The sequence below is a fragment of the Candidatus Berkiella cookevillensis genome, from assembly GCF_001431315.2.
In the GTDB taxonomy this organism is placed as follows: domain Bacteria; phylum Pseudomonadota; class Gammaproteobacteria; order Berkiellales; family Berkiellaceae; genus Berkiella_A; species Berkiella_A cookevillensis.
In genome coordinates, this window is record NZ_LKHV02000001.1 from 57,672 (window position 1) to 173,014 (window position 115,343).

92 protein-coding genes, 1 tRNA gene and 3 pseudogenes (2 of these 96 cut by a window edge) are annotated in these 115,343 nt (G+C 38.0%); 38 read left to right on the plus strand and 58 right to left on the minus strand.

The window, feature by feature from the left end; all coding sequences use genetic code 11:
• Nucleotides 1–372, minus strand: partial view of a class I SAM-dependent methyltransferase gene (locus CC99x_RS00255; protein ID WP_057624453.1) — the 5' portion only. It extends 801 nt beyond the left edge of the window; only the first 372 of its 1,173 coding nucleotides appear in the window; it begins with the start codon at nt 370–372; its stop codon lies beyond the left edge, outside the window.
• A gap of 14 nt (nt 373–386) precedes the next feature.
• Nucleotides 387–740 (minus strand): dihydroneopterin aldolase, encoded by a 354-nt coding sequence (locus tag CC99x_RS00260; protein ID WP_057624454.1) that lies wholly within the window; start codon nt 738–740, stop codon nt 387–389.
• A 246-nt stretch (nt 741–986) separates the two neighbouring features.
• Here CC99x_RS00260 and plsY point away from each other — a divergent pair, with 246 nt between their 5' ends.
• Complete coding sequence (gene plsY, locus CC99x_RS00265) at nt 987–1,601, plus strand: glycerol-3-phosphate 1-O-acyltransferase PlsY (protein WP_077065399.1); 615 nt, start codon at nt 987–989, stop codon at nt 1,599–1,601.
• Between the two features lie 73 nt (nt 1,602–1,674).
• On the opposite strand, the gene tsaD is transcribed toward plsY, so the two are convergent.
• A complete protein-coding gene (gene tsaD, locus CC99x_RS00270; RefSeq protein WP_057624455.1) occupies nt 1,675–2,697 on the minus strand; it encodes a tRNA (adenosine(37)-N6)-threonylcarbamoyltransferase complex transferase subunit TsaD in 1,023 nt (340 codons plus the stop codon).
• Nucleotides 2,698–2,988: 291 nt separating this feature from the next.
• Between tsaD and rpsU the strand changes: the two are divergent.
• From rpsU to CC99x_RS00295, 5 genes and pseudogenes are all read left to right on the plus strand, one after another.
• Nucleotides 2,989–3,177: pseudogene (gene rpsU, locus CC99x_RS00275) on the plus strand (30S ribosomal protein S21); the annotation flags it as partial.
• Between the two features lie 139 nt (nt 3,178–3,316).
• Nucleotides 3,317–3,775, plus strand: a complete 459-nt coding sequence (locus CC99x_RS00280) for a GatB/YqeY domain-containing protein (protein WP_057624456.1) — start codon at nt 3,317–3,319, stop codon at nt 3,773–3,775.
• Nucleotides 3,776–3,791: 16 nt separating this feature from the next.
• A complete protein-coding gene (gene dnaG, locus CC99x_RS00285; protein ID WP_057624457.1) occupies nt 3,792–5,681 on the plus strand; it encodes a DNA primase in 1,890 nt (629 codons plus the stop codon).
• Nucleotides 5,682–5,822: 141 nt separating this feature from the next.
• Nucleotides 5,823–7,718, plus strand: coding sequence for an RNA polymerase sigma factor RpoD (gene rpoD, locus CC99x_RS00290; RefSeq protein ID WP_057624458.1), 1,896 nt, complete (start codon nt 5,823–5,825; stop codon nt 7,716–7,718).
• A 111-nt stretch (nt 7,719–7,829) separates the two neighbouring features.
• Nucleotides 7,830–7,906: transfer RNA gene (locus CC99x_RS00295), tRNA-Ile, on the plus strand.
• A gap of 137 nt (nt 7,907–8,043) precedes the next feature.
• Here CC99x_RS00295 and CC99x_RS00300 read toward each other — a convergent pair.
• Nucleotides 8,044–8,187 (minus strand): annotated as a pseudogene (locus CC99x_RS00300) (transposase); the annotation flags it as partial.
• 47 nt (nt 8,188–8,234) lie between these two features.
• Nucleotides 8,235–9,410 carry an ISL3 family transposase gene (locus CC99x_RS00305; protein ID WP_259596529.1) on the minus strand — a complete coding sequence of 392 codons (1,176 nt, stop codon included), beginning with the start codon at nt 9,408–9,410 and terminating at the stop codon, nt 8,235–8,237.
• A 173-nt stretch (nt 9,411–9,583) separates the two neighbouring features.
• Here CC99x_RS00305 and CC99x_RS00310 point away from each other — a divergent pair, with 173 nt between their 5' ends.
• The gene (locus CC99x_RS00310; RefSeq protein ID WP_057625556.1) at nt 9,584–10,924 is read left to right on the plus strand and encodes an RNA-binding domain-containing protein; all 1,341 of its coding nucleotides are present in this window, start codon (nt 9,584–9,586) and stop codon (nt 10,922–10,924) included.
• Between the two features lie 247 nt (nt 10,925–11,171).
• On the opposite strand, the gene CC99x_RS00315 is transcribed toward CC99x_RS00310, so the two are convergent.
• The 7 genes and pseudogenes from CC99x_RS00315 to CC99x_RS00340 all read right to left on the minus strand — a co-directional run bounded on the left by CC99x_RS00315 (nt 11,172) and on the right by CC99x_RS00340 (nt 16,823).
• Nucleotides 11,172–11,621 (minus strand): hypothetical protein, encoded by a 450-nt coding sequence (locus CC99x_RS00315; protein ID WP_057625555.1) that lies wholly within the window; start codon nt 11,619–11,621, stop codon nt 11,172–11,174.
• Nucleotides 11,614–13,458, minus strand: a complete 1,845-nt coding sequence (locus CC99x_RS00320) for a Z1 domain-containing protein (RefSeq protein WP_057625554.1) — start codon at nt 13,456–13,458, stop codon at nt 11,614–11,616. Before CC99x_RS00320 ends, CC99x_RS00315 begins: the two co-directional genes overlap by 8 nt.
• A gap of 18 nt (nt 13,459–13,476) precedes the next feature.
• Nucleotides 13,477–14,127 (minus strand): DNA methyltransferase, encoded by a 651-nt coding sequence (locus tag CC99x_RS00325; RefSeq protein WP_083477422.1) that lies wholly within the window; start codon nt 14,125–14,127, stop codon nt 13,477–13,479.
• A 328-nt stretch (nt 14,128–14,455) separates the two neighbouring features.
• Nucleotides 14,456–14,692: pseudogene (locus tag CC99x_RS13010) on the minus strand (DNA methyltransferase); the annotation flags it as partial.
• Between the two features lie 505 nt (nt 14,693–15,197).
• Nucleotides 15,198–15,392: a hypothetical protein gene (locus CC99x_RS00330; protein WP_057625552.1), complete on the minus strand. Its 195-nt coding sequence runs from the start codon at nt 15,390–15,392 to the stop codon at nt 15,198–15,200.
• Nucleotides 15,393–15,503: 111 nt separating this feature from the next.
• Entirely contained in the window at nt 15,504–16,058 is a 555-nt protein-coding gene (locus tag CC99x_RS00335; protein ID WP_200953511.1) for a nucleotidyl transferase AbiEii/AbiGii toxin family protein, read from the minus strand.
• Between the two features lie 159 nt (nt 16,059–16,217).
• Entirely contained in the window at nt 16,218–16,823 is a 606-nt protein-coding gene (locus tag CC99x_RS00340; RefSeq protein WP_057625550.1) for a type IV toxin-antitoxin system AbiEi family antitoxin domain-containing protein, read from the minus strand.
• A gap of 497 nt (nt 16,824–17,320) precedes the next feature.
• Between CC99x_RS00340 and CC99x_RS00345 the strand changes: the two genes are divergently transcribed.
• From CC99x_RS00345 to CC99x_RS00395, 11 genes are all read left to right on the plus strand, one after another.
• Nucleotides 17,321–18,991 carry a J domain-containing protein gene (locus tag CC99x_RS00345; RefSeq protein WP_057625549.1) on the plus strand — a complete coding sequence of 557 codons (1,671 nt, stop codon included), beginning with the start codon at nt 17,321–17,323 and terminating at the stop codon, nt 18,989–18,991.
• Nucleotides 18,988–22,092, plus strand: a complete 3,105-nt coding sequence (locus CC99x_RS00350) for a hypothetical protein (RefSeq protein ID WP_057625548.1) — start codon at nt 18,988–18,990, stop codon at nt 22,090–22,092. The genes CC99x_RS00345 and CC99x_RS00350 overlap by 4 nt, the downstream gene beginning before the upstream one ends.
• A gap of 96 nt (nt 22,093–22,188) precedes the next feature.
• Entirely contained in the window at nt 22,189–29,355 is a 7,167-nt protein-coding gene (locus CC99x_RS00355; RefSeq protein WP_057625547.1) for a colicin E3/pyocin S6 family cytotoxin, read from the plus strand.
• Between the two features lie 10 nt (nt 29,356–29,365).
• Nucleotides 29,366–29,698 (plus strand): DUF7683 domain-containing protein, encoded by a 333-nt coding sequence (locus CC99x_RS00360; protein WP_259596533.1) that lies wholly within the window; start codon nt 29,366–29,368, stop codon nt 29,696–29,698.
• 60 nt (nt 29,699–29,758) lie between these two features.
• Nucleotides 29,759–30,157, plus strand: coding sequence for a UCP019853 family protein (locus CC99x_RS00365; RefSeq protein ID WP_057625545.1), 399 nt, complete (start codon nt 29,759–29,761; stop codon nt 30,155–30,157).
• A 255-nt stretch (nt 30,158–30,412) separates the two neighbouring features.
• Entirely contained in the window at nt 30,413–31,216 is an 804-nt protein-coding gene (locus tag CC99x_RS00370) for a hypothetical protein (protein WP_057625544.1), read from the plus strand.
• Between the two features lie 42 nt (nt 31,217–31,258).
• Nucleotides 31,259–33,055, plus strand: a complete 1,797-nt coding sequence (locus CC99x_RS00375; RefSeq protein ID WP_057625543.1) for an ATP-binding cassette domain-containing protein — start codon at nt 31,259–31,261, stop codon at nt 33,053–33,055.
• Nucleotides 33,048–34,850 (plus strand): ATP-binding cassette domain-containing protein, encoded by a 1,803-nt coding sequence (locus tag CC99x_RS00380; RefSeq protein WP_057625542.1) that lies wholly within the window; start codon nt 33,048–33,050, stop codon nt 34,848–34,850. The genes CC99x_RS00375 and CC99x_RS00380 overlap by 8 nt, the downstream gene beginning before the upstream one ends.
• 50 nt (nt 34,851–34,900) lie before the next feature.
• The gene (locus CC99x_RS00385) at nt 34,901–35,818 is read left to right on the plus strand and encodes a S66 peptidase family protein (RefSeq protein ID WP_102134525.1); all 918 of its coding nucleotides are present in this window, start codon (nt 34,901–34,903) and stop codon (nt 35,816–35,818) included.
• Between the two features lie 248 nt (nt 35,819–36,066).
• Nucleotides 36,067–37,080: a succinylglutamate desuccinylase/aspartoacylase family protein gene (locus CC99x_RS00390; RefSeq protein WP_057625541.1), complete on the plus strand. Its 1,014-nt coding sequence runs from the start codon at nt 36,067–36,069 to the stop codon at nt 37,078–37,080.
• 7 nt (nt 37,081–37,087) lie between these two features.
• Nucleotides 37,088–38,356, plus strand: a complete 1,269-nt coding sequence (locus CC99x_RS00395; RefSeq protein ID WP_057625540.1) for an MFS transporter — start codon at nt 37,088–37,090, stop codon at nt 38,354–38,356.
• Nucleotides 38,357–38,645: 289 nt separating this feature from the next.
• Here CC99x_RS00395 and CC99x_RS00400 read toward each other — a convergent pair whose 3' ends face one another.
• From CC99x_RS00400 to CC99x_RS00410, 3 genes are all read right to left on the minus strand, one after another.
• Nucleotides 38,646–39,542 carry a GNAT family N-acetyltransferase gene (locus CC99x_RS00400; RefSeq protein ID WP_077065494.1) on the minus strand — a complete coding sequence of 299 codons (897 nt, stop codon included), beginning with the start codon at nt 39,540–39,542 and terminating at the stop codon, nt 38,646–38,648.
• A 336-nt stretch (nt 39,543–39,878) separates the two neighbouring features.
• The gene (locus CC99x_RS00405; RefSeq protein ID WP_057625539.1) at nt 39,879–41,132 is read right to left on the minus strand and encodes a type II toxin-antitoxin system HipA family toxin; all 1,254 of its coding nucleotides are present in this window, start codon (nt 41,130–41,132) and stop codon (nt 39,879–39,881) included.
• A gap of 27 nt (nt 41,133–41,159) precedes the next feature.
• A complete protein-coding gene (locus CC99x_RS00410; protein WP_057625538.1) occupies nt 41,160–41,432 on the minus strand; it encodes a helix-turn-helix domain-containing protein in 273 nt (90 codons plus the stop codon).
• Nucleotides 41,433–41,836: 404 nt separating this feature from the next.
• Between CC99x_RS00410 and CC99x_RS00415 the strand changes: the two genes are divergently transcribed.
• A complete protein-coding gene (locus CC99x_RS00415; RefSeq protein WP_057625537.1) occupies nt 41,837–43,906 on the plus strand; it encodes a protein-disulfide reductase DsbD family protein in 2,070 nt (689 codons plus the stop codon).
• 39 nt (nt 43,907–43,945) lie between these two features.
• Nucleotides 43,946–44,581 carry a redoxin domain-containing protein gene (locus CC99x_RS00420; protein ID WP_057625536.1) on the plus strand — a complete coding sequence of 212 codons (636 nt, stop codon included), beginning with the start codon at nt 43,946–43,948 and terminating at the stop codon, nt 44,579–44,581.
• A 58-nt stretch (nt 44,582–44,639) separates the two neighbouring features.
• Here the strand turns inward: CC99x_RS00420 and CC99x_RS00425 are convergent, their stop codons facing one another.
• Nucleotides 44,640–45,623, minus strand: a complete 984-nt coding sequence (locus CC99x_RS00425) for an IQM protein middle domain-containing protein (protein ID WP_057625535.1) — start codon at nt 45,621–45,623, stop codon at nt 44,640–44,642.
• Nucleotides 45,624–45,990: 367 nt separating this feature from the next.
• Here CC99x_RS00425 and CC99x_RS00430 point away from each other — a divergent pair, with 367 nt between their 5' ends.
• Nucleotides 45,991–47,811: a hypothetical protein gene (locus CC99x_RS00430; protein WP_057625534.1), complete on the plus strand. Its 1,821-nt coding sequence runs from the start codon at nt 45,991–45,993 to the stop codon at nt 47,809–47,811.
• 32 nt (nt 47,812–47,843) lie between these two features.
• Here CC99x_RS00430 and CC99x_RS00435 read toward each other — a convergent pair whose 3' ends face one another.
• Nucleotides 47,844–50,909: an AAA family ATPase gene (locus CC99x_RS00435; RefSeq protein WP_057625533.1), complete on the minus strand. Its 3,066-nt coding sequence runs from the start codon at nt 50,907–50,909 to the stop codon at nt 47,844–47,846.
• Nucleotides 50,910–51,215: 306 nt separating this feature from the next.
• Between CC99x_RS00435 and CC99x_RS00440 the strand changes: the two genes are divergently transcribed.
• From CC99x_RS00440 to CC99x_RS00450, 3 genes are all read left to right on the plus strand, one after another.
• Nucleotides 51,216–52,337: a hypothetical protein gene (locus CC99x_RS00440; RefSeq protein ID WP_057625532.1), complete on the plus strand. Its 1,122-nt coding sequence runs from the start codon at nt 51,216–51,218 to the stop codon at nt 52,335–52,337.
• Between the two features lie 34 nt (nt 52,338–52,371).
• Nucleotides 52,372–52,602 carry a hypothetical protein gene (locus CC99x_RS00445; protein ID WP_057625531.1) on the plus strand — a complete coding sequence of 77 codons (231 nt, stop codon included), beginning with the start codon at nt 52,372–52,374 and terminating at the stop codon, nt 52,600–52,602.
• A gap of 387 nt (nt 52,603–52,989) precedes the next feature.
• On the plus strand, nt 52,990–53,904 hold the full coding sequence (locus tag CC99x_RS00450; RefSeq protein ID WP_057625530.1) for a caspase family protein: 915 nt from the start codon (nt 52,990–52,992) through the stop codon (nt 53,902–53,904).
• Nucleotides 53,905–53,971: 67 nt separating this feature from the next.
• On the opposite strand, the gene CC99x_RS00455 is transcribed toward CC99x_RS00450, so the two are convergent.
• The 12 genes from CC99x_RS00455 to CC99x_RS00510 form a co-directional block, all read right to left on the minus strand.
• The gene (locus tag CC99x_RS00455) at nt 53,972–54,466 is read right to left on the minus strand and encodes a Csu type fimbrial protein (protein ID WP_057625529.1); all 495 of its coding nucleotides are present in this window, start codon (nt 54,464–54,466) and stop codon (nt 53,972–53,974) included.
• Nucleotides 54,453–56,762: a fimbria/pilus outer membrane usher protein gene (locus CC99x_RS00460; RefSeq protein WP_057625528.1), complete on the minus strand. Its 2,310-nt coding sequence runs from the start codon at nt 56,760–56,762 to the stop codon at nt 54,453–54,455. Before CC99x_RS00460 ends, CC99x_RS00455 begins: the two co-directional genes overlap by 14 nt.
• Nucleotides 56,763–56,766: 4 nt before the next feature.
• Nucleotides 56,767–57,675, minus strand: coding sequence for an IS3 family transposase (locus tag CC99x_RS00465; protein ID WP_305790524.1), 909 nt, complete (start codon nt 57,673–57,675; stop codon nt 56,767–56,769).
• Complete coding sequence (locus tag CC99x_RS00470; protein ID WP_259596534.1) at nt 57,609–57,923, minus strand: transposase; 315 nt, start codon at nt 57,921–57,923, stop codon at nt 57,609–57,611. Before CC99x_RS00470 ends, CC99x_RS00465 begins: the two co-directional genes overlap by 67 nt.
• A gap of 263 nt (nt 57,924–58,186) precedes the next feature.
• Nucleotides 58,187–58,873 (minus strand): fimbrial biogenesis chaperone, encoded by a 687-nt coding sequence (locus CC99x_RS00475; protein ID WP_057625269.1) that lies wholly within the window; start codon nt 58,871–58,873, stop codon nt 58,187–58,189.
• A gap of 28 nt (nt 58,874–58,901) precedes the next feature.
• Nucleotides 58,902–59,399 (minus strand): Csu type fimbrial protein, encoded by a 498-nt coding sequence (locus tag CC99x_RS00480; protein WP_077065481.1) that lies wholly within the window; start codon nt 59,397–59,399, stop codon nt 58,902–58,904.
• Nucleotides 59,400–59,534: 135 nt separating this feature from the next.
• Complete coding sequence (locus CC99x_RS00485; protein ID WP_057625271.1) at nt 59,535–60,914, minus strand: efflux transporter outer membrane subunit; 1,380 nt, start codon at nt 60,912–60,914, stop codon at nt 59,535–59,537.
• Nucleotides 60,911–61,837 (minus strand): efflux RND transporter periplasmic adaptor subunit, encoded by a 927-nt coding sequence (locus tag CC99x_RS00490; protein ID WP_057625272.1) that lies wholly within the window; start codon nt 61,835–61,837, stop codon nt 60,911–60,913. The genes CC99x_RS00485 and CC99x_RS00490 overlap by 4 nt, the downstream gene beginning before the upstream one ends.
• A gap of 3 nt (nt 61,838–61,840) precedes the next feature.
• Nucleotides 61,841–62,491, minus strand: coding sequence for an ABC transporter ATP-binding protein (locus tag CC99x_RS00495; protein WP_083477399.1), 651 nt, complete (start codon nt 62,489–62,491; stop codon nt 61,841–61,843).
• A 62-nt stretch (nt 62,492–62,553) separates the two neighbouring features.
• Complete coding sequence (locus CC99x_RS00500; protein ID WP_057625274.1) at nt 62,554–63,693, minus strand: ABC transporter permease; 1,140 nt, start codon at nt 63,691–63,693, stop codon at nt 62,554–62,556.
• Between the two features lie 108 nt (nt 63,694–63,801).
• Nucleotides 63,802–64,530 carry a methyltransferase domain-containing protein gene (locus tag CC99x_RS00505; protein WP_057625275.1) on the minus strand — a complete coding sequence of 243 codons (729 nt, stop codon included), beginning with the start codon at nt 64,528–64,530 and terminating at the stop codon, nt 63,802–63,804.
• Between the two features lie 13 nt (nt 64,531–64,543).
• The gene (locus CC99x_RS00510) at nt 64,544–65,740 is read right to left on the minus strand and encodes an RtcB family protein (protein ID WP_057625276.1); all 1,197 of its coding nucleotides are present in this window, start codon (nt 65,738–65,740) and stop codon (nt 64,544–64,546) included.
• Between the two features lie 240 nt (nt 65,741–65,980).
• On the opposite strand from CC99x_RS00510, the gene CC99x_RS00515 reads away from it, so the two are divergent.
• Both CC99x_RS00515 and CC99x_RS00520 read left to right on the plus strand, forming a co-directional pair.
• Nucleotides 65,981–67,111 carry a hypothetical protein gene (locus tag CC99x_RS00515; RefSeq protein WP_057625277.1) on the plus strand — a complete coding sequence of 377 codons (1,131 nt, stop codon included), beginning with the start codon at nt 65,981–65,983 and terminating at the stop codon, nt 67,109–67,111.
• The gene (locus tag CC99x_RS00520; protein WP_057625278.1) at nt 67,105–67,839 is read left to right on the plus strand and encodes a hypothetical protein; all 735 of its coding nucleotides are present in this window, start codon (nt 67,105–67,107) and stop codon (nt 67,837–67,839) included. The genes CC99x_RS00515 and CC99x_RS00520 overlap by 7 nt, the downstream gene beginning before the upstream one ends.
• A gap of 8 nt (nt 67,840–67,847) precedes the next feature.
• On the opposite strand, the gene CC99x_RS00525 is transcribed toward CC99x_RS00520, so the two are convergent.
• From CC99x_RS00525 to CC99x_RS00550, 6 genes are all read right to left on the minus strand, one after another.
• Nucleotides 67,848–69,938 carry a hypothetical protein gene (locus CC99x_RS00525; RefSeq protein WP_057625279.1) on the minus strand — a complete coding sequence of 697 codons (2,091 nt, stop codon included), beginning with the start codon at nt 69,936–69,938 and terminating at the stop codon, nt 67,848–67,850.
• A gap of 201 nt (nt 69,939–70,139) precedes the next feature.
• A complete protein-coding gene (locus tag CC99x_RS00530) occupies nt 70,140–71,816 on the minus strand; it encodes a cytochrome P450 family protein (RefSeq protein WP_057625280.1) in 1,677 nt (558 codons plus the stop codon).
• 173 nt (nt 71,817–71,989) lie between these two features.
• Entirely contained in the window at nt 71,990–72,628 is a 639-nt protein-coding gene (locus tag CC99x_RS00535; RefSeq protein WP_057625281.1) for a M48 family metallopeptidase, read from the minus strand.
• A gap of 27 nt (nt 72,629–72,655) precedes the next feature.
• A complete protein-coding gene (locus tag CC99x_RS00540; RefSeq protein WP_057625282.1) occupies nt 72,656–72,982 on the minus strand; it encodes a hypothetical protein in 327 nt (108 codons plus the stop codon).
• Between the two features lie 222 nt (nt 72,983–73,204).
• Complete coding sequence (locus CC99x_RS00545; protein ID WP_141651930.1) at nt 73,205–74,227, minus strand: hypothetical protein; 1,023 nt, start codon at nt 74,225–74,227, stop codon at nt 73,205–73,207.
• 139 nt (nt 74,228–74,366) lie between these two features.
• On the minus strand, nt 74,367–75,353 hold the full coding sequence (locus CC99x_RS00550) for an asparaginase (RefSeq protein ID WP_057625284.1): 987 nt from the start codon (nt 75,351–75,353) through the stop codon (nt 74,367–74,369).
• Nucleotides 75,354–75,546: 193 nt separating this feature from the next.
• On the opposite strand from CC99x_RS00550, the gene CC99x_RS00555 reads away from it, so the two are divergent.
• Entirely contained in the window at nt 75,547–75,852 is a 306-nt protein-coding gene (locus CC99x_RS00555; protein ID WP_200953497.1) for a GIY-YIG nuclease family protein, read from the plus strand.
• Between the two features lie 93 nt (nt 75,853–75,945).
• Nucleotides 75,946–77,088, plus strand: coding sequence for a hypothetical protein (locus CC99x_RS00560; RefSeq protein ID WP_057625285.1), 1,143 nt, complete (start codon nt 75,946–75,948; stop codon nt 77,086–77,088).
• 183 nt (nt 77,089–77,271) lie between these two features.
• On the opposite strand, the gene CC99x_RS00565 is transcribed toward CC99x_RS00560, so the two are convergent.
• The 3 genes from CC99x_RS00565 to CC99x_RS00575 all read right to left on the minus strand — a co-directional run bounded on the left by CC99x_RS00565 (nt 77,272) and on the right by CC99x_RS00575 (nt 82,638).
• Complete coding sequence (locus CC99x_RS00565) at nt 77,272–78,195, minus strand: LysR family transcriptional regulator (RefSeq protein WP_057625286.1); 924 nt, start codon at nt 78,193–78,195, stop codon at nt 77,272–77,274.
• Nucleotides 78,196–78,457: 262 nt separating this feature from the next.
• Nucleotides 78,458–80,860 (minus strand): ATP-binding protein, encoded by a 2,403-nt coding sequence (locus tag CC99x_RS00570; protein ID WP_259596535.1) that lies wholly within the window; start codon nt 80,858–80,860, stop codon nt 78,458–78,460.
• A gap of 608 nt (nt 80,861–81,468) precedes the next feature.
• Nucleotides 81,469–82,638, minus strand: coding sequence for a two-component system response regulator (locus CC99x_RS00575; RefSeq protein WP_057625288.1), 1,170 nt, complete (start codon nt 82,636–82,638; stop codon nt 81,469–81,471).
• Nucleotides 82,639–83,941: 1,303 nt separating this feature from the next.
• Here CC99x_RS00575 and CC99x_RS00580 point away from each other — a divergent pair.
• The 3 genes from CC99x_RS00580 (at nt 83,942) to CC99x_RS13075 (ending at nt 89,499) form a co-directional block, all read left to right on the plus strand.
• Nucleotides 83,942–85,261, plus strand: a complete 1,320-nt coding sequence (locus tag CC99x_RS00580; RefSeq protein WP_057625289.1) for an APC family permease — start codon at nt 83,942–83,944, stop codon at nt 85,259–85,261.
• Between the two features lie 111 nt (nt 85,262–85,372).
• Nucleotides 85,373–87,448, plus strand: coding sequence for an acyl-CoA dehydrogenase family protein (locus tag CC99x_RS00585; protein WP_057625290.1), 2,076 nt, complete (start codon nt 85,373–85,375; stop codon nt 87,446–87,448).
• A 257-nt stretch (nt 87,449–87,705) separates the two neighbouring features.
• Nucleotides 87,706–89,499, plus strand: coding sequence for a DEAD/DEAH box helicase (locus CC99x_RS13075; RefSeq protein WP_057625291.1), 1,794 nt, complete (start codon nt 87,706–87,708; stop codon nt 89,497–89,499).
• 220 nt (nt 89,500–89,719) lie between these two features.
• Here the strand turns inward: CC99x_RS13075 and CC99x_RS00595 are convergent, their stop codons facing one another.
• The 4 genes from CC99x_RS00595 to CC99x_RS00610 all read right to left on the minus strand — a co-directional run bounded on the left by CC99x_RS00595 (nt 89,720) and on the right by CC99x_RS00610 (nt 93,005).
• Nucleotides 89,720–90,220, minus strand: a complete 501-nt coding sequence (locus CC99x_RS00595; RefSeq protein ID WP_057625292.1) for a DUF2062 domain-containing protein — start codon at nt 90,218–90,220, stop codon at nt 89,720–89,722.
• A gap of 281 nt (nt 90,221–90,501) precedes the next feature.
• On the minus strand, nt 90,502–91,416 hold the full coding sequence (gene rimK, locus CC99x_RS00600; protein ID WP_057625293.1) for a 30S ribosomal protein S6--L-glutamate ligase: 915 nt from the start codon (nt 91,414–91,416) through the stop codon (nt 90,502–90,504).
• 222 nt (nt 91,417–91,638) lie between these two features.
• Nucleotides 91,639–92,532, minus strand: coding sequence for a hypothetical protein (locus tag CC99x_RS00605; RefSeq protein ID WP_057625294.1), 894 nt, complete (start codon nt 92,530–92,532; stop codon nt 91,639–91,641).
• A gap of 170 nt (nt 92,533–92,702) precedes the next feature.
• Nucleotides 92,703–93,005, minus strand: a complete 303-nt coding sequence (locus CC99x_RS00610) for an RNA recognition motif domain-containing protein (protein ID WP_057625295.1) — start codon at nt 93,003–93,005, stop codon at nt 92,703–92,705.
• Between the two features lie 307 nt (nt 93,006–93,312).
• Between CC99x_RS00610 and CC99x_RS00615 the strand changes: the two genes are divergently transcribed.
• The gene (locus CC99x_RS00615) at nt 93,313–95,217 is read left to right on the plus strand and encodes an ATP-binding cassette domain-containing protein (RefSeq protein WP_057625296.1); all 1,905 of its coding nucleotides are present in this window, start codon (nt 93,313–93,315) and stop codon (nt 95,215–95,217) included.
• A gap of 77 nt (nt 95,218–95,294) precedes the next feature.
• Here CC99x_RS00615 and crcB read toward each other — a convergent pair whose 3' ends face one another.
• Nucleotides 95,295–95,672, minus strand: a complete 378-nt coding sequence (gene crcB / locus CC99x_RS00620) for a fluoride efflux transporter CrcB (protein WP_057625297.1) — start codon at nt 95,670–95,672, stop codon at nt 95,295–95,297.
• Nucleotides 95,673–95,820: 148 nt separating this feature from the next.
• A complete protein-coding gene (locus tag CC99x_RS00625) occupies nt 95,821–97,080 on the minus strand; it encodes an MFS transporter (RefSeq protein WP_057625298.1) in 1,260 nt (419 codons plus the stop codon).
• A gap of 324 nt (nt 97,081–97,404) precedes the next feature.
• Here CC99x_RS00625 and CC99x_RS00630 point away from each other — a divergent pair, with 324 nt between their 5' ends.
• Nucleotides 97,405–98,694, plus strand: coding sequence for an ATP-dependent DNA helicase (locus tag CC99x_RS00630; protein WP_057625300.1), 1,290 nt, complete (start codon nt 97,405–97,407; stop codon nt 98,692–98,694).
• Here the strand turns inward: CC99x_RS00630 and CC99x_RS00635 are convergent.
• The gene (locus CC99x_RS00635) at nt 98,686–99,858 is read right to left on the minus strand and encodes a class I SAM-dependent rRNA methyltransferase (protein WP_057625301.1); all 1,173 of its coding nucleotides are present in this window, start codon (nt 99,856–99,858) and stop codon (nt 98,686–98,688) included. The genes CC99x_RS00630 and CC99x_RS00635 overlap by 9 nt on opposite strands.
• A gap of 291 nt (nt 99,859–100,149) precedes the next feature.
• On the opposite strand from CC99x_RS00635, the gene CC99x_RS00640 reads away from it, so the two are divergent.
• Both CC99x_RS00640 and CC99x_RS00645 read left to right on the plus strand, forming a co-directional pair.
• The gene (locus CC99x_RS00640) at nt 100,150–101,448 is read left to right on the plus strand and encodes an ATP-binding protein (protein WP_057625302.1); all 1,299 of its coding nucleotides are present in this window, start codon (nt 100,150–100,152) and stop codon (nt 101,446–101,448) included.
• A gap of 204 nt (nt 101,449–101,652) precedes the next feature.
• Complete coding sequence (locus CC99x_RS00645) at nt 101,653–101,970, plus strand: hypothetical protein (protein WP_057625303.1); 318 nt, start codon at nt 101,653–101,655, stop codon at nt 101,968–101,970.
• A 46-nt stretch (nt 101,971–102,016) separates the two neighbouring features.
• Here the strand turns inward: CC99x_RS00645 and CC99x_RS00650 are convergent, their stop codons facing one another.
• A complete protein-coding gene (locus tag CC99x_RS00650) occupies nt 102,017–102,814 on the minus strand; it encodes a 23S rRNA (adenine(2030)-N(6))-methyltransferase RlmJ (RefSeq protein ID WP_057625304.1) in 798 nt (265 codons plus the stop codon).
• Between the two features lie 195 nt (nt 102,815–103,009).
• On the opposite strand from CC99x_RS00650, the gene CC99x_RS00655 reads away from it, so the two are divergent.
• Complete coding sequence (locus CC99x_RS00655) at nt 103,010–104,851, plus strand: SLC13 family permease (RefSeq protein WP_057625305.1); 1,842 nt, start codon at nt 103,010–103,012, stop codon at nt 104,849–104,851.
• A gap of 75 nt (nt 104,852–104,926) precedes the next feature.
• Here the strand turns inward: CC99x_RS00655 and CC99x_RS00660 are convergent, their stop codons facing one another.
• The 8 genes from CC99x_RS00660 to CC99x_RS00695 all read right to left on the minus strand — a co-directional run bounded on the left by CC99x_RS00660 (nt 104,927) and on the right by CC99x_RS00695 (nt 110,787).
• Entirely contained in the window at nt 104,927–105,457 is a 531-nt protein-coding gene (locus CC99x_RS00660) for a YcxB family protein (RefSeq protein WP_057625306.1), read from the minus strand.
• Between the two features lie 15 nt (nt 105,458–105,472).
• Nucleotides 105,473–106,618: a radical SAM family heme chaperone HemW gene (hemW, locus tag CC99x_RS00665; protein WP_077065483.1), complete on the minus strand. Its 1,146-nt coding sequence runs from the start codon at nt 106,616–106,618 to the stop codon at nt 105,473–105,475.
• Nucleotides 106,615–107,241 carry an RdgB/HAM1 family non-canonical purine NTP pyrophosphatase gene (gene rdgB / locus CC99x_RS00670; RefSeq protein WP_057625307.1) on the minus strand — a complete coding sequence of 209 codons (627 nt, stop codon included), beginning with the start codon at nt 107,239–107,241 and terminating at the stop codon, nt 106,615–106,617. Before rdgB ends, hemW begins: the two co-directional genes overlap by 4 nt.
• A gap of 125 nt (nt 107,242–107,366) precedes the next feature.
• Nucleotides 107,367–108,251, minus strand: coding sequence for an alpha/beta fold hydrolase (locus tag CC99x_RS00675; protein WP_158003233.1), 885 nt, complete (start codon nt 108,249–108,251; stop codon nt 107,367–107,369).
• Complete coding sequence (locus tag CC99x_RS00680) at nt 108,235–108,507, minus strand: DUF167 family protein (protein ID WP_057625309.1); 273 nt, start codon at nt 108,505–108,507, stop codon at nt 108,235–108,237. Before CC99x_RS00680 ends, CC99x_RS00675 begins: the two co-directional genes overlap by 17 nt.
• A gap of 141 nt (nt 108,508–108,648) precedes the next feature.
• On the minus strand, nt 108,649–109,230 hold the full coding sequence (locus CC99x_RS00685) for a YggT family protein (protein ID WP_057625310.1): 582 nt from the start codon (nt 109,228–109,230) through the stop codon (nt 108,649–108,651).
• Between the two features lie 16 nt (nt 109,231–109,246).
• Entirely contained in the window at nt 109,247–110,071 is an 825-nt protein-coding gene (proC, locus tag CC99x_RS00690; RefSeq protein WP_057625311.1) for a pyrroline-5-carboxylate reductase, read from the minus strand.
• Between the two features lie 29 nt (nt 110,072–110,100).
• Nucleotides 110,101–110,787, minus strand: a complete 687-nt coding sequence (locus tag CC99x_RS00695; protein WP_057625312.1) for a YggS family pyridoxal phosphate-dependent enzyme — start codon at nt 110,785–110,787, stop codon at nt 110,101–110,103.
• 21 nt (nt 110,788–110,808) lie between these two features.
• Here CC99x_RS00695 and CC99x_RS00700 point away from each other — a divergent pair, with 21 nt between their 5' ends.
• Nucleotides 110,809–111,843: a type IV pilus twitching motility protein PilT gene (locus CC99x_RS00700; protein WP_057625313.1), complete on the plus strand. Its 1,035-nt coding sequence runs from the start codon at nt 110,809–110,811 to the stop codon at nt 111,841–111,843.
• 62 nt (nt 111,844–111,905) lie between these two features.
• The gene (locus CC99x_RS00705) at nt 111,906–112,199 is read left to right on the plus strand and encodes a rhodanese-like domain-containing protein (protein WP_057625314.1); all 294 of its coding nucleotides are present in this window, start codon (nt 111,906–111,908) and stop codon (nt 112,197–112,199) included.
• 57 nt (nt 112,200–112,256) lie between these two features.
• Here CC99x_RS00705 and CC99x_RS00710 read toward each other — a convergent pair whose 3' ends face one another.
• The 4 genes in view from CC99x_RS00710 to CC99x_RS00725 are tightly spaced (at most 31 nt apart) and all read right to left on the minus strand, a layout consistent with a single transcriptional unit that may run on beyond the window.
• A complete protein-coding gene (locus tag CC99x_RS00710; protein ID WP_057625315.1) occupies nt 112,257–113,525 on the minus strand; it encodes an amidohydrolase family protein in 1,269 nt (422 codons plus the stop codon).
• Entirely contained in the window at nt 113,522–114,475 is a 954-nt protein-coding gene (locus CC99x_RS00715) for an aspartate carbamoyltransferase catalytic subunit (protein ID WP_057625316.1), read from the minus strand. The genes CC99x_RS00710 and CC99x_RS00715 overlap by 4 nt, the downstream gene beginning before the upstream one ends.
• Before the next feature lie 5 nt (nt 114,476–114,480).
• A complete protein-coding gene (gene ruvX / locus CC99x_RS00720) occupies nt 114,481–114,927 on the minus strand; it encodes a Holliday junction resolvase RuvX (protein ID WP_057625317.1) in 447 nt (148 codons plus the stop codon).
• A gap of 31 nt (nt 114,928–114,958) precedes the next feature.
• Nucleotides 114,959–115,343: the 3' portion of a YqgE/AlgH family protein gene (locus CC99x_RS00725; RefSeq protein WP_057625318.1), read on the minus strand. It continues 185 nt past the right edge of the window; only the last 385 of its 570 coding nucleotides appear in the window; the start codon falls outside the window, past its right edge — the gene reads right to left on this strand; the stop codon is at nt 114,959–114,961.

Below are 115,343 nucleotides of genomic sequence, written 5' to 3' on the forward strand. Positions count from 1 at the left end.
TGCTGGGCTGATTTCTAAAATAAAATATTTCTCTGGTAAGGCTTGGTGCGTTGCCAAAGTAGATAAGATGTCAGTAGCCATTTTGCCACGACCTGCGCCCAGTTCTAAAAGATAATGGGGCTTTTTTTCTAATTGGCTTTGTATCTCTATGATCTGTCTTGCAATGCACTCTGAAAATAAAGAAGACATATGTGGTGCAGTGCTAAAATCGCCTTGTGCACCAATATTTATCGCAGAATTACAATAATACCCTAATTCTGGATGATACAGCGCTAAATGCATGAATTCAGAAAAAGGAATGGGGCCTTTGTCAAGAATATACGCTTTGATAAGCGTGGCCAGTGGGGTAGAGATGTTTTGTGTATGCATCATGGATAATCGTTTACTTATAGCTTACGCTGCCGTTCAATGGTAAAAACAATCGCCTTTGCTTGTAAATTAGCATAGGGCTTGTTAATAGAGAGTTTGATCCAAGGCGTTGCAAATTGTTCAAACAGTGATTGTACTAAGCGGTTTGCTAAGGTTTCTATGAGTTGAAAATGATGGGTCGCGGCAAATTGCTGAATATGCAGAATGATTGCATCATAATCGATGGTTTCTGCTAATTGATCGCTGCCTTCAGACAGTGGTGGTAAAGCATAGGCGATATCCACGATTAGGGTTTGAGGGACTGTTTTTTCCCAGTCATACACACCTATTAAGGTATTTAACTTAATGGTTTTGATTTCTATAATATCCATGTGGAGCCTCTGTTGTGGATTTGCGCTTCAAACCTAACCATGATCTTGTCTTAAATCAGAGCAGTATAGTCACAGCGCATGAGCTTTTGGGTAGGCGTCAAGCCTCGAGCAACCGGAATGTACATAAAAGTACATGAGGATTGCGAGATGGCGAAGACAACACCCCCAAAAATTCATGTGTGAAGACTATAATCCTGTTATGATGAGCGCCATTCATAAGAGCCAAAGATACTAAGCCTGTCGCAAATGTCAAATTTAATCTCCTTCTTGCCTTTAGGTTTGTTGTTTATTGCTACCTATTTATTAGCATCGCTTTCATCTGCCATTGTTGTCTGTCGATTATTTTCTTTGCCAGATCCCAGAACCACAGGCTCTAAAAATCCAGGCGCAACCAATGTATTGCGTATTGGCAGTAAACTCCCCGCTTTTCTAACCTTGCTGGGTGATGTGCTCAAAGGTTTTATTCCGGTACTTGTCGCTGCGCAGCTCTTCCAGGAACCCACTTATACGGCTTGGGTATTGTTTGTGGCTTTTTTAGGGCATTGTTTTCCACTTTACTATGGTTTTGAAGGGGGCAAAGGGGTTGCAACGGCATTGGGTAGTCTTTTTGCTTTTTCTTGGTTGGTTGGTGCGTGTACAGCAGGCCTTTGGTTATTTATGGCCTTTATTTTTCGCTTTTCTTCTTTGGCTTCTTTGGTCTCTTTAAGCGTATGCCCTCTTTTTGCATACGCATTTATTTCCAGTTATGCTGCCATTCCTTTGTGTATGCTTGCAATTATTGTCATTTATCGTCATCGCGCAAATGTAGTACGTTTGTGGCAAGGTACAGAAAGTAAAATTGGTAGCAAGAAAAAAACCTAGCAGAAAAAATGTCCCTTGCGTTGCTCAAAGCATCTATGCCTTGAGTAAAGGGCTAGGTATTATTTTTGTAAAATTAAGCTGATTTCTCAGGTGCCTTTAATTCACTCAATGGCCAGCGTGGGCGTACCTGTATAGAAAAATCACTTTTCTCATCACGCATGAGACGTTGTGCGCCTGCATAGGCAATCATTGCACCATTATCCGTGCAATATTTCAGCGGGGGGAAATAAATATGGCATTCTTCTTTTTCAGCCAAAGCAGAGAGTGCTTTTCTTAAAGTCAGATTAGCAGATACACCGCCTGCAACGACTAAACGGCTAATGCCTGTTTGTAACAGTGCTCGGTGCATTTTTTTGCATAAAATATCGGCAATGGTTTCTTCAAATTGTGCTGCAATATCGGCTTTGTTCTCGTCGGAGAGCTCAGTTTTATGAATGACATTGGCTACATGGGTTTTAAGACCGCTGAAACTGAAATTTAAATCCTCTCGATGTAGTAACGGACGAGGAAATTGAAATTTTTTCGCATTGCCATTTTGAGCTAATTTTTCTAGGTGTGGCCCCCCTGGATAAGGAAGCCCTAAGAGTTTGGCAGTTTTATCAAAAGCTTCACCAACCGCATCATCCAGACTTTCACCCAAGATTTCATAGTCGCCTAAAGTGCGAACACTGATAATTTGCGTGTGGCCACCAGAAATGAGGAGTGCAAGAAAGGGAAATGAGGGCGCTGGCTCTGCCAGCATAGGCGCGAGTAAATGTCCTTCTAAATGATGGACACCGATGGTTGGAATTTTCCAAGCAAAGCCTAAGCCTTGTGCAATAGTGGCACCCACCATCAGTGCACCTGCAAGTCCTGGGCCTTTGGTATAGGCAATACCATCAATATCTTCTGATTTTAGCTGCGCAGCCTCTAATACAGCACTGATGAGCGGTATTACTTTTTGGATATGGTCGCGAGAAGCAAGCTCTGGAACCACGCCACCATATTTTTGGTGTGATAGCTGGCTGTATAGGGCGTCTGCTAATATGCCTCTTTCACTATCATAAATAGCGATTCCGGTGTCATCACAAGAGCTTTCTATCCCCAAAATACGCATTTAGCTTAACCTTTATCTGAAATCAGTGTAAAATTACTTGCCTAGATTACTCTTTGCAATTAAAAAATGGTGAGTCTTGTGCTTCGGTTGGCAGTCCTTCAGTAGGATGTCTCCGTTTCAGCAAGAACCCAAATGTCAAATTTGAGTAGCTTAGTCAGTTTATATCGAGGTATTATTTTGTAATTCGCTGTAAAGTTCAACAGCCAGCTTAGTATTTTCCTTGAAAAAGAAAAAAAGTTATATAAACTTATATAACCTGAAGTTAACTAGCATATAAGGGGTGAATGTTCAATGCCTGGAATTAAAGTTCGGGATAACGAAGGCTTCGATTCAGCAGTGCGTCGATTCAAACGTGTTGTAGAGAAGTCAGGTATTTTGTCTGAAATGCGTCGTCGTGAATTCCACGAAACACCTTCTATGAAGCGTAAGCGTGCCTTAGCTGCAGCAGTGAAACGTTATCGCAAAAAACTCAATCGCGATGGCAAGGGTGGAAAAGATTTTGCTGGTGGTCGTGGTGGCGCTCGTCGCATGCCGTTTACCAGTGAAGAGAAAGGTCATTAAAAATCAGTGACTTGCTTTTCGATTACACGTTTTTTTATGCTGTTTTGGGGCTAATAACATGTCAGAACAATCGATTAAAAATCAACTTCAAGAAGCTGTCAAAGACGCTATGCGTGCTAAAGATAAAGACAAGCTTTCTGTAATGAGAATGATATTAGCCGAGTTTAAGCAAGTGGAAGTGGATAAGCGTATAGAGCTAGACAAAACACAAGAGCTTGCCATTTTAGATAGAATGGAAAAACAGCGTAAAGAAGCCCAAGAGCAATTTATTCAAGCAAATCGTACAGATTTGGCTGAGAAAGAAGCTTATGAGATTCAGGTAATCCAAGCTTTTAAACCCGTTGCACTTTCTGCCAAAGAAGTAGAAGCAGAAATCCAGCAAGCTATTTTTGAAACGGGCGCATCTGAAGCCAAAGATATGGGTAAAGTGATGGCGATCTTAAAGCCTAAATTACAAGGCAGGGCTGACATTGCCCAAGTAAGCAGCCATGTGAAGATGCTTTTGGCAAAGGAATGAGTTCTGTAATTAAGTTATGAACCATCAAAAAGGTGGATTATTAACAGACGATTTCATTCGATCTCTTCTTGAAAAAACGGATATTGTGCAGCTTGTTCATCAAAGTGTACCCCTAAAGAAAGCGGGTACAAATTATGTGGCATGCTGTCCTTTTCATAATGAAAAGTCTCCTTCCTTTACCGTTACGCCCAACAAGCAGTTTTATCATTGCTTTGGTTGTGGGGTGAGCGGTGATGCGATTAGCTTTTTGCGCACTTTTTATAATCTAAATTTTATGGAAGCGGTAGAGCGCTTAGCTGCCCATCTGGGGGTGCCGGTTCCGCAAACACAACACAGTCATCAAGAAAATCGTGATGTATTGAAGCCTTACCTTGTACTCTTAGAAAAGGTTGCAAGCTTTTATCAACATGCTTTAAAACATCATTCTGACAATCAAACGCCTATTCAATATCTCAAAAAACGTGGTTTGGAAGGTCTGACCGCTAAAATGTTTCGAGTGGGGTATGCACCTGCGCATTGGGATAATTTGGTGCGCCATTTTGGTGAAGAGACGGAAAATATAGCACGCTTAGAAAAATTGGGACTTATCATACGTCATGAAAAAGGCCATTATTTTGATAGGTTTCGTCATCGCATTATGTTTCCTATTCGTAACCGCAAGGGAGAAGTAATTGGTTTTGGTGGACGTGTTATCGATGAAAAAGATACACCAAAATACATGAATTCGCCTGAGAGTATTGTCTTTAAAAAAGGTAATCATTTATATGGACAATATGAAGCACATTTGCAACACAATCAGTGGAAAACCGCGATCTGTGTAGAAGGCTATTTGGATGTAATCGGTTTGTATCAACAAGGGGTAATGGGCGCTTTTGCAACCATGGGTACCGCATTGTCCGAACAGCACATTAAAAGATTTTTTCAACTTTCAGATGAGGTAGTATTTTGTTTTGATGGTGACAAAGCAGGACGTAATGCCGCATGGAAAGCCTTGGAAGTATTGTTGCCACACTATAATGAGCAAAAGCACGTAAAATTCTTATTTTTGCCAGAAGGTGATGATCCTGATTCCTATATTCGTATTCATGGTAAAGAAGAATTCATCACGCAATTGAAAAAAAGCTTATCGTTATCTGAATATTTTTTCTCAACCTTGTGTGACAAATATCCGCCGAACAATGTTGAAAATAGAGCACAACTGATTCGAGTGGGTCGGCAATATATTGATCAATTGCCCAAAAGCACTTATCAGCGCATGATGACAGAAGCATTGGCGCAGCTTACTTCAACCTCACAGCACATTGTGACGCAGAAATATAATTTTCTCTCTAAGACGCAGCAGCCCTTTAAATCCTATCAGCAATCTTATGATGCGCATCGAGGTGGTAGCTATTCACCTTATAATAAAAAAAATCAAAATAATTACACAAAACAGAATTATTATAATAAGCAGGCAGAGCCGGTGTCTGCACCACCCCCTTTGTTGAGTCCTTCTTATATTGCCAGCGGTTTGCTTCTGACGGAGCCTGCTTTGATTGAGATTGTTGGCAAACAATCTGTATGGGAAGAAATTAATATACCTGGTTTGAGTTTGTTGAAAGCCCTGTGTGATTTATTATTGACGACACCTGTGACGGCACCAGATGCTTTGATGGTCTCGTTGTTGGAAAGGGGCTTTACACGTAATTTGTTGCAGCAGTGTTCTAATAAAGTTAAGTTTATTCCGCCTGAGGGTAGGAAAGAGGAGCTTTTAGGAGCACTGGATAGAATATTAGTGATAGGTCGCACTCAAATCATTGAGAATCTTTTGAAAAAATCAGAATCTCAAGAATTGAACAGTGAGGAAAAAGCCATACTGAAAAAATTCTTAACTTTTCGGGAATCTTCTGGCGAGAATGAAATCTAAAAAAGCAATACAAGGACATATTTCTTAATTTAGCATTCTAACAGTACTAGATTAATTGGCAAAATGAGGATAAAATCGACGGTTACCTGAATTCAAGGTGTTTTAGTCGCACATTAAATCAAGCGAAAGGTGTATGCGTATATGAGTTATGTCGATCACGATGAGGCACAACAATCTCAGCTGCAAGATCTCATTGCAGCCGGTAAAGAAAAGGGTTACTTAACCTATGCAGAGGTAAGTGACTTACTTCCTTATCATGTTGTTGATCCTGAACAAGTTGAAGACATCATCAATATGATGACCGATATGGGGATCTCTGTTTATGAGGTAGCACCTGATGAAGACGAATTGTCTTTAGGTAATGATTTTAGCAATGCGCATGATAATGGCGATGGCATTTCTTTTTCTCCAGATAGTGAGTTCGGGCGCACTACTGATCCTGTAAGAATGTACATGCGTGAAATGGGTACAGTTGAGTTACTCACACGCCAAGGCGAAATTGAAATCGCTAAAAGAATTGAAGTGGGCATCAAGCAAGTGCTCTCTACTTTGGCAACCTATCCTCCCAATGTTAAATATGTTTTGGATGAATATCACCGTATTCGCAGTAGTGAAGGGCGTTTGGGAGACTTTATTACAGGATTCGTGGAAGAGCATTTGGCGGAAGGGGATGTTATTACTCTAGATACCTTGAGTGCCTTAAACGCGATGAGTTCATCTTCTGATGACACAACGATTGTTGCTGCAGACTTAGATGATGATGAAGAACGTCCAGAATCATCCGAAGATGAATTAGAATTAGAATCAGGTCCTGATCCTGAGATTGCCAATGCTTACTTCCAACGTTTGAATGATATTTATCAACAAACGGTAGCAGCAGAAGAAACCTATGGTTTGGACAGTCCACAAACTGCACAATGCTATCAAGATTTAGGTCAAGTACTCGCTGTCTTTAAGTTTGTGCCTAAGGTATTTGAAGAGCTTGTATCAAGAATGCGTGATCTCTTTAATTTAGTGCGCGCTCAAGAGAAGGCTATCGTAAACATTTGTGTACACAAAGGTAAAATGCAACGCCAAACCTTTGTTACCAGCTTTCCTGGTTTTGAAGTGGATTTTTCATGGGCAGATAGCGTCTTTAAGACAACGCCTGAAAATGCTGAGAAGATGCAAGCCATTAAAGACCAAATTAAAGCACACCAAGAAAAATTATTAGCCATTGAAAAGAACAGCGGTCGTAAAATTCCTGCCATTAAAGAGATCCATCGCAGTATGTCGATTGGTGAAGCAAGGGCGCGCCGTGCTAAGAAAGAAATGGTGGAAGCGAATTTACGTTTGGTAATTTCTATTGCTAAAAAATACACTAACCGTGGTTTACAGTTCTTAGACTTAATTCAAGAAGGCAACATTGGCCTTATGAAAGCGGTTGATAAATTTGAATATCGTCGTGGCTATAAGTTTTCTACCTATGCTACTTGGTGGATTCGCCAGGCAATTACCCGTTCTATCGCAGATCAGGCGCGTACTATTCGTATCCCTGTACATATGATTGAAACGATTAACAAACTGAATCGTGTTGCACGTCAGATGCTACAAGAAATGGGGCGTGAGCCAACACCAGAAGAATTGGGCAAACGCATGGGTATGTCGGAAGATAAAATTCGTAAAGTACTCAAGATTGCCAAAGAACCGATTTCTATGGAAACACCTATTGGTGATGATGAAGATTCTCACTTAGGCGATTTCATTGAAGACACCGTTATCTCTAGTCCAGTAGATTCTGCTACCTCTTCCGGCTTAAGAGAAGCGACCAAGCGTATACTCTCTAGCTTAACCGCAAGAGAAGCCAAAGTGCTTAGAATGCGTTTTGGTATCGATATGAATACCGATCACACCCTAGAAGAAGTAGGCAAGCAATTTGATGTAACACGTGAGCGTATACGTCAGATAGAAGCTAAGGCACTGCGTAAGTTAAGACAACCCAGCAGAGCAGACGATTTGAAGTCTTTCTTACTTGAAGACGAAGAAGACAAGAGATAAGCCTACTAGGCGCTTATCTCTAAGCTTGATAGTTATTTAGAAATCAATCTAATAGTTAAAGCAGCGGAGTGACTTTCGTTTCAATCCGCGTTATCATTCAATCCTCTTTCAGGGCCTATAGCTCAGTTGGTTAGAGCAGGGGACTCATAATCCCTTGGTCCCAGGTTCGAGTCCTGGTGGGCCCACCAACATTTCTTAAGAAGAATCAATAGGATGCAGAAGGTCTTGCAGAGACCTTCATCCAGTCAAAAATCCCATGTAGACACTGTGTAGACAGATTATCAGCTAATAATTGGGTCATCCCTACTTAAGGGGGCACTTCAGTTTAGGAACATAGCACTTTAACTCTTAATCTATAATTTTCAAAATTTCTAAATCCATATGCTCTTCTTTGAATGAGCTTCATCTTTCGATGGAAGCCTTCTGTGATGCCATTGTTCTTTGTGAATCGCCACATTCTTACTATTTCCTCTCTCCATTTAAATGGGTCATCCCTACTTAAGGGGGCACTTCAGTTTAGGAACATAGCACTTTAACTCTTAATCTATAATTTTCAAAATTTCTAAATCCATATGCTCTTCTTTGAATGAGCTTCATCTTTCGATGGAAGCCTTCTGTGATGCCATTGTTCTTTGTGAATCGCCACATTCTTACTATTTCCTCTCTCCATTTAAATAGGGTCTTCCCGAGCTTAACAAGCGGTAAGAAGATGGCAGCTTTGAGCTGTTTAACCATATCAAGGAAAATAGGGATTAGATTTTTGCATTCCTTTGCCTTGCGATGTTTATGTTTTAGAAGTGTAAAGAGTCGCTCTTTAAACTGATAAAGCGCCTGTATGGCCGGATGTTCATCTAAGAACTGTTTAAGTTTAAGCTTCTTGGTTTCGGTTAGATGCTCAGGACGCGTTCTAAACATAGCCAGTATTCCTCTGTGGTACTTCATTTGTGGATGGATGCTGTGACAGGTTTTCATAAAAGCCTGTTCAATCAGTCTTAGTACATGAAACCTATCCGTTACAATTAAGGCTTTAGGGAAGTGCTTCTTAATGAGGTTTCGATAAGTAACACTTAAATCAATACAAGCTATTTTGACGCGTTCTCTGCCTGGTAATTGGTTAATGAAAGGCAATAAATCAGAGCCACTTTTGCCTTTAACGATATCAAAGATACGGTGGTTTTTTAGATCACAAAAAGTAGTGGCAAATCGTTGTTTTTTAGAAAAGAAGTGTTCATCAATCCCAAGTATTTTAGGCCAGTGTTGGGCTTTAATATTCTGAGCACGCAATAAATAATGCTGCTGGTACCATCGTTCAATGGTGGATTTACCGAGCTTTAATTGCTTGGCTAAATCTAATTGAGAGACACCTTGTGTATGTTGTTCAAAGACCTGGGCTTTTAATCTTTCTGTAGCGCGTTGATGTTTTAAGATACCGGGAAAGCGTTGATTAAAATAACGCTTACAAGCATAACAATAAAACTTATGTGCTTTGAATCTAATGTAAGCACGACGTAGTCCAACGGATTCATGTTTTACCTCACGCATGAAGGAGTGCTTGATGCGTAATTTAGAGCCATCACAGAAAGGGCATTTGGGCTTCCGATTATAAGTAGTCTCAATAACTAAAGGTGAAGCATTTAAGACTTTCCTAATTGTAAAACCAGGCAAAAATAAAATAAGATTGGTACGGGGCATCTTTAACCTCATTTTGCTAAATCTTTCACATACTTAGCTTAATACATTACGGTTAAAGTGCCCCCTTCTTTGGGGTTGAGCCAAAATGGTGAGATTGGTGAGATTGTTGACGAAATGGTGAGATTGGTGAGATTATGTATTTATGGTGAGATTAAAGAGGTTAGCTCAATAATATGTCCGGTATTATATTTCCTGAGAGAGAATCCAAATTACTTGAATTTAAATCAAGGGTAACAGATTTTGCAGCGCTAATTAAAACGAGTATTGCTTTTGCGAATGCTGCAGGTGGACGTATTGTTATTGGAGTGGATGATAAAACGCGAGAGATAATTGGTATTACAGACAGCGAACGTATTCGCATACATGATGATTTTCCAAATAGCCTTTATGATTCTGCCTCCCCTAATCTTGTTCCTCAAATTTATGAACAAAACTTTGGCGAGAAGACGGTAGCTGTGATTGAAATTCCAGCGAGCCCACGCAAACCGTATTTTTTGAAATCTGTGGGGGTTGCAAATGGTACTTATATTAGAATCGGCTCTAGCACGCGAAAAGCAAACCAAGAATATATTGAAGATTTGGTGAGAGAAGCTCAGCGCATTACCTATGATGAAGAAATCGTACATCAATCCATAGATGTCTTATCCTCGGAATTACTTAAAAATTTTTATGGCAAAGGCGTCACGTATAAAAGGCTGTTGGCAGATAAAATTCTTACTCAGCAGGTGGCAAATAAAGAGTTATTGGCTCCCACCATAGCTGGTGTGCTTATGTTTACAGAAGAGCCACAGGCCTATGTGCCTGAAGCATTAATTAGATGCACACGGTTTAAGGGTAAAGAGGGTAGGGATATTATACGTACAGAAGAAATTACGGGGTCAATCGAGCAACAGTCGGCTATCGTTATGAAGGTGCTGGAAACATGGCTTGCAACGGATTATGAATTACAAGGCGCCAAATTAAAAGGCAGGTTGCCAATTCCTGAGGAGGCATTACGCGAAGCAGTTCTTAATGCGTTAATGCACAGAAAATACAATATACCAGGCGCCATCAAAATCGCTATTTATGATGATCGATTAGAGATATTTAGTCCAGGATGTTTTCCAGGACTAGTTGATATCAATAATTTAGGCGATGGGATTACCTACTTGCGTAATCCTGTTGTCGTTAGATTGGCTCATCGCATGGGTTTAATAGAGACATTAGGTAGTGGTATTCGATTAATTTTTGATAGTTGTTACAAAGCGGGAATTAAAGCGCCCGAGTATCATGATGAGGGAGATTTTGTCAAAGTTATATTTTATTTTCATCCTCATCTCGATAAAAAATCTGATACTGAAGCTATCCTGGCGTTAATCCAATTGACTAAGCAAACTACTGCTGGAGAAGTTGCAGAATATTTAGGTGTTTCTAGAAATACGGCTATTAGAAAATTAAGTGCTCTCGTACAAAAAAATCAACTTGTTAAAGTAGGCAAAGGGCCATCAGTGAAATATAAATTAGTACGGCGTTAACAGATGTTTATATCACTCATACTGTTTATGTTGCTTGTGCAAAGCATGATGAACAAGAAGTGGTTGAAATAAATGGTTTGGTTCTGATAAAAAATAAGAGCCTTATCCAGGCACCCATCATTAATATGGATCCAAGTAGTGTGAGGCATGCAGTTATGAGGAGGGGAAATAAGTGTTCCTATATTATCTCTTTGCATTTAAGTGGCTAATGAGTATTGAATTTAGAGTGTCTAGCTAGATTAGTTATTTAGTATTTAGATGTAAAAATTTTACCGTGAAAATCATTTCTCGCAACTTTGAGTTGCAATTTTCCATTTGAACCATTGATTGTATACATTTTTCCTCTTGTTCTTGCTACACTTACCCATTCAATTTCTTCATGTACATTATCTAAAATTTGTTTTATTTCATCAAAATTTAAAATTACAATACCATCATGATGGCAAACTAAAATTAAAAGAAGTTCGTTAAACCTTGTTTTCATCTCCAGCATTTTGTCCTGATGTCTTTTGTAAAAAGAGAATCTCCATGGTGAAAGACGTTTTGTGCTATATTTTATATATAAACCTATTTTTTCATCTATAACATAGGAAGCATTATCTTCCGTTGAATATGATTGAAAAGAAATTTTATTATGAGTTGCATGTAACATACTTGAAAAAAAAACTCCATGATAAAATTCGAATTCTTTAATCATTTAATTTGCTACCTATATTTCTGATAAATTTTATGTTACCTTTATATTTGTAGAATAGTCTGGCACTTTTTTGATCATTATAAAGAATTGTAATATGATGTATTGCGCAGGGATATTTCTCCTGCTCTAGATCTCTATTGCCAATAAATCCTCTGGCACGCTCAATTCTTTTTTGATCAGCATCAACGTACCCCGCAATAGATTTTGAATTATGCACAGCAATAGATTTGTTTCCATTAGGGCTAAAATTTTTAATATAATCCAAAAGAAAGTTAGGGACTGTTCTTTTTCCTAGAAGACGATGTAATTGCATCAATTTTTCTAAATTATCTTCTTCATTATTTATAATATCGTCTATTTTGTCAGTGTATTTAAATAGCTCAAAGCTCATCTCTCCTTGATCAAAGCATACAGTTGTTTTATCTATGCTATTTGCAGAGACTGCAGCGATACGTTTATCTTCTAGCCAGACGGGTGATCCATTTCCAGCTCTAATTGACTCAAGCGATAAACGATGAAAAACAAAGCATCTATGCCAGTCCATATATAATTTTTCAGGGATGTGAAGTTCAAAAAATGGTAGATAGTCTCCTCTTGAGCCAAACATTCTAGCTCGTTGTACATAAGTGTCTTGCTGAATTTTATGTTTAACATCTCTTGTAAAAAACATTGATAGGAGATTATCAAAAGTTACACCGCGAGATACTATGTTGCCTCCAATAGCAACAGTGAATAGTGCAGATGGATTTGTTGCTGTTGTGTAATCCACTACACTTTTATCACTATCACTATTCATAACAACAATTGTATTACGATTTATATTTTCATGAATATATTCTATAATTCTATCCTCCTCATTAGGATAGTTGTCTTTTGATATTTTCCATATTTTTTTATAAAATAGCTCAAATTTATCATCGCTCTCATTATTCAAGATGTTAAAGGTTTTTACTATTTCCTTATAATCATTACTATGATCTGCTCTCTTGCCGCTAGTGTGTATTAATATGCTATAGTTTTTTTCTTCAGATCTAGATATATTTAGATGAGCTACATTTATTAAGAAGCCAAATAGTGCTTCTCTCAAGTATTTTGGGTTATCGTCAGAATCTGGTAAAATTTTTAATTTAAATTCAATATTTGAGGTTATAGAAATTGGGAAAAAAGCATTTTGACCTTTGTATAAAGGGTGGGCGGGAAAATCTACCCATTTTTCATTTTCGTTTCTAAATGTGTTGTTTAAGTCAAGTCGCGCAGGAGTTGCTGTAACACCGATATAGATACCATCGCTATTAATTAATTGTTCAACTAATGAGTTGATTTTAGTTTTTTCTCCACTGTTAACTTTCGCATTAGGAGTAGCATAGTCTGCCTCGTCATCAATTATGATTTTTCTGTTATGTCTACCGATTTTATCAAGCAGTTTTTGAAGATCTCTGGAGTTTTTTTTCGAAAATATTACCCACTCATTACTCCCAATTAAAACAGCAGGATCTAGTATTTCGTTAAAATTTTTGGGGGCAGGATCAATGTCTGATCTTTTGAATCTGTCTAGATTTTGATTAAGTAATTGGATGCTATCGTTTAATAATATAATTATTATTTTAAATCCCTCATCTAATAGTCGAGAGGTAAGGGCAATCATCATCTCGGTTTTTCCACTTTGAGGTTCACCATAGATAACAAAAGATCTACATTTTTCTTGAATATTTTTAACTGTAGCTTCAACGGCAGATTCTATATTTTGAGTATGTTTGCTCTTTATCTTTATTCTCTGTATTTGGCGAGAATAGCGTGTGTGCTTTTTAGGTTTTTTTAATATTGAAACATCAAACATAGCAAACCTCGCGCCTACTCATTTTTTCATTACAACCACATATTCATGTTCATATATTCTTTTCTTGAAAGGATTGCTTAATGTTGTAAATTTTCCTGTTTTTGCATCTCTCCATGGAGCAATTAGCTTATTTGAGATTAATCTTTTTATAAACTCAACTTTTCTAAAGCCAACTCGATACATTTGCTCTGCAGCTACTTCAGCATTTAAAATTTCAATGCCATTCATATTAGTGTTGCCAATAATAATGCATATTTTTCCGTTAGGTTTAAGAACTCTATGCATTTCACCAAAGGCACTCCGCATGTCTGAAAAATAATTCGCTATGTCCATCGAGAGAGAGTTATTGTTGGATTTTAGATCGGATATGATTTTTTCTGCAATTTCTCTGTCAAATTGCAAACATTTATTTCGTTTAAAATTAGCCCCTACAAATTTTTTCCATTGCTTAAAGTAATCTGTATCTCCACTCAGCCATAAAATTGATAGTTGATGCAAATCAGCATAGTCATATGAAGTAACATATGGTGGAGAGGTTATGATTAAATCGATTGAATTGTCTGCTAAAGGTAATCTTTGAGTTGAATCTTTACAATACATTGAAGATGAAATAGATTTATGCCCTGTGTATAGGAGCTCCGAATAGAAATCTCTATTTCTTACTATCATAAGATTTAGGTGTTTCAAAAATGAATCTATTGGCTTTGATGTTTTTTTTGTTTTTGTCTATAGTTGGTTTTATGCTGCGCATTACCCAGCGTGAGCAATTTTTAAGATTATGAGAGAAAGCACAAATAAAAAAATTTCTTATTTTCTTGTTTTTTATTCTTTTGATACAGGAATAAATATGGTTGAGGTCATTTATAGTAGCAGGATCAAACCAATAATTAATTCTGGGGTGATGTTGAAATGATTTCTTTTTCAATTTTTTGTAATTTATTAGAAAATCTTCTTTGCATATATCTAGTTGTTTTGGATTTATTGGTGTAAGTTTGACTTACGTGATTAGTTGAGCGATAGGATTGATATCAAATCCTATGCTTTTCCTCCCTGAAATTTTTGCTTCTACTAAAGTGGTTCCACAGCCACCAAATGGATCACAAATTATCTCTTCTCCATTAGGTGCAAATTTAGTAATAAGCTTTTTTACTACTTGTGGAATAAATTTCGCAGGGTATCGATGATAGCCATGTGTATAATAATTGGTATCTCTCTGAGTGGAAGATTCAAAAGCCCAAGTTCTACGAGGCTGTAATTGATTGAATTATGCGCAAATTTTTTTTGTAAGAGTATTCATGATTCTTTTATCAGAAAATAGATTAAAATTTTTACTTTATAAAATTAGTACATCTTCATGTTTCATCTAATACGCTAACACATATAATGATGATCTACTAATAACTGACTACGATTCAAACATCATAACATAATATATTTTTTCCAAGAAGATTAAGGTATGAGTCATACATTAATTGTTCAAAAATATTTATCTTTAATTGATGTTTTAAATTAAATATCCCTGAATAAATCTACAATTCAAATCCACTTGTTTCGAGCAAATAAAGAAAAAGCATAATTATTAAATATCTAGAAATGTATAACTCTCATACAAAAGAAGTTAAGAACAAGCTTTTTATCAGTATCGGCAGTTTATATCGTGTGCTTTAGATTAGTGTTAATATAGAGAAAGGAAATACTGTACAGAATTATTCGGGATGGTAGTAAAATTTATGGCTCTCCTATCTTGGTGCAGATCTAATAAGCACTATCAAGAAATACATAATTATTAGTCCTCTCAAGCTTTTTAAACGGTTTAGTTTATCAACATAGCTTTGCATGGTGTTAGACTTTATAGCATCAATCAATAAAGCCATTCCCCATTCAGCAAGCCTTCCTGAATACTCTGCGCCAAACCATGCATGGTTAATACTCATTTCATCACCGCGAGGCTCAATTCGCGGGGATATTCAGCTTCGTTCCTTATCATAAATTAAGCAGGACATTTTAGGTAAGGAATGCTTCCTCTAAAGATAATCGCGCTACTTTCATTGTATTGCTTTTATGATTGGCATTAAAAAAGAAGTTATTGTTTGCGTGGTTTCTGGTAAAGAAGACGCTAGTAATTTATTTTTATTTAAGAAAGCTTTCCACTGTGTTTGCTTTTGCATATCCGAATAAAAAACTGAAGATAAGCCCAGAGGAATATTAATCGGTAATGCGGTTTTTCTACGTTTAAACGTCGCCACGATAGCTTCAACTAATAATGACTCTTCAAATTTAGCATGCTGAGAGAGGATCCATAAGTCAAAATAATCTTTTAAGCGGCTATTTGCCATACCAAGGCTGACAATCGCTTCAAATTTTTCAGCAACAACAGTATAACGCGGATATACTTTGAGTTGTGGAGGCGGTAAATTGTTGAGTAGCACAGGATACGTTGCGTTTTCAGGTCCAGGCGTCACTGCATCACCATAACCAATATCAACTTGCATGGGACAAATAGCACGTTCTAACAGTCCCGAAAAAATGACTCGGATCCCCGCATAATTCGCCTCTTTTCGGATCTCTTTTGTTGTAACCGAAGCAGGATTAAATGTTATGCCTTAAAAGAAACTGATCACTGTATTGAGAGTTTCCCAAACGATACAAAAATCGTTCTAATGAATAGCGTGTCAAGATGATCGAAAAATCTACTTTTTCCTCTTTTGCCAGGTTCGACAAACGTTGGCGTACAGAGGCTGCCATATTAGATACTTGTTTCATGGAAGAGACTCGATATAAGGGCGGATAATCTTCTCAACTTTACAAATACGTGCATAATGCCATAGCTCATCCATTTGAATTTTTTTTCCGCGCCATGCTTCTTGTAGTGCCTCCAGTGCAACATCTAATCCAATTTTATTACGGAACTTGAAACAGTCTGCAATGGTTTTAGCAATACAATAAACTCGAATGGGGATCCCATCTTGCATATGGGTTTCAATGCCTTCCTCTAAGGCTTCTTTTGATAGTCTTATTATTCGAAGGCTTAAAGTATTAATTTGGGGGGGCTGCGCTTTATTAGGAATGGCTAACCATACTTCAAAGGGTGATTGCGTAGTGAGTTTATGGAATCGTAGTGCTGTCAGTAGGCAAAAAACGCCTTGAGAGCTTCTAGTGGCGACCTCAAGTAAGCTTTCATTCTCGGATATAGAACGATTGGGTAATGCATATAGTCCCCGACCAATCCGCACCAGCTTGCCTTCGCGGGTTAACCTGGTAAGAATCACACGTGGGATTCCTTGTTCACTCAGCTCAGTGGATCTAAGTACCTTATTGGCTTTGGCAAGGGAAAGGGCTTTATGAGCATAATCACATATTTTCATATCTTTAAGTATGTTCCAAAATATAGGTAAATGTCAATAACTACCGATATTTTGGAACATAGGTTGTTTAGATATCCATGGTTTTCTTGGTAAGAAATTACTGAATACCTATATTTAATTGCCGAATAAAAATGATAAATTGAGTTGTGGCTACAGCTCGGACAGAGCAAATGAATTTAGAGGTAAGGCCTTACTATCATTGCATGTCATGCGCCTATATCAACATAATGCTTGTATATGCCCCTTTGTTGGTTTAAACTGTCGTGGTTAGTTGCTACACTCTCACCTCTATCTAATGTCGCACATTCCTTATGGCGAATATCTCACAAAAATTCACTCATATGTTCCGCTGCATTTAATTAATTAAAACAATTTAGGTTATATAAATTGTTTTGCGTAATTTTGTCCCCTATAATCGCGTCTTTTTTTAAATAATCACTTAGGCAGAAGCATTGCTTTAAGTGATGATTGCCTCTATTTATCGAAGGTTAAAAAACATGCTCAATGAAGTATCTGAGTTTGTAAAATCATTTCATTTTAATAATATATTCAAAAGCAAAATAAATTTCTCCAAGATATTGCTTGTGGCTTTCTTTGGATTAGGCTTGCATGCAGGTCTTTCTCTTTTCTTGAGCTATGCGCTCAATACTCTCTATATACACAATATTGGAATGCCCTTGTCGCATTACCTAGGACTTTCTTCTGTTTTTCATAAAACCCAATGGCTTGCGCATGGTCTTGCTGCTTTTGTTGCATTTAGAGTTGCTTATCATGTTTCCCTGAATAGGAATATAGAAATGTTAAGAGAAAGAGCGGTGCAATGGCTGCACACATGTTATCAGCACCTAAAAAGTCAAATCATTAAGCTTTTAGATATAAGGCTTAGCAAAGACAAAAGTATTGAAGAACCCAAGCCATTTTTCATAAAGCTACGAGAAAGGATAAAAAATATGCTCACAAGTGCCAGTAATATGTTTAAACGCGCTGTGGCAACGGTGATACCGCCACGCTTATTTTTTCGTATTGCAAAAGTATTACCAATAGGTGGCTGGACAGAGCATGTTAAATTTCCAGAAGGTGTCTTAGATGATTTTCAATATACGGTTTTGTGCGAAAGCGCAGAAGAAGTAAAAATTATTTTAGATACGCTGCCTAAAGAAGTATTGTATCGCTTGCTTAAGAAGAAAAACCAACTGGGGCATACCCCTTTATATACAGCGGCCATCAATGGTGAAAAAGAGCCTTGGGCTAAAAGAGGAGATAAATTTAGATATATTTTGGAGGCGATTGAGCCAGAGCAAAGAGTGCAGTTTTTACAAGAGTCAATTGGAGAGGGGTTATCCAAAGATTCATTGGTGGGGCGGTTGAAGCTTGATAGTACAAAGCCACCCTATTGGTCAATCATTCAATCTGTTTTAAGTCCAGAGCAGTTAAAAGCTTTGGTTTATACGGTTCGAGATCGAGGCGATAGCTTGCTTCACTCTAAAGCCTTTACAGCTGGCGCAAGAGAAATGCTGATGGTTTTGGAGCCATTAAATGAGGCAGAGCGAAAGGCCTATTTGATACAGATGTGCCCGCATGGTCGGACGCCAATGATTGAGCTTTTTTACAGATGGAAAATGGAGAATGTGGAGCCTGTCTTTGCCATGCTCCCTCAAAAAGACTGGCAAGAAGTCTTCGCGATGCAGCCAGAAGGGTGGAGCATGAGCATTGGCGAAAAAATAATGGCAGTGTGTCATTCTTCAGATAAAGAAGAATATGCTGAGCATATCAAATATTTAAGTGAAAATTATGCTTTGGATTTACCTGATCGTTATAAAAAGCTCACTGAGGATGATCAAGAAGAGGCTTTGGAAGATTTACATGAAGCCCTAAAATCTTCTAAATGTGATTTAAAAGAAAATTTCAAAAAGAAATATGGCGATACACCAGAAGGCATTTTGGACATGGAGCCTTTATTAGAAGCAAGTGCTTATGTGCCTGCCTATCGTAAATTACAGCTGAAATATCACCCTGATAGAGCGGGTGCGGTAGGAACAGAGATGTCAGCCAAACTCAATGCTGCGAAGAAATTTATAGAGGAAAGAGAAGAAAGACAGAAATATGAGTCTGCTTCTATTCTTGACGATCCTGAGATTTGGAATATTTTGACGAGGAAAGCAAAATGAAAAAAGGCGCAAATAAAGCATTGACAACAAAAAAACCATTGAGTCTGAAAGAAGCTGCTGTACATAAAGATGTGGCAATCTATTCTGCAGCAAGTGGTTTGCTGGCAGGTGCTGCGAGCGTTGGTCATAGTTTAGGCTTTTTCTCTGGGCTTGCAAACTATCTAGGGTTATCAAGCATTGCCAGTGGGGTTTCTTCGGCTTTGATTGCAAGCGCTGTAAGCACTGCGATTATACCTGTTACCGCTGTTGTGGGTGCATCTGCCGTGGGATTGATTGGATATCGCTATTGGAAAAGTCGTAGGACACCTGTGCAAAAAGAGAAATCCTTAAAGGATATATTAAGTGACACTAAGATAGAATTGCATGAAAGTAAAGAAGACATAAATTTAGACTTAAACACCGTTGATGATGATTTTGTTAAAAGTCTATCAGCAGAGTTCGCTGAAAAATCGCGCTCTATGTCTGCCAATGACAAAGCAATCATCAAAAGCATTGTTATCAATACAAATAAACTAACATTGGAACATTTACAAGAACTGTTGGACAGTGGTTTGGGACGTTTTGGTACAGAGCATTTAGAAATAACGGGCACTCAGATTGGCGATCGCCTCACACTATCACTTGAAAAAGCCATTAAAAAGGGTGATTTTAAGCATTTAAAGACGCTGAGGCTCAGCAAGAATCAATTGAAGGGCGCTGCTTTAGGTGCATTGTCTTCCATGGGGGGCTCTTTGCCAAATTTGGAATGTTTAGACGTATCTGAAAACCCGTTGAATGCTGTCGATGCAAAGACAGAAAAAAAAGATTTGCTGAGCTCTCCCTTTGTTGGTTTTTTTGAGGATTTTTATAAACATTTTCCACGTGTTAAGACTTTGAGTCTTTCAAATACCGCTTTAGATAAGACTTCCATGCAAGTTTTAAAGCCATTGTTTAGGCAAGCTTCTTTGTTAGAAACAATAGATATTCGTGGCAATCATTTTTCTGCCAATACACTTAACCGCTTTTTAAGTAGTGCTGAAGTAAAATATAATATTAATATTCATACTATTGAGAGTGATATTCAGAGCAAAAAAAATCAAGAGACATTGGCGCAAAGAGAGCGGTTGAGAAAAGGCATTCAAAATGCATTAATGGCTTCTGACACCCAAGCTTTAGCACCTGTGTTGTTAGAGCAATTGTCTAGAAATAAGAAAAAGACAGAATCTGCATTAAAAGATTTTTTTGGATATCGCTATGAAGATGCGGGATTCAAAACAGTGGGTGCACAATGGCGCTATTTATCTGATAGGGTGGATGAGCATAAATCAAAACGTGTTGCAGCGCTGAGCGCTCGTAAACGACGGACATTAAAAACAGAGGATGTCTTTGTTGATTTTTTAAGGAAGGGCTGTTCTGATGCTGAGTATGTGGTTCAGCATACATTGGAAAAAATAGAGAAAGCAAAAACAGGTGCTGAGCTTGAATTGACGTTTAATCAAGGTGATATGCCTTGCGTTGTGAGTGGCGACCAAGTGCTTAAACCATTGCAAGAGACATTTACTTATCTTGCAGATGCAGAAATAAAACCGATGATTAAAAAAATCAGCTTGAATCATCTTCAGTTGACTTCAGAGAGCTTCTTGAACCTAATGATCAATGGTATTGGTGCTTATGAAACAAGTCATTTGCAATTAAGTCATAATCAATTGGCAGATGATATGGTTTTTGTGCTTTGTGAATATAGAGAGTCGGACTTTGATAGGCTAAGAATTCTAGATTTGAGTCACAATGAGTTAACGGTACATTGTTTACCTGCTTTAGTAAAATATGCAGCGGCTGTTGGCTTGGAAGAATTAGATTTGTCTCATAATTCCTTGAACCCTAGAACAGAGCAACAGAAAAAAATATTTTCAGATTTTTGCTCGCAATTACATAGCGCTGTGCCGAGTCTAAAAAAAATTAATTTGAGCTATACTGGATTGACACGTGCAACGCTTCCTTTGTTGCAGCCATTGTTGAGAAATTTATCTTTGTTGTCTGAGATAAATATTTCTCAAAAAATGAGTGGTCTTATTTTAGACTATGAGAAACTATTAGCAGATAAGGGCGTAGAAGCAAATTTTGCTTTGTTAGCATTGGATACGGACAATAATAATCTTGCTAAGATCCAAATGCATTTGAAAAAAAGAGACAGGATACAAGCTGTATGGCGAAAGAGTCTTTCTGCAGAAGAAAAGAAGTTGCCCGTACTTTGTGTATTGTTAACAAGATTTATGCAGAATGCAGATCCTAATTTTCCTAAAGAAATAAATGAATTATTAGACAAAGAATTTGCGATGCCTATTTCTGAGTTTGCTTTGACAAATCGTCAAAAGCTGCAATCTATGGTGAGACGTTTAAAATACTTTAGAGACAGAGCAAGAATACGTGATGATGAATTTGTATTTTCAAAAGAAGTTTCTGTTGCTGAAATTCAAGCCTTGCATGCTGATAATCTTGAAGCATACTGGGGTGTTCAGCTTAAGGCTAAGCAAGCATTAAATATTGCACGTCAGCAGGAACTGGTAAATGAGCATGTTTATCACAATCAAAAAGTTTGTAAATTAAAAGCATCTGAATTATTTTCCTGGGAAGTAGGCCCTCATACAATAAAGGGATATTGGGTTGAAGACGACACGATTCGTTTGATAAGTGGAAATAATAAGCAATTAATTTGGCCGCGCTATGCACAATCTTTTATGTTGGAAAACAATAAAATATTATCACGTGTAGCTTTGGGTCTTACTATTAGCTTTGATGCTTTGGGTAATGTTGGGATCAATATACACAATGAAAGAATTGCTAGTGTTATAGGCAATCATGTGCAATTTGAGCCTGGGTCAAAGCCTACTGCCACAATGCTAATATCCTTCCATAGCTTTGAGTGTGTGTCTAATATAATGGCTTTGGTTCAGCAGTCATCAGTGGTTGTTGCAAGACAACCTGCCTTACTTCTGTCACAAACATCTCCAGCAGTAGGACGAGAAGAAAATACCCCGCAAAGTTCAAATGAGCCTTCAGTGGCAGCTAATGATGCGCCTTCAGAATTACATCGTAGAAATAATTCTCTTGCAACGATGTAAAATTTTTTTGTAAAAAGTGTATGGGAGAAAGCTAATTGTCTTTGGGTAATTGGCTTTTTTAGTTTCCGGCAAAGGATAATAAAAGGGATGCAGTATATGCCTAAAAATAATAAAGTGTTTAATCCTCAGCTCACCAATCTACCATTGCTCGAAGAGCAACTCAAAGCAGGTCTCAAGCCAAATGACTTCTATCATGGCCGTCAAACCTTATTAGATATTGCCTTAATTCATGAGCAATATGCTGCGGCTGATTTGCTAAAAAGATATGGTGCAATTGGGTATTTAGATGCTTCTAAAATACAGGAACAAAGAAGAAAGACTATTGAGCAATCGGCATTAATATCCGAATATTCTGTCAAATGTCATTATGATAAATTAGGTAAAGCATCACTTGATATTGAAGAATTAGATAGGAGCACATCCACTGCCTCTCGGTGTGTGCGTTTATCCGGGAATGATTTTTTAAAGGAAGGCTACTTAAATCAATCTGTGGCAATTATTCGGGTTCAGGACAAGCTTAATATTGTTATTTTAGAGAAGCGAGATCCTTCTAAAGTGGTTGCTGTTTTTCAATTTGATGAGAATTTTCAGCTAAACCTTCTCTCTGCCAATGCGCATAGCCATAATATCAGCATTGAATCTGAAGGTCAGATAAATATTTGTGAAAAAATATCTGCTAAAAAATTGAGCGTTATAGCAGATACATTGCATGTGCAAAAAGCTGCGTTTATTCAAGGCTGTGAGCTTAAGATTGATGCAAAACGAAGTGTTAGAAACCAAGGGGTATGGCTGACAGAGACTTTGGCTTTGTGTAGTTTTGATTTTATCAATGAAGGGCATATAAGGCTGACTGAAAAATATAGTATTGATTGTGGTGGTAGATTTGAGCAAAAAAATGAGCTGATTGCTGTACGGCAAGGCAGTGTAAAGGCGCATGTGGTAGAAAATGCGGCAACTTCAACGCTTTTAATCGCTGAGGGTGAGTTAAAGCTTTATGGTAAGGCTTATGTAAAGAATTCAGGCTCCATATTGGCAGATTATCTGGTTTTAGACAGTGAGCATCTTGTGAACAATCAGTATGGTGCGCTTATTAAAGCGGTTACTTGTATTGTTCCCCCTAAACCCAATCAATTTAATAATGCAGGCTTTTATTTGGTAGGGCGAAAAAATCACCTGAGTATACTTGATAAAGTTTTGAATTACGCTACTTCTGCTGTTGAAATTACAGGTATGCTCCTGCCGATGCCTTCACAATCCTTAAAAAATTTGAGAACTTCTTTATTAGTAGCTAAAACGCTTTATCACAGTGCTGGCATCTTGTCGAGATTGTATCAAGGAAAATATCTTGAGGTAAGCAATAGCGAATACGTGCATTTTTTCTTAGACCATGTATTGCCAAGCATTGGCGGATTATCAGGCAATGATGAAAAAACTAAATTTGTCTGCAATGTGTTTTATCAATTGTGGGGATGGTATTTAGGTGAAGATGAGTTAATTGACAGAAGCTTAACAATATTAGAGCTGATAATAAGCGCTGCAGCAACTTTGGGTAAAGGGAAATTAAGCGCTGAAGATATTAGTTTGTTGCAAAATGTTTCCAGAAAAATCATGCACTCCAGAAATACCTTTAAATTTGCGAAATCAGCCATTGAGGTCATATCTGCATATAGCTTAGGCACAGCGGAGGATACGCGAAATGCAAATGATACGATAGCAGCATTATCAGAGTCTGCCTTAAGAGATATGATTGATAGGCTTAGCCCCGATAAAATATTTGGTATAGAGTTTAACCCCAAAGATTTAGCGTTATTTGTATTAAATGGCGGGCATCAGCAAAGCCATACGGAGATTATAAAGCGTACGCTTTACTCTCTCATATATGCCTTACACAAATCTGAAAAAATATCGGATAGTTTAAAAGCAGAATATCAATTATACGCGCAAAGCTTTTTTTCAGGAAAAAATTGGTTGCTTTTATATCAGCGATACCAAGAAGGGAAAATCACTTACGCTGAGTTGACTCAGCAGCTCTTTAATAATCTTACTATTTATGCAAGTTATAGAGCAACCATCAATCAAATTGAAGCAAGTGCTGCTAAGGTATTAGAGACAGAATCTTTATCGGCAACAGATGAAGCTGAATCTCGTGCAAGTGAGCAGCTTGAATCAAATCTTGAAAAAACGATAGAAGATGAAGAACAGGCAGAGCCAGAAGTACACAGCGTACTTGAGGATGGGGTAACAGAAGAAGAAAACCAAGAAGAATTTGAGCTTATTGAAGACACAACCTATGCTCCCACGGAAGAAGAAGTTTTAGAGAAAATTCATGAAAATGCTGAGGCAGTGAGAATTTCCTATGGGGCAGATGTTGCAAAGGTTGATGTGATTATCGATGTTGATGCACAGGTTGAGAAAATTTTACATCCTCAACAAGATACAGATACAGACACAGAAACACCCGAGAGTCTAAATTTCGGTGAGCAGCTAGACAAGCTGTTATCCAATGGCATAAATACTCAGCATGTGCAGGCTATGATGGAGGTGCAAAGAGCCTTAGACGGTGATTATGCTGCTCAAGGTTATTTGGGTGTTTTTGCAAGCACATTACACAATCATGGTTTATTAGATAGCGTTGGAAACGCACATTTTTCTATTGAGGTGGGAAATAATTCTAATTCTATGCGTGCGACAGAAAATATTTTAATTTCTGGGCATGATATCAGTGTTAGAGATGAAGACAATAAACGCATTGCTGCGCTGAGCAACAACGAGGCAAACTCTTCTTTTCTGAATGAAGCTTCAGGCACAATTACATCAGGCAATGATATTCGTTTTTCAGGCGTAGGTCAGCTTGAAAATAGAGGCAGTGTTCAAGCGGATGCTCATGTGTACATCAATGATGCTAAATCTGTTGTGAATCATGAGAAGGCGAGCATCATAGGTGTTGAATCTGTTGATGTTGTTGCAGATGTTGAAGTGCAAAACATAGGATATGTGAGTGGTAAAAATGTTTCCTTAGAAGGTACACAAAAAGAAGCGCACAATGCAGGAAATATTGTTGCTCAAGAAGAAATTGTCTTAAAATCACAGCAAAAAATAAATCATACATCGGGTCGTTTGTCCGCACAAAAAATTATTTTAGCTGGCACAGAGATTGAAAAATCTGGCAACATGAGTGCTGTTTTAGTAAAGACAACAGGTTATGACACAGAAAGGCCTGAAAGTATTACTTGGCGTAGTGGTGAAGGCAATGACAATATATATGCATTGAGCCTTAATCCTCAAAAGTCCTTTCAATGTGATGCAGATGCTTTTAATGGCACACAGATTACAGATTTACAGCTAAACGAAGCAAAACTTGGCCAAACGCAATGGCCTTCTTTATCGCCAGATTTTAAAAATATTTTTCAACTTCAGTTGCCTTATTCTGAGCGCAGCATTTCACTTGAAAGTCTTCCTCAACTAAATCCTGCAGCAACCTTTATCTTGAATGCACCAGGCACACGCTTAGAAGCAGTGGGTGATGTCCCTGTTCATTATGCAAATACCCTGCGTTATAAGGGTGATGCTTTTCGGCAGACAGGTTCACATGGTTTTAAAGAAGCATGGTTTGATACAAAAGACTTTGATATTGAGGGTGGCACAAATAAATTATACCTTGAAAAAGGAGGTGTCATTCAATCTAAAACATTCAACAATAAAGGAAATTTGCATGCCGATGGCATCATTCATTGGAATGTTGAAAGTTTTACGAATGATGCACAAATTAGGCATTATATTGAAGAATTTATTCACTCAAAAGAAAATTATGTCACTGATTATGTTGACTCTACAGCGATTGTTGAAAATTCAGGCAGCATTTATGCGACAGGCCATCGTGGACATATTGCAGATTTTCAATCAACGGGTGGAAAATTTCGTTCTGGTACAGAAGGAAATTATCTTTATGTCGATAATGCGCATCTTCGTCCTCTTTTTACACAATCTGGCGTATATTCTAGAGGCGTGATTGAAGATGTGGGTTGGAGTTGGCATTCTTTGCCCAAAGCAAATAATGCACAATTTAGCAGTGAGGGTGAAACTGTCTTATATGGCACAGGTAAAATGATTGCCAGTGGCGCTGATGTATGGGGTGATAAAGGCACACACCTTTATTTTAATGAGGGCGTTCATGATGATAAGGTAGAATCAAGAGAGTATGTAATACAACAAGCCAAAGAACGTTCAGGTGGAAAAAATAGACACGTTACTGTTCCTTATACACAGGCACAAGTTGTTAGCCAGAATTATATTTCTGCCAATGATGGACCCATTACCATTGCTTCTGCCGATGGAAGTATCTTCTTAAAAAATACGATACTGAGCACACCTTATGATGCTTCTCTTATTGCAAGAGATAAAATTTGGATAGATGGCGCAGAAGTGAGCATCTATGAACGTGCGCACTACAAAGAAAGAGGCTTAAAACGAAGAAAAACGGTGCGCTCAGACAGTCACAGTGTTGAGGTACACAGTAGTTATTTGTTTATTGGCGGCACTTTGGTTGTTTCTTGCTTGGACTTTCAGTTAAGTGCTGTATCAGGCGTGATTGGCAATGCAGATGTAACAGCTTTCACCACAAACTTAAGTGCGCAAGAAGAAAGTTTTAAAAATACCACGACCACAAAAACCTTTTCGATTGGATTGCCAGGAGAGAATTTAATTGAACTGCTATCAAGCCATAATGCCAAAGCTATATTTTCAAGTTTAGTCAAAAACTGTGGTTGGGATATCGATGAATTAACCGCTTTAGCCAATGCAAAAAGTATTGCTGAAATACCTGCGCCTTTACTCAATTGTGCAAGAGATGCTTGGAATTTAACTGCCATGGTTGCCCATGCTTGCAATGAATTTGGCGGTAGTCCTGCAAAGTTTATTGGTTCAATTACTGACCAGATGGGTTTGACAACCCAGTTGTCGAATGGAATGCGTATACCCACGCCTAATGTAAGTCTCAATTGGTCAAAAACCAAAGAAAAAACAGAACAGAGCCATATGGTTGCTTCTAACTTATATATAGGTGGCACCTTTAAGTTGTTTGGCAGTAAATTGATTATTGCGGATGGCTCAAAAATTGATGCAAATGTTTTGCTGCTCTCTCTTGCCAAAGGGATTGAAATGACAAAGGGCGTAGATAAATATAGCTATCAATCCGTGACTAAAAGCGGCAGCCTTACTACAGATCTCTCAAATCCGATTGCATCCAGTGTTTCTGCCAGTAGAAACTCTGTTCGTATAGAATCTGAAACAGTAGATTTGGCTTTGTTGCAGGGGCGTGAGGCGGCCTATATCAGTGTGGGTGAGTCTATTGTGGGTGAGGGGCGTATCATTGCCGATAAAGGCAAAGTAAGTGCCCCTCATATTGAGCTTGTTTCAGCTCAAAGTTCCTATACAGAATCTTGTAAAGCATCTTCTGTTGGTATTGGTGCCAATGCTATTGGTGCAGGTGTATTGCCTCAAGCGTCCATAAATGCCTCACAATCTCGTGTTGAAAATACTGTGACTGAGAAGGCTGGTATCTTTATAGAAAATGGCACCTTAGTGACAAATGAGTGTAATTTAGAAAAAGGCTCTGTTATTTCCGTCAAACGTTTAGAGCGTTTGGATGGTAAAGAGGGCTTGCCTGTTATCACAGGCAGTATGGCCACCGATCATAATACTCAAACCCAGTCTAGCGTTGGTATCACGCTTGCGCATTTTGATGCTGAGCCTGGGGCAGATATGCGATATAGCAGCGATCGAGCACAGACAATCCATCAGCCTTCTGTGTATGCAGAGAATATTGTAGCAGGCGATTTTGTAGGCATTAATACGGATAAAGCGCAGGAGTCTATTGAGCTTGAGAGTTGTCATAGAGGATATGCCGTTGCTGGATTTGTGCCGAACAAAGAAAAATATGAAAAACAAGCAGAAGACATACAAAAAGCATCTAATAAAGCCTTACATTTTTTGTTTAAGCATCCTGCTTCTAAATCCACACAACAAAATAGCTTGACACCAGCCCCCGTAGAAGAGCGTTTAACGATTGATGAAAGTGCAGTACAAACCTTAGAACAAACCTCAGAATCTTCTATCGAAAATGATATACGCCTCGATCTGAATGCCTACTTTATGAGAGAAAGCGCACAAGATGGTATTTATGAGAAGCCTAAAGAGGCATCTGATTCGACAGAAATTAAAGAAAAAGAAAGTGAAGCAGAGGACTTAAGAGAGCAAAGCCAAATAGAGCAAACAGAGACACCATCTAATGAAAAAGAGAAATTAGATTTGTCTATGCCTGGTATGGCTAAACTATACAGTTTGCCTGATGTAGAATTCTATTTGGCACAACTATCACCAGAGGAACTACGCTATCTGACGGAAATGGTTGTGGCTTATGAAAATGGTGATCCTGAAGGCAAGATTGAAAAATTAAGACAGGCTTATGCAAGCAGTCAAAAAGATGGTTTTTCCAAGTTTTTGGAAGTATTTAATCCCTTTCCAAAGGCACATGCAATAGCACCTGCTTTGCCATTTGCGACTATTTATCTTCTAGGCGCTTTAGGTATTCTAACGTATAAAGCAACGTTAGAACAATCAAACTTTGATTATGCAATGAATGAGCCAGAAGATGTAAATTCAGATTTTCCGGCACTGAATCATCAAGCACTTTATTTTGAAATAGGTATGTGGCTAAAAAATAAATTTACAAGCCAGCCAGATTTGCCTGATAGTGCTATGGGATTCCCTATACATGAATCTGATGATGTGTCTTATATTACACCTATCCCTGATGCTGAAGCGTATGGTAAGCAATTAGAGCATATACCTATCATTGATAATCTAGGGCAGATATTGTCTCAGCCGGTGCCGGAGAAACAATCGGGAGCTGATATTTATTCTCAACCATTACCTCCAAATTCCTTGAAATGGAATTTTGATGCCTATAAAGTGAATGGTGAAGAATTTATTAAAACAAAAGATCATGATTATTATTCTGCTGCTGATTATTTAGAGGGGTTTCCTGGTTCTTATCGAGTTCAAGGAAAAACACCTATGGGAGATGGGAAAAAATTAAGAAGGCGTTGGAAAACAGAAGATGGGAAAATTCTTGAATGGGATTACCAACATGGTGAGGTAGAAATGTATACAGAAAAAGGCAAGCATTTAGGTGCTTATGATCCAGATACAGGGAAAAAAGTCAAAGAACCAAACAATGAGAGAAATATTAAAAAATTCTTATAAGGTAAAAAAAATGACAATTAATTCTAAAGAGGCTGATAAAATAATACGCACTGTTTCTGGCTATGATCTTGTGCCTGATAAAAATGGGGATCACTTATTTCGTATCAAATATTATTTAAAACCAATAGATTTGAATTTTTTGAGACAGCTTTTTAATATTGATATGAGTAGTGAAGATATGGCCGATCTTTATATGCTTTATTGTTATGAAATAAATGAAATACAAGCAAAAGCGTTACAGCCATATGTGATTAATGGAGTCATAGATTTAAGAAAATATTCCTTTATGCTTGAATCAGAAAGAAGCTATCCTGGGCAACGTCTTAATTTCTCTGACTCTTGATGAAGAAGAATGTTTGTGCTGGCCATTTTACATTATGTCTAAAAATAACATGAGATCAAAATGATAGAAAATATAGCAACATTGATTGAGCCTAAACAAGAAGACAAAGGTATTGAAGAATTATGTATTTTGGAAATAAATAATCAGAGGCTGCAGGTATTTGATTCTTGGGGCAACATGCATCCCTTATATTTTGGTAAAAAATATAAGGTGGAATTGATTCTTGTGCAGCTTGATTATGAAGAGCCTGAAATTCAAAATTTTGATCATAATGAGGCAAAACAAATTGGCAGTACATTTTTTTATGATCTATATGGCCGTGTTGAAAATGGCATTTTTATTGTTGGCAACTTTAAATTTGAATGGGAGGACTTTGAAGATGATCCCATGTATGAGAATAAATTTGTTAAGTTGCATGTGGATAGAATTATTGTCGATTTTTTGGAAGAGTTAGATTAGGATTATTTAGACACCCACAATTATCTCCTATTTAAGTAGCTGATGAGCATTGAGTTTTGGGTGCCTAGCTAGATCTAATCGACATATCATTTTCTGTCTTTAACCACAGTTTTGTTGGCTACCACTTTTAAAGGATTGCTTTTGGGCGGTGTATTTATATCCAGCTATTCGCCACATCGCCTTTGGTGCTGTATTATTACTTGATAGCATGATGTACTGTTTAGTAACAGGTAGTGTCAGGAGAAGGATAGCCTAATGTTTGTTGCACTGTGTGGTGTGCTTGCATTCTTTATTTATATTTCCTTTGCAAAGGTGCACTCGCCGTTTGGCATCATAGAGACGGCACCGAATGCTTTTTTATTTGCCATTGCTGTTAGCACGATTGTATTTTGTATTCGGCGCAGTATGAGGGTTAAGCAGTTCTTTTCGATCTTTATCTTAAGAGCGGTTGCACTTAGCATAAGTGGTTACATGGCATATGCTCTGCTTTGGATAGTGGTTGCAAACCACAAGCTTTATTTAATATCGCAGATGTCCACAGAAGAGCTTGATGTGATGTATGAGACATTAAAGCATCAGCCTTGTGATCGGTACAATGCGCATTTGTTAGCAGAAATTTCTGTAAAAACAAATACATCTTCCAAGACATTAGAGAAAATTGCAAAAAATGAAGGTGTATGCTTGGTGCAAGCATATGCGCTTTGGTCTGGTTTTGTTTCATCCGGTACAGGCAATTATCAAGGTAATCCTGTAAAGAGATTGGTCGCACAGAACGCAAATACAAATGCGAAGACCTTGGAGTACCTTTATTCTTTAAAAGATTTCTACATTACTGCGTCTGTTGCAAGAAACGTAAATACGCCTGTGAAAATTCTAGAGCAAATTTATAGAGAATATGGTCATAACATGGGTTTTGATCTTGCCATCAACCCGAATACCCCTGCGTATATTTTGAGCGCACTTTCTGATACAGATAATCAATATGTAAAAGAATATATTGCTAAAAATCCTAATACACCGCCTGAGATTAAAAAGAAAGTAATGGAAGGTTTGCCATAACGCTCAAACAAAATAGTGCTAACAAAGAGATTTTATAAACCTATGTCTGTAAACAATAACGGCCAAGCCAAAGAGCATTTAAGCACACTAGAAATAGTTTCGGCTTTTTTCCCTTTTGTATGGTCAACCAAGACTTTTAGTATCAAATGTAGACTCCTATTTTCTTTATTGCTGGTTGTTGTGACCATGGCTTTAAATTTAGGTGTACCAATCATTTTTAAGTATGCTGTTAATATGCTATCTGATCCGACAAACTTAAAAGAAAATATGATTCTTCTCGTTATCGCAAGCTATGGTTTATTTTGGACTTTTGGGCGGTATTCAGAAAAACTACGCCAAATGCTGCTTTATAAGCCACTTGCTCGTACCATGACGGAATATAGCTTGCATGTATTTAGGCATTTGCATTCTTTAAGCTTAAAATTTCATCTGCAAAGAGAAACCGGCGCGGTAACAAGCTCAATACATAGAGCGCAGCTAGCTATTGCTATGGTTGTCAACAATGTGATGCTTAACATAATACCTGATATATTAGAGGTATTATTGGCTTTTGTTATTTTGTGGCATCTATATAGCCTATCTTATGGGCTATTGGTTCTATCGGTGCTTGGATTATTTCTACTGATTACCATATTTACTTCAAACTATGCTACAAAATTTCAGCAGGCATTTAATAAAATTGACATGGGTGTTAGCGCTAGAATAGTAGATAGCTTGTTGAATGTTGATACCGTTAAATTATTCAATAACCAAATTTTTGAACAAAAACAAGCAGATAAGCTTTTAACAAGTAGTAGTAATGCGCTGGTTAAAATGTTTTTAGTAAAAAATATTGCTTTTGTTGTGCAAACAATTATTGTAAGTGCTGGTTTGATAATTATTACTTACAAAGCAGGTCAGGATGTATTAGCGGATAAGTTGCAAGTGGGGGATTTTATATTGATTAATGCATATTTAATTCAATTTCTATTTCCCTTAAGTCGTTTTGGTGAGCTGTTGCATAATACAAGAGAGTTTTTAAGCAAAATAGAAGCATCAGCTAAATTATTAAAGCATGAGTGCCATATCCATGAAATAGAAAATGCACCTGATATTATTATACAAAAAGCAGATATTCATTTTAATGAAGTTTCATTTTCTTATGATGAAAGTCGTAGCATATTAAACAATATTTCTTTTTCAATATTCGAAAATACATCTCTTGCAATCGTTGGGCCTTCTGGTTCAGGAAAATCTACCATTGCTCGATTATTGTTAAGATTTTTTGATGTTAGTTCGGGAGTTATTTCCATTAGCGGACAAGACATTAGCAGAGTGACTAAATCTTCATTAAGACGTTGTATTGGTGTTGTGCCACAAGATATCGTGCTCTTTAATGATACACTACGTTATAATTTAATCTATGGCACATTTGATGCAACTGAAGAGGATATCAATCGTGCCATCAAAATGGCGCATCTTGAAATGCTTATACATAAGCTGCCTCAGAAATTAGAGACTATGGTTGGCGAACGTGGATTAAAATTATCAGGCGGAGAAAGGCAGCGCATAGGTATTGCAAGAGCTTTAATTAAAAAACCAAAAATATTATTGTTTGATGAAGCTACCTCTTCTCTAGATACTGTCACGGAAAAAGAAATACAAGCAAATATTGAAGAACTTTCTAAGAACATTACAACAGTCATCATCGCTCATCGCTTAAGCACCATTGTTCATGCAGATAATATTCTAGTTCTTAAGAATGGCAATATTGTAGAATCAGGAAAGCATAAACAATTATTGAAAGATGGTGAATTATATTCTACCTTGTGGAAGAGCCAGCTAAAACATCATGACTAGTCAACAAGACGAAAAAAATATTTCTATTAGTAGCGGCATAAATGTCATTAAATTTATGTGGCCTTATGTTTGGCGTAGACAAACATGCTATAGGAAATTTCAATTTTCATTATCTATGCTGTTGATTGTTGCAACTATTTTTTTAAATGTGAGTGTGCCCTTTTTATTAAAGCAGGTTGTGCAAGTATTAACGGATAAACCAGATCTATCTCCTATATTAAGCCTAACGCCTATTGGCGTAGTTCTTTGTTATGCATTATTTTGGGGGCTAGCAAGATTAATTGACAGATTAAGAGCCGCGGCATCCTTTCCTGTTGCGATCATTGCGGCTCAGAATTTTTGTTTGGATTTACTTGCGCATTTGCATCATTTATCAACAAGATTTCATAAAGATCGAAAAACAGGGAGTATTTTAAACATCATTGATAGAAGTAAAATGGCTTTTCTTGATCTCATTGGTCATTCTACTCTTTTGCTCGTGCCAGTTGTCATTGAAATTCTAATTGCAGTCGCGATATTAACTTATTTATATGATTATAGTTTTGGTCTGATCTTGCTTAATATGCTCATCCTCTATGTTATATTAAGTTATTATGTTTCTGGTTGGACAGCAAAATGTAGAAAAATCCAAAATAAAATGGATTCTGCAGCCAATGCTTATATTGTTGACAGTTTATTGAATGCTGAAACAGTCAAATACTTTGATACAGCAAAATATGAAGAAAATATAGCCAAAGATAAATTATTACAAAAGGAAATTGCCGATCAAAGAAGTTTGGTTGCTGATGCGCAAGCTTCCTTATTGCAACATACGATTGTGGGTTTAACCTTGTTTATTATGACATTCTACGCGGGGTATAAAGTCGTTTACGGTAGTATGCATGTAGAAGATTTTGTTCTGGTCAATGGCTATGTTCTAATGTTTATGTTCCCCTTACAAATGTTAGGCTACCACATTCGAGAAACAAGGGATAATTTTACGGTTGTTGAGAATGCCATAGAATTATTTTCAGAAGCGGTTGAAATTCAAGATCGACCTGGTGCCAAGATATTACAGATATCTTCCGGTGAGATTGATTTTAAAGATATTTATTTTGGTTATACTGAAGATAGATTAATATTGAATCATGTTAGTTTTATTGCTTGTCCTGGAAAAACGACGGCTATCGTTGGGGCGAGTGGCTCTGGAAAATCTACATTATCGCGATTACTCTTTAGGCTCTATGAGCTGAAAGAGGGTGATATTCTTATTGATGGTCAGAGCATAAAATCGGTCACGAAAGATTCACTCAGAAACAGTATAGGTATTGTGCCACAAGATACTATTTTATTTAATGATACGCTTCGCAATAATATAGTATATGGTAAACCGGATTGTAGTGAGAAAGCGTTATTGGATGTGATTAAAAAATCGCAACTTGTAGATTTTGTGAGTAAATTACCAGATGGTTTGCAAACAAAAGTAGGCGAGCGTGGATTAAAATTATCAGGTGGCGAGAAACAAAGAATAGCGATTGCCAGGATGTTGCTTAAAATGCCAAGTATTCTTGTATTTGATGAGGCAACAAGTGCGCTTGATATACAGACAGAAAGAGAGATCCAAGCTAATTTAACTAAAATCTCTAAGGGGATCACAACGATTATTATTGCTCATAGGCTATCTACTATCAAACATGCGGATAATATTATTGTGTTGAAGCAGGGTGAGGTTGTTGAAATGGGCAATCATCAGGAATTGATCGGCATGCGAGGATATTATAGTGAGCTTTGGAATAAGCAAGTGATGGAGCCTTAACAATTTATTCTTATTATGGAAACATAATACCCACAAAGAGGTTCAAACAGATGAAGCTCAAGCTTAGTATCCAAAAAGACCTAAAACCCATGAGTCCTAAGCCCCTTAACAGTGGTGATACGATTGGCGTTATGAGTCCTTCATCACCTTTCATGCCTGGTGCAATCGATGGGGGAATTCGTTACTTGCAAGAGAAAGGCTTTAAGCTCAAATTTGGCAAGCATATGAATGATGCTCAGCGTTTTTTAGCGGGTAAAGATGTAGAACGCGTCAGTGATTTTATGAATTTTATTAGAGATCCTGAAGTGAAAGCTATTGTAGCAACGCGGGGTGGTCAAGGCTCACAAAGGCTCTTACCTTTTCTTGATTATGATGTGATTCGTGCCAATCCAAAAATATTAATGGGCTTTAGTGATACCACTGCTTTGCAAAATGGCTTATTTGCAAAGACAGGTCTTATTTCTTATTCAGGTTATGTTTTAACCATTGCTCCGAATCCACTGATTGAACATAGTTTAATGTCTTGTTTAAAAGGTGAGCCTTATCACATTCATGAGGGTAAAGCGGTACACTCTGGTGTTGTGGAAGGCATCTTAGTTGGTGGCAATGTATCATTACTGTGCGCACTGATTGGCACACCCTATCAACCCAATTTTGAAGGCAAGATCTTGCTGTTGGAAGATGTGGGTGTAGAGCCTTACAATCTAGATCGCCTGTTGTCACATTTAGATTTGGCAGGAGTCTTTGATCAAGTTGCTGGTATTGTGATGGGTGAATTTGATCGATGTGTATCCAGGCTTCCTTATGAGGGCACCGTTGATGATGTTATCAATGAATGGTCAAGTCGCTTTAAAGTCCCTTGTCTTAAAGATTTTCCTTATGGTCATGGTGAGCGCCGCTGTGTATTGCCTATTGGTAAGAAAATTAAATTAGATGTGCATGCAAGTGCGGTTTATGTTTCTGGGTAGTAGACGCTGTCTCAAAAAAGCCATTTTTTGTTGAGCTTTCGTTGCTATTTCTACTCAAATTGTTGTGTGCATGAATTCTTAAACTATCTCTTTTTTTCAATTGATAAAATAATCATAAATTTTAGAGCAACTCAGATAGAAAATGCTTTGACATTGAATGGGTTTTATGCATTGCTTTTATTTTGTATCATATTTTGCTATGATTTCACATCCGTTTTATATAAAGGATAAAAAAATCACACATTTTTATGAAAAATACACCGCTTTCCATTTGCAAAGAACTCATACAGCCAGGTGAAAAAGCAAATCTGGCACTGCAAATGCCAGACTTCTATTCTTGTGCGCCTCTTTATATGCCCATTAAAGTGATACATAGCAAAAATCCTGGTCCTTGTTTATTGGTTTTTGCGACCATTCATGGTTACGAGATGAATGGCTTAGAAATTGTGAATAGACTCATCAATTCATTGGAACCCAATCAAATAAATGGAACCGTGATTGCTGTCCCTGTTTTAAATGTGTTTGGTTTGACACATTATCCTAAAACCATTCCTTCTGGACAGAATATTGCTGAATGTTTTCCAGGAAAAATTGACGGAAAATATGGTGAAAGAATTGCATGCATCTTTACCGAAGAATTAATAAAAAAAGCAGACTATTGTATTGAGCTGGATACCGGCTCACTCAATCATGCAATTCTTCCACAAGTATATTGTAATTTTGAGAATCAGAGAGCAAAACAACTTGCCAAGTCATTTCAAGTGCCTGTGATTACCAATGTAAGTCTAAAAAGAAATCAATTACGCCAAACCACAGAAAATTTAGACATTCCCTTAATTGTATATCAAGCAGGCGAAGCTATGCGTTTTGATGAAAATGCTATTAATATCGGGGTAGAGGGCGTCAGAAATTTTATGCGAGGCATTTCTATGATTCCTGGGCAGCTGGTTGATAATATCAAACCAGTTTTTTCTCAAGATGAAGAATGGATTGTTGCCAACAAAGGTGGCGTTTTGCATGTGAATGTTGTTCTTGGTCAAACAATAAGCAAAGGCGATAAAATTGCTTCCATATCAGATCCCTTTAGTGCTGATGTAGAGGAGTATGTTGTCGCAACCCAAGATGGTGTCATTGTTGGCATTAATACGACACCGCTTATTCACGAAGGCTTATCTATTTTTAAAGTTGCCTCCTTCATTGATAACAATAGGGCTGAAAGTGCTATTGAGTCTTGGGAAGTACAGCAACAAGAGACGCAATAAAAAAGCTATGTTATCACCAGAAAATAAACTAAGTGGCCTTGGATTGTTGGTTTGGGGAATATGTGCACTATTTTTCATGTATGAATTTAGCTTAAGAACAATACTGGGAACGTTTCAGTATTCTATTATGTATGATTTGTCCTTATCTCCTTTCTCATTTTCTGTTCTTAGCACAACTGCATTTTTATTAACTTATGGATTAATGCAATTGCCGGCTGGATTCATAGTTGATAGATATGGTTTGAAAAAAACATTAGCGTTTGCAATTAGCATATGTGTAATTTCAAGTATTGCATTTTCATTTAGCTATCAATTCAAAACAGCTGTGATAGTCAGAATGATAATGGGCGTCGGGGCATCCTTTGGTTTTATCTGTTTGCTTGTCGCAGTCTATGATTGGATGCCTAAAAAATTTTATGGACTTTTCATTGGTCTATCTCAATTTATTGGAACAATGGGTCCTATGTTATCCGCTGGGCCACTTAATTCGCTTGCCTTAAATGCTAAGGCTGATTGGCGTACTATTTTATTATCACTTGGTTTTTTGGGAGGCATTCTACTTGTTTTTGTTATTCTCTACGTTAAAAACAATGAAGATAACATAGGTGTTTTTCGTGTAATTAAGAAGCCCGAACCTATTAAAAAAGACTTGCTTCGTGTGATTGGTCAGTCACAAGTTTGGTTAATTGCTTTGTATTCAGCACTTGTGTATTTTACCATTGAATACTTATCTGAAAATGAAGGCAAGGCTTTTTTAGAATTAAATGGTTTCAGCTCTCACTATTCATCGTATATGATAACAATCGGCTGGCTTGGCTATGCGATTAGTTGTCCTTTATTGGGGGTTTTATCAGATATTTTTAAAAGAAGAAAAATGGTTATGATTATGGCAGCATTACTTTCTTTTATATCAATTATATTTATTGTTTATCAGCCTATTTCAAAAACAATAGTCGCTTGTGCCTTCTTTTTTCTTGGCTTTGGCGCAGGGGGGCAAAGTGTTGCATTTGCCATCATGGCAGAGCAATGTAGCAAAACTTATCTGGCAGTAGGATTGGCTTTTAACAATACAATGATTACGATATTATCCTCAGTCAATGCACCCGTTATAGGGTGGCTTCTAAATTACAATAATAACGCAGGCACGCTGTCCCTTGCAGATTATTATTTTGCTTTTCCTTTTGTTATTACATTAATTGCCTTCTCTATTATTATCTCAGTATTTTTTATTAAAGAAACCTTTTGTCGACCAACGAAAGGCTTTACATTTGTATAAATTCACATAGCTTTTATGTATTGATAATTTTAATACCTATAGTCACAGACTATATCTTATACCATTAACATAAGATTGTAGCAATTTTAATGATAATTTATAAATCAATAGCGACAAGAGGAATATTTCTACAGATGCGCAGCATGATGTTGCACGTATTTGCTAAAGATCTCTGAGAGCATGCTTTTGGCGTGAGAGCATTGATTACATTCATTAACACGCTATTAATGGATGGTGCTTTATATTTACTTTCTATTGATTATAGTAAGAGGGTAGTGCAATCCGAATATTATAGGATTTTTTCTAGTCGCAGTTTTTCTGTTATTGGTACATATCCGTATGTCTGATAAAAATATTCAGATTCTGCTAAAGCCTGTACTTGTACAGTTTTTATGTTTTGTTGTTTTAGCCAGTGTTCGCATTGTTTTAAGAATGCTTCTCCATTGCTTTGATTTCTGTAGGGCGTATCTATCACAAGGAGGAGTATAGTCGCTTGTGATTCTGTATTAAGTTCAATATTTGCATAACCTATAATCTGAAAGCCTTGATACAGTATGAAATGTAGATATTTTGAATTATCAGTTGTGTTTGCATTAATCGCTGGCAAAGATTGATTTGAGGTGCATTGCTCGCGCAGATAAGCTACCACCTCCCATTCTTTAGGTGTTAAAGCTTTTACAATATGCAGACCCTTGAATCCCGTTTTTTTATCAATGCTTGCAATAAAAGTCTCTTTTGCAAAGCAATAGCTCAAGAGATCGTCTGAATATTTTTCCGCCAGTTCTTTTTTGAGGGCAGCATATGCATCTCTATCCTTATGATGTGCACGTAACCAATCCCGAAATTGTAAATGTCGTGCAATGACTGGATTACCTGCTTCAAAGACATGAATATTAAAGCCATCCTTTTGAAAAAATCTGCGAAATAGCATGCCGTGCTCGCCTTTGGCGATATATCCGATCCTTTCCATTGCTATTGTGGCATTGTCTACAGCAACAATATTTCTTACAACAGGGATCATATCAATGATAGGTTTGGCTGCTAGCCCAGGAATAGAGGTTGAGCCAATGTGATGAATGGCAATACAATTATCTCTTAAGATTTGTTGTATGTGTTCTGCCTCTGCTTCGAATATTTCTATCCATTTTGTATCGTAAGCTACAACCTCAACTGCTTTGTTAGTCATATTTTATTTAGCCTTTGAGCCATATGTATGAATTGTAAATATCCTTTCACTCTTTTGTATAGATGGCAAGCAATACTGTGAGGCATCCACGATTATAGGCTTATTATTTGAGAGCTTTGCTTACATACGATCGTGGATGTCTAATAAGAACTATCTACTACTCAGTGTATTCTAATGAATATGTATTAATAATAGTAAGTCAAAATAAATATGTCGTTCAACAGTAAACTTTAATAGATAGAGCGAACCTTATAAATGCTTATTAATTCGATATATTGCTATAAGCAGTAAAAACTATCAGGACACGTTTATAAGTCTCATATTATATGAATAACATTAGACAATAAACTCCTTTAAAATACGGCTACATGTTTTATTAATAACAATCTTCACTCTTTGAAGTGCAGGATAAGGCCCATGTTCTTCTTCAAATTGCTTTCTAACTAGATCTACATTAGAAATTAATTTTGTAGCGATTTCTTTTATAAGTTTTTTTAGATATTGTTCTTTAATTTTGCATTCTTTGCCAAAGGCAAGCCAATCTTTTAGCATAATTTCACTTGGTTCAAACTTTTCATCAATGGAAAAGGCCAATTTAGTGCTTATGCGTTCAATTGCCCTTGTGCATACAAGATCATAAAATGGAGCCAGTTCTATTTTGTTTTCTTTATAAATGATAGAAATATTTTTAGAGTGACCATCAGAATTACCTGCAAGAAAGTTAAATATTTGCCATTTTAATAAGTTTTCCTGATCTTTAAGTGGGTATGTGCATATTTTTTCTAACATTTTATAACAATCAAGGAATTTTGGACCATCATCAATTTCATATTTTTTGCGATAACTAATACCTAATGTTTGGCAAAAATCTTCTTGATGTAATCGTTTAATTCTTCCATTAGTTAACACTCTATCATAGCGAGTTATTAGCAGATAATGGATTTCTCCCATTTTTTTTAATTTGCAATCAACAACTGGAATTTCAATGGTTTTTGCTAATTGTGTGAGAAAATATTCATAAGCGGGTATGTTTTTATAATTAGGAACTTCAAATTTTAGTATGTGACTTGAAGGCGAGGTTCCTTGTGGCAAATAGTATTTTTCATTAGAATAATATATAGGGCATTTTTCTTGTGCCCCTGCTAATGATAGTCGCGGGAGAGGTTCTCCTGAAATATCTTGTAAGTGAGACCCTTTTCGTAAAATGATTATTTTTAATTGTTCCTTATTTAGTTCTTTATAATGAAAAGAATCTTCTTGATCAGCTTCAATTGGTAAGATTGATAGAGCACCGGCACATTCACTGCCAAGCTTTCTTAATAAATCGAAGTCGGTATTTGGAATTTTTAACTCTCTTACAATGTTATCTCTTGCTCCTTCTTCAGGTAATAGATTAGCAAAGAATGAATGTGCTTTGCCTTCAGCTGGTTCGTATTTTACGTTTTTTAAAGGGATTTGATATGATATTTGGAAACCACTTATCAACCATTTCTTATCATATTCGAAGCCCATAACCCCTACTTCATTGCGCCAAAGTTTCCCGACTAAATTTTTTTCGTACCATACATTTAAAATATCTGAACTATTCAAAATTGATGCTCCTTTGGACTGCCTTTATTAAAGGGGGAGTAAAGATTTGGTCTGGCCTCTTGGTTGAAGGTTTACAGTAATTCCTAGTTTATTTAATATTAATAAAGTCTTACCTAATTCTGCGGTTTCTTTCCCACGCTCTAGCTCAGATAAAAAACGTGTGCCTACATTAGTGAGAGCAGAAACCTTTTCTAATGTTAGTCCTTGGCTCTTTCTATATTTCCGTATTAAATTACCTAGCTCTTTGGCTGTCTCAATTTCACCAAATGGGGGGGGCGTTTCATGACTTCTGATGGGCATTGTTTCTTCCAAAAAAATTACCGTACGGTATAAATTTAGCGCTAATTCAATTCTTTGTCAAATAAAATTACCGTGCGGTAAAAATACACAAGAGAATTTAAAAAAAGAATCTTTTTTTACCGCTCAGTAAAAATTATGTTGGATCTCTGATAACTGTATTTTTATTATTGTTTTAATTGGATAAAAAAGTTTGAGATTTTTCTACACCGATAAATTTTAGTCATTTAAACAATGTTTGAATGCTTGGCATATATCTTAGGTTATATAAAGATTTCAGCATATATTCACAAAAAATAGTTAATTGGAAAACTAGGTCAAAATAAAATATGATGGATCTTAAGCTTAAGGCTTATTTCTTTATATTCTTCAATACTCAGTAGACCTATTGATGTCAAGGAATGACAATGACAGGACGAAAGATCATTGCTATGTTGTGCTGCGCGATTGTTGTGGCAATCTGTACTTTGAGCACAAGCATGGCGGCTTCATCGAGCGCTGTTAAGCTTAGATATACCACTGCTCAATTGCATTCTGAATATGACGTTGTTGATCCACAAGCTTCTTTTTATGTTTTGTTTCATCTGCAAATAGCACCAGGATGGCATACGTACTGGTTAAATCCAGGTGATTCTGGTGCGCCCCCTCATCTCATATGGGAGCTACCTGAAGGTTGGAAGGCCAGTGAGATCATATGGCAGCCACCACACCGTATTCCTGTGGGGGGATTGATGAATTATGGTTATGATCAGAATGCATATCACCTTATCAAGATTACGCCTGAGCCTAAGGCCAATGGCAAAGCGCGCTTAAAAGCACATGCAAGCTGGTTAGTGTGTGAGGAGGAATGCATTCCTGAAAGAGCAGATCTGTCTATTGATGTAGGTTTAGGTGCTGCTATACCCTCATCTGCTTATGCGTTGATCCATACTCTAGAAAAATCATCAAACTTAGAGAAAATCAGTGGCACCTATACCTTTGAGAACAATGAGACGATTGGTCTTGAGTTTGCTGCATCCAGCATGCCGGCAACGAATGCTGCTTATTTTTATTCCTCTGTACCTGGGAGTTCAGAGCCTGCTGCGAAGCAAGAAATAATACGCAATGATGAAATTGTGCACATGACATTCAAAAAAGGTGTTGTGACCTTACCAGAAACATTCTCTGGCATTTTAGAAATCGCAGCAGAGAATGGCTTAGAGTATAAAGAGGCGCATTTAGCGCAGCATGCTTCTTTTGCATCAACCGATAAATTACAGTCTGCGTTTGCACCTTCTCTCCTTATAACCCTGTTTTTTGCTTTTTTAGGTGGCGTCATTCTGAATGCAATGCCTTGTGTTTTTCCTGTTCTATCGCTGAAAGCACTTTCGTTATCGCAAAAAGTAAACAAAGAAGCTAAAACAATAAGACGTTATGGCTATAGCTATACATTGGGTGTGATTGTGAGCTTTATGCTGATTGCTTGCCTATTATTCATGCTAAAAGCAATGGGTAATGTGGTGGGTTGGGGTTATCAGATGCAATCACCTTATTTTGTTGCGATCCTTGTCTATCTTTTATTTTTGATTGGCTTGAATTTATCGGGATATTTTGAGATAGCCTTTAGTATGAATTTTAAGGGGAGTGCTGACAGTCATAAAGAAAGCTTGAAGAGTAGTTTTGCTACAGGTGCTTTGGTGACATTGGTTGCGACACCTTGTACTGCACCGTTTATGGCAACCGCATTGGGTGTTGCTTTTGTGCAGTCGCCTGTCATTGGTATGGCAATTTTTATTGCGATGGGCTTTGGCGTGGCTTTTCCTTATTTGGCATTGACTACTATACCAGGTGCACTTAAATGGTTGCCTAAGCCTGGTGTTTGGATGGTACATTTTAAACAATTCTTAGCCTTTCCTATGTTCATTTCTGCGGTGTGGTTGATTTGGGTCTTTGCACAGCAGCTTGGTATCAATGCAACCGCATTGTTGTTGTTGGGGCTTATTTTACTGACAATGTCTATTTGGCTGTGGAAAGTGATTGTGCCACGTACGCTATTCGCACAGATAATTCTCTTTATTTTATTAACGGCTTTGGCATTGTTGCCGATTGTCAACTTGCCGATACCTGTCGATATGACCACTGAGCAAATGGGCGGCAAGAAAGGTGCAACATTAATGTATAATGAGGCAACGTTACAACAATATAGAGATGAAGGACGTGCTATATTTGTTTATGCAACTGCAGCTTGGTGTATTACTTGTAAGCTGAATGAGCGCGTAGCCATTCATGATCAGGCTGTACAGCAGCATATTGCCAGATCGGGCATCACTGTTATGGTTGCTGACTGGACAAATGAAGATCCTGCTATTACGCAATTTTTAGAAAAATACGAGCGTGCAGGTGTGCCATTGTATGTTTTTTTTCCCGCAAATGGAGCTAAACCTCGTATTTTGCCGCAACTACTTAGCCCTTCTATATTAATAGAAGCACTTTCTTAACATGTTATTCTCTACATTATAAGCTAAAGGAGCATTTGTATGATCAAGCATAAATTAAAGGCTATTTTCGTTGCTTTGACGACTATTGCTGCGTTTTCTCTTTTTCAGCCCATTGTTCAGGCTGCGGTTCAAGTTGGTGCTCAAGCGCCAGAATTTTCTGGGACAACGGCAGACGGAAAAACAGTAAAACTTTCAGATTATAAAGGTAAGGTTGTTGTTTTAGAATGGAACAATCCATTTTGTCCTTTTGTGCGTAAGCATTATGATGCAGGAAATATGCAAGCATTACAAAAAGAGTATACTGCAAAAGATATTATTTGGCTTTCCATTAATTCATCTGCAAAGGGTAAGCAAGGTTATCTTGAAGGCACTGCTTTAGATGAACAACTTAAAAAAGATGCAAATGCAGCAACCGCATATATTGTAGATGCAGAGGGTACAATTGGAAGATTGTATGAAGCTAAGACAACACCCCAAATGTTTGTGATTAGCAAAGAGGGTACAGTCATGTATAACGGTGCGATTGATAGTATTTCTTCAGCAGATATCAGTGATATTGCCAAAGCCGATCCTTATGTAAAAAATGCGATTGATGCCACAATAAAGGGGCAAAGCATAAAGATCTCTACTTCCGCGCCTTATGGTTGTAGTGTTAAATATAGTGATGCTCATTAATAGGCTAAAAACCTACGCTCTTTACTATTGCGAAGAGGGTAGGTTTTCTTGATGCATTCTAGATTGCCCGCCAATTCTTTCTGATTCTATTGAAACGGCAGTACTCAATGCCTCTTTGTATACTTGTGAATTTTTGTATCAGAGAGAGTTCTGTTTCTTCGTTGTTTGTATTTTCTTTATCCAAGCTTGCGTGTACATCCATAGAGCTTAGATTTTGTTGGGTATTAGGGATTACATCTTGATATCCTGTTGAGGGAGGAGATGATATAACGGTATGGATTGCTAATGAATTTTCTTCATCATTCTCTTCTTCACTTTCTTCTTCTTCTCCTGTTTCTTGAGGTTTTTCAGTAAGAACAATAGTACATAAATGATTAATAAAGGATTCAACATCTGCCTTTTCAAGTGCTTGTGGGTGCATTCCACATAAAGCGAAAGCTGAATAAATTTTGATCCCACAATCAGGTGCTTCAGGATCGGGTGTGGAATGGTCTTCAATTAAGAAATCTGAGGAATATTTTTTGATAAACCATTTTATACCGGACATCATTTTAGGCAGTAGAGGTTTATAATGACCACTATTATTACTGAGCGTAATTAAATATCCATTATTTAGATAAGCATGACCTATGGCAATGACAGGTAATCCTGCGATTAAATGAGAATGATTGAGTACTTCGCGAATAGGTGCCATGTAGAGGCGATGATCTGGCAGTAATCCGTAAATGTATTCGCCATCTAATCTATTATTAAAGTCATCGACAAATACATTGTTTAAAATAAATGTTCTATATTGTGCTCTTTTTTGAGCAGAGAGATAATTTTTTCTAAGAAATCTTTCTGCTAGCATTTCTGGATAATATTCAGGTTGCATCAATATAGTATCGGTTTTTGGATTATTAGGCGATGGATGATAATGGCTGAGTAGTAGTAAATCCTTTTCCGAGTACAAAATGTCTTGATTTCTCATTTCTGCATCTAATATTCCATAATAAAAATGTAAATTAGATGGATTAATATTTTTTGACTTAAAATATAACATGCTTAGATATTTTCATTTATGGTTGTACTAAAGTAAAGAGGTTAATTGTATTATTGTGAATTGCAAAGCAATATTAGAAAATTTCTACCATTTTTCAGATGAATGGTTGTCATTTTTCTTAAAATTTAATATTGGCGTGGCAGAATACATTTTTCTGAATATATTATCTAGTATACTGTGATATATCGTATTCTCGAATAAAAGCCATTGCTTCTTAGTCATCTCTTGATTTGCATTCCAACTGATATACTTGTATTGCACTTGTTGAGTTCTTTCAGCGCTATTTTGAATAGTGCATATTCACTAAATTGAACTTTATACTTATTTTTTCACTCTAGCTGTTACTACTACAATAATTAGGTAAAAAATGTTAAATAGAAGCGTTAATGAGAGCATTCAAATTTCATCTTTAACATGGAATTTAGGCAATCAAATGGCATCCGTCGCAGCGGTGAGCGATGCCATTGAACAGCTCATTCCTGATCCTAATAATCTTCCTGTCGTTATTGCCATTGCCACCCAAGAAGAAATGGCAAAAGAGGGAAAGCGATTGCACGAACAAATGTTAGAGGCCTTGAATAAGAACTTACCAGAAGGCGAAAAATATAAAATTGTTTTGTTTGAAAAGCATAAAACCTTAGCGGGTGCAAATAATATGCTAAAAGGTGGAAATATTGGCCAATTTGCAAAAGCAATGTTAACAGATAGAAATCAAGTATCTAATGCCTTGTTAGTAAAGGAGCCTTACGATATTCAAGATGCGGATGCTAAAATTTATTATGAACCGGGTAAAGAAAAAGGAGGTAATAAATCAATCATTCGGATAAAAGGCGCACTGACAAAAAATAGCCAGAAAATAATGGATATTTCTATTGCTGGTGCACATCTCGATTCTAATAAAGATGCTAAACGCAGAGAGCACATCAACGGCTATCTCTCAGGAGAGGATTTAAGAGACAAAAACTTTGATTCGATAGAAGATATATTCACACAAGCCCAAGTATTTCGTGTATTTATGGGTGATCTGAATGAGCGTGATTATCTCATGAGAGATGGGACAACATGTGATCAGACGCATCAAACGAATCTAAGTGGCTTTGGCTTTGATGTGACAAGGACCCCTCAACAAACATTAGAAGGTAATCCTATTCATGGTACATATGGGGTTAGGATATTAGATGGTCAGCAAATAAAAGGTGATCCTGATCCTAAACAAAGGGCACATGTGGCAAGAGAGGGGCACTTAGATAGAGTTGCTTTCTCTTCTGGATTAGAAGCAAGTGATATGCATTATGGTGCAACATTGCGTGGTGCGCATTGTGAGTACAGTGAAAAAAAGACTTATTACCATGGTGCAGATCATTTTCCAGTGGCAAGAGGATTTTCTGTTAAACCCGCAACAGAAGAAACGAAATTACTTACTGCTTGTCATTATATACAAAACCGTATTCCTAATGTAGACAACGACTTAAAACGGCTTGAAGCTTTAAAAAGAGCGGTGACAGAAAAGGATTTAGACTCTTTTCAGACAATTATTCAATCCATGCAGTATTATGATGACACCTTATCAACCTATCAATATATTGAGCAGAAATTTGGCATTGTATTGTATGAAGATGTGAGCGCTTATTTCTCTTCAACAATGGAAGAAAATCAATTGCTACTTGGTTTAGAGAGAGGCATTGAACAGCTATCCGGCGTACAAGAAGCGATGATGACATATCATCAAAAGCTTGAGGCCATCAAATATCTGGATAAGCCTAGTGCTAAGGAACAAGAAGAAGTTGTAAAAATCGCCAATATTGTTAGTAGTTATCAAGCTTCAATGAATGATATCAGGTTGATGGAAAGCAAATTGGAGGATACAGAACAGAGAAATAAAAAAATAGGGGTTGCGCGACGGCTTTTCGATCTTCTGGATGAGCATGTCATAAAGACCTTCAAAAGGGGAGGGAATATCAATAATGGATGTATTGTGATTAAGCAATTTACTCAAGGAGTTTTTGATCAAGGTGTTGATAGTAGTATTAAAGCATTATTTTCAAAGAAAGCAAAAACATCATGTTCACTCTACAAGGAGCATATTTCAAAAACAAAACTGATAACCAGCGAGAAAAATAAAAACAAGCGTATAGAGAGTGCTTCCTCTCATGAGCCGCCTTCAAAACGGTTGAAATTAAAAAATTAAAATGAAATTTTATGCCTTTTGAGTTATTGGTTTTACTCTGCAAGCAGCTTGTAAAATTCTGCTTCTGTGAGCGATTCTTTTTCTAATAAAGCCTTCACAATTTTTTCAAGTTTTGTTTTATTATCAGTGAGGAGTTTTAATGTTCTTGTATATTCTTCATCTAAAATCTTTTTCATCTCTTGCATGATTTCGGGTGTTGCTGTGCCAATGGAGATATTTCTATATGGATAGGCAATGAGTCCATTGCTTGTTGAGTAACCGTATTGTGTTAGCATTCTAAAGACGATATCGGAAGCATGATTTAAATCACTTGAAATGCCTGATGTAATGCCATCATGACCGCGCAGTATTTCTTCAGCAGCACGGCCACCTAGGGCAACAGCAATATGGGCTCGCAGTGTTTTGTAGCTGGTGCTAAAGCTTTCTTCATCCGGTTGAAAGATAGTGACGCCTAAGGTATCGCCTCTTGCCATAATGTTTATTTTTTCAACTTTTTTATTACTCTCAGGTAGAAGATATGCCATGAGTGCATGACCCGCCTCGTGATACGCAGTGAGTTCCAGAGCGGCTTTGTCTTTTACGACAATGGATTTACTACCAATCAAGATTCTATCTTTAGCTGTTGCAAAATCATTCATTGTTATATGAGCTTGATTATTTTTAACAGTGCGTATAGCGGCCTCATTGAAGAGCTGTTTTATCTGGCTGGGAGACCAGCCTGGTGTCATATTAGCGATATCAATCGGTTTGATCGACTTGTCTACAGCATATGATTCGAAGAAAATACGGCAGATATCCTCTCTGTCCGCTTTGTCTGGATAAGAAACATTAATATGTCGATCAAATCTGCCTGGGCGTAGTATTGCCGGATCAATTGTATCAAGGCGATTGGTTGCAGCTACAATAAAGATCATATTATTCTTGTCTTCTTTGATACCATCAAGTTCTGCTAAAAGTTGGTTAACGATTTCTTGATTAATACTGTTTGAATTCATGCTGTTGCGACTTTGTACAATCGCATCAAATTCATCAATAAAAATAATGGCAGGTGAGATTGCGCGTGCCAGTGTGAAGAGATCTCGGATCACAGGGGCGCTGTGTCCAATATATTGCCCCATTAATTCTGTTGCAGAAAGAGAAATAAAGCTTACATTTGCTTCACCTGCAAGTGCTCGTGCAAGCATGGTTTTCCCCGTCCCAGGAGGACCATATAAGATAGCGCCTTTAGGGATGGCAATACCTGCATTTTTGAGTTTGTCGACATTTTTGATGAAATACAAAATATCTTTTAATTCTTGTTTTGCCTCAGATAACCCGCCAACCTGAGCAAAAGTTGTTTTAACATCTTCGGGTAGTATAATTTGAAATTTGTTATCAATATCTTTTGGTTTTTCATGAAAATTTCTTGTTTCTTCTAGTATCTTTTCTTTTGCTTCTGTAAAAGATATTTCATCAATCATGGGTTTGTTTTTCAAAACAGCATGGATTGCTGCAATATTAAAGAGGTTTGCAATTTTGGCCGTTGTCCACCCTTGTGTTGTTCTTGTTAGTTCATTCAGATCAACTTTGTCATTTACTTTATATTTCCGAGTAAGAGAAGTGATAAGCGTTTTTCTGTCTTGCTCTGTTGGAAGTCCTAAATAAATATGGCTATCAAATCGGCCTGGGCGTAAAATAGCACTGTCAATCCGATCTAATTGATTGGTCGCGGCAATGACAATCAATCCTTCATTGGCGGCACTATTAATACCATCTAGCTCAATCAGCAATTGATTAACTGTTTCACGATTAGAGGAAGAAGAGGATTCGCTTCTTTTTTCAGAAATACCATCGATCTCGTCAATAAATAAGATGCAAGGTTTATTATTTCTTGCATATTCGAATGCCGCGTGTATTGATTTTGCAGCCTCTCCCACAAATCCTTGTAGAAATTGAGAGCTTGAAGCATAGATGAAATTCAGTTTTGCTTCCCCTGCAAATGCTTTGGCTAGGTGTGTTTTTCCCGTACCGGGTGGGCCATACAGTATCAAGCCTTTGGGCATTGTTGCGCCCATTGCTTTAAATTTTTCTGGTTGTTTTAAATAACGTAAATAGACATTTAGTTCTTCCTTTGCAGAATCTAAGCCTGCAACATCAGCGAAACTTAAATCTATCTCGCCAGCGGAGTAGAATTCAAATTGTTCTTTTTTACTAGAAGGGGCTTTATTTTTTTCAGGCGTAATAGCGGATATGGGTTGATATATATGATTTGAATCTTCTTGTGCTGTGCGTATGACACTCATATCAATGACGTTGCTTTTTGTTTTTTTCTTTACAATTGCTAGCAAATTATATATATCATAAAAAGTGTAGCCATGCGTTATTAAAGAGAGATTATCTAGGCTTGTATTTTTATCATATTTATAGCCTTTGGTTAATAGTGATATGATTTCTTGTCGCTCTTGATAGCTTGGATATACGATTTGATACATTAAAGTCATTTCATCCAGCGTTTTATGGTCTGGATAATCATTAGCGTAATAGGAGCCTGAGCGCATAGATGCAAGATTGGATGAGCTGTTTGTAGAAATGATTAATGTTGCATTGTCTTTCCAAAGTGTGTTACTAAATTGGCTAAAAATATCCCAGTATTCTGGATAGAAAATTCGTGTGTCACCACTGAGTTCTATATGAACAATAATAGGACGTGGGTTTTTTGATAAATCAGGGAGATTATTAAAAAATGAGGACAGATCATCTTGCAATGCACGGATTGACTTGCCTTCAGAATCAAAGGGTAGATAAGTCGCATTTATTTTACTTCGTTCGAGAAGTATAAGTTGTTTGCTGGTATTAAGATCGCCATATATTATTTTAATCCGATCAGCGGATTCTATTTTTTTAGAATCAGTCCAGCCATTAAATATTGATAGTAAATTTTTTAGATGAGATGTATTGATTAATATTTCTTGCTCTTTTGTGTGATGGTTGCTTTGTGTAATAGGTGTGATGGAAGTATTTTCATCTTGTGCATTAGCTTGTGCATAGCTGAGGCTATTGATAGATAGGCAGAGTATGAATAATAGGCTCACACTAAATTGTTTAGTTACACGCAACATGCATCCCATTCTTAAATAGTTGTTACAGACATAAGTGTAATTATAGATCAAGAGTTTCCATCATTATTTCGCAGCACTAAAATGAATGAGTAACTATATTTTATTATTGTATTGGATTAATTTTGTTGAGGGTAATTACACTTAAAAGCCTAAAAACGTGAGTGCAAAAGATGAGGCTTTTTTTCATTATTTAGATTAAATGAGAGGTTGTTTAGTGGAGATTGAAAGATAAACAATTGAGTGAAATGTGGAAAATATTGTTTATATTAGGTAAAATGCCATTTTTTGCGGTTTGATTTGGGTTTTATGAAGAAAAGTCCTCGTTCGAAAAAAGATAAAATAATAGTTGTGATTGATGAGGACAATGTTCCTAAAAAAGAAGTGGTAGTTTTAGATGAAGATTTTGTTGACGATGAGATTACAGAAATATCAAGCGTGACAGGTGTGTCAAGAGAATACATCGCGCTTGATGGCTTAGAGCGTCCTCACAATGATACGCATGTCATTGATCTCGTTGAAGAGATACAAGAAGATTTGAGCCGTGATGAGGTGCTCAAACAAAAGACTCATTTTGTGATGGTGGAGGATTTGTCAGATGAGGAACGTGTCGTTGACCAGGTTAAGCAGCAAAAGCAAGTAGCGCTCACGTGGCAGTACATCAGGGATTTAGAAGTTGAGACAGAGCAAAAATCGAGTGTGCAGTTAAAAAAAATCAAGAAAAACAGTTATATCCTCCAATCAAAAGTTTATGAAAAATACCAAGATCAGAAATCTACTTTAAGAAAATTAATATCTCAAATATCTGAGTTGGGTAAAAGTGCGGCACAGCGATTACTCTCATCAAAGCAATACATAGATGATTGTGCCATTGATCTTTATTTTGATTATTTGTCTGCTCAAAATATAAATATTGCAAATGTGTCTTGCCATTTTGCGAAATTAAAAGAATTTGATGAGAGATTAAGACGAAATGATTTTACTGTTTTGAGAGGAAGATGCAAATTATCCAGAAGAATTCTATGGCCTATTTGTGATGCAGAACATTGGTATTTAATTGTTATAGATAAAATTGCTGAAAATCAGTTTAATATTTTTTGCTTAGATTCTCTAAATACAGCAACTCAAGCGCATTTTTCTAAAGCAGAACATTTTCTCAAAGCGCTTTATCATGAACACGAAGATGAAATTATAATTAAGAAAAAAGAACACATTATTGTGCATACACAAGATAATGGTGTTGACTGTGGTGCGGCAATCTCATTCTGGGGTTTACGTTGTGCTCAAAATAAAATACTTCCTAAGAGTCATTCAGGAAAATTCATTTGTGATTACTCGCAATTTAGAGTGCATATGGCTGGCACCCTTGCAAGCAACTTTGCAACTGAATTAGAAATTAAAAAGAAAGATGGTCAGCATCTTTCTCTGTAATTGATAGAGTTTTTTTGAAACAAAGAGGTACTTCATGAAAAAATTAAGTTCATCAGCAATAGATCAAGTAGCAGGAGGTTGTTTCTCATTTTTTTCTACACCCGCACCTGTGTCTAACGATATTGTAATGCATGTGACCTCTGGACATTTATATGGTGGTGCAGTTGCTTTGCTTGGGTTTGTTTTAGGCACGTTTGCTGGTGCACTGGTACAAAAAAATATTGATTATATTCATTTGCTTGAGCATGAATTAAATCGAAAATAATTATCAGAATCTTTGTTATGAACCGCCAATAAATTGTCTAATTATGTTTAGTTATCGAAGTAAGATGATATCTTAAGTTATGGTTACGGCTCATAATAAGCAAGCTATTTGAAATAGCATTGAGTCAATGGTGCAGTGAAGAAGCCTATTCTCTTACTTAATTAAGTGAGAAGTAGTTATTTATTCAGAACATATTCGATCATAAGATGTATACTCTTCACATTCGAATTTTAGGTTTTGTTGGCTGCACTCTCTCACCTTAAGTCTGCACTATTTGTGCACTCCTGGGGATTCGCTCCTTTGCCGCCTCACCTACATTGTGCCCCTTGTGGGTAAAAATCGACTGTTATGAGTATATTCTTCATGTTAACAATAAGGAAATTGAAGATGGCTAACAAAGCATTATTGATAGGGATTAATTACTTAGGTACAAGTGCTCGATTGAATGGTTGTGCAAATGATATTAAAGCAATACAGAGTCTATTGCAGAAAAATGGCTATGAAGCAGATAACATTAAAATGCTATCAGATGACATTGCAGGCGCAATAGCACCAACAAGAAGAAATATTCTCAATGAATTAAAAGCATTAATTAAAAATGCAAAAGCGGGTGATACGCTATTTTTTCATTACAGTGGGCATGGCACTTATACAAGGGATCTGAGTCTGGATGAAAAAGATGGGCGTGATGAAGCTATTTGTCCTATATCTGGCGGCGATATTATAGACGATGAATTAAATGCAATAGTGAGAACGCTGCCCAAAAATGTCAAAATGCTGTGTTTATTTGATTCTTGTCATTCAGGAACAGTGCTTGATTTAGAAAATAATTTAATTGAAAAAGGCACGAGAAGGCCGCGTTTTTCAGAGCATGGCTATGCCGTCATGATGAGTGGTTGCAGAGATGCCGAAACATCAGCAGATGCATATATAGATAAGAGATATCAAGGCGCTATGACAGCAGCTTTCTTAAATATGGTGGAAGAATATAAAGGATTAAAGAATATCTTAGATATATTGTTAAGCAACTCGAAAAAACGTATGACAGGTTTTCTTGAAAAAATGCACATCTGGTTGGAGAATAATGAATTTCCTCAAAGACCCAATATTGCCTTTGAAGGCTCATTACCAAGCATTACGCCTATGCTGACTGGTTTGCGCGTGGGTAGATATAATTTACGTGTTACACCCAGTAGAAATAAAGAAAGTCATGATACTGTTGTTACTGAACCTGAAAACCACATAAGTACCTTGCCTCGAAACAAACCATTAGCAAGAGAGCTGAGGATGCTGCTTCGCTAATAAAAAATCATGTACTGCGGCTATATGATAAAAAGGGGCGCTGTTTAAGCGCCCTGATCTTTAGGCTTTAAAAAGTAACTGTTGCTACAATATTATCAGTATAAGCACCTATCGGAACATTCTGTAATGCTGGAATCCTACCATATATTGTAAAGTTATCTGTTCTAGGGAACAAAAGTCCTAAGATATAGCTGTTTGATATCATGCTTGTTCCGCCACCGCCATTGCCCCAAATAGTGGTTCTTCCCGCATCAGTATAAAAATTGTAGTTAAGTATGTTGGCGCCATTGAGCATAGATCGTTGAGTATAAGTGCCACTGTTGCCTGTAGATAAGCTAACCGTGTATGCAACACTTACACTGGCAAGCAGTGAACCACAAGTAACGCTTAATGAGCCAGAGAGATCTTTTGCCGTAGGAGACAAAGGATTATAAGCGCCAAAATTAAAAGAATTTGTTGCAATGCTACAGCTACAGCCTAATCCTAAACAAAGTGCATAAGCATTTTTCGCTAAAAAAGATAAGACAAAAAATAAAACAAGCAGCAATTTACTTTTGTTCATAGCAGACAATAGTTCCTAATTCTGCAATAGGTGCATTTGAATATTTTATGGGCACAGAGAAATGGCATTGTGTATTTTCATAATAAGCAATGCCCGTTAATGAAGTAAGATTGTTGGAAACATCTTGTATAAATATCTTCCCAGCATAGCCAATTGGATATTTTTCTGTTTTTCCTGTCATTGTAACATAACCTCCGACAGGTATAGATTGACGGCGTTGATCAACCAATTCAAATAAAATGCTGTTATATTTCTTGATATTGAAATTAAGTAAATAACCACTATGAGAATAAGGAATAAGTTCTTGAGTAGCGGTATCTACATGCATATTTAGAGGAAGATCTTTTAATGAGATTTTCAAATTATTTCTCTCATAAGATCTTAATCTATGCACCAATATGTTTCCATCGGTATTTGTTTTTCCAATGAGTTGTCCGCCTTCATAAACGGAAATATTTTCAAGCCCATCTGTATTTACAATAGCAAAACTATCATAAATAGGCTTTGAGAAAAAAATATCTTTTCCAATCATTGCAATTGAACCTGCAGTAGACAATTCTGCATTATTTGTATTTCTAAATCGACTTAAACGTCCGCGATATTGTGCATATTTTCCATTATAAAGGGCATCTGCAGAAGCATTGGTATATTCATTTTGTTCAGCGAGTAGAAAATAGCCCAAGCCTTTATCTTGAGGAGTGCTTTTTTGAAATGTTGCCCTAGCTATTCTATTTTCTTTGCTATTATTATCCTCATATCCGCCAACTACACTTGCCGTGTAGTTATTTTGTGGACTCCAGATAAGTGACAGTTGAAATTCTTTATCTCTTGTTTGATTATATTTCTGTAAATAATTTAATAATAAATAATATCTTTGAAACAAGGAGCGTTGATAAGATAAAGTCGAGATATTTATATTAGGTATTGCTCTATATTGTTGGTGTGCATGACTGAGATTTATGGTGCCATGGCGATTGAGATTGAAACTGGTAAATCCCAGTGTGGTTAGAAAAGGTGTAAATTCATTCTCAAGAATATTTAATTGATAATAATGAGGGGTTGTGGCAATCAAGTGTCCACCAAATGTAATTGTTTGCGCGTTTCGAATAAATTGTAAAAAGAGCTGTGAGCCTTGCATTTGATTGTATTGGCTTGCTGAAATGGCCGTCGTTAGTATCCCGAGTGTGCCGATGAGATTGCGAGTGGAGATACCGGCAATTTGTTGTTTGTCCGCAATCTCAAAATGCCCACCCAATGTCCATTGATCGGTTACCCCCAGAAGGTGCGTGCCAATAAAAATGGCTCTGCCATAGTCATGACTTTTTAGGCCATAATTTTCTCTAATAAATCCAAACTCATAAGAGAAACTAGTCAGTGATTTCTTCAAGAGTTCAGTGCTTGCGTAAAAAGGTAAGCTGACAATAGAAACTCTATTCAATAAATCTTTTGTTTGAACGTTAATATTATTGAATCCGTCAATGACAGGTAATCCATCAATCACAAATGGGCCAGCTGTTACATCTTGTGTTAGTCTTATTTGATCGTTAATGTAATATTGAACTTGTGTTGGTAATACTGCTTCGCCACTATAAGCAGGCAAGGGATAGGTTATATAATAGGGTTGCGTTTGAAAATTTCTTGCATACTGAATACCGCCCAATCTAGCTGTGCTAGACCAGGCATCTTGGCCTGAAAGAAAATCGCCTACTTTCCACGTCGTAATAGAGGCTGGTAAATCTTGTTGCCAGGTTGTATCAAGCCGAGTAACTTGCGATTTCTCCCTGCTATGGTTGGCTAAGAACTGTAGTCTCGTAAAAGCATTAGAAGAGAAATTGATCCACTCACCAATGCCGCCTAAATAATTTGAGTTAGAAAAACTATTATTCTGTGCAGCTATATCATAATTAAAAAAATTACCTTTGGCAGGTTTGTCGCAACGAACATGTTTAGATTCGTCAGCCTCAATATATTGATTGCTAAGAAGACTTGGATGTAGTGATATTGAGAGCGTTTGATTTTTCTTGTCTAAGCTATATTTTAGCTTGTCTTTTTTTTCTAATAAGAAAAAACGGTATGTGTTAATAGTTTTTTCTTTTAAATTCAAAGCAGCAAGAGATAATTTAGAATTAGCGCATTCATTAATATAGAGATTGCCTGTATTGTCTTCTATTAAATAAATCATTTGTGGTTGTTTAACCTGATTTATATACAAATCATAAACATATTCTTGATAGTTAATAGGTTTTACAAACAGTATTTCGGCAGTGGAGTGACCTGCCCCCCATTCAGTGGACACCGAACTACGCAGCTAATACGGCTCTTTCTACACTATCAGGTGTTTGATAGTCCAGCGTTGAGTGCAAACGGATACGATTATAGAACACTTCGATGTAATCAAAAATAGCTAATTTTGCCTCATCACGTGTTTTAAATTTGCAGTGATAGACAAGCTCTTGCTTTAAAGTGCCAAAGAAGCTTTCAGCAACGGCGTTATCCCAACAATCAGCCTTACGACTCATACTGTGAACCATTCCATTATTTTTAATAACTTCTTTAAAAGCGTGGGAAGCATATTGAACACCTCTATCAGAATGGAATAGAAGAGCCTTAGAACAATCAACTTGTTTTAGTGCCATCTCTAACGCAGAAACAGCCAAGTCAGCTGTTATGCGCTCACCCATGGCCCAGCCTTTGACCTTTCGTGAGCACAGGTCGATGACTGTCGCTAAATAAAGCCAACCTTGTTCAGTCCAAATATAGGTAATATCGCCAACCCAGGCAATATTCGGCTTTATCGCAAAGAATTTGCGCTCTAACCGATTTGGCTCGATTGGCAGCTTGTGGTTTGAGTTGGTTGTGGCTTTGAATTTTCTCTTTACTTTGGGGAACAGCTTTAATTCTTTCATTAAACGGCTTACCTTTTTATGATTACAATCGATACCTTCGTTTTTAAGTGCTTTCTGCATGCGTCTGAAGCCATAGCAACATCGACTCAGCAAAAAGATAGCGTTCATCCTCTCTTTTATAAAAGTGTCATTACACTCAGGTTCGACTGGTCGGTTTTTCCAAGCATAATACCCACTTCGGGAGACCTGCATACATTCGCAGAGCAAAACAACATCATAATGATGACGTTCTTTCTCTATGAATTTGAATCTTTCTTCGGGTCGTTCGCGAAGTAGGCTGTAGCCTTTTTTAAAATGTCGCAGGTATCCCTTAGGCGTTCATTTTCCTTGCGTAGCTTCAACAGTTCTTCATGAAGTTGCTTTAAATCAGGAGTTTCATCCTTGACCTCAGGGATATTTTTGTCTTTTTTAGCCTTGGATATCCAGTTATAAAGCGTTGACTCAAGAATGCCGAGATCTTTCGCTGTCTTTGAGGTGGGTTGTTCGGAGGTCAGTGCTAGCTGCACTGCTCTTTGCTTAAATGACTTATCATACTTCTTATACTTGGACATACACGTCTCCTAACTGATATTTAGTTTATCAAATTAGGTGTCCACAGTCAGGGGATCAGATCAGAGCAATTGGTATGTGCAAAAATAGGATAACAAAAAAGATAGAGGAAAAGAGTAGAGAGCAACTTATTAAACATATGTTGTAACTACTTATTTTTTATAAGAGAAGATTCCTTTTGTGACCAAATTGATCTCAAAAATAAATCTTTTCCTTCGTCTATAGGTCTTAATGAGAAAATAGTTAGCATATATTTTAATTATTATTATTGTTGAGGGACATTGACTGTTGCATCAATGGATAATCTGTCTTTAGATAAAGGATTAGGTACAATCCAGCTTTTGCTCTTATACGGGAGAATATAATCTAGTGTTTTAATAGGTGCAAAACTTGATTTCCCTAGTTTATCTTTCAGTGCAAATTGAGATACAGCGATATGTGTATTGCCATTATTCGTTAAGGTTATCTTTTTTTTATTTAAGTCAAAATCATTAATTTCCCAATGATAATTAGTGAGTATTTTTTCAGGTAGTAAAAATAAAGGTAAGCGCAGATTTAAAACAACCTTGAGATTGCTTTTTTTAGAAGCATTTGTAATTGTATTGAGTTCTTGTACGAAAAGTCGATATTGTTGTTCTACCGCGGTTACACGGTTGTGGCGCTTTGCAATACGAATGATTTGTTTTTCTGCAGGCCCTATGGTAACAATAGGTGGTATGACTAAAATATCTGTTGTTGTCTCATAAAAATCTTGATTATTTTTTTGTGTCCATAATTTAGGATCTATTTGTACGGAAATAGCATCATGACTATCATTCATTATTTTTAAGGTAGTAATCGTTTCTTGGACAGGTATCGAAAGCCGAATAGGCTCAATCCTCAGTGTGCTAGCAAAGAGTGCATTGCTTGTAAAAATAAAAGATAAAATAGAGAGTATTTTTAAGCAATTCATTTTTTTTGTATTGATTAATTCCCATATTTTAGAAAGTAATTGTTGCAGTAACCGTATCGGTATAAGTTCCTGCAGGTACGCTGGTCTGTCCGCTCAATATTCTACCATATACGGGTAGTGTTTGTGCTGCTCCAGTGCCAGTACCAGCCACTGTCTCTGTTGGGGTTGTCGTGCCCCAGATACTGGTTCTTCCTGCCTCACGGAACAGCGTGTAGTCTAAAGTGTTTGCTCCACTTGTCATCTTCCTCGTTGTTACCGTAGCCCCGGCGCCAAGACCTTCATTTAAAGCAACCGTATAATTTGTTGCAGAAGTGCAAGTAACATCAAGGGTTGTCTGGCCATCTACCTGGGTGCCCACCGTTGGATCGTAGGGTGTAGCAAACGTTAAAGGATTTGCTGCAATATTGCAAGAGGCGCTGACGGTTGCTTGGACTTGAAAGTTTGAGGTTGCCGTAGCAGCAAGTGCATTCATTGAAAATAACCCAATTGCTGTAGTGCAAAATAGCTTCATCCAAAGAGGCATCATGATTATACTCAGTGTAATTTATATGCTCTAAATATAGTTGATAGTATTGTCTATATACAACTATAAAATATGTACTTGCAATTTTAGCACTTGTTTGCTACGGCGATTTTTATATTAACAGTTAGAAAATTATCTTTAACCTGCTGCAGAAAATGTTGCTGTTCCTAGTGCTTTTTGTAATTTGATATATGCAATTGCCGCACTGGTTTTACTTGAAATAAAAGACAGGCTTGCCTGATCAAGTTCTGTTTGAGCCGTTGTTAAATCCGTCATATCGGTAAGACCTCGTTCGAATCGTTCACGTGCAATCTCAACCGTCTCTTGGCGATGCCTTAAGGTTTGTGCTTGGCGGTTCATTGCATTGATACCATGCAAGTAATCAGAAAGTGCTGTTCTGCATTCTTGTAAGGCTAAATTAATATTATTCTCATATTCTAAGAGTGCTTGTTGTGCTCTGGCATCCGCGCTTTTTACCAATCCTCGTAAACGACCAAAATTTAAAATAGGTATAGAGAGTGTATTGGCAATAGACCAGATTGGATTTTCAGCAAGGACTAAGCCATGCGTACCCTCTTGTACACCAAAAAAACCACTCACATTGATTTGTGGCCACAGCGAAGCTTCTGCTTGTGCCAAGTCAGCGCGTGCTGCTAATAGATTGTTGTATGAGGCCCTTAGATCGGGGCGCTGTTTTATAATTTCTAAAGGAAGGATAGTTATTTGCTGAGGAGTAGGCACTATGACCGAGTGTTCTTTTGCATGATCTAAAGAAAAAGCGATAGCATTATTTTTGCTATTAACTAAGGTTTCGATTTGATATTGTGCTTTTTCAGCAGTAGCATAGGCAAGCGGAAGCTGCGTTGCCGTTTGTTCACGTTGTGCTTGAGCACGCTTGGCAAAAGAAGCGTCGATTAAGCCCGCATTGGCGCGGATATTTAAAATAGATACCTGTTGGTCTTGTCCATGCAGCAAATGATTTACTTCTTGGATGCTTTGCTGTGCTTGCCGCCATTCTATGACTGCGCGTGCAAGATCTGCAATAATAATATTTTTTACATCATCAATGGCTGCTTCATGGGCTTGGGTTCGTGCTTTGGCAGCTTGTACACTGGCACGAGTCTTCCCAAAGAGATCCAACTCCCATTGCGCATCAAAACCTATTTGTGACAATGTTTCTGGTTTTAAGCTTGATACATTAGCGCGTGTTGCAGAAGCCACGCCTGCAATATGGGGGAAAAAATCTGAGCGTGCAACTTTAGTTAATGCACGTGCTTCCTGTAATCTGGCATAAGCAATCTGTAAATTGATATTTTCAAGGAGTAATTGATCAACCAATTGATTCAAGAGCGGATCATTAAATGCATACCACCATCTTTGTTCTTGTGTCATTGCTTCTGTTAAAGAGAGATTGATAGCCGTGTTTTTTTGAGAACAAGATGAATAAGGTATGTGAGGTGCTGAGCAAGCACTTACACAGAGTGTTGTTAAAGCTGCAAGGGCAACACGATATTTCATCCTTGCGCCCCACTTTTGTTTTCGCGTGCTTTCTCAATATAAACATCCATTTGTTCGCCCACAAAACTATGTGGTTGTTTGAGTGCTATTTCATAAATAATTTGTAAAACACGCGTATCAACGCGTTGTCCTGAAACGGCTAAATTTTGTTTGGGACGAATATAAGGTTCAAAGCGCACAAATTTAAGTGGAATCGCATTTTTAGGATCGCCTCGTAAAAGTCCTTTTGCAGGTGCTGACTTTTCTACCCACATGGCATTTTCTTCATCAATTTCAACGCGTACATGTAGTGTTTGTGTATCACCCATACGAATTAAAGGCTCACTCAAGGGGCCTGCATTTGCAAATTCACCTGGACGCACATTGATGGAGAGAATTTGACCATCAATGGGGGCTTTTGTGTTCAAACGTTCTTTGGTGATACGTGCTTGTTCTAAACGTGCTTGTGTTTCAGAAATACGTGCAATCGCAAGTTCTGCGTTGTATTTTCGATGATTATAATCATCTTTGGCGACAGCGCGTGTATCCGTGATGTCTTTTACAATAGCAAATTGTGCTTTTGCGTCTTCTGCTTGCACTTTGGCAATTTCGAGCGCTGACGCCAGTACTTTAATTTGTGCATCAATATCGCGTTGATCCAGACTGAACAACAAAGCGCCTTTCTTGACGATGTCACCTACTTTAACATGCACTTTACGAACCACGCCGCCTATTTCTGTACCAATACTGATAATCTCACTTGCAGGTTCTACAACGCCGATCCCAGATAAATTACTGGCAAATTGTCCTACAGGAGGCATGATAACCGGCTCTTTTTTAGGCGCAGGCTCTCTGGCCATCACGGTGATGAGAGCAAAGAGCAGTGCGAACAAAGAAAATAAAGGTAATTTCCAGCCTCTTGAAAGAGCAAGGATACGGGACATGGATTACTCCTTGTGTACAAATTCTTCAGGTTTATGGCTACCAATAATGCGGCCATCGGACATTTCTAAGATGCGATCAGCAAAATGGTAGATGCGATTATCGTGTGTGACAATCAATACAGCGCGATTCTGATCATTGGCAATACCACGTAGAATTTCCATGACGGCATGGCCTGTTTTGGCATCCAGTGCTGCAGTTGGCTCATCACAGACAATGAGCTCAGGATTATGAACCAGGGCTCTGGCAATGGCGACACGCTGTTGTTGTCCCCCAGATAACTGTCTTGGTAGTTTTTCTGTTTGACCGACCATGCCAATGCTATCTAAGATGACACGTGCTTTTGCGGTAGCGTCTTGCAATGACATACCGGCAGCAAGCAAGGGCATTGCGGCATTCTCTGCCGCTGTGAGCGCAGGCAATAAATTATATTGTTGAAAAATGAAACCAATATGTGTGCGTCGAAATAATACTTTGCTTTGATCATTCATTTTAGACAAAGCATTCCCAATTAAATGTATTTCGCCGCTTGTGGGTGACAATATGCCAGAAATTATAGAAATAAGCGTTGTTTTACCACAGCCAGAAGGACCAACAAGCATAGTTAATTCGCCCATACGGATATCTATGTTGATATCATGTAGAATTTGTATCATGCTATCGCCGACTTCAAAGCTTTTATTAAGTTTTTTAATGGTTGCAGCTAAGCGTGACAAAATTATCCCCTAAACACAATGGCAGGATCGAGCTTAAATACTTTACGCAAACTGAATATAATAGAAAGTAAAATGATGACACCAATGACAACCGCAGTGCCAACCATGACCTGCCAAGGCAAAACAAAGCCTTTCAATGCGGGTGTTTCCCCGGTTATTTTAAAGAAAAGTGCTGTGAAACCAATGCCTAAACCATAGCCTGTTGTTCCCACAATCCCTGCTTGAACCAGTACCATTTTTAGTAATTGTGTATTCGTAACGCCAACGGCTTTCATGGCTGCAAATTGTTTTAGATTTTCAACAACAAAAATATAAAAAGTTTGTGCTGTAATTGCAGCACCAATGATAACACCTAATAAAATAGTAATACCAAAATTGATGGGGATACCTGTGCGCTCTAAGAAATAATTAATACTGCGCCAAGCAAATTCATTTTGAGTTAAAGATTGTAGCCCTGTTTGTGTTGTGATCCGCTTGTTCAATACCTGTAAGTCTTGCCCTTCTTCTGCTTTGACAAGAATGAAAGGCATTTTATTGCGCATGGGGGGAGTGATTTCCATGGCGGTATTATAAGAAACATACATAATAGGAAAAGTGAAAAAAGTAGGAGATACATCACAAATTGCGCTAACGGTTAAACGATTGTCATTTAACTCAATTTGTTTGTCCGTTCTAAAAGCTTGGTTTGGCCAAGTAAAGATATAACCATTGCTGTCTATCATGGCATTTTGTGGTTTTTGAATGACTAACTGATCGCCCATGACCATTTTAGGGCAGATGCCAACCAGCGAGACATCATCAACGCCAATGAGTTGCACTTGTTGCGTTAAGCCATCGGGCATGCGTATGGTAGACAAGCCTTTGTAGAAGGGAACTGCCCATGCAACGCCTTCTACAGAACGTACATTTTGTAATTCAATGTCTCTTAAAGGTTCTACTTCTTCGATATATCGAACACGTTGATCCATCACCCAGATATCCGCTTCTGAAACAGCATAAATAGCGCTGGCAGTTCTTGCCATGACACCAATAAAAATTGAAACTTGTTGTGCCATCAAGAGTGTGGCAAAGGTTACTCCGAACACGAGTCCGAGGTATTTGGCGCGATCGCCCAGAAGCATTTTAATCGCAATGCTGCGCATTATGCGGTATTAAACCTATAAATCATTAGATGGTGGAATAACATAATATCATGAATGATTGAATATTCAAGGCATTGTCTATAGAGTACTTAATAATTCTCTAAGGATTTAGCGTCGTTGATACAGGCTCACCCGCGTTAATCCCCAGCTCATTATTTCATAGTCTTGAGAGATCAAATTAAAGTATTGCTCAGGTAATGTATGTGTATTGATAATGACGCGTGTATTTTTAGGCAGAGCAATTAGTTTTTGCAATACATATTGCCAGAAGCGTGCCGAAAATGCAGTTGCATTTACAAAAACAATCGTAGCATCTTTAAGCGGGATCTCTAAAAAATCACCTTGTATAAATTGAATCTGACAATGACTAATATTATCAAAAGGTTGCTCGTGATATTTGGCTAATCTGGATCTAGAGAGTGTTATTAATTCGGGTATAATTTCGATGCCAACCGCCTTTTTAAAGGGAAATGCGGTTGCAGCGGTGAAAACGGCTTTTCCTGCACCAGAGCCGAGATCATAGAAAACATCTTCTGTGTTTGGATTGAGTTTGTCTAAGATATAAATGAAATTTAAAAGATCAATTTCACCATACAAATAAACTTGTTGTTTTAATCCTCGGGTAATTTGAGAAAATTTTGCTACCTGATGCGAAAAAGAAAATCTATATAGAGAACTAAGCGCATTCATAGATATTTCAAGCTGTGCTTGCTTGGGATGATGTTGCAGCCATTCTTTAAGCTGCTTCCTTCTGAAATAAGGCCTAATGTATTTTCGAAGTGCCCAGCCACCCCATATGAGTATCAGTATAAATATAAAGAGTATGGTGAAATTCATATTAAAATAAAATTTAGCCTTTAATGCAGAGTACTTGTTTGAGCGTATGAAGGGTTTCAACAAGATCCGTTTGGTTTTTCATAACGCTATCGATATCTTTATAAGCGCTCGGAATTTCATCAATCACCGCTTTGTCTTTCCGGCATTCTATACCTTGTGTTTGATGAATGAGATCTTTTTGTGTGAAACGCTGTTTTGCCGCATTTCTACTCATTCGCCTGCCCGCACCATGTGCGCAAGAATGAAATGATTCTGGGTTGCCTTTGCCACGAACAATGTAAGATTGTGTGCCCATGCTGCCTGGGATAATCCCTAATTCACCTTCTTTTGCTGAGATAGCGCCTTTGCGGGTGAGATAGACCATGGTGCCGAAATGATATTCTTGTTGAACATAGTTATGGTGGCAGTTTACTGCTTCGTGTGTAAGTGTGAAGGGGGGCAGGTGAGGTCTAATGGCTTGAATAATGAGTTGCATCATTTCTTGCCTATTTGCATAAGCATACTGTTGAGCTAATTCTACTGCTTCAACATAATCATTAAAATGTTCAGTGCCTTCACGAAAATAAGATAAATCTTTGTGAGGTAAGTGATGTAGATGTTTGGCCATGTCTTTTTGGGCAAGTGCTATGAAATAAGTGCCAATCGCATTTCCAATGCCTCTACTGCCAGAATGTAGCATGAGCCATACCTGTTGAGATTCATCTATACATAATTCTATAAAATGATTGCCGCCACCCAGTGTACCCATTTGCAACATCCAACGATTTTTATCTTTATTAAATATTTTATAGAGTTCAGGATGTTGATTAAAAATATGTGTTATTTTGTGTGCAAAAGCTTTGCAAGCTTTTTCACGCATTGTTTCGGTATTATGTTTCTCAAACCCAACTGGAATGGCAGATTCAATTGCTTGGCGGATGGATTTAAGATTATTGGGTAATTGATGTGCTGTGAGCGATAGGCGTATTGCATTCATGCCACAGCCAATATCTACGCCTACGGCTGCCGGAATAATAGCTGATTTTGTGGGAATAACAGAGCCAACAGCGGCACCAATACCCATGTGTACGTCTGGCATAGCTGCGATATGAGCATGAATGATATCTAATTGTGATACTTGTTTAAGTTGTAATAGAGCACCTTCATCAATATCATTTGTAAAGACTTTGATAGGCACTGTGCCGTGATGGAGTTGTTGTTTTATCGGCATGAGGTGAAAAAGCGTATTCTGTGTAGCATAAATCTACCACATTCCCTGCATAGGATGAAAGAATACGGACTGTATGTTATTTCTGCAATGTATCATGGTGGCTTGAAATAAGTTATTTTTATAACATTTTCTGAGATTGATGAATATAAAAATATAGTTCTAATTGAGTTAGAAGGTAAATTTGTTTACAATCCATGCTTTGAAAATGGCAAAGGAGTGTACATAAAAAGGTAATGTGAAATGCTAAAAAGTGTAGTAAAAACTGAAGATCCCACTGAAGACTTATCCTCCCCCTTATCGCGATTAGCGCTGCAAGATGGTTCTGAGATCGTGTATCAAGTTGATAGCTTGGTTGCCTTTGAAGTAGAAAGAAAGACTGATTTTGCGCTTAAGAATTATGTGCAAGATGCCACAGAATATTTATTGTTAACGACTTTGCCAACGGTGGATGCACTTAATGAGTTGAGTAGATTGCCACCAAGTATGCAAGACAGAATCTTTAAAACTTTGCAGCAAGTCTATTCTCATGTGACAGAGAGAGTTCCTAGTGAAAATACGGAGCATTATTTTTGTCATGTTGCTGCAACAGTTTATTATGAAGAGCATACAAAAATAGATATTAAGGGCAGGCAGCACTATAAGAAAGCATCTAGTCTGACGAAGATGTTAGAAACTACTATAGAAGAAATTAATAAATTAATGAAAAATAAGCTGATGAGTCCAGAGCAAGTAGAATTGTTGCAACAGTATCACCACTTATTTTCTGCACACAATAATGCTTGTCATCGTGCTTTACAGTTGATTGCTGATTATAAAAAATCGCATTTGACAATACATCAGAACCATGAAGTAGATAGCTATAAACCTGTTCCATTATCGCCTGGTAAAAAAGCACGTGTGCAAAGTATTCATCCTGAAACATCTCCCGTAAGGCCTGGAAAACTCACGCCCAAGAAATTATCAAAAGCAGACAAAGATTCTATTGATAGACTACGCTCTGGTGTTCGCCTGGATTTTGGGGATACAGAGGATTTAAGTTCAAGTGAAGAAGAGGTAGTACCTTCTCGTACAAAGAAGGTTCTCCCTATTGGAACAAAAAAGAAGCGTAAATTGTGGAATGGCAGTGATGATGGCAGCAGTGACGATGATTTTCTCTGGCAACAGGGAAATAAAGGGATGACTTTGTACTTTGATGCTATTGCAAGTAAAGACAGCAAGATTCCTATGGAAGAAAAATCAGATATTTCTGCTGATGATAGCTTTGATTTTGATTCTGACAGTGATTGGGAGAAAGATCCAGAGTCCGCAGATTCAGATGCAGAAAATAATCCAGCAATAGCACTCACTTTAGAAAGGAAACATAAATGTTAAAAATAAGCGATGATATAAAGCCATTGGTGCATGGCATACTCTCTACGCACATTGAGATGGGCAGAATGGGTTTTTTTGAGCCAGGGGTTCAGAGATTAACCGCTCAGGGCATTGGACCTTGTTTTGTCTTTGTTGCTTTTTATCAAAGGAGACCACTGGCCATTTATTATTGGGGTGGACCCAGCAGTGATAATACTCTGTCATTAGAAACATTAATTGGTTTAGAGCTTGATAGATTTAGATTCAAAATAGTGGAAAGAAGTGAGGATTTGGGTTTGCCAGATTTTGAAGAAGAACATCCCGATGGGGATGAACCTATTGATATTTTGCCTATTGGTGGACAAAGGAGTAGTCAAATCATTGTCGATACCATTCTAGGCATGAGCCAAGAGGCAGAGCATAGAATTTTATCCACAAATTATTTGGATCTTACGGTTGATATGGATTCTTTGGATTTGCAAGTGAATGCACAAGATATTGGAGAAGGGGCTATTGTTTTAGAATATATTCCTTCAAATGAGTGTAGCGTGCGAGAAGCGCTAGAGAAGAATGCAGAGAATATTCATCAATCTGATATCGCTGAATTCTCTGTAGCAACGGCACCTGTTCTGTTTGTGCCACAGTTTGAGACAACTGTAGAAAATCTAAAAAGACAAGTGAAGCAGCAGAAAGAAGAGAATGCTGAGCCTGAAAGCCCCAGTCCAACTAAGAAGCTGGGTCTTTCATAGGTTTTTGGCTATGAGAATGAATTTCTTCTTTTAGTAGCGGGACTTACCTCATCGGTTATTTTAATCGATGAGGGATTATTGCTCGCTTCTTTTTGCGATTGTTGGAAGCCTGGTAGCAAGACGGATTGGCTTCTTTGGCGGATTTCACTTTGCTGTGGGGCGAAGTGTTGAGAAACCGTTTCTGCTGCAATAGGCGGTACAGCTTTGTCTTTGCCAAGTGGATTGGTCTGAAAAACGCTCGTTACAAAATCTACAATACTCACTTTTAATTTCTTGAGACTCAATTTATTGAGTCCGGCAATTTTTTGGGTTGATTTAATGGGGTCGAATTTTGCTACATCGATACCATATTCTGGTGCAAGTGCGCGTACTTTAGCACAAACATCCTTACCTAAGACATCCACAATATTTTTCAAGCCATCGCAGCCTTTAGAGTTTTCTCCTGCAAGTTCTTGGCCATGTCCGGAGAGATAGGCGCGTGCTACATTTTCTAGAAATTCCTGTCTGTCTTTTTTGTCTTGAGTTGATGTTGCATTATAAGGAGGCGGAAATTTTCCATGTTTTAAGCAAAATTCTTGTTGTGCGATAGCAACTTCGGTGATCATCTCTTCTCGGTCTTTGCCACTTACACAGCTACCAATGCGCACACCTACTTTTCCAGCAATGATTTGCTCAAGTGCAGCTATTTCTGCAATCGCATTTGATTTGGTTGGTGGGATCATGCCAATGGTGTTTCGCATATAAGGCATACTTTGATAGCTATCAAGTGCTGCCTTTGCAATTTTATAATCTTGCGAATTATGATCAAGCTTATCGACATATTCTGCTAAAACTGCGTCGGTACGCCGACTTTCTCTGCCTTGTTTTGAGAATAAATTGCCAACCCAAGAGAGGCCACGAGCATTATTCACAGGTCGATTAGAATAGAGTAAATCAACTTTTTTAATGGTGTAACCTTGAGTGTCAATACTGTGCTTAGCTAAAAATCTTTCCGGTTCTTTTAACTCTTCTCTCACCTTTTCAAAAGCTTTCATAACTGCAGGATTGTTATAGTCTCCTGGTGGTTGCATGGGGGGTGAGTAAAGTGTTTGCAATAAAATGGGTAATTCTATGGCTTGGCGTTGATCGCCACCGTTGCGTTGTATTTCTTTGATTTTTTCTTGAATGGCAACAACAACCAATTGCTCTAAATTTTGCTTGGTAATTTCAATTTTTGCTGCTTTGCCTTCTTTTCCTTTGGCTTTCATTTTTGCGGGCGCTATCACGCCAGAGCGAATTTTAAGAAAATTTTCAGTTTGCACTTCACCTTTCTCATTTGTTGCAGAAAGTGTTGCGGTACTAACGTAAGCATTGGGAGCACCGGGATAACGTCGAATCGTTGTGGGCACAGGACCTAAATAATCACCTAAATTTTGGATACCATCAGGTTGTGCCTTTTGATCTTGCCAAGCGAGAACACGTTTTTGAAAATAATTTTGTTCCCATTCTGGCAAGGCAGTAAACCATTTAGGTTTTTCATCACCATAGAGTATTCTTAATTCTTTGGGTTTTTCTGTGCCTAAAATGTTCAACCATTCGTGGGTTTGAGTGGGGGTAAAATGACTAATGGGGTTATCTTTGCGTAGTATTGTGACATCGTTGTCTGTTGTTGTGACCTTAAGTTGACGAGTCTTCCAATTCACATGGTTTTCTGCATTATCTAATTCGTCTTTAATCTGCTTAAAGGATTTTTTAGGTTCAAGATAAATATTATCACTGAGGGCTTCTATCAGCGTTCTTTCTAATTGAGCAAGATCCGTCATTTCAAGCGACGTAGAATCAAGCGAAGCCCAATGTTGATGAATGGCAGATAGATATTCTTCTAGTAATTCAAAATTACTTTTTTGGCTGTCTTGCGTATTGGATAGAGTGCGTAGTGGAAATGCATCTTTAGGGCTATTATTAATTTGATCTTTTTGTGCATCTGTTAAATATGCCAGCATGAGCTGTGCCGCACTAATGAAGCTGTTGCCGCGCTCAAAAGTGGCGCCACTGATGCCCGCTTCATGTTTTAATTTTGTTTCTTTGTGGTTTGCGTCTGGCATATAGGCTGTGCTCATTGACTAATCTAAGATACATAACTTAACTATAAGATATTTTACTGACAAAATCGATGTCGGAGCGATAAAATTTTAAGAGAGGAGTTAAAGTGATCAAGGACAGAAAATATAATTAATATATTGATTTATATTGTATTTTAAAAATAAGTGCAGGAGAGCTGCGAAGCTGAACAGCGGTTAGGCTTGGCTTCGCAGTTATCATTAATAAAAGGTTAGACTTTTTCGAGGGTGAGAAAAAGGAAGTTCAATCTTTGTTTCACTTTCTTGTTCTTTGGGTGTTTTAGGTTGTAACTTCGCCTTAATACGCGTATTTACACCTAGTAGATCTAGGTGATGCGTATCTCTGATAGACGGTAAGTTCGTTGCCAGGGTTTTATGTTCAGCTGTCATTTCAAATTGCCAATTTTCTGTGAGCTGCCATAGCGTTGCTAAAAACATATGCTCTGATAATTTTTGTGCTGGACAGCGTCGCATAGAGCCTGGATGGCCAAAAGATTGAATTTTACCCTGCTCTTTATTTTCTTTTTTATAGATATCTCGAAAAGGATTGAACTGTTCTGGGTTTTCATAAACATCGGTGTCATTCATTTTACGCTGTTTAGGCCAGAATCCAACTGAACGAGGGGGAAGGTAGTGCCCATTTCCTAAATCCATATCATGTCCCCACGAGCCAATTTTATTAAAGAACAAATTTGTATTGACGCGCGGTAATACAGGCGCTGTCCAGTAGACTCTTAAGGTTTCATTGAACATACCTCTAAAGACATCAGATTCTTTATACAGAAAGACAAGAAAATCGCCTCCTTTTTTATCTATTAATGCACTATCTGAAAGTTTCAATAGTGCTTCTAAGTCTGTGGGTTTTTCTTGTAAGATTTGTGCGAGATGCTGTCTGAATTTCGCTATCATAATAGGCTTTTCAGCATTGATGATAGTAACAAATTCTGGGTTCGTTAAAATATAATAAACCATGGCGATAATTGAGCGGGGCAAGTTGCCTGCTATCGATATTAAGGCTGCCACATTATCTGGTGCGGTGAAATGGGAGTGTTGTTGATGATATTGCTTCATGTCGCCAATGAGATCACGCTCATTTTGAGGTAGATTGGGATCCTCTTTACTTGCTGCATGTGCCAGTACTAATTCTTTAGATGTTTGTATGAATTTATCCATAATGGGGAAGAATTTAACTGGGCTGAATTGATCAAAATTTTGCCATTGTGCTTCGAAAGCATCTAAATTTTTTGCAAAATCATTTGGCAAAGTGTCAACATTGTAGACAAAATGTGCCAGCATCTCAAAGGTTAATTGTGTGATATTTTCTGGCACAGAATGTTCAGCATGCCAGATTTTGGCTAAGTTGGCACAATGTTGTTTAGCAACCAGCCATAATCTATCGTGATTTGTAGATAATCTTTCGCGAATAACAGGTTTTAATAACCGATCGTGTTCTATCCGCGAAATAAGTTCAGGTCCTTGGGTGAGTAGGGTAGGAAGATTAAAGGCGGCTCGCGCATTTACATCTGTCATTTTTTTAAAGTATTTATCATCATAGGCGACAATTAATGAGAATATTCTGGGGCCTTTTAGAAAGCGTAAATTTGGGAAATATAGATCCTTACGTGCGATACCTTTTTCTTTTGCTTCATCTGTGAGCTTATCCAATACATAACCAAAAATAGGATGTTTTCCAGGTGCTATTTGTACATCATTCATTGGAAGGAGCCATTTAATGAGTTGAAAAGGAATTTTAAGTTGTGCTGCAACAACATAACTCCATGGCCGTGAATAACGTACAAAATTATAAGCCTTAGAGCTTAAACGTTGATACCAGGGACTTGTATTTTTGAGAGCTGGCAGTACGTCTGTATGAGGCATAATATAATTTCCTTATCTTTGTTATACCAGAGCTTAGCCTAGCTGATTTAGTCTGATTTGATCACCTCAGATATGTGCTTTCTTTTATACGGGGTATTCTTCGGTTTTGTGAAAAGAGGGGGGGATAAGGCGCGCACATGAATTCGTTTACATGCGCGCATTGTCATGAAAGTCTATGCTGCTGCCGCTGTTGGGCGTGGGCGGTGTGCTCTAGATTTTTTCAAGAGTTGCTTTTCAGCGTCATATGTATCTAAATATGATTTACGCACTGCAACGCTTGGATGCGAATACATACCAGCTTTGCGTTTAAAAGAATTTAAATAGGATTTAGGCGTGTCTAAGAGACCTTTTTCTTTCTTTGGCTTATTGTCTTTTATTTGCTCTGCAATATTGACGATTTTATCTAAAGCGCTGCCCAATGCTTTGGGGTTTGCGTATTGAGCACAATGCCAATCTGCCAATAACTCATCGACTTGAGAAATGGCATAATAAGCGATATTTGCTGCAAATATGGAAAAGAGTGCTACGGGTAAAGAAAAAGCATTTAGTGCAAAGATAGCGGTAGTCCAATAGAGAAATCTTGAGGCTGATCCAGCTAAGAAATCTTTATGTTTCAAATGACCAAATTCATGTGCGTAAATGGCCTTTTTTTCTTTGCGTGTAAACGGTGCTTTTAAGATATTGCTAAATACATAGATCTTTTGCTCATTAAAACCACCGGCGGCAGCTGCATTAGGAGCAAAGCTTTCATCAACCTCACAGACTGTTTTGTCTTTGACTGTGATTTTGGTTTTCTTTTCAAGATTTTTCATGAGTTCATGATCTTCCTTTTCCTTGTCTCACATTGCGTGGGTGTGCTCTAAGGCTTTTTGCATTTTTTTATCCGCGAGCAAAAGCGTATTTGCAAGCAAGCCCATAAAAGCCAAATTATAGCCAAGTGCAATCGGCGTAAAGAGTATGAGTAGTGGTGAAAATACAATCAAGGAGCCACTTGTTTTGGTGGGCAAAAGTGGCAATAAGTGAAAAGTGGTGATGCCTGCTAAGAGACCATAAAACAGTACTGGCGTTAAGGTGGTTGCCATTAGAGCATATGTGGCAAGCGCTGTAAGGGCGCCAAACCAGAGGGCTTTCTTTGTTTGAAGTATATAAAAAGTTTTATTAAACATATCAGTTGCAATTTCAATATAAGTAATTAAGGGAGCTTTATATATTAGTTAGAAAATATAATTAAAATTATTACCGATAAAAGGTAGAAATAGAAAGATAATTGGAGTTGGTTATTCAACCAAATCATGATATGGGATTCCAACATACAGTATCCTTGAGATAAAGATACTGTACGTCTAATGCTGGCCAGTTAAGTGTTGATGGTATTTTGAATAAATATTTTATTTTAGAGTCTGTCTTCGCTTGCCTGCCTTCTTTTCAGTTTTTTGAACAACAGCAGCATCTGCTTCATCTTCATCATCTAAAACAATCACAATAGGTTGTGCTTTTTTAGTTGTGCTCTTTAGTATTTTGGGTGTTGCTGGTTCTTTTTTAAGATGCTTCTCTTTCTTGATAGTCATTTCCACTTTAGCTTTGGGTTTCACAACATCTGTAAATTGAGCTGTGAGGGCTGGCTTCTTCGAAGCGGTTGTTTGAACCTCCCATTCAGGATGTGCTTGTAAGATGCGCGCTTGCTCTGTTTTGATGAGCTCGGGGAAATTATTTACTAAGGTTTGACGAATCTTATTTACCTCTGGCAAATATTTGTGGGTGAGTGAATCAAAAAGATTGATCAGTGTTTTTGTTTCTGTGTCTGTTAAATTGAGTTCACGACACAGTGATGTGCACATGACTTTGGTTTTAGCTTTAACCGCATTCACGTCCAAAGCCTGATTTTCATCGATAATACGTTTAACCAATTGTCCGTCTTGCAATTCTTCAAACAATTGTTTTTGTTCTGTATTTGATAAGGTTTTAAAATCTTGCAACTTCGTCATTAAGGTCACAAGACCTTGATAATTGTCAATATCAATTAATCCAAGTGCAAAATTTTTCATTTCTATTAAAGCGGGCTTCTCTAAAACTGTGTTTTGAAATGCTTCAATACTGTTATATTCATTAATATGATCTCCAATAATATCAACAATGGGATCTAAATTTTTGTCAGCCAATATATCTGCGATAAGGTGATTCCCCTGTTTGGCCAAATTATTCAATGCTTTGTCTAAGGCAGGAATTTTTTTTATGCTTTTTATTTTATTTAATTCTTTTTGTGCATCGCTGATAGTAGTACGCCCCATTGCAATTTTTTCTTTCAGTTTGGGCTTAATACCCTGACTTTTCCCAATGGATGTACTTGCTGCCAATATAACGGCTTTATCACCGACTGCTTTTATAGCGTTGCTAACAAAACTCAACATCATAACCTCTGCGTAATTGTTTGTTTTTATAAAGGGTGAGTATAGAGCTAATCTTCTTACCTAAAAGAAAAAGCCGATAAGTGGTAGCAATCAGGAGATGTTGAGAATAGTTGATTGATTAACTTTGTGGTAAGGGAGATCTCTAATTTTGAAAACAAGCCTGAATCTTCATAAGATCATTGCCGTAATTGGCTATCGCAAGCATTAGTAATATTCTTGCTTTAAAAGGCGATAAATCATGATGGTAAAGAACGCCCATTTTATGAAGTTCCACGCCACCCCCTGGCCCACCATAGACAGGAAAGACACTGCCTTCTCGAACGCGCGTTGCCATGACAATCGGAATACCTTTCTGAATGATTTTATGTAGTTCTGGTGCTAAGTTATCATGAACATTGCCACATCCATAACCTGCAATGACAAGGCCTTGAGCGCCCTTTGTTATTGCATAGCTGAGCAGACTGGTATCAAAGCCCGGATAGGTGAAAAATAAATCTACTTTTGCCAAATGTTCTGGAAGAGAGAGTTCTGTAAAACGTCGTAAACGATTAAACCATTTTACTCTATTGTTTTCGATCACACCCAAGTGCCCCATTCGATCAACATCAAATGAATTTGGTAGATGCGTATTCATTTTAGAGAGGTAACTCGGTGCGTAGATATGTCCGTTAAAAACAACCATGACACCCTTGTGCTCATCGGATCCTGAGAGAATGACTTCAATAGCATGTTGTAGATTGCGAGGGCCATCTGTATCGTATTCGTCGGCAGAGCGCATGGCACCCGTGAGAATAATCGGTATTGTGCATTCTGCGATAAGACTTAAGAAAAAAGAGGTTTCTTCAAGCGTATCAGTACCATGTAAAATAATAATACCTTGATAAACCTGTTTCTTAAGCTTTTCATTTACAGTTTTAGCCAGTTGTAACCAGATGTCAGGCGTCATCAATCTACTATCCATATTGGAAAAGCGTTCTACTTCAATGCTGGCTTTTTTAGAGAGAAAGGCATTTTTTTTTAAATAAGCATCTACATCTAAGGTTGGAATGGCGCCCGTAGCAGGATGTGTCGTTTCACTTAAGATCGTGCCACCTGTGACAAGGAATAATATTTTTTTATTGTGTTGCATGAATAAATGTATCTCAGTAATTTAAGGTGTCACTTTTTCGTTGTGAAAAGCCAATAATAAGTAGGCCAAATAATACTAGAAAGAAGCTATTAGGGACAAGGATAGTATGTAATAAATAATTAGCAAACAATGTATACACACGTGCAGTTGGATGAATTTAATCAAAGAAAATATAATTATCAGGATGCGAGCAGTGGATAAAGTGACAAAAGAAAAAAGCTGGTATTTGTATATCATACAATGCAGAGATAATAGCCTGTACACAGGCATCAGTGTTGACGTGGAAAAGAGATTTCGTGAGCATGTTGAGCAAACGCCAAGGAGTGCAAAATATTTGCGTGGCAGGCAGCCATTGACTTTGGTCTTTGTTGCCTTAGTGGGGGAGAAGGCTCAAGCCTTGAAAATGGAAAATGCGGTCAAGAGACTTTCAAAACAATCAAAGTTAAAACTCATTCATTCCCCAAAAGCAGAACTTGCGTTATTTTCGTTGTTGAGCTGATCTTTCAATTCAAAAAGGACAGCCACATTAAGTTGCTTAGCTCAAAATTTTTGAGCTAGAATTCCTTTCAGTAATAGGGATATTTTTTAAGTTATGACTTTAGCTCGCTCAGAACAAATTGATTTGAATGCAACACCGTATTATCACGTCATGAATCGCTGTGTGCGCCGTAGTTTTTTATGTGGCTATGATGAGCTAACTAAAACTGATTATTCTCACCGTAAAACATGGATTGTCGATCGATTAAGATATTTAACGGATATCTTTGCCATCAAAATCTGCGCTTATGCCATCATGAGCAATCATTATCATGTTGTGTTATATGTAGAAGAAACGCAAGCGCAAGCGTGGTCAGAAGCAGAAATCATCCGTCGTTGGGCATCCATCTTTCCTAAAGATGCCGAAGAAAATAAGCACCTAAAACAGAAAATTCAACTTTGGAAAGAGCGACTCACCAGTATTAGCTGGTTTATGCGTTGCTTAAATGAAAAAATAGCGCGCGATGTAAACGAAGAAGATGATACTGCAGGAAGATTTTGGGAAGGACGCTTTAAATCCCAAGCTCTATTAGATGAAGGTGCGTTGTTAAGTGCAATGGTCTATGTTGATTTAAATCCAGTCAGAGCAGGTATTACAAAGACACCAGAAAAATCGGAGTTTACTTCCATTTATGAACGCATTCAGCATATTTCTAAGCAATTAAAGGTCAATAAGCCAAAATCCATTAAACAGCTTAAGCGCGAAAAAGCCAACATATACCCACAACAGATGATTCTTAGGTTAGGCGGCAAGCGTTCGAGCAATAGGAGTGTATACAAAATACATGACTATTGTGAGATACGCGAAGCCAACAACACCGAAGATTCATCTGTGAAGGGTATATACAATAATCTTACACAACCCAAATCCTTAGTCCCTTTTGCAAACATCTCAGAACATCATTCGCATGCCATTGATTTTAAATTGGTCGATTATTTAGAGCTTGTTGATTATACAGGACGAACGATTCGTGAGGATAAAGAGGCAGGTTCTATTCCTGAGCATCTTGCCCCTATTTTAACGCGATTACAATTCGAACCCATGAATTGGATTTCATTGGTTAAAAATTTAGCTAAAAGCTTTTCTCATGCGGTGGGGAGTGAAATTTTGCTGTTGAATTTTGGCAAAGGGGGGAGGAAAGGCTTAAAAGGCATTACTTGGGCAAAGAAATTATATTCAAGTACACACGTCGCTTAATTCAATCTACATTCATCCGTTAATCATTCCATAGATTATTCACAGTTAAAGTCACTAATGATGGTAGCAACTATCAATTCATTATTCGATTACAGCATGCTTATTTTTTTATTATTGTTTTTAAATATGGATGTCCTGAATTTTCATCCTGAATTTTCAATAGGGCGGTGTGCAAAAAGCTATCTAAATCGCATTGATGATAAGCGAAACCTGATAATTTAGTTGCTGATGATACTCTCTTACTGCTTCTTCTAGGCACTTGGCAAAGGCAAGCGTTGCTTGGTTAGGCGGTGTTTTTTTACCATATAAAGCATTTAAGAAAAAGCGACGTGTTTGCGCATGGGCTAAGGGGAGTGCTTTGAGTAATTTTCGTTGATGTAATAAATGATTCACGGGCATCCAGGCAAAGCCAGTACCTTCTTGCAGCAAACCAAGCGCTAAGTAACTGCTGGCAACTGTCCAGCAATGAGGCGCATCTACCCAGTCTTTATTCACAGAGGTGAGTTCTGCAGAATCGCGAACTATGAGTTGTGTGTAATTGCGGAGATCGTTAAGTCTTAATGTATGTCCCAAGTGATGTAAAGGGTGATCGATATGTGCGACTGCAATTTGAACAATCTGTATTTGACAGAATTCGACATGTCCTTTTGGTGCTTGAAAAGTGATGACAATATCTGCTGTACCTTTTTCGAGTCTTTCGAGTGCTCCAGATAGGCTTTCCTCATATATTTGTACGCGTGTATGCCCTAACAAGCTAAAGGTCTTCAACGCATTGGCCAGCGCTTGTCGTGGAAAAGGATCATCTAGCACAATGCTGATTTCTGCGGGCCAATCTTGTGTTGTTTTCTTTGCAATATTTTCAATGGACTTTATGTTTTCTAACAAAAGGTTGGCGCGATGGTAGAGTATTTGTCCAATAGGGGTAAGGACTGCTTTGCGTCCTTTGGTTTCTAAAATTTTTACATCCAGCTGAGATTGCAGTTGTGCAAGCGTATAGCTAATCGTAGACTGGCTGCGATGCAAATATTCTGCGGCCTGTGCAAAACCACCCTGTTCTAGCACTGCTTTGAGTACAAGCCATTGATCTAGTGTGGATTTTATTTTCATAATCGATAAATTAGATAGATTTTATCTAAAAAATAGCATTTATTATCTATTTTTTCAATATATTGTAGTGACCAATTTAAAAAATTGGCCGATAAAATCAATTATTATGCTTAACCTAAATATTGATGTCTTAAAAAATACTTTAAGGGTATATACACAAAATTAAGTGATATCGAGTCTAAGCACTCATTCTGTGTAAGGAAATGCCTCTTTGCGAACTCATTTTCTTTAGAATGTGGCGCGAAATAATAAACAGAGAAAATTATTTTACTGTAGAGAGAAGCTCATAAACTTTCTTTTGCAAGTCTACGAGAGAGTAAGGCTTTACTAAAATTTCAGGAATAAAACCCTTGGGTAGATCTTTCATAGAAAGTGATTCCTTAGCATAACCTGTTACCAGCAATATTTTAATATCTGCATTTGCTTTGATTGCTGCAAGTGCTAAATCTACACCGGTCATACCACCTGGCATAATCATATCAGAGAGTAGTAAATCAATATTTGAATTATTTTCAATAAGTTCTAATGCTTTGGGACCATTCGGAGCTTGCAAAATAATATGTCCAGCATTTTTAAAGAATTCTACAGTCATCTCACGTAGAGATTCTTCATCTTCAACAATGAGAATTGTTTTTGCATCATTTATTTGAGGGGTAATATCAGAAGATGTTTTCTCTTCCTTGGTTGTAGTGTGTATCGCTGATTTTGTTTTAGGCAAATAAAGAGTTACTGTTGTGCCTTGATTTGCTTCGCTTTGAATAGTGACATAGCCTTTAGATTGGTTGACGAAGCCATACACCATACTTAATCCAAGGCCACTACCTTTGCCAACTGCTTTGGTTGTGAAAAATGGTTCGAAGGCACGTTCTTGAATCTCTGGCGACATACCTTCCCCAGTATCGACAACAGATATTTTAATATAATCTCCAGGCAGGATTTTGGTTTTGCCTGAACGTATGGTGTCTATTGAAGTATAGTTTTCTGCTTTGAAGAATATCTTTCCTTGATAATGCATAGCATCGCGTGCATTCAGTGCTAGATTTAGAAGCGCTGTCTGTAATTGCATAATATCAACCCATACTGGCCAAATATCTTGGGAGATGTGCATTGTTATTTCGATGGATTCTCCTAGTGTTGGCTTAAGCATTTTAATAAAATTTGGCATAAGTTCATAGAAATTTACAATCTCAGGTTTTAATGATTTTTGCCTAGAAAAACCTAATAAGTGTTTTGTGAGTTCGCTGCCACGCTCTACAGCATTGAGCATAGAAGAAATGCGTTTTTGTTGTGAATTATTAAATGAAGATTCTATTTGGAGTAGTTCAATATTACCGCGAATGATCATCAAAATATTATTAAAATCGTGAGATAATCCACCAGTAAGCTGTCCTAAGACCTCCATTTTTTGTCCATGTCGTAATTGTTTCTCCATCTCCAGCTTTTCTGTTATATCTTGAATGATTCCTGTTATTTCTGTGGCTTCACCATTTCTACGACGTGTTGTTTTTGCTTCTAGATGAACAACTCTTTCAACATTATCTGTTCGACAAATAGTTTGTGTCTCTGAAATAGATTGCTGATTGCTGATCCGCTCTTGCATATCATGAATAAATCGCTTTCTATCGTGAGCGGGAATAAATTTAAGATAATCTTGAGCAGACATCCAAGCTTCATTATGGCTTTTACCTAGAATATGTAATGCTACTTCTGAACACCAAATCTTATTGTTTTCAAGATTCCACACCCAACCCCCTAGTTGGGCTAATTGTTGTGCGCGAGAAGAGAATGCTTGGATTTTTTGTATTTCTTTTAATCTCAGGCGTGCAATTTGAGTATTTTTTAAAGTGTAAAATAAAACAAATGACAGCATTAAACCGAGAATAATAATAGCGTTAGAGGTAATTATCTGATTATTATCTTTTAGTGCTAATGCAGGTTTTTCTACCTCAATTTTCCACTTTTGATCGTATAATGTAAAATCGAGCGCTATGATAGAAATGTTATTCGTTGTGGTTGAGTTTTTACCAAAGAAAAGCTCATTATTAACAGCGATGTGGAATTTATAATTTTTAATCATTTCGGTAGTAAATATGGGAGTGAGTAATGAGGAGAAATCGATAAAACCTAAAATAAAACCTTTGGGTTGATTATCTACATAGGAAGGGATGATAACCATTAAACCATTTTCCCCTTTGGGAAAGAGGATAGGTTTAATGATGAGTGATTTATGTTGAAGTGATTGCTCTTGAAGTAGTAATTTAATTTTTTTGAAGTCATTTGATTCTATCCAAAGTGTTTCTTGCGTCGGCGCAACATGTTGGATAGCATATTCTGTATTCATCCAAGCAATAGCCTCTAGTTTTGGTATTGCAGCTACAAGTGTATTGGCATTTGCCTCCCAGGCATCAAAGGACATGTGCGGCTGATTGTTCCAGCGGTTTTCCAATAAAACTAAAGCTTGTATTTTGTTATCTAGGGCAGATTTTATTTGTTCTTTAATATAATAGGCTGTTAAATTGGCTTTCTCATCAGATCCATAAATATTTTGAATCTTTAGTATTGTCCAAAGTAAGATTACACAGATCAGAGTACTGATTGTAATTAAATAAGGAGACCAATTTTGAATCATTATTCGGTATCTATCTGCCATATTATAAATAGTCATGACTAGACAGAAACTAAGGAGCAAGAATCCGATAGCAGTATTGGGCGCCATTGACGTAAATTGTTTCCAAAACAACAAAGAAGGTGTGTTGGCAAGATAGGAAAATAAACAGATCAGAGCAAGGCTGATAATACAAAAAGAACATAAAAAGCTTAAAAATAGATATATTTTATTTTGTTTTTTTTGGGATAGGCAAAAAAGTCCTAAGCTCACGAAAAGAAAAGCAATGGTTGTATTAGGAGCCATTCGGCCAGGATGTATTTGCAGTGTTAAATTATGAGGAGATATAATTAGATTATCTATATTTATATTAATTGCAAAGATATACTGAGATAATGTAAGTATGTTTAAACAGAAAAGAAGTAGACTGCATAAACATGAGAAATATAGCCATCGGCTTGAGTAATTTATAACAGCTAGACTTAATCCAGAGAGTATAAAGCAAATAGCACTGTTGTAAACCATGGGGGTAACTTGTGGTGTGGTTTGAATAAGGAAATCTAGTTTAAGGTGCCAACCAATGATAACAAGAAACCCTAATAATAAGCTTGCAAAAGCTAGAAATAACGCGTAATAGCGCGCATTCAATTGTGCTTGATGCATGAGTGTTATACCCACTTACAATGTAATTTGTCATCACAGTTATGTTGAAACCACTGGAGTAATGTATCGGCCGGCAATGGCTTGGATATGAAATACCCTTGTGCAATATCACAGTTTAATGTTTTAAGATGTTCGAATGTTTCTTTGTCTTCAACACCTTCTGCAACAACATTTAGTTCTAGACTATGCGCAAGCTCAATAATAGATTTTGTGATTTTTTGTGCTTGAGTATCTCTACTTAGCTTCATGACGAAAGATTTATCTATCTTCATTTCGGAAAATGGTAGCCGATGCAATTCGATAAACGAAGAATAACCTGTACCAAAATCATCCAAAGAGATCTGAAAACCTTTTAATCGCAAACGTGTTAAAATATCCATGGCAATCTGGGGCTGACTCATAACCGCTGTTTCAGTGACCTCAAAACAAACATTTCCTGGATTGATCTTGTACTGATTTGCGAGAGCAATAATTTCATCTGTTAAATTCAAATCATCTAAGTTACTAGCCGATAGATTGATAGAAATATTTATGTTCCAAAGATTTAAAGAACGAGCATATTGTTGGAATGCCATTTCTACAATAAGTCGTGTAAGAGGTACAATCAGACCAGAAGACTCTGCAAGTGGTATAAATTGATCTGGGAATATAATTTTTTCTGGATTGACCATCCACCGAACTAATGTTTCTAAATTGATTATTTTGGAGCTTTTTAAACAAATCATGGGTTGATAATGCAAAACAAGCGCTTTGTTTTCAATTGCTTTTTCTAAGGTATCATTATTGGGCTGAATGGAAGCACTTTTTATATGCTCTAGAATTTCTATCAATGCTTGAATTGGTAATGGTTTAGGGTAATGCCCAAGCATATTGAGCTGATAGTTAAGGCCAAGGTTAAAAGCGGTTGAGCGAATTTTTTCATCATGGCCACTCACAATAATAATAGGTACTTTACACTCTATTTCAGAAAAAGATCTTAAAAATTCTATACCATCATGTGAAGGAATACCTAAGTCTAAAATAATCAATGTGGGAGGCGAGGATAAAGTATATTGTTTAGCATCTTCTATTTGATTTGTGATAAAAGAATCATAGCCAGAGGATTTGGCAATGTCCGCGAGCAATGCAGAGACATCAGGATCGTCATCAATAATTAAAACTGTATTATTATTCATACGCTTGTCTGTGGCGTTTAAGATTATAAATTATAGATATATAGTTATATTCGGAAAAAAAAAGAATAACTGTAGCTTTAAACTAAAATATATCATTTTTAAGTGTGTATACTCATCTCATAGCAGCCGATTTTTACTCGCAAGGAGCGCAATGTAGGTGGGGGGCAAGGAAGCGCTCTCCTAGGCATGCATATATAGTGCAGACTTAAGATGAGAGGAGCGTCGCCCCAAAAACCTAACATTCTCATGTGAAGAGTATATATGTGCAGTCATGTGTTGCTTATGATGGTCAACAATAACTTGTCTTTGAGCCTCTTTGTTCTATCACATTCTGTGGGTCTTTGAATAATGATAATCACTTGGGCTAGAAAGTATCAGCACAACGATATATTTTGAGGATGATGGGGCATTGAGCATATATCCTTGTCTCTTGTATGTATAGACACATGAATATGCATCTATTGATTGGCTTTTGAGGTATCTGGCTAGTTGGGTAACTGATAGTTATTGTATTGTTGCATGCTCTAAATAAATGAGTATGAGCCTATGCTGGTTATTCTTGTCTCGTTCATTAGGCTGATTGCCATAACCGCACGGGTATAAAAGAATCAGTCTGTTATGCGTTTTTGCGCCAAGCACCTGACAGGACGATTTTCCTTTCTGTGGCTTGTCTTGATCCTGCTGGCATGATCATGGAGATATGCTTGTAAGGTGTTGTACCTTCTGGTACAGAACTACTACGCTATGCTGACAGACTGGAGAATAGTACTGCCTGTTTAATGAGACACGGAATACGGGTGAGTTTAGCAAACTGTCGCATTGTTTTATTATTTGCAATCTTAATGCTGCTATCATCATGATAGCGATTTTACTTAATAAGTATGACAATGCTTCATTCTGTTTAAAGCTACCAGCCGTTCTTAAAATATATTAAGCGTTAGCTTGTGCTCTAGGCCAAAAAAGCACCTCTACAAAAATGAAAGGCTGGGGAAATTTTAGTTGGAGGCAATAGGGGAGTCCATCTTGTATGCTTACCTTTTCCTGGGGCACTACAGTGCCAAATTGAATGTTTGAGACACCTCAGAAATTGCAGCAAGTCCCGCATTTGACGGAGGTTTGCACTTTGTCTTTTTTTCTTAAGCGTTTAAGGCTTTCAGTATTTACCTAAAGCAAAGATCTATGATAAAAGGTTGTCTTAAATCAAGGGTAGATTCTTCTGTCCTCACCACCTTAAAACACAGTGGTTAAACGGGTTGCGCAACCAACCTATTTTTAAAAAGCTCGGTAAGTTTCGAGGCAAGTTATGTCTAATAAAATTGGCTTTTGGTCTGTGTTTGAGTTGGTGTCAATTAGCCAGATTGGCTCTGGCCTCGTGCTTCCTGCCAGCTTAGCGTTTTACGGCAAACTCACCTTAATAGGTTGGATCATTTCCAGCATGGGCGCAATTTTATTAGCCGTCATGTTTTCTGAGTTATGTGTGCGCTTTCCAAGAACAGGTGGACCTAATGTTTATGTCCATGAAGCATTTGGATCTTCTGCCGCATTTTTTACTGGCTGGACCTATTGGGTTATCTCTTGGATCAGCACAATTGCTATTGTGACATCAGCGGTAGGTTACTTAACCCCGTTTATAGGTGAGCAGTCTTCCCAAGTATATTTTGTGCTGGAAGCCTTGTTAATGATTGCGATTTGCGCTTTTAACTGTAAAGGGGTAAGCGCTGCAAGTCGTACTAAATTTGTTGTCATTGCTTTGAAGATGATCCCGCTTATCGTCGTGCCTGTCGCGGCATTGTTCTTCTTTGATAGTGGTAATTTTGCTAAACTTGAGATTGAGCCAGAAGAGACCTCTTCTGTTTTAAATAGTGTGGTTATTCTCACTTTTTGGGGATTTATCGGTTTTGAGTCAGCAACCACGGCTGCCAGCGAAGTAAGCAATCCTAAGCGTATTATTCCACCAGCCTTAATTATTGGCACTATTTTTGTTGCCATTGTTTACTTTATCTCAAGTCTGGGAATCATGGGCGTTATTCCAAGTGCTGAACTCATCAATTCTGAAGCACCTTATGCAGATGCTGCGAGAATTGTTTTTGGTGGATACTGGTATCTGTTTATTTCCTTGGTTGCCGCCATTATTTGCATTGGTGCTATTAACAGCTGGACTTTAGCGAGTGGTCAGATTGCTCTGGGTATTACCCAAGATGGCTTGATGCCAAAGTTTTTTGCACAAACCAACAAGCATGGTGTGCCTGTGGTGCCCTTGATGATTAGTTGTATTGGCTCAATATTTTTTCTATTTTTGACTCAAAATGAAAGCTTAACAGAGAAAGTAAATACCATTATAGATTTATCTGTTGTCTCTTTTTTATTTGTTTATGTATTGTGCTGCTTGGCTTTCTTGAAAATTATTTGGCAAGAAAAGAAAGTCATTCCTCTATGGCAGTGGTTATGTGGCTTAGTTTCTTTAGGGTTTTGCCTGTGGATTATCGCTTCTACACCCGTGATGACCTTATTACTTTCAAGCTTATTTGTATTCAGTGGCTTGCCCGTGTACTTTTTTCGACGTAAAAAATTAAAGCGGATGATTATGAATCCGGTCGTGACAGAAGCGGCATTAGCAGAATAAAGCCGCTTCTCAATGATGGAGACAAGGCTAAAGATTGCTTAGACTTGTATAAAAACCTTCCTTTGTTAGAATGTGCCTCAATGTTGTGTAGTTACACTGAGGATAGATTTTATGCTAGATTTTCAACCCACACCCTCATCACTCTTTAACCCTTATTATAGTCCTGCGCTTAAACCTGTTTTAGATGAATTGGTGGCAAGATTGCATCGCACCTTTCCCAATTATCATCTGCAACGTAAAGCGACTTTAGAGGCAATACAATTTGTCCTCAATGCCAATGTTCTTAATATTCATGATCTAAAACAAAATCCTGAACGTTTTTTCTTTACTTTTGAATTATTAGGTCTTGCGGGTGGGGGATCTTTTGCAACAGCTTTAGGTGTGCAATATTTATTGGCGGGTGGTTCTTTGTTAAATCTTGCTTCTCCAGAACTCTGTGCACATTATCTTCCTGACATTGCAAAGGGCAATCTTTGGGGATGTTTGGCGATGACAGAGGTAGGGCATGGTTCTAATGTCAAAGGTATTGAGACAACGGCGCGATATGAGCCTGAGTCAGATCAGCTGATCATCGATAATTTTAATTGGGTTTATCAAAATGGAAAATTGCAATATTGGGATGATGAGCAAGCAAGATATCACAGCTTAACTGCAAGAAAATGTTGGATAGGAAATTCAGGGTATGCGCATATTGGGGTTGTGATTGCGCAATTGTTTGTTCCTCATGAGGGAGAATGGGTGCATAAAGGCCCGCATGCTTTCTTGGTGCCAATGCGTAATGTCGTTACGAATGAGCCAAAAGCAGGTGTTTCGGTTGAAGATATGGGCGAGAAAATGGGGCTTAATGGTGTATATAATGGTCTCATTCGTTTTCAAGATGTTCGTATTCCGCGTGATAACTTAATGATGCACAATATTGTCTCGCTCTCAAATCAGGGCGTGCATCAAAAATTAGTAGCAGCTCCAATGTTGAGTTTATACAGTAGCATTCAATATGGTCGCACTTTTATTGCGGCAACCAGCCATTCTCTGATCAATGTCAATTTGAGTATTTTAATGCAAATGCGTGACAGTCATCGCTTATCGCCTAATGCAGCAACATTGGCAAAATGGATTGCGCGTACCTATGGCCTGCATTTTGCAAAAAAACACTTATTTCAAGCCTTAAAGCAAGGTGGGAACGATACGCTTGCGACAGGTATGAAAGTATTGACGACAGAGTATGCACATAAATTATTAGATGAGATGCGCTATTATTATACTTCCGCGCACTCTTTTCCTGTATTAGGTCATAATTTAGAGTTTGTATTCAAAGATTGGGTTGCAAGCTGCACTTATGAGGGAGACAATCCTGTCATAGCGCAAAAAGTGCCTGGTGATCTCTTGATTTCGCTGATGATGATGACCAAAGGATTTAATTTTTCTCGAGACGTGCCAATGATTTGGAAAATGTTTAATCAAATACGACCTCGTCTTTGGGGGGAAACGCCACTGCTGGAGCATATGCAGCAAGGATGTTGGTATTTGGTATTGGCTTTGAGTTTAAAGTTGCAATCAGGCTATGACAAAGCACTGTCTAAAGAGGAAAAAGAAGCACATCAAGCACGTATTTGGAATGATTGTCAGATATTCATTATTAAAATGGCACATCTTTGGACAGCTTTATCGGTATTAGAAATATTTTCCAAAGAGGCTTCATCGCACACGAATGAAAAGATGAGAGATTTAGCAGAGTATATGGCAACCTGTGTCTATCAAGAAGAATTCGTGCAGGCCTTTTTTCATTCCGAAGCTTTAAAAGAACAATATGCTTTTCAAGGCACAGATAAATTGACGACTCTATTGAAGTATTGTTTGTCCAAAGTGGATGGTTTTGTGCCAACGCAAGCATCTTTTAAGCGTTTAAAAGAACAACAATCAGAATGTTTGCAAAGACTCGTACCGCATTTTAATGATTTTGAGAAGGAATTGGTGGGGCAAAGTGACTTTGTTGCATTACTGCGCAAGCGCTTATTTACTCTACCAGAGAAGGAAGTGGATATTGATGGTTTGATGGAGGGCATGCGGCATTTAACGATATGGCATGATTTAAAGCGTGGCACCAAAGCACCTGTTTCAGCGTCTGCGACAGATGAGCTGTCTTTGTCAGAACCTATCTATTCAGCGCACCTGCGGGCAAGGCTCTAGAAAGCAATTCATATTTTTAGTCAAGTAACTTTTTTAATTAATTGAAATATATAGCTTTATTTAGAATTGATGATTGCCTATCTGTCACAAAAGATAGGCGCTCATTTATCTTTAAGATGTGATATACTGAGCAGCTTAACTTTGGCAAAAATCACAGTGACTACTTGTCCTAAAACCCTCGCAAACGAAGGAGAAGAGACTTTCCCTCGTACAGAGTGTGTAGTTACAAAATAAATTCATCTTTTTCAGGAATTCTCATGACATTTAAATCTCTTGGTTTAATCGAAGCCATTCTCCTTGCAGTTGAAGAAAAGGGTTATCAAACACCTTCTCCTATTCAGGCACAAACCATACCTGCTATTTTGCAAGGTAAAGATGTGATGGCTTCTGCACAGACAGGAACAGGTAAAACGGCAGGTTTTGTACTGCCTATATTACAAAAATTAAGTAAATTACCACCTGTCAAACCGCGGTATATCCGCACATTAATATTGGCGCCTACGCGTGAATTAGCCGCGCAAATTGAAGAAAGTACTTTTGCATATGGCAAGAATTTAAAATTAAAATCAGCGGCTGTATTTGGTGGTGTAAAAATCAATCCTCAAATTCAAGCTTTAGAACGCGGCGTAGATATTTTGATTGCAACCCCTGGCAGATTAATGGATCTCTATGAGCAAAATGCAGTAAAATTTAATGAGTTAAGCGTTCTTGTCTTAGATGAAGCAGATAGAATGCTAGACATGGGATTTATCAAAGACATTCGACGTGTGTTGTCGTTGCTTCCTAAAAATAGACAAAATCTTTTATTTTCTGCCACTTTTTCGAATGATATTTTTGCCTTAGCAAAAGGCTTATTGCATAACCCCATTGAGATCAATGTAGCACCTAGAAACACTACCGCAAAAGGTATCTCTCAAGTTGTTTATCCTGTTGATAAGATGCGCAAAGCAGAACTCTTAAGTCATTTGATCCAAACAAAGCAGTGGTATCAAGCGCTGATTTTCTGCCGTACCAAACATGGCGCAAATAAGCTGGTTAAATCTTTGCATTTAGATGGCATTGAAGCGCTTGCTATCCATGGCAATAAAAGCCAAGCTCAGCGCACAAAGGCACTCGCTGAATTCAAACAGGGTAAAATTCAAATTCTAGTAGCAACCGATATTGCTGCACGCGGACTAGATATTGATCAGCTCCCCTTTGTGGTTAACTTTGATTTGCCCAATATTCCAGAAGACTATGTGCATCGTATTGGTCGTACAGGTCGGGCAGGCGCAGAAGGTCAAGCAATCTCATTGGTCAGTGCGGATGAAATTAAGCAATTGCTTGATATTGAACGATTGATTAAAGCTAAAATTCAGCGTCAAGAAATTGATTCCTTTGAGCCTAGACATAATTTGCCCTCTCCTGCGGAAAAAAGTCATCATCATACAAAGCCGGTAAGACGTACGGGTGGAAATGCGCAGCGCCCACAAGAGCGTCGCTCTCATTCCTCTTCTACAGAGAGAACAGGTAGTGGCAATAGAGGTAGAAGTTCTGAACAACCTTCTAGTGCGCCCTTTAGAGCCAGACAAGAAGATAATAGAGCAAAACCTGCAAGAAGTTTTGAAAGAAGAGCAGAGTCTGGCTTTAAACCACGCGAAGAAAAGCCCACAAGAGGCAGAAATTTTGAGCAAGGTTCTGGTGCGCCCTTTAGAGCCAGACAAGAAGATAATAGGGCAAGACCTGCAAGAAATTTTGAAAGAAGAGCAGAGTCTGGTTTTAAAGCACGTGAAGAAAAGCCCACAAGAGGCAGAAGCTTTGAGCAAGGTTCTGGCGCGCCCTTTAGAGCCAGACAAGAGGATAATAGGGCAAGACCTGCAAGAAATTTTGAAAGAAGAGCTGAGACTGGCTTTAAATCACGTGAAGAAAAGGCTGGTCAAGGTAGAGGTTTTGAGCAGGGTTCTAGAGCGCCGTTTAAAAAGCGCAATACTGAAAATCCCAATGAAAGAACAAGAGAATCTTCTCGTCAGCGTAAAAAACTAGCGCGAGAAGAATATGGACACGAAGAGTAGATATAGCTTCTAAGCTAATATGAGTGATTTAACAGTAAGATTGTATCTGTACAAATGCAATCTTGCTGTATAGTCTTCGCATATGAGTTTTACCCGCAAGGGGCACAATGTCAGGGGTGTTGTCTTCGCCCTCTCGCAATCCTCATGTACTAATATGTACACTCCGGTTGCTCGAGGCTTGACGCCTACCCGAAAACTCATGTGCTGTGACTATAACTCTCTATCTTCTTTGAAGTTGGCGTAATTTCCAAGCTTTTGCAATCTGTATACGCCAGAAAATTCGCACTGAAAAATTGCCAATAATAGCAAGTACACCACCACAGACAATGCTGCCAAGAAGTAGTGGCTCCCATATTTCTTTACAGATCCCCCATGAATGAAAATGTACATCTGTCATCGACATACCTAGTATTTTAGCGCCCACAAAATAAGCAAAGCCAAACATAGGTACCATAGTGAAGGGGTTAACAATCCATACTAATAATACAGCAATGGCTAAGTTTGCACGCAACCAAATGGCAAATAGCGCGGCAATCAGCATATGGCCTACGAAAGGGATATAAGCAACAAATAAGCCGATACTGACAGCCGTTGCTACAGAATAGCGATTTAAATGCCAGAGGTTTGGATTTGTTAGTAGTGTGCCAAAAAGTTTGAGTACTTTGTGATTTTGTAATTGATGAGGATGGGGTAGGAATCGTTTAATAAATTGCTTTGCCATATCTAAACGTTCCCCCCTTAGATGCAGATAATTCAAAACCTAAGATCATAGGCGCTTAAGCAACTTTTGTCTAGTCTGTTGGCCTGGTGAGCTACCCCATTTGTCTCATATGCTTTAGCTATATATACTTATTTTTTCAGATATTTAAATAAATTTAATAGCGATCATGTAAAGAATTATCTATTCCTCATTGATATGAAAAATGATATGCGTATATATTCAAAATTATAGAAAAATACAGCATCATTTTTATATTTATAGAGAAGTGAGTATAAGATTAATCAGCCAGTGCCTTTCATTTTATTAGGACCTTTGAGTGCATCTTTCTCAATGTATTCAATAATAGCGCCCGCTACATCTTTGCCGGTGGCTTCTTCAATGCCGCGTAAGCCAGGAGAGGAATTGACTTCTAAAACAAGAGGGCCATGTGCAGAGCGAATAATATCAACACCGGCAACATCTAAGCCCATGACTTTGGCAGCACGTACAGCGAGCTGGCGTTCTTCTGGTTTTAATTTGACGAGTGTTGCTGTGCCTCCTCTGTGTAAATTGGATCGGAATTCTCCTTCTACAGCAGAGCGTTGCATAGCAGCGATAACTTTGTCATTGACGACAAAGCATCGAATATCAGAACCATTAGCTTCTTTTATAAATTCTTGCACAAGAAAATTAGCATCTAAACTTCTAAAAGCATTGATCAATACTTCAGCGGCTTTATTGGTTTCCGCCAAAACAACGCCACTGCCATGCGTGCTCTCGATGATTTTTACAACGAGAGGGGCACCTCCTACAAAGGAAATGAGTTCATCCGTTGCATCCGCAGAATGCGCATAACCTGTGATAGGCATCCCCACACCTTTGCGTGCAAGTAATTGATGAGCGCGTAATTTATCTCTTGAACGCGTAATCGCAATGGATTCATTCATGCAGTATACGCCCGCAACTTCAAACTGACGTAATACAGCAGTGCCATAGGCAGTGACAGAGGAGCCAATTCTTGGAATAACTGCATCAAATTTCAGTAATTGTTTTTTGTCTCGAGCCTTATAAAAAACAGTTGGCTTATTGGCAGTGATATTCATATAGCAATTCAGTACATCTATCACCTTTGCATCATGCCCACGCTCCGTTGCAGCTTCTACCAGTCGTCTGGTGGAATACAACTTAGCGTTGCGTGATAGAATACCAATTCTCATGAATGCGCTCCTATAAATTTAAGAAATTTTGTATGTTAAATTGCAAACATAGATAAAAGCTTGCTGTCTATAGCAAGTGACGTGTTGCTTAACATGGTTAATCGTATTAAAAAAAGACAAGGTAAATAAGAAGGCTCTCATAATAAACATATTATGGGTAAAAGCCATTCCTTCTGCATTTTTTTCTTAGCACGAATAAGTTATCATTCAAAATAATTGTTTTTATATCACCCTTTTAGATTGAGTTTGTAAAGCTAGAGCTGCATTAGAAGTGGTGGGTGGGGTGTGTTGTTCTCCACAATAATTTTCAATGATTTGCCATGGCCCAGGGTGATAAAGTGTCACAATAGGTTGCTTGAGCGATTGATCAACATCGAGCCATTCGAAAGAATCAATGATGTCATCTGTTGTTGTTAATTTTAATTCATTGAGCTTTGCAATCAAGTCGCTCAGTTCGGCATCATCGTTTGTTTGCTTTGCGGTGTCTTGTTTTACGCACGTTGTAGTGAAAGTCGCTTGTAATACTGGTTTTAGGACATGGGGTCCTAATAGATGCTTTCCTGCTTTGCGACCACAAAAAGCACCAAAGCTTTTGGCAGGCCCCTCCATCAGAAAATAGGTTGGCAAAGTGAACAAAGACGGCGGTCCCATAAAAATCACAAAGGCACCGGCGGCAATACTTGATCCAATGGTCGCTCCGGTGCCTTCCATGAGATCGTTCATTGTAATGTTCAGTATATAGTTACCAGCGCTATTGATAGCTGCCTTGGTAGAGTCTTTGATTCTGGTTTGAATCGTTTTGTAGTTTAGCTGATAGCCATTACTGCTTGGATTAACAACCACAAAAGACAAATCACTTAGTTCTTCTTCGTTACCTATAAAAACGAGTGGTTGATCTAGAAAATGCTGCTCTGGTTTGGGTGAAATAACCCACCAAAAGAGGCGTTTGCTCGCAGAGCCTGTGGCGGTCATGAGGCTGTAACGTAAAGGTGTTGATATCCAAGCGGGTGCAACAAGGTTCAATAAGCCATATTCCGCTGCATAGAGACCAAATCTTTTGGCTGTAGATGCTAAGAAATTATTAAGCGTGATTTGTTTTAAGAATTCGAGCAACAAAACCAAATCCTTTTGATCTTATCATAAGGGTATAGTATCGGGTTGTCTTTTAGGAAGCGAATTTAGGTGTGCAAAAGAGAGGGGGACATATTGAAAAAGAGGCAAAAAAAAAGCAAGGCTAAGTTAATAGACTTGCTTTTTTAGTGATCGGCTTAATTCAAAAGAATTAACTACCAGCCACCACGGCTTCTACCAGCGCCACCGCTAGAACGGCTGCTACCACCGGCTTCACGCTCTTTTGCAATATTTACTTTCAGATTTCGGCCCATGAATTCTTTGCCGTTGGTGCTAAGTGCATTTTGTGCATCAGCTTGGTTTTCGAAGCTGACGAAAGCAAAACCTCTTGCTTTACCAGTTTCACGGTCTTGAGGAATAATTACTTCACTGATAGAACCGAATTCAGAATAAAATTGACGTAAATCATGTTCTGTAACTGAGTAGCTCAAGTTACCAACATATATTTTAGTTTGCATAGCATGTTACCTTAGATATATTGAAAATTAACAGGACAGAGTACTTAAAGCGAACATATTGCTTTAATATGGACTTTGTCTGACCTCGCACTATATCTCAATCCCATGAAATTGCAAGTATCTGAGACCAAAGGTGTGCAATTCCCGATAATTTCTTTTAATTTCGCAAAAAGTCATCAAACTAAGAATATTTTGCTGGACAGCTCTCTCAGCAAGAGAGCCTTAGCTAGAGCTTTCGTAGATTAATCATATTGGGCAGGAGCTGATATAATGCCCCTCCCAAGATAAAGTCGGTGCTGTGATCCTTATGCCAATCTTAACTTTAAAAAACATTTATTTCTCTGTTGGTCAGTTTCCCTTACTGGATAAAGTAAATCTGGATATTCATCCCAAAGAGCGCATTGCATTGATTGGTCGTAATGGAGAAGGTAAATCAACTTTGCTCAGAATGCTTTCTGGAAAGATTAGTCCTGAATCGGGAGAAATACTAAAACCAAGCTATGTACGGATTTCTCGGCTTGCACAAGAATTGCCAGAAGTAGGTGATATGACCGTGTATGAAGCGGTGTCAGATGGTTTGAGTGATCTCAGAGATTTATTGCTTCAATATCACCATTTAACAGCGCAACTTGAAGGGCATGATGAAGCATGGATGAATCAAGTGCATGATCTGCAAAAGAAAATAGAGCATTTAGATGGCTGGCAGATTCAATTACGCATTGAAAAAGTTATACAAGCACTTTCCTTGCCAGCAGATGCCAAAATGTCTGCTTTATCTGGAGGTTGGAGAAGGCGGGTTGCATTGGGAGCGGCTTTGGTACAAGAGCCGGATATTTTATTGTTGGATGAGCCAACCAATCATTTAGATCTTGCCGCCATTCAATGGTTAGAAGGATTATTGCTCAACTACCCTAAGACTATTATTTTTATTACCCATGATAGAGCATTATTACGCAAGATAGCGACGCGTATTGTGGAATTAGATAGAGGAAAACTCACCTCATTCCCTCCAGAATATGATGTCTATTTGCAACGTAAAGAACAGATGATGATGGAAGAAGAGCGCCATAATGCGCTGTTTGATAAAAAATTATCAGATGAAGAACAATGGATTCGTCAAGGCGTCAAAGCAAGAAGAACGCGAAATGAGGGGCGTGTACGCGCATTGATTGCTTTGCGTGAAGAGCGCTCACAACGTAGAACCATTAAAGAAAAACCAAAATTTGAAATTAATGAAGCTATTACCAGTGGTAAAACTGTTATTCAAGCAGAGAATGTCTTTTTTGGTTACCCGGGACGCAAAGCGCTCATTAAAGATTTTAGTTTTACCATTCAACGTGGCGATAAAATTGCCATCGTAGGTCAAAATGGTACCGGCAAAACCACATTGGTAAAATTACTGATGGGTTTACTAGAACCTACCGCAGGTACCATCAAACATAGTCCTAAGAACCAAGTTGCTTTCTTTGATCAAAATCGAGAGCATTTGGTACCAGAGGCAACCGTTATGGAAAATGTTGCAGAAGGAGATGATCAAATTGAAATTCAAGGCCGAACAAAGCATGTGATTGGCTATTTGGGTGATTTTCTCTTTTCTCCTGCAAAATGCAGAATGCTTGCCAAAACATTATCGGGTGGAGAGCAAAATCGATTAATGTTGGCAAAACTCTTTTCTAAAACAGCGAATCTTCTTGTTTTGGATGAGCCGACCAATGATTTAGATATAGAGTCATTAGATGTGTTAGAAACATTGTTGCTTAACTATCAAGGCACAGTCATCATTATCAGCCATGATAGAGAATTTATTGATAACATTGCGACCCACTGCATCGCCTTTGAAAAAGGTGGGCAAATTAGCATTAATGTCGGTGGTTATACTGATTGGTTAGAGCGGCGAGAGCAGTTTGAGAAAAATCAAGCCAAGGCTTCGCAACAAACAAAAAATCACAAAACGACAAAGCCTGTTGAGACAAACAAAGCAACTGCTAAATCAAAATTAAGTTTTAACGAGCAACGGGAATTGTCTACTTTATTATCAAGCATTGAAAAACTTGAAGCGACGATTAAGCAACTAGAAAATCGTATGTGTGATGCAGGTTTTTATCAACTGCCACAAGAAGAGATTCATTCTGTGACGCAGCAACTAGAAAAATTAAAAGCGGAGTTGTCTGTGGCTTATGTGCGCTGGGAAGAATTAGATGCTCGTGCATAGTGCACTGTATCCAGTGCACTTGAGTATAAGTGCATTATTGAGCACATGCCAGTATGCTCAATTGTGCCAATAAGAACTCAGAACATTCGGGCAGCGAAGGCACCAAGCCAAACTGCAAGCAAACAAAGTAAAGTGTTGAGTATGATATTGATTAAGCCGAAGGACCAAGCACCTTGTTCAAATAAATGCAGTGTTTCAATAGAAAAGGCAGAGAAAGTGGTATAGCCACCTAAAAAGCCTACCAGTAATAAGGGGCGTAGGATGAGGGACAGAGAATGAAAGCGATTCAATATCAAAATGAATAAGAAGCCAATAAGTAGACAGCCACTGACATTTACAAGCAAGGTGCCCAAGGGAAAAGATTTTCCTGTCCAATGATGTGTGGTACTGGATACCCAGTATCGCAACACCCCGCCTATACCGGCGCCAATGAAGATAAGTAGAGAATGGTTCATGCGCATCGTCCTTTGCGGATATTTTTGAGCGAAGGGATTTTAAAAAAAATCCATCTGCTCACGTTAGTGAGCCTCTTCCCTTGCCTCCAAGGGAAGATAGCTATATTCCTTCATTTCTTAACTGAGCGGTACTATGTTATTGAGTGGCTTATAGTGCAGTGGCTTCAGATTTACAAACGGTTTGTTGTTTGTCTTTCAAGAAAAAGATAGTGAAGCCCGTTGCAGCCAGTATTAAGCCAATAGGAATAATACTCAAACCAAAAGTAAAGGATTCAACACTGTAAAGTGGCTTACTGTTATAGTAAGCGTTATCCCAGAATAGATTAATGACTTTGCCGATGATGCTATGAAAAACATAGCCAAAGGTCATGATAATCATGTTGGCAATGGCTGTGGTTAAACTGACCAGTCTCTCTGAAACATAAGTAGATGCTTTATAGATGGCGAGAATTTGATAGGCGCACAAGACACCCACAAGTCCAAAGGCAACAGACATATAGGTCACGGAGAAGTAGCCTAGTAACAGAATGGAGAAAATACCTCCCATACCCAAAGCACTGACAATGATAATTTCAAAATAGGCTTTTGTCTTTTCTGCGAATAAACTCATTGCAGTTGAGCCTACACACATACCCAGGAAGATCAGCGAGGGCATGGTTGCGGCTAATGCATCTGATAAACCATAAGCAGTCATCAGGTATTGTTTACCCCAAACATCGGCGAAGCCTTCTAAAGGCCCAACCATCATACCGGCTAATAAACAGATGGTAAGTACTTTCTTATTAGTAAGAACGGAACGTATATCTTGCCAAGCGGGTGTAGACTCTGTAGCAGTTGTAATCGCTGGAACTACCCAATAAGTAATGCAGGCCAATACTACGCCTAAAGTAGCAATGATTTTAAGAACTGTTTCATAGCCAAAGGTATTTAACATGTAGTTGATAGGTTGGCCGCCATAAATAGCACCTAATAAGCCTATGGTGACAGAAAAGCCGAGCATGCGTGTAAAGCGTTGTTCACTAAAGGTCATGCGAATAACTTTAAACACCCCTAAAATAGCTGCGGATGAACCAATACCAATTAAGAAACGACCTAAGACAGGGTAAATCCATACGTCGCTGGCAAGCATTGGAATAATACCAATCACGGTTAAAATCATGCAAATAGGCAGAATTTTCTTTGGTCCATATTTATCAAGCAATAAGCCTAGGGGTATGTGCATACCTGCATAGCCCAAATAATAAAGACCTGAATATTGGCCAAACACGCCTGCATCAATGTGATATTTTTGCATGATGTCAGGCATCATGATGTTGGGTAAGACCCTTAAGATGTACTGGTAAGCATAAAAAAATGAAGCCAAAAACCAAACGAACCAAGCAACTGAATTTTTCTGCTTAACAGCCATGGGTACCTCTAGAGCTTTAGAATTATTATTTTTTTCTTAATAGTAAATGAGCAATATAAAACACCAGGCCACTGGCCGGATAGATGTAAATTAATTCAATTTGATAAAGAGTAAGCCATCCAAATCTAACATGTTTAAATAGCTTACTCAAGCTTGCTACAGGGATTAACAGATAGAATGGTAGAAAAACACGAGGTTTAGCAGGATGTCTATACATCTTATACATTACAACAAAGGCTATTAAAGATTGACACACTTGCGTTTCGCTTCTTAGAATAGCCCCTCTGATCACCTTCCATCTGTCCCCTTCTCAAAGAGTTAGTAATGAAACTTGAAATAAGCGCTGAATTTGAAGACGCCATTGATCAAATGGAACATAGCCAAGATCATTTGTTTATTACAGGTAAAGCAGGTGCAGGCAAATCGACTCTGTTGGATTACTATTGCCAACATTCTCAAAAAAATCCAGTTGTTTTAGCACCTACAGGTGTTGCTGCACTCAATGTCAAAGGGCAAACCATTCATAGCTTTTTTAATTTTTATATTGATGTGACCGTTGAAAAAATAGTCAATAAAGAAATTGAGCCTTATGCTAAACGCTTATATAAAAAACTCAAAACCATTATCATCGATGAAGTATCGATGGTAAGAGCAGATTTATTAGATTGCGTAGATGCTTTTTTAAGACTCTATGGCCCAGATGAATATGAGCCATTTGGTGGCGTGCAGATGATTTTTGTGGGAGATTTGTATCAGTTACCACCTGTTGTTACGCAAGATGAGAGACATATTTTCAAAACGCATTATGAATCTCCTTTTTTCTTTAGCGCGCATGTGTTCAAAGAAATCAGTTTTAAGTGCATTGAATTGACGAAAATATATCGTCAAAAAGATGAACATTTTGTCAAACTCTTAAATCAAGTCAGAAACAATAACATTAACTTTGACGATCTCAAGAACCTGAATCAGCGTTATATTCAAATAGATGCGCAACACAATACAGAGGATTTTTATATACATCTCACAACCACTAATCAAAAGGCAGATGAAATCAATCAAGGCCATTTAGATAGATTGCCTGGTGAATTGTATGCCACAAAAGCAAAAGTAGTGGGGGATTTTACACGAGAATATTTTCCAACCTTAGAAAGAATGCAGTATAAGGTGGGGGCGCAAGTGATGTTGATTAATAATGATGCCAATAAACGTTGGGTCAATGGTTCCATTGGTGTGATCAAAGCAATTACTGAGAAAAGCGGCAAAAAAACACTCATGGTTCTTTTGCAAGATAGCAAAGAGCAAGTAGCCGTTCAGCCCTTTACCTGGGAAGTATATCGTTTTTCTTTGGCGGATAATAAAATTGTATCAGAGCCTGTCGGCACTTTTACACAATTTCCCGTTAGATTGGCATGGGCAATTACCATTCATAAAAGCCAAGGTAAGACTTTTGAAAAAGTTGTTATTGATTTGGGGCGTGGTACCTTTGTGCCAGGACAATTGTATGTCGCTTTGAGTCGATGTACCACTCTGGAGGGAATTGTTTTAAAACAACCCATTCAGAAACGACACATCGACACTGATCCAAGAATCGCACGTGCATTGAATCTATTGTAAGAACTCAAATCCGAGTGCTTTTAGATAACGTGTTTGTTTGAGCTGTGGATGCACAGGATGATCTTTGTCTGCTTCGCCTTGATAAATTTGCTGCGCAGTTCGACCACTTTTCTGTATGCCTGCCAAAACTTCTTTTTTAAATTCTGATAGGGAAGCATGATGTGAACAAGAGGCAATCAGTAAAATACCTTTTTTACTGACAACTTGTGCACATAAACGCGCAAGTTTTTGATAACCGCGAAGTCCAGAACCTTTGTCTGTTTTTGATTTAATAAAAGCAGGTGGATCAGCGATAACCAAGTCAAAATGCTGGCCTTCTTCAATGGCTTCTTCCAAAAAGCTATACGCATTTGCTTTAATGCAAGCGTGTTGTTGATTGGGGAAATGTTGCAGTGATTTTTCAATATGATTGATTGCATCCGCTGATCTATCCACAAAGGTCACCGATCGTGCGCCACCGCTCAATGCTTGAATACCAAAACCACCACAATAGGTATAGAGATCTAAAACCGATTTATTGTGGGCTTGTTGTTTGGCCCACGCGCGATTTGCACGTTGATCGAAGAACCAACCTGTTTTCTGGCCATCCATTGGGTTAATGCTAAATATTTGGTCATTTTCAAGTATATTAATATCATCAATGGCTTCGCCGTAAGCAAGTGTTATGTGGGTTTCAAGACCTTCTGTTTGGCGTACAGCTGTATCATCTTTGAAGATAATGGTTCGAGGGTTCAGCACTTGGATCAAGGCTTTGAGCCAATAGTCTTTGAGTGCTTCCATTCCCAGGGTTGTTGTTTGGCATACCAACACAGAGTCATATCTATCAATAATAAGCCCAGGCAATCTATCACCTTCAGCATGTATGAGACGATAATAAGGCTTGGAAAATAATTTATTACGATATTGTAATGCTTTGTTAAAGCGTTCAATGAAAAAAGACTCATCAATCGCTATGCTTGTATCGGTTGAGAGTATTCGGCAGGCAAGTTTGGTTCTACTGTTATAGTAGCCAATCGCCAGTGGCTTGTGATCCGCGGATTTGATAGTGACAAGTGCGCCATTTTCAATAGGCTTTTCAAGTGGTAAAAGTGCATTGGAAAACAGCCAGGGACAGCCTTTTTTGATGCCTTCAATGGCATTATTTCTAACGGTGATGCTTTGCATAGGGAGGGCTTTCGCTTATCTCTTTAAATTGAAGACGAGAATTATAGCAGAATCTACAGTCATTCCGTATAAACCGAAAGCTTTTTTCCGTAACGACTTTTCTCTTTTTACGTTTATTGGCAATCACAATCAGTGCAGTTCCTCTGAGTGTGTTTATGCTGAAAACTAAGGTTTCTGTAAAAATTAGCTATGGTTGTAACCATTCATTTCAAATGGAGAGTTATTCACAATACTATCCATTGACAATGGATAGTATTATGGTTATTCTTCCATTAATAATGGAGACTTTTTATGAGTGTATCACCTGATTTGCTAAAACGTATCATTTTTGATCAACGAGAAGATAAGCGTTGGCCAAAAATGTATATACATCGAACGATAGAAAAGAGTTTGAATAAGCTTAGCCAGAATGAAGAAATAATCGTTCTCTCTGGTATTAGGAGATGTGGCAAATCAGTATTGCTGGAGCATGTTAGAAGAATATGCGAAAGTGAAAATGATTATTATTTTAATTTTGAAGATGAAAGATTAGTTAATTTCACATCTGAAGATTTTGAAGTTTTACATCAGACCTTCATTTCTCTTTATGGAGAACAGAATAATTTTTATTTTGATGAAATTCAGAATATTCCACAATGGGAATTATTTGTTCGACGCATGTATAACAAAGGGTGCAAGATATATCTGACAGGCTCGAATGCCAACCTATTTAGTGAAGAACTTGGAACAAGATTGACTGGAAGATACATATCATTAGATATCTATCCATTTTCATTTGCAGAATTTTCACAAGACCTTATCCCTCTAGAGCAAGTTGATTTTAGCACTAGGGATATTGGTTATTTAAGAGAGCATTATTCTAAATATTTAGAGCTAGGTGGGATTCCAGCGTATATAAGAAATAAAGATCCAGAATACTTACATTCATTATGCGAAAGTATACTTTATAGAGACATCATAGCGAGATATAAAGTAGGCAATCCTGAAGCATTAAAAAAATTACTTTTTTATTTGGCGAGTAATTGTGGCAAGGAAGTTACTTTATCTAAACTTCTTGGCATGATAAATAACAATGGTAAAATTATTAAAAGTAATACAACGATCTCAGATTATTGTCGTTACATTGAAAATAGTTTTATGTGTTTTTTTGTCAATCGGTATGATGATAATCTAAAAGCTCAGCAGCAAGCTCCAAGAAAAATATATTTTGTTGACCATATTTTGGCTAAGATCTTAGGATTTAGAACAAGTGAAGATCGAGGTCGTACCTTAGAAAATATTGTGTTTGTTGAATTGAAGCGTAGAGGACATGAGATCTTTTATTATAGTGGTTCCAGAGAGTGTGATTTTGTTGTAAGAAATGGTTCTTGTACGCAGCAAGTTATTCAAGTTTGTCTTGAATTACATGATTCATCAACGAATGAAAGAGAAGAATTAGGCTTAATCGAAGCGATGGACAAGTTTTCTTTATCTGAGGGTTTGATTATCACTGAAAATGAAGAGGGTGGAAAAATAATAGAGAAGAATGGTAAAAAATATCACATTTTTATTAAACCAATTTGGAAATGGTTGAGAACCTTTGACGTCTGAAGTATTTCTGTAGGCGTTTTGTGCCCCAAAGGGCTGTTGGATGTTAGTCTTCATTGGCATGACGTATTATATGAATTTTTCAGTATAAAAAATTGCGAAGACCACTTGGCTTGAAATAAGAAATATTTTACAGGGAACTAATTTAGCATTATCCAGTCTTAACTTGCAGATATTTTGTAATATGTATACAAGTAAGAGGCAAAAATGTTTAAAATTTCCTGTTCATTATTACTGGCAGCTGTTTTAATATCACCGGCTTCATGGGCTGTGTTTCATGTTTATACTGGAAATTTACAGGTCTATGAGAGAGATACCGCTGTACGTTATGGTGAGCATGGGATATCAAAAGAGCAGTGTTTGCGTTCACGTTATGGCAGAGTGGATTCAAAATGGCCTTGTGTCATAGACAGAGAATATATCCCAGGTGATGTCCAAGCAAACAGGCTTTTCATTTACACCAAGCCGTATAGAGACAAAGACTACAGCCCAGGCTTTAAGCGCTTGATTGCAACGAAACCATAATAGACAGCTTCTAAAACATGGGTAGTGGCTATAAATGGGCAGAGCGCTAAAGAAAAACTGATTCAAGCTCTGTAAATGCTTCTCTAATTATCTCATCGATTTGCCACGGTGGATTAATGAGTATGATGCCACTGCCTCTTAATCTGTGCGCCAGATTGGTATTTTTAGGATAAAATTCATGCTGAAAAAGCTTCAGTGTTGCGTGAGAATGGAGTATTTCTTTTAATCTTTCATGATGCCCATCTACTAAGATAGGATACCAAATGAGATAAATAGCATTTGAAAACTTTGCATATAAATGTATCAGTTGAGTTGCTATCTTCTCATATTCACTTTTTACTTCATAACTTGGATCTAAAAAAACCAAACCACGTTTTTCTTTGAAAGGAATGAGCGCAGAGAGTGCTTCATAAGCATCACGTTTGTGTACGTGTATATTTGCTTGTCCTTTAAAATGATTTTTTAAAATAGGGTAGCAGCTTGGATGTCCTTCAATGAAAATGCCTTTATCATTTGTACGCAAGTATTTTGCAATAATCTCAGGTGACCCAGGATAGGTTTGAATTTGCGATTCCGTATTATAGCGTTGAATGAGTGCAATATATTGTGTGACGAGAAGAGAAGCAGGCTTTAGATTAAGCAAAGGTGCAATACCGTTTTCAAATTCGGCATTCTTTTTACTTTCTTCAGAGTCTAAACGATACTGGCCTTCGCCAGCAAAGGCATCTAATACACAAAAAGGAGATGGTTTCTGTATCAGCTTGTTGAGTGTTGCCATTAACACCAGATGTTTGTGCACATCAGCGAAATTGCCTGCGTGGTATCGATGCAAATAGCTATACATGGTTTAGCTCAAAAAAAAGAAAGGAACTCTATTGAATGTAGCCTATTTTGTCAAGTTGAAGTTAGTTTTATAGACAAATATTCGGGCTGCTATCTTCTCATAAACAGTCTTAAGTTATTTTGTTTTGTTTGCTATTAATCTATAGTAGTAAATATAGATTATCGACTCATATCAGTTGAATTTTAAGGGATTATTTTGGATATATCAGCGCTCACACCAGATATATTTCTAGTACTATCTATCATATTGGTAACCGTTGTTTTATTTGTCACGGAATTTGTGCGCGCGGATGTAGTTGCTTGTTTGGTGCTGGTTTTACTGGGTTTAACGCATCTTGTCCCAGATGATAGGTTATTCGCTGGGTTTTCAAGTGAAGCGGTTATTTCTCTCATTGCAATCATGATTATAGGCGCAGGATTAGAGCGCGCTGGTATTGTTGCGCGCGTGACAGATTATATCCTACGTTATGGTGGTTCTAGTGAGAATAAAATTCGTGTCTTACTGATGATGGTATCTGGTCTATTTTCTGGATTCTTGAGAAGCGTAGGCACCGTTGCTTTATTATTACCTGTGACGACGCGTATTAGACGAAGTACAGGCATCGCTAAAGGTCGTTTGCTCATGCCGATTAGCTTTTGTGCTATTCTCGGTAGCACCCTCACCATGGTTGGGACGGGGCCTCTTATTATTCTAAACAGTCTTTTATCAAACTCAATGTTCTTTTTAGAAGGTCAACTCGAGTATCCACCCATTGGGTTGTTTGCTGTTTTTCCGCTCGGCGTTCTTTTGTTATTAACGGGTATGGCTTATTTTATTTTCTTTGGTAAATGGTTGTTACCTAATATTGAAAGAAAATCACTAAAAAACTTAGATTCTAGAGACTATTTTAAAAGAGTTTATGGCATTGGGAGTGATTTTTTTGAGTTTAGAGTCCCCCCTTCTAGTTCATTGGCTGACAACACGTTAAGCCAATGGGAAATGCTACTACCCAGTGAAATTTTCATCATTGGGATTAAGATGGGAAATAGTATTCTCACGCCACCCTTACGTACGACGAATATTAAGGTTGGTGCCGTGCTTGCCTGTTTTGGCCCCAAATCTCAAGGCGAAGTATTTGCTAAGCGCTATGGCATTAGAATGTCGCCTTATCTGACTGCATTTGGTGAGACACTCAGCCCCTTAAATGCGGGATTGTGCGAAGCGGTTATACCACCTAGCTCCAAGCTGATTGGTACAGATTTAAAAGAGCTACACATGCGTCGGCAATATGGCATTCAGGTATTAGCAGTGCATCGGGGGCAAAAAGTAACCCAGGGGCATGGTGAGCTGAATGATATCACGCTAAAGGCAGGTGACACATTAGGAATGTTTTGTAATTGGCGGGCATTATCTTCTTTTGAAAAAAATCCAGATTTCATCGTGGCAACCACTGATTATCCTAAAGAAATATATCAGCATGATAAAACGGGCTATGCAATTTTTTTCTTCTTGTTATCAATAGGGCTTGTCATAGCGGGTGTGCTTTCTGTATCGATTGGTTTGATGGTTGGCGCGGTAGGTATGATTTTTTCAGGGGTCATTAGTATTGATGACGCTTATGATGCCGTTAGTTGGAAAACAGTATTTTTAATTGCTGGTTTGATACCACTTGGTATTGCAGTACAAACCAGTGGTACCTCTGATTTAATTGCTTCATTATTTTTAGAATACTTTCCTGGTGTGCCAGAATGGGGATTGTTATTTCTATTGGGTGTGGTGTCCACTGTCTTTAGTTTATTTACCACAAATGTGGGGGCTACGGTCATCTTAGTACCGTTGGCTGTGCAGTTAGCCATAAACAATTTAGGTAATCCACAAGCATATGCGCTTATGGTTGCGATCGCTAGCTCTAATTCTTTTATTTTGCCCACACATCAAGCAAATGCGTTGATCAGTGGCCCAGGGCGTTATCGGGTTGTAGATTTTGTTAAAGTGGGTGGTGTAATGTCGATCTTATATTTGATTGAAGTGGTTGCGATGATTCAGTTGATGTACTAGAGGCTGTCTCAAAAAGGCCATTTTTTCTTTGCGCCTTCGTTGCAGATCCTTCTTAAAAATATCTCTTTTTCAAGATTAGCACTCTAATTTAGGATAAACTCTAAGAGGCACATGCTTTTCTATGATGAGCGTTTTTATTTTCTCAATTTGTAATTTGGATTTAAAGCCCGTATTGGGTAGCCATAAAAATCGGTTAACGCTATAAGGAATAATAAAACCATTTTTTATTTCTAAGATATATGAAATATATTGCCATGCCAAATGCCCTGTTTTAATCCCTTCGCCACTCCACATAATGCCATTACGAGAAATTTCAATAACCATGGTTTTTCCAATGGTATTTATCTTTTTCATTTTGCGCTTAAAGATCCATCGAACCAATGGTTTTCTAGCAAAGAGCCAGAGCAGCATAACGATGAGAAGTATCAGCTCTTGTTGAGTTAAGTTGAGCAATAAGCCTTTAGTTATCATAATGACAGAAAACAAAGCAGCAATGATATTAAAAAATCCTATGCTATATAGAATAAAGGGCTTTTTTTCTGAGAAAATAAAACTTGCGCGCGCAAGAGAAAGCCCATCAATGATGTATTGGATTTTAATATTCATAGTATCCTACTGTTTTTAATCATTAGGCATAAAGAGTAATGTTAAATCATTTAGAAACTGTAATCCAAGCTCAGTCGCTTGAAGCGTTTGTGAAAAGGGAAAAATTAAATTTTTCTCATAGGCAGACTGAAGTTGTGCTTCTATTGCATTCAATTTTAAAAAAGTATGCTTGCTAAAATGATGGATGGGGGTGCCGTGGATCAAGCGCAAGGTATTGAGCATATATTCAAAGGCTACTTCATTTTCAGGAATGCTATAATTTTTCTGATAGAAACCAAGGTTTTTATCAAGATATTGAGTAGGGTGTTTAAAGCATTGTGTGCGATAAATTTTTGCAGTATTTACATCTGTTCGTTTCCCGTGAGCACCTGCACCTATGCCAATATAGTCACCAAATTGCCAATAATTCATATTATGTTGGCATGCTTTATTTTTGCTATAAGCAGAAATCTCATAGCGAGATAAGCCTTTCTGTTGTATCAATGCTCGACCACGCTCTTCTATCTCTGCAATGAATTCATCCGGCGGAAGTGGTGGTGGGAAACGATGAAAATAAGTATTGGGTTCGAGTGTTAGCTGATACCAGGATAGATGAGGCGGTGCAAATGAAAGAGCAATCTTTAAATCTTCTAATGCCTCTTCCAGTGTTTGTTCTGGTAAACCATACATGAGATCAATATTGAAGTTTTCAAAACCTACGCCTTGTAAAGCATCAATAGCAAGACGTGCTTCATCAGAAGAATGAATGCGCCCTAATTTTTTCAATTGCAGCGGATCAAAGCTTTGTACGCCAAGAGAAATCCGATTAACGCCTGCGTCAAAATATGCTTGAAATCTTTTTTGCTCTACAGTACCAGGATTGGCTTCAAGCGTTATTTCAATGTTGGGTGATAGTTTCAAATGCTTTCTAATAAAATCCAAGAGCAATTCAATGCTGTTGCCTGAGAAGAGGCTGGGGGTGCCTCCGCCCATGAATATGCTTTTGATTTCTCTTTCACCTATCAATGGCATTTCAATCTCAAGCTGCTTGCTTAAGGCTTCGATATATTCTTGCTCCGGCAGCGAGTCTTTGAGTGCATGACTGTTAAAATCGCAGTAAGGGCATTTTTTTACACACCAAGGAAAGTGTATATATAAAGACAACTCAGGTACTGATATCACTCTTTCCCCTGTTTTGCATGTACGATTTGTGGGTAGATCAATTTTAGCTTTTCGGTGAATTCGTGTAGTGCCTTGGCACGATGGCTAATTTGATTTTTGTGCTTTGCATCCAATTCTGCGGCAGTACAATTTAAATTAGGGATGAAAAAGATAGGATCATAACCAAAGCCATTTGTACCAACAGGTTTTGTTAAGAGACGACCTTCCCACTGTGCTTGACATATAATTGGAATAGGATCGTTGTAGTGTCTGACAAAAGCAATGGCACAATAGAATCGTGCACGTCTTTCTTCTCCTGATAAAGTGGAGATCGCAGAAAGTAATTTTTTGATATTATCTTCTGCTCTCGCATCATTTCCTGCATAGCGCGCAGAATAAATGCCAGGTGCGCCACCCAAGGCATCTACGGCTAATCCTGAATCATCCGCAATACTGGGTAGATCGCTGTATTTAGCTGCTAAACGTGCTTTGATGATGGCATTTTCAACGAAACTTAGTCCAATTTCTCGAGCTTTGGGAACGTTAAATGCAGATTGAGGTATGAGGGTTACTGGTAAGCAATATAAATAACCTTCTATCTCTTTGAGTTTGTCTTTGTTCTCTGTAGCGACAACCAGTTTCATGCATAATCTCCTGTTTTAGTGCCGCCAGGGTATATGAAGTTTATTTTTTATTCAACAAACCCAGTCATGATCCTAAAGTACTGGCAGGATATGGGGAAATTATCCATTAGTTATCTTTAAAACTTCTATTTAAAAAAGGCATTGAGCAAAGTGGCGACGGCTGTCGGATTATCCAAATGTACGTGATGTTCTCCTACTAAACGATGCACTTGTAAATGTTTAACTGCGCTAATACGACGGTTAATCAGATCTTCTGGAAAGGGAAAACCTGGCTCGGGTCTAATGACCATAATGGGGGCTGTAATCTCTTCTAAAAACGCGATGGTTTGTTCTTCGGTCAATTGAAGAATCGAAGGTTTGAGCAGCCTGGGATCTGTGCGCCAACTGTAGGTGCCATCTGTATTTTGTTTTAAGCCACGCTCAATAATGCAATGCGCTGAGCTTATCATCATCGGGTTTACTTTGATTCTTGCTGCGATGGCCATTTCTACTTGCGAATAAATTGGGGTGCGACTGGGAGGTCTTCCAAGCGTTTCTTGCAAATATAAGCGTAGTTGCATTGGCGCATGTTCAGCGGGTGTGGTCATCGGCCCCAAGCCGTCAATGATAGCGATTTTGAGTATACGATCGGGCAAGGTACCCGCAATGAGGCTGCTGATAGCGCCTCCTAAAGAATGCCCTAAAAGTGCAAATTGCTTCCAGCCCAATACTTCATCCAATAGGTTAATCATATCAACAACGTAATCAACGATTTGTAGATAAGAATTTGTAGGTTTATGATCAGAAAAACCATGCCCCGGTAAATCAATGGCGACCAAATGACAGTGTGTTAAGAGCGGAGCAATTTTGTCAAAAGTAGCAGCATTGTCTAACCAGCCGTGTATTGCAAGCGTGGGAATGCCATTTGGATCTCCCCAAGTTTTTGCAGCAATCTTTTGGCCTTTTACCTGAAAAGTGGTTTCTGTAGCTATATGTTTGCTTTTAGACGATCGTTTATTTTTGTGCATCATACCAGTCCGGGATGTGTTTGGGATCATTAATTTTGAGTGTTTTGTATCGACTTTTATGTCCTTTATGAAGCTCAACCGCTTTTTGTGGCACTTGGAATATCTTTGCAATTGCCTTACAAAGATATTCATTTGCTTTGTCATCTGTTGCAGGGGCTGGTATTTTTATTTTGTAACAGCCATCATGCATGCCGTTTACTTCAAATTGCTTTGCATTGGGTTGAACATAAACATTTAGTGTTATGATGTTATTAATCACAGCTTAACTATTATTATAGTCACAGCCGATGAATGTTCGGGTAGGCGTCGAGCCTTGAGCAACCGGCGTTTACATATAAGTAAATGAGGATTGCGAGAGGGCGAAGACAACACCCCCGAACATGCCTCTGCGAAGACTATATCAACGCAAAAGTGCAATTTGGATACCAATCATAATAATACTATTCGTAAATAAAATATTGATTAATTGTAATAATAAAATAACGGGAATAGGTGTAATATCTATTCCGCCAATGAGAGGGATAATCTTTTTAAAAGGTTTTATAATGGGGTAGGTGAGTTGCTGAATGATCTCTAGCATGGGCGAATGAGAAAGCGCGGGAACCCAGCTGGCAAATACCTGTATAAGAATAGAGAAAAAGTAAATATTCACGGTTAATTTTAGGATATCGCCAATAGACCAGATGAGAAGCCCTGGTAAAAATGGCGTTGTTTTATAACGTATCAGAGTCACCAGTGTGAGTTTCAACAAAGTCACAGATAAGATAACAAGCAAGGTTGCAAAATCAATACCTCGCCAGCCAGGTATAAATCTTCTGACAGGCACCACAAGAGAGCCTGTTGCCTTTACAACAAATTGTGTGAAAGGATTGTAGTAATTAACACGCAAATATTGCAGTATAAATCGCAAAATAAGTATAAAAGTGTATAAATCGAATAGGGTTGTTACTAAAAAGTCACCGGCTTGTTGTAATGGACTCATCTAATCCTCATTTTATCTAATTAAATTCTTGGCTGAGTTCTTTGGCTCTTTGACTTGCTTGCGCAATTGTATTTTCAAGTAAATTTAAAAAATTGCCTTGTGTTAATGTTTGTATGCCTCGTTCCGTTGTTCCGCCTTTGGAGGTTACTTTTTCACGCAAGGTTTTTAAATCATTGGTTTGTGCTACAGCCATCTTGATGCTGCCCAATGCGGTTTGTAGCGTTAATTCAGTTGCGTCTTGTTGAGATAAGCCCAGTTGTATCCCTGCTGTAATTAAGCCTTCCATCATATAGAAGAAGTAAGCTGGACCAGAGCCTGAGAGTGCCGTGACGGTGTCCATCTGCTCTTCTTTTTTTATCCACAGTATCTTTCCCAAACAGCTCAGTAATACTTGCGCTTCTTGTTGTTGTGCTTCAGAAACAGTAGGGGTGGCATAGAGTGCAGTGATACCTTCCCCAATCAGTGCTGGCGTATTGGGCATGGCACGAATGATAGAAGCATTGGGCTTGTTTAGCCAAGTGAATATTTGCATGCTCGTGATGCCGGCTGCAATACTAATTAATAATTTATTTTCTACAATACAGGGTGCAATTCTTTCGAGCACAGAGCGCATTTGCTGTGGTTTAACAGCGACGATTAAGATATCTGCTTTATCTGCGATGCTTGCGTTATCGGTTGCGCTGTATATACCGAAGTTGCGATTCAGTTGGGTGCAGGTGTTAGCAGAATGATCTGCTACGAACAGTGTATTGGCAGTGATGCCTTGCTGAAGAAAGCCACTTAGCATAGCTTGCCCCATGTTACCACCACCAATGATGCCGATGTTTTTTTTCTGACTCATTTTGTGTTCATTTCCATTCCATCTTACTTTTATGCTCGAGCGCCAAAGATACCTTGGCCAACACGCACAATGGTTGCGCCTTCTGCAATAGCGGCTTCTAGATCATGGGTCATACCCATTGAGTAGGTATCAAGCTCAATACCAGCTTCACTCAGTTGATGACCGATATTTCTGATTAGCTTAAAGTATTGGCGTTGTTGTTGAAAGTCTGTGTTGATAGGCGGAATGGCCATTAGGCCACGCAGCTTTAGATTGGGAAGTTGACTAATGTGTTTTGCTAAAGGGAGAGCCTCATGAGGTAATAGTCCATTTTTGCTTGAGGCACTGTCGTCTAGTTTAATTTGAATGCAAACTTGCAAGGGGGCTAAATCTTGTGGACGATGCATGGATAATTGATTCGCTTCTTTCTCTCTAAAGATGGTATGTACCCAACTGAAATTATATGCAATTTCCTTACACTTATTCGTTTGAATATGTCCAATAAAATGCCAGACTAGATTTTTTCCGCTCAGTGCCGATATCTTAGGCAAGGCTTCTTGTAAATAATTTTCCGCAAATTCATGTTGACCTATCGCGATAATAGGATGCAGTGCTTCTGTGGCAAATGTTTTACTGACGGCTAAACAAAGCACACTGTTGGGTGCTCTATGGTATTTTTTTTCAGCCAGGCGAATTTTATTCAGTATCGCTTGATAATTATGGGTAATATTTTGCATAAGGTTTAATAGGGTATTGTTATGGATATTACAGAATTATTGAATTTTAGCGTACAAAACAAAGCTTCCGACTTACACTTATCTGCAGGTATGCCCCCAATGATACGCGTCGATGGTGAAATGCGCCGTATTAATGTGCCTCCTTTAGATCATAAAGCAGTGCAAGCTTTGATTTACGATATTATGAATGATAAACAAAGAAAAGACTATGAAGAATATTTAGAAACAGACTTTTCATTTGAGATCCCAGGATTAGCCAGATTTCGTGTTAACGTTTTTAATCAGCATCGTGGTTCTGGTGCGGTGTTTAGAACCATTCCTTCCAAAATTTTATCGATGGAAGATTTAGGGTTGCCTTCTATATTCAAAGATATTTCAGATTATCCAAGAGGGATTGTTTTAGTAACAGGGCCGACCGGCTCTGGTAAGAGCACAACACTGGCTTCGATGATTAATTATATTAATGTTAATAAACATAAACATATTTTGACCATTGAAGATCCCATCGAGTTTTTACACGAGAGCCAAAAATGTTTGATTAATCAACGCGAAGTGCATGCGCATACTCACGGTTTTAGTGAGGCATTGCGCTCTGCTTTACGTGAAGATCCCGATGTTGTGCTTGTGGGTGAAATGAGAGATTTAGAAACCATACGATTAGCATTAACCGCCGCTGAAACAGGGCATTTGGTCTTTGGAACCTTACATACGAATTCTGCGGCTAAAACCATTGATCGGGTCGTGGATGTGTTTCCGGGACAGGAAAAAGATATGGTGCGCTCTATGCTTTCAGAATCTTTGCGTGCGGTTATTTCTCAAACGCTCTTAAAGAAGAAAGGAGGAGGGCGTGTTGCTGCACATGAAATTATGATCTGTACACCTGCCATTCGAAACCTAATTCGAGAAAATAAAGTGGCGCAAATGTATTCCTCTATACAAACAGGTCAAGGTCAAGGGATGCAAACTATGGATCAGTGCCTAAAGGATTTAGTCGATAAAGGTATAGTCAATACCTTAGATGCACGCGAGAAAGCTGCCAATAAAGCAGCCTTCTAAAACATACAGTCCTCTTTTTTTTAAGGTATAATAGGGCTCATTTTATTTGTGAGTCCTTAGCTATGGAAAATTTTATTAGCGTAGAAGAATTGAAAGAAAAACTTAGTCAGCATGAGCCTCTGCATTTGCTGGATGTGCGTACGCTAGAAGAGCATCAACATTTCAATATTGGTGGTCAACTGATTCCTATTCAAGAATTAGCCTTTAGATTAAATGAAATCCCTACAGATAAGCCCATTATTGTCTATTGTCGCTCTGGACAACGCAGCCAAATGGCTGTTGATATGCTGGCGCAAGTAGGGATTGATGCTCAAAATTTACTAGGCGGAATGATTGCTTGGCAACAAATGTTGTAGTTGAAAGATTATTTCACTGCGCATGCAGGAGCCGACAGTGGCGTCGGCTCTTCTATATCAAGCCGAAAAAACAATCTGGCCGTTGATCAACGTATGTGTTACTTTTCCTGGTATTTGCCAGTCTTTGAAGGGAGAGTTTTTACCTTTACTGAGCATGGTGTCTGCTGTCAGGGTCCAATATTTGTTTGGATTTAGAATGCAAATATTGGCATTCTTGCCAATGGAGAGTGAACCTTCTGGCAAATCAAAAATGCGTGCGGGATTAGTCGTAATAGCATTTACAAAGGTCATAGCATCTAATTTACCTTGCTCTACTAAATACAAGCCGAGCGATAAAAAGCTGTCAATAGCAGAAAGACCCGGTGTTGTTTCGCCGAAAGGTGCTAATTTTGCCATAGAATCTAAAGGTCGATGATCACTGCAAATGGCATCAATCGTTTTATTTTGTAAACCATGTAACAATCCAAGTTGATCGCTTTGACTGCGTAAAGGAGGAGATAAATGGCAGTTGCCATCGAATTCTAAAAGATCCATCTCAGTTAAAAGCAGTGAGTGCATCGCGACATCTGCCGTTATGTTTAAGCCTTTTTGTTTGGCTTGAGCTATAAGCTCAACAGCCTGATGGCTTGAAAGACACGTAAAATGTGCTTTGAGCTGCGTTTCTTCTATCAATGCCAAATGCTCTTGAATTGCAATGGTTTCAGCTGTGTAAGAAATACTTGGTAGACCTAAACGTGTTGCGACAACACCATCATGCGCGCAGCCTGCATGGCTCAAATCATAGTCTTGCGGTTGAATAATGACAGGAATGTTAAGACTAGACGCATAGGAATAACAAGACTTGAGAAAGGCTTTATTTTTAAGGGGGGCTTGCGCTTGGCTTAATGCAATGCATCCAACTGCTTTTAAGAGGCTATAATCGGTCATTTTTTCGCCGCTAAGACCTTTGGTGAGTGCAGCAATAGAGTATAAACGAGGGGGCACACTTTCATCTTCATGTTGTATGCGAATCAGATCATTGGGATGATCGATGATGCGGTCACCGTCAGGTGGAATGCAAAGTGCAGTCATACCTTTTTTAACAGCGACTTGTGCCTCGTGTCTGAGTGTTGTCCCATGTGGATGTTTAACATGGGGCCTATTACAGAGATCGACAATTCCTGGAATAACCCATTGTGAAGTTGCATCGATGGTTGTGTCTGCTTGAAAGCCTACTGGCGTAGTGCCAACATGCTGAATTTTTCCATCCTCTATGCAAATATCTGTGATTTTATCAATTTGATTTTGAGGATCAATGATACGCCCATTTTTAATTAATAATTTCATTGATCCCTCGCTTGAGATAGTAGCGACATAACAGCCATGCGTACAGCAACCCCATTGGTTACTTGATCTAAGATAGCCGCATTGGGGCTATCTGCAATATCCGATTGTATTTCGACACCACGATTAATAGGGCCTGGATGTACAATAAGGGCGTTGGGATGTGCTAACTTCAATGAGTCTTCGGTGAGGCCATACATGCGATAATAGGCGTTACCTTCTGGTAAGAGGCCTTGTTGCATTCTTTCTGTTTGTAAGCGTAGCATCATAATCACGTCCACATCTTTTAATCCTTTTGTGAGATCATAATAGACGTTTACGCCTAATGATTCAGGGTAAGAGGGCAGTAGTGTTTTGGGGCCAATGATGCGAATTTCTTTTGCGCCCAATAAATGTAGAGCATGAATTTGTGAACGTGCTACGCGAGAATGTTTAATATCACCGACAATGGCAACATTCAATTTATGAAAATCACCTCGATGTTTTCGAATGGTAAACATATCTAAGAGTGCTTGCGAAGGATGCGCATGCCATCCATCACCTGCATTGATGACAGATACACCTGGCATGACATGTTGTGCCACAAAATGTGCTGCACCACTTTGCATATGGCGGATGACGATGATATGACATTGCATGGCTTCAATATTGCGTACTGTGTCTCTGAGTGATTCGCCTTTGCTCGTTGCAGAATTTTGTACATTCAAATTTAAAATATTTGCAGAAAGCCGTTTGCCCGCTAATTCAAAGGTAGAACGGGTACGTGTGCTATTTTCAAAGAATAAATTCGCGATGGTTTTACCCTTTAAGCGATCGCTTTGAATGATTTGTTTGGTTTTAGGATCAAAAAATTCTTCAGCAAGATCCAGAATGCGGAGCAGGGTGGTTTTATTTAAGCCATCTATTGTTAATAAGTGTTTTAACTGGCCGGACGGTGTCAATTGTAAAGACATAATGTTTAACTAGAACGTTCATATGCAATAGAATTAAGCCATGATTCTAATATAATTGCAGCACTAATGCGATCGATTTCAGCTTTATTGTGGCGAGAAGGGCGCGCTTTATCACGTATTGTTTCGCGTGCGGCCACACTAGTTAGTCGTTCTTCTATAAAATACACAGGTTTTTGATAGCGTTGTTGCAAGCTTTCACCGAAGTGCTTTGCCTGTATACTGGTTTTTGAATGTTTGCCATCTGGCTGCAACGCTAAGCCCACAATGAATCCATCGGGTTGCCATTCTTGCACCAAACGATCCAGTAGCTGCCAATTCGGTTTCTCATCGAGCATTTTAAGGGTTGTTAATGGCTGAGCGGTGCCCGTAATGGTTTGACCGAGCGCAATACCTAAATATTTCGAGCCAAAATCAAAACCCATGTAAGTTTTAGGTGAATCTTTCGTGTACATATCAAAAGGGTATTATTGTGCCATTTAAGTATTAAGCGTGACCTATTTCAAAAGAGAGACAATCCATATCTACGCCAAGCAGAGCGCCTGCCGCGCGCCAACGATTTTCCATAGGGATATCAAACAAAACTTGAGGATCAGCGGGGCCACATAGCCAGCTATTTTCTGCAATTTCTTTTTCAAGCTGCCCACTTTCCCAGCCGGCATATCCTAATGCCACAATAATATCACGGGGGCCACGGTGATCGGCAATAGCTTCTAAAATATCTTTTGAAGTTGTAATGCTAATCTGTGTATTAAGTGCGAGTGAAGATTCCCAGTGATCTTTTTGATTGGGGCGATGTAATACAAAGCCTCTTTCTTGTTGGATTGGTCCCCCTGCTAATACGGGTGTATGTAAGACTCTTTGGTCTTGT

Bases quoted from the DNA above. Each gene is read 5' to 3' on its own strand.
- CC99x_RS00260 (WP_057624454.1), bottom strand. From the start codon at position 740: ATGGATATTATAGAAATCAAAACCATTAAGTTAAATACCTTAATAGGT.
- plsY (WP_077065399.1), top strand. From the start codon at position 987: ATGTCAAATTTAATCTCCTTCTTGCCTTTAGGTTTGTTGTTTATTGCT.
- tsaD (WP_057624455.1), bottom strand. From the start codon at position 2,697: ATGCGTATTTTGGGGATAGAAAGCTCTTGTGATGACACCGGAATCGCT.
- CC99x_RS00280 (WP_057624456.1), top strand. From the start codon at position 3,317: ATGTCAGAACAATCGATTAAAAATCAACTTCAAGAAGCTGTCAAAGAC.
- dnaG (WP_057624457.1), top strand. From the start codon at position 3,792: ATGAACCATCAAAAAGGTGGATTATTAACAGACGATTTCATTCGATCT.
- rpoD (WP_057624458.1), top strand. From the start codon at position 5,823: ATGAGTTATGTCGATCACGATGAGGCACAACAATCTCAGCTGCAAGAT.
- CC99x_RS00305 (WP_259596529.1), bottom strand. From the start codon at position 9,410: ATGCCCCGTACCAATCTTATTTTATTTTTGCCTGGTTTTACAATTAGG.
- CC99x_RS00310 (WP_057625556.1), top strand. From the start codon at position 9,584: ATGTCCGGTATTATATTTCCTGAGAGAGAATCCAAATTACTTGAATTT.
- CC99x_RS00315 (WP_057625555.1), bottom strand. From the start codon at position 11,621: ATGATTAAAGAATTCGAATTTTATCATGGAGTTTTTTTTTCAAGTATG.
- CC99x_RS00320 (WP_057625554.1), bottom strand. From the start codon at position 13,458: ATGTTTGATGTTTCAATATTAAAAAAACCTAAAAAGCACACACGCTAT.
- CC99x_RS00325 (WP_083477422.1), bottom strand. From the start codon at position 14,127: ATGATAGTAAGAAATAGAGATTTCTATTCGGAGCTCCTATACACAGGG.
- CC99x_RS00330 (WP_057625552.1), bottom strand. From the start codon at position 15,392: ATGAGTATTAACCATGCATGGTTTGGCGCAGAGTATTCAGGAAGGCTT.
- CC99x_RS00340 (WP_057625550.1), bottom strand. From the start codon at position 16,823: ATGAAAATATGTGATTATGCTCATAAAGCCCTTTCCCTTGCCAAAGCC.
- CC99x_RS00345 (WP_057625549.1), top strand. From the start codon at position 17,321: ATGCTCAATGAAGTATCTGAGTTTGTAAAATCATTTCATTTTAATAAT.
- CC99x_RS00350 (WP_057625548.1), top strand. From the start codon at position 18,988: ATGAAAAAAGGCGCAAATAAAGCATTGACAACAAAAAAACCATTGAGT.
- CC99x_RS00355 (WP_057625547.1), top strand. From the start codon at position 22,189: ATGCCTAAAAATAATAAAGTGTTTAATCCTCAGCTCACCAATCTACCA.
- CC99x_RS00360 (WP_259596533.1), top strand. From the start codon at position 29,366: ATGACAATTAATTCTAAAGAGGCTGATAAAATAATACGCACTGTTTCT.
- CC99x_RS00365 (WP_057625545.1), top strand. From the start codon at position 29,759: ATGATAGAAAATATAGCAACATTGATTGAGCCTAAACAAGAAGACAAA.
- CC99x_RS00370 (WP_057625544.1), top strand. From the start codon at position 30,413: ATGTTTGTTGCACTGTGTGGTGTGCTTGCATTCTTTATTTATATTTCC.
- CC99x_RS00375 (WP_057625543.1), top strand. From the start codon at position 31,259: ATGTCTGTAAACAATAACGGCCAAGCCAAAGAGCATTTAAGCACACTA.
- CC99x_RS00380 (WP_057625542.1), top strand. From the start codon at position 33,048: ATGACTAGTCAACAAGACGAAAAAAATATTTCTATTAGTAGCGGCATA.
- CC99x_RS00385 (WP_102134525.1), top strand. From the start codon at position 34,901: ATGAAGCTCAAGCTTAGTATCCAAAAAGACCTAAAACCCATGAGTCCT.
- CC99x_RS00390 (WP_057625541.1), top strand. From the start codon at position 36,067: ATGAAAAATACACCGCTTTCCATTTGCAAAGAACTCATACAGCCAGGT.
- CC99x_RS00395 (WP_057625540.1), top strand. From the start codon at position 37,088: ATGTTATCACCAGAAAATAAACTAAGTGGCCTTGGATTGTTGGTTTGG.
- CC99x_RS00400 (WP_077065494.1), bottom strand. From the start codon at position 39,542: ATGACTAACAAAGCAGTTGAGGTTGTAGCTTACGATACAAAATGGATA.
- CC99x_RS00410 (WP_057625538.1), bottom strand. From the start codon at position 41,432: ATGCCCATCAGAAGTCATGAAACGCCCCCCCCATTTGGTGAAATTGAG.
- CC99x_RS00415 (WP_057625537.1), top strand. From the start codon at position 41,837: ATGACAGGACGAAAGATCATTGCTATGTTGTGCTGCGCGATTGTTGTG.
- CC99x_RS00420 (WP_057625536.1), top strand. From the start codon at position 43,946: ATGATCAAGCATAAATTAAAGGCTATTTTCGTTGCTTTGACGACTATT.
- CC99x_RS00425 (WP_057625535.1), bottom strand. From the start codon at position 45,623: ATGTTATATTTTAAGTCAAAAAATATTAATCCATCTAATTTACATTTT.
- CC99x_RS00430 (WP_057625534.1), top strand. From the start codon at position 45,991: ATGTTAAATAGAAGCGTTAATGAGAGCATTCAAATTTCATCTTTAACA.
- CC99x_RS00435 (WP_057625533.1), bottom strand. From the start codon at position 50,909: ATGTTGCGTGTAACTAAACAATTTAGTGTGAGCCTATTATTCATACTC.
- CC99x_RS00440 (WP_057625532.1), top strand. From the start codon at position 51,216: ATGAAGAAAAGTCCTCGTTCGAAAAAAGATAAAATAATAGTTGTGATT.
- CC99x_RS00445 (WP_057625531.1), top strand. From the start codon at position 52,372: ATGAAAAAATTAAGTTCATCAGCAATAGATCAAGTAGCAGGAGGTTGT.
- CC99x_RS00450 (WP_057625530.1), top strand. From the start codon at position 52,990: ATGGCTAACAAAGCATTATTGATAGGGATTAATTACTTAGGTACAAGT.
- CC99x_RS00455 (WP_057625529.1), bottom strand. From the start codon at position 54,466: ATGAACAAAAGTAAATTGCTGCTTGTTTTATTTTTTGTCTTATCTTTT.
- CC99x_RS00470 (WP_259596534.1), bottom strand. From the start codon at position 57,923: ATGTCCAAGTATAAGAAGTATGATAAGTCATTTAAGCAAAGAGCAGTG.
- CC99x_RS00475 (WP_057625269.1), bottom strand. From the start codon at position 58,873: ATGAATTGCTTAAAAATACTCTCTATTTTATCTTTTATTTTTACAAGC.
- CC99x_RS00480 (WP_077065481.1), bottom strand. From the start codon at position 59,399: ATGATGCCTCTTTGGATGAAGCTATTTTGCACTACAGCAATTGGGTTA.
- CC99x_RS00485 (WP_057625271.1), bottom strand. From the start codon at position 60,914: ATGAAATATCGTGTTGCCCTTGCAGCTTTAACAACACTCTGTGTAAGT.
- CC99x_RS00490 (WP_057625272.1), bottom strand. From the start codon at position 61,837: ATGTCCCGTATCCTTGCTCTTTCAAGAGGCTGGAAATTACCTTTATTT.
- CC99x_RS00495 (WP_083477399.1), bottom strand. From the start codon at position 62,491: ATGATACAAATTCTACATGATATCAACATAGATATCCGTATGGGCGAA.
- CC99x_RS00500 (WP_057625274.1), bottom strand. From the start codon at position 63,693: ATGCGCAGCATTGCGATTAAAATGCTTCTGGGCGATCGCGCCAAATAC.
- CC99x_RS00505 (WP_057625275.1), bottom strand. From the start codon at position 64,530: ATGAATTTCACCATACTCTTTATATTTATACTGATACTCATATGGGGT.
- CC99x_RS00510 (WP_057625276.1), bottom strand. From the start codon at position 65,740: ATGCCGATAAAACAACAACTCCATCACGGCACAGTGCCTATCAAAGTC.
- CC99x_RS00515 (WP_057625277.1), top strand. From the start codon at position 65,981: ATGCTAAAAAGTGTAGTAAAAACTGAAGATCCCACTGAAGACTTATCC.
- CC99x_RS00520 (WP_057625278.1), top strand. From the start codon at position 67,105: ATGTTAAAAATAAGCGATGATATAAAGCCATTGGTGCATGGCATACTC.
- CC99x_RS00525 (WP_057625279.1), bottom strand. From the start codon at position 69,938: ATGAGCACAGCCTATATGCCAGACGCAAACCACAAAGAAACAAAATTA.
- CC99x_RS00530 (WP_057625280.1), bottom strand. From the start codon at position 71,816: ATGCCTCATACAGACGTACTGCCAGCTCTCAAAAATACAAGTCCCTGG.
- CC99x_RS00535 (WP_057625281.1), bottom strand. From the start codon at position 72,628: ATGAAAAATCTTGAAAAGAAAACCAAAATCACAGTCAAAGACAAAACA.
- CC99x_RS00540 (WP_057625282.1), bottom strand. From the start codon at position 72,982: ATGTTTAATAAAACTTTTTATATACTTCAAACAAAGAAAGCCCTCTGG.
- CC99x_RS00545 (WP_141651930.1), bottom strand. From the start codon at position 74,227: ATGATGTTGAGTTTTGTTAGCAACGCTATAAAAGCAGTCGGTGATAAA.
- CC99x_RS00550 (WP_057625284.1), bottom strand. From the start codon at position 75,353: ATGCAACACAATAAAAAAATATTATTCCTTGTCACAGGTGGCACGATC.
- CC99x_RS00560 (WP_057625285.1), top strand. From the start codon at position 75,946: ATGACTTTAGCTCGCTCAGAACAAATTGATTTGAATGCAACACCGTAT.
- CC99x_RS00565 (WP_057625286.1), bottom strand. From the start codon at position 78,195: ATGAAAATAAAATCCACACTAGATCAATGGCTTGTACTCAAAGCAGTG.
- CC99x_RS00570 (WP_259596535.1), bottom strand. From the start codon at position 80,860: ATGACTATTTATAATATGGCAGATAGATACCGAATAATGATTCAAAAT.
- CC99x_RS00575 (WP_057625288.1), bottom strand. From the start codon at position 82,638: ATGAATAATAATACAGTTTTAATTATTGATGACGATCCTGATGTCTCT.
- CC99x_RS00580 (WP_057625289.1), top strand. From the start codon at position 83,942: ATGTCTAATAAAATTGGCTTTTGGTCTGTGTTTGAGTTGGTGTCAATT.
- CC99x_RS00585 (WP_057625290.1), top strand. From the start codon at position 85,373: ATGCTAGATTTTCAACCCACACCCTCATCACTCTTTAACCCTTATTAT.
- CC99x_RS13075 (WP_057625291.1), top strand. From the start codon at position 87,706: ATGACATTTAAATCTCTTGGTTTAATCGAAGCCATTCTCCTTGCAGTT.
- CC99x_RS00595 (WP_057625292.1), bottom strand. From the start codon at position 90,220: ATGGCAAAGCAATTTATTAAACGATTCCTACCCCATCCTCATCAATTA.
- rimK (WP_057625293.1), bottom strand. From the start codon at position 91,416: ATGAGAATTGGTATTCTATCACGCAACGCTAAGTTGTATTCCACCAGA.
- CC99x_RS00610 (WP_057625295.1), bottom strand. From the start codon at position 93,005: ATGCAAACTAAAATATATGTTGGTAACTTGAGCTACTCAGTTACAGAA.
- CC99x_RS00615 (WP_057625296.1), top strand. From the start codon at position 93,313: ATGCCAATCTTAACTTTAAAAAACATTTATTTCTCTGTTGGTCAGTTT.
- crcB (WP_057625297.1), bottom strand. From the start codon at position 95,672: ATGAACCATTCTCTACTTATCTTCATTGGCGCCGGTATAGGCGGGGTG.
- CC99x_RS00625 (WP_057625298.1), bottom strand. From the start codon at position 97,080: ATGGCTGTTAAGCAGAAAAATTCAGTTGCTTGGTTCGTTTGGTTTTTG.
- CC99x_RS00630 (WP_057625300.1), top strand. From the start codon at position 97,405: ATGAAACTTGAAATAAGCGCTGAATTTGAAGACGCCATTGATCAAATG.
- CC99x_RS00635 (WP_057625301.1), bottom strand. From the start codon at position 99,858: ATGCAAAGCATCACCGTTAGAAATAATGCCATTGAAGGCATCAAAAAA.
- CC99x_RS00640 (WP_057625302.1), top strand. From the start codon at position 100,150: ATGAGTGTATCACCTGATTTGCTAAAACGTATCATTTTTGATCAACGA.
- CC99x_RS00645 (WP_057625303.1), top strand. From the start codon at position 101,653: ATGTTTAAAATTTCCTGTTCATTATTACTGGCAGCTGTTTTAATATCA.
- CC99x_RS00650 (WP_057625304.1), bottom strand. From the start codon at position 102,814: ATGTATAGCTATTTGCATCGATACCACGCAGGCAATTTCGCTGATGTG.
- CC99x_RS00660 (WP_057625306.1), bottom strand. From the start codon at position 105,457: ATGAATATTAAAATCCAATACATCATTGATGGGCTTTCTCTTGCGCGC.
- rdgB (WP_057625307.1), bottom strand. From the start codon at position 107,241: ATGAAACTGGTTGTCGCTACAGAGAACAAAGACAAACTCAAAGAGATA.
- CC99x_RS00675 (WP_158003233.1), bottom strand. From the start codon at position 108,251: ATGATGCACAAAAATAAACGATCGTCTAAAAGCAAACATATAGCTACA.
- CC99x_RS00685 (WP_057625310.1), bottom strand. From the start codon at position 109,230: ATGAGTCCATTACAACAAGCCGGTGACTTTTTAGTAACAACCCTATTC.
- proC (WP_057625311.1), bottom strand. From the start codon at position 110,071: ATGAGTCAGAAAAAAAACATCGGCATCATTGGTGGTGGTAACATGGGG.
- CC99x_RS00695 (WP_057625312.1), bottom strand. From the start codon at position 110,787: ATGCAAAATATTACCCATAATTATCAAGCGATACTGAATAAAATTCGC.
- CC99x_RS00700 (WP_057625313.1), top strand. From the start codon at position 110,809: ATGGATATTACAGAATTATTGAATTTTAGCGTACAAAACAAAGCTTCC.
- CC99x_RS00705 (WP_057625314.1), top strand. From the start codon at position 111,906: ATGGAAAATTTTATTAGCGTAGAAGAATTGAAAGAAAAACTTAGTCAG.
- CC99x_RS00710 (WP_057625315.1), bottom strand. From the start codon at position 113,525: ATGAAATTATTAATTAAAAATGGGCGTATCATTGATCCTCAAAATCAA.
- CC99x_RS00715 (WP_057625316.1), bottom strand. From the start codon at position 114,475: ATGTCTTTACAATTGACACCGTCCGGCCAGTTAAAACACTTATTAACA.
- ruvX (WP_057625317.1), bottom strand. From the start codon at position 114,927: ATGTACACGAAAGATTCACCTAAAACTTACATGGGTTTTGATTTTGGC.